This window comes from Saccharopolyspora erythraea, assembly GCF_018141105.1.
Lineage (GTDB): Bacteria > Actinomycetota > Actinomycetes > Mycobacteriales > Pseudonocardiaceae > Saccharopolyspora_D > Saccharopolyspora_D erythraea_A.
The window spans coordinates 8,058,550-8,171,547 of sequence record NZ_CP054839.1 but is presented as its reverse complement, the minus strand read 5'-3'; the positions used below and the strand labels follow the sequence as shown (position 1 = coordinate 8,171,547).

Annotated in this window: 103 protein-coding genes, 1 tRNA gene and 2 pseudogenes (2 of these 106 cut by a window edge); 56 read left to right on the top strand and 50 right to left on the bottom strand. The window is 71.4% G+C overall.

Features of this window, described 5'->3' with window-relative positions; all coding sequences use genetic code 11:
• A protein-coding gene (locus tag HUO13_RS36865) for an ATP-binding protein (protein ID WP_249124345.1) crosses the window boundary here: on the top strand, positions 1-1,734 show its 3' portion. 519 nt of this gene lie to the left of the window's left edge; the window shows 1,734 of its 2,253 coding nt (coding positions 520-2,253); its start codon lies beyond the left edge, outside the window; its stop codon occupies positions 1,732-1,734.
• A gap of 15 nt (positions 1,735-1,749) precedes the next feature.
• Here the strand turns inward: HUO13_RS36865 and HUO13_RS36860 are convergent, their stop codons facing one another.
• The gene (locus HUO13_RS36860; protein WP_211899429.1) at positions 1,750-2,073 is read right to left on the bottom strand and encodes a hypothetical protein; all 324 of its coding nucleotides are present in this window, start codon (positions 2,071-2,073) and stop codon (positions 1,750-1,752) included.
• 571 nt (positions 2,074-2,644) lie between these two features.
• Between HUO13_RS36860 and HUO13_RS36855 the strand changes: the two genes are divergently transcribed.
• The 3 genes from HUO13_RS36855 (at position 2,645) to HUO13_RS36845 (ending at position 9,721) form a co-directional block, all read left to right on the top strand.
• Complete coding sequence (locus HUO13_RS36855; protein WP_211899428.1) at positions 2,645-4,531, top strand: HEAT repeat domain-containing protein; 1,887 nt, start codon at positions 2,645-2,647, stop codon at positions 4,529-4,531.
• A 996-nt stretch (positions 4,532-5,527) separates the two neighbouring features.
• Entirely contained in the window at positions 5,528-6,751 is a 1,224-nt protein-coding gene (locus tag HUO13_RS36850; RefSeq protein ID WP_211899427.1) for an MFS transporter, read from the top strand.
• 963 nt (positions 6,752-7,714) lie between these two features.
• The gene (locus HUO13_RS36845; protein WP_211899426.1) at positions 7,715-9,721 is read left to right on the top strand and encodes a PhoX family protein; all 2,007 of its coding nucleotides are present in this window, start codon (positions 7,715-7,717) and stop codon (positions 9,719-9,721) included.
• 152 nt (positions 9,722-9,873) lie between these two features.
• Here the strand turns inward: HUO13_RS36845 and HUO13_RS36840 are convergent, their stop codons facing one another.
• The 3 genes from HUO13_RS36840 to HUO13_RS36830 are packed head-to-tail and all read right to left on the bottom strand — an operon-like array spanning position 9,874 to position 14,419.
• On the bottom strand, positions 9,874-10,461 hold the full coding sequence (locus HUO13_RS36840; RefSeq protein WP_211899425.1) for a TetR/AcrR family transcriptional regulator: 588 nt from the start codon (positions 10,459-10,461) through the stop codon (positions 9,874-9,876).
• A 10-nt stretch (positions 10,462-10,471) separates the two neighbouring features.
• Positions 10,472-13,027, bottom strand: a complete 2,556-nt coding sequence (locus HUO13_RS36835; protein WP_249124344.1) for a PEP/pyruvate-binding domain-containing protein — start codon at positions 13,025-13,027, stop codon at positions 10,472-10,474.
• A gap of 21 nt (positions 13,028-13,048) precedes the next feature.
• Positions 13,049-14,419, bottom strand: coding sequence for an MFS transporter (locus HUO13_RS36830; RefSeq protein ID WP_249124343.1), 1,371 nt, complete (start codon positions 14,417-14,419; stop codon positions 13,049-13,051).
• A 229-nt stretch (positions 14,420-14,648) separates the two neighbouring features.
• On the opposite strand from HUO13_RS36830, the gene HUO13_RS36825 reads away from it, so the two are divergent.
• Positions 14,649-16,718 carry a PhoX family protein gene (locus tag HUO13_RS36825; RefSeq protein WP_211899423.1) on the top strand — a complete coding sequence of 690 codons (2,070 nt, stop codon included), beginning with the start codon at positions 14,649-14,651 and terminating at the stop codon, positions 16,716-16,718.
• A gap of 230 nt (positions 16,719-16,948) precedes the next feature.
• On the opposite strand, the gene HUO13_RS36820 is transcribed toward HUO13_RS36825, so the two are convergent.
• The 3 genes from HUO13_RS36820 to HUO13_RS36810 all read right to left on the bottom strand — a co-directional run bounded on the left by HUO13_RS36820 (position 16,949) and on the right by HUO13_RS36810 (position 21,401).
• Complete coding sequence (locus HUO13_RS36820; protein WP_211899422.1) at positions 16,949-19,030, bottom strand: VanW family protein; 2,082 nt, start codon at positions 19,028-19,030, stop codon at positions 16,949-16,951.
• Positions 19,031-19,170: 140 nt separating this feature from the next.
• Entirely contained in the window at positions 19,171-19,491 is a 321-nt protein-coding gene (locus HUO13_RS36815) for a GroES family chaperonin (protein WP_211899421.1), read from the bottom strand.
• 50 nt (positions 19,492-19,541) lie between these two features.
• Entirely contained in the window at positions 19,542-21,401 is a 1,860-nt protein-coding gene (locus HUO13_RS36810; RefSeq protein ID WP_211899420.1) for an NHL domain-containing thioredoxin family protein, read from the bottom strand.
• 162 nt (positions 21,402-21,563) lie between these two features.
• Here HUO13_RS36810 and HUO13_RS36805 point away from each other — a divergent pair, with 162 nt between their 5' ends.
• From HUO13_RS36805 to HUO13_RS36795, 3 genes and pseudogenes are all read left to right on the top strand, one after another.
• A complete protein-coding gene (locus HUO13_RS36805) occupies positions 21,564-21,902 on the top strand; it encodes an ArsR/SmtB family transcription factor (protein WP_211899419.1) in 339 nt (112 codons plus the stop codon).
• A complete protein-coding gene (locus HUO13_RS36800; protein WP_211899418.1) occupies positions 21,899-22,393 on the top strand; it encodes an SRPBCC family protein in 495 nt (164 codons plus the stop codon). Before HUO13_RS36805 ends, HUO13_RS36800 begins: the two co-directional genes overlap by 4 nt.
• 183 nt (positions 22,394-22,576) lie before the next feature.
• Positions 22,577-22,929: pseudogene (locus HUO13_RS36795) on the top strand (YciI family protein).
• 52 nt (positions 22,930-22,981) lie between these two features.
• Here HUO13_RS36795 and HUO13_RS36790 read toward each other — a convergent pair.
• The 4 genes from HUO13_RS36790 to HUO13_RS36775 form a co-directional block, all read right to left on the bottom strand.
• Positions 22,982-23,890 carry a hypothetical protein gene (locus HUO13_RS36790; RefSeq protein ID WP_249124342.1) on the bottom strand — a complete coding sequence of 303 codons (909 nt, stop codon included), beginning with the start codon at positions 23,888-23,890 and terminating at the stop codon, positions 22,982-22,984.
• Between the two features lie 571 nt (positions 23,891-24,461).
• The gene (locus HUO13_RS36785) at positions 24,462-25,652 is read right to left on the bottom strand and encodes an ATP-binding protein (RefSeq protein ID WP_211899417.1); all 1,191 of its coding nucleotides are present in this window, start codon (positions 25,650-25,652) and stop codon (positions 24,462-24,464) included.
• Between the two features lie 184 nt (positions 25,653-25,836).
• Positions 25,837-26,304, bottom strand: coding sequence for an SRPBCC family protein (locus HUO13_RS36780; protein WP_211899416.1), 468 nt, complete (start codon positions 26,302-26,304; stop codon positions 25,837-25,839).
• The gene (locus HUO13_RS36775) at positions 26,297-26,638 is read right to left on the bottom strand and encodes an ArsR/SmtB family transcription factor (RefSeq protein ID WP_211899415.1); all 342 of its coding nucleotides are present in this window, start codon (positions 26,636-26,638) and stop codon (positions 26,297-26,299) included. The genes HUO13_RS36780 and HUO13_RS36775 overlap by 8 nt, the downstream gene beginning before the upstream one ends.
• Before the next feature lie 159 nt (positions 26,639-26,797).
• Here HUO13_RS36775 and HUO13_RS36770 point away from each other — a divergent pair, with 159 nt between their 5' ends.
• Complete coding sequence (locus tag HUO13_RS36770; RefSeq protein ID WP_211899414.1) at positions 26,798-27,412, top strand: SIMPL domain-containing protein; 615 nt, start codon at positions 26,798-26,800, stop codon at positions 27,410-27,412.
• An 87-nt stretch (positions 27,413-27,499) separates the two neighbouring features.
• On the opposite strand, the gene HUO13_RS36765 is transcribed toward HUO13_RS36770, so the two are convergent.
• On the bottom strand, positions 27,500-28,777 hold the full coding sequence (locus HUO13_RS36765) for an acetyl-CoA C-acetyltransferase (RefSeq protein WP_211899413.1): 1,278 nt from the start codon (positions 28,775-28,777) through the stop codon (positions 27,500-27,502).
• A gap of 92 nt (positions 28,778-28,869) precedes the next feature.
• Here HUO13_RS36765 and HUO13_RS36760 point away from each other — a divergent pair, with 92 nt between their 5' ends.
• Both HUO13_RS36760 and HUO13_RS36755 read left to right on the top strand, forming a co-directional pair.
• Positions 28,870-30,207, top strand: a complete 1,338-nt coding sequence (locus HUO13_RS36760; protein WP_211899412.1) for a 3-oxoacyl-ACP reductase — start codon at positions 28,870-28,872, stop codon at positions 30,205-30,207.
• A 1-nt stretch (position 30,208) separates the two neighbouring features.
• Positions 30,209-31,039: a MaoC/PaaZ C-terminal domain-containing protein gene (locus HUO13_RS36755; RefSeq protein ID WP_211899411.1), complete on the top strand. Its 831-nt coding sequence runs from the start codon at positions 30,209-30,211 to the stop codon at positions 31,037-31,039.
• Between the two features lie 48 nt (positions 31,040-31,087).
• Here the strand turns inward: HUO13_RS36755 and HUO13_RS36750 are convergent, their stop codons facing one another.
• Positions 31,088-31,747 carry a TetR/AcrR family transcriptional regulator gene (locus HUO13_RS36750; protein ID WP_211899410.1) on the bottom strand — a complete coding sequence of 220 codons (660 nt, stop codon included), beginning with the start codon at positions 31,745-31,747 and terminating at the stop codon, positions 31,088-31,090.
• A 570-nt stretch (positions 31,748-32,317) separates the two neighbouring features.
• Here HUO13_RS36750 and HUO13_RS36745 point away from each other — a divergent pair.
• From HUO13_RS36745 to HUO13_RS36735, 3 genes are all read left to right on the top strand, one after another.
• On the top strand, positions 32,318-32,551 hold the full coding sequence (locus HUO13_RS36745; RefSeq protein ID WP_211899409.1) for a hypothetical protein: 234 nt from the start codon (positions 32,318-32,320) through the stop codon (positions 32,549-32,551).
• A gap of 58 nt (positions 32,552-32,609) precedes the next feature.
• Positions 32,610-33,107, top strand: coding sequence for a pyridoxamine 5'-phosphate oxidase family protein (locus tag HUO13_RS36740; RefSeq protein ID WP_211899408.1), 498 nt, complete (start codon positions 32,610-32,612; stop codon positions 33,105-33,107).
• Between the two features lie 107 nt (positions 33,108-33,214).
• The gene (locus HUO13_RS36735; protein ID WP_211899407.1) at positions 33,215-33,841 is read left to right on the top strand and encodes a C39 family peptidase; all 627 of its coding nucleotides are present in this window, start codon (positions 33,215-33,217) and stop codon (positions 33,839-33,841) included.
• 60 nt (positions 33,842-33,901) lie between these two features.
• Here the strand turns inward: HUO13_RS36735 and HUO13_RS36730 are convergent, their stop codons facing one another.
• The 3 genes from HUO13_RS36730 to pdhA are packed head-to-tail and all read right to left on the bottom strand — an operon-like array spanning position 33,902 to position 37,529.
• Positions 33,902-35,275: a dihydrolipoamide acetyltransferase family protein gene (locus HUO13_RS36730; protein WP_211899406.1), complete on the bottom strand. Its 1,374-nt coding sequence runs from the start codon at positions 35,273-35,275 to the stop codon at positions 33,902-33,904.
• Between the two features lie 11 nt (positions 35,276-35,286).
• Positions 35,287-36,303, bottom strand: a complete 1,017-nt coding sequence (locus HUO13_RS36725) for an alpha-ketoacid dehydrogenase subunit beta (RefSeq protein WP_211899405.1) — start codon at positions 36,301-36,303, stop codon at positions 35,287-35,289.
• Complete coding sequence (gene pdhA / locus HUO13_RS36720) at positions 36,303-37,529, bottom strand: pyruvate dehydrogenase (acetyl-transferring) E1 component subunit alpha (RefSeq protein ID WP_211899404.1); 1,227 nt, start codon at positions 37,527-37,529, stop codon at positions 36,303-36,305. Before pdhA ends, HUO13_RS36725 begins: the two co-directional genes overlap by 1 nt.
• A 368-nt stretch (positions 37,530-37,897) precedes the next feature.
• Here pdhA and HUO13_RS36715 point away from each other — a divergent pair, with 368 nt between their 5' ends.
• The 4 genes from HUO13_RS36715 (at position 37,898) to HUO13_RS36700 (ending at position 41,818) form a co-directional block, all read left to right on the top strand.
• On the top strand, positions 37,898-38,569 hold the full coding sequence (locus tag HUO13_RS36715) for a GOLPH3/VPS74 family protein (protein ID WP_211899403.1): 672 nt from the start codon (positions 37,898-37,900) through the stop codon (positions 38,567-38,569).
• A gap of 280 nt (positions 38,570-38,849) precedes the next feature.
• On the top strand, positions 38,850-40,277 hold the full coding sequence (locus HUO13_RS36710; RefSeq protein WP_432757872.1) for a M20/M25/M40 family metallo-hydrolase: 1,428 nt from the start codon (positions 38,850-38,852) through the stop codon (positions 40,275-40,277).
• Positions 40,278-40,352: 75 nt separating this feature from the next.
• A complete protein-coding gene (locus tag HUO13_RS36705) occupies positions 40,353-41,171 on the top strand; it encodes an ABC transporter ATP-binding protein (protein ID WP_249124341.1) in 819 nt (272 codons plus the stop codon).
• The gene (locus HUO13_RS36700) at positions 41,168-41,818 is read left to right on the top strand and encodes a hypothetical protein (RefSeq protein ID WP_211899400.1); all 651 of its coding nucleotides are present in this window, start codon (positions 41,168-41,170) and stop codon (positions 41,816-41,818) included. Before HUO13_RS36705 ends, HUO13_RS36700 begins: the two co-directional genes overlap by 4 nt.
• Positions 41,819-41,825: 7 nt before the next feature.
• On the opposite strand, the gene HUO13_RS36695 is transcribed toward HUO13_RS36700, so the two are convergent.
• Positions 41,826-42,005 carry a PspC domain-containing protein gene (locus HUO13_RS36695; protein WP_211899399.1) on the bottom strand — a complete coding sequence of 60 codons (180 nt, stop codon included), beginning with the start codon at positions 42,003-42,005 and terminating at the stop codon, positions 41,826-41,828.
• A gap of 247 nt (positions 42,006-42,252) precedes the next feature.
• The gene (locus HUO13_RS36690; protein ID WP_211899398.1) at positions 42,253-43,038 is read right to left on the bottom strand and encodes an endonuclease/exonuclease/phosphatase family protein; all 786 of its coding nucleotides are present in this window, start codon (positions 43,036-43,038) and stop codon (positions 42,253-42,255) included.
• A 508-nt stretch (positions 43,039-43,546) separates the two neighbouring features.
• On the opposite strand from HUO13_RS36690, the gene HUO13_RS36685 reads away from it, so the two are divergent.
• From HUO13_RS36685 to HUO13_RS36660, 6 genes are all read left to right on the top strand, one after another.
• On the top strand, positions 43,547-44,344 hold the full coding sequence (locus HUO13_RS36685; RefSeq protein WP_249124340.1) for an ABC transporter substrate-binding protein: 798 nt from the start codon (positions 43,547-43,549) through the stop codon (positions 44,342-44,344).
• A 106-nt stretch (positions 44,345-44,450) separates the two neighbouring features.
• Positions 44,451-45,245, top strand: coding sequence for an amino acid ABC transporter permease (locus tag HUO13_RS36680; protein WP_211903408.1), 795 nt, complete (start codon positions 44,451-44,453; stop codon positions 45,243-45,245).
• Positions 45,246-45,256: 11 nt separating this feature from the next.
• A complete protein-coding gene (locus HUO13_RS36675; protein WP_282975557.1) occupies positions 45,257-46,021 on the top strand; it encodes an amino acid ABC transporter ATP-binding protein in 765 nt (254 codons plus the stop codon).
• A gap of 380 nt (positions 46,022-46,401) precedes the next feature.
• On the top strand, positions 46,402-48,690 hold the full coding sequence (locus HUO13_RS36670; RefSeq protein ID WP_249124339.1) for an oxidoreductase: 2,289 nt from the start codon (positions 46,402-46,404) through the stop codon (positions 48,688-48,690).
• Positions 48,691-48,845: 155 nt separating this feature from the next.
• Positions 48,846-49,655 carry an SGNH/GDSL hydrolase family protein gene (locus tag HUO13_RS36665; protein WP_211903405.1) on the top strand — a complete coding sequence of 270 codons (810 nt, stop codon included), beginning with the start codon at positions 48,846-48,848 and terminating at the stop codon, positions 49,653-49,655.
• Positions 49,656-49,757: 102 nt separating this feature from the next.
• A complete protein-coding gene (locus HUO13_RS36660; protein WP_249124337.1) occupies positions 49,758-50,084 on the top strand; it encodes a hypothetical protein in 327 nt (108 codons plus the stop codon).
• Between the two features lie 7 nt (positions 50,085-50,091).
• On the opposite strand, the gene HUO13_RS36655 is transcribed toward HUO13_RS36660, so the two are convergent.
• Entirely contained in the window at positions 50,092-51,309 is a 1,218-nt protein-coding gene (locus HUO13_RS36655) for an ROK family transcriptional regulator (protein WP_211899396.1), read from the bottom strand.
• Between the two features lie 188 nt (positions 51,310-51,497).
• Here HUO13_RS36655 and HUO13_RS36650 point away from each other — a divergent pair, with 188 nt between their 5' ends.
• The 4 genes from HUO13_RS36650 to HUO13_RS36635 all read left to right on the top strand — a co-directional run bounded on the left by HUO13_RS36650 (position 51,498) and on the right by HUO13_RS36635 (position 56,431).
• Positions 51,498-52,838, top strand: coding sequence for an extracellular solute-binding protein (locus tag HUO13_RS36650; protein WP_249124336.1), 1,341 nt, complete (start codon positions 51,498-51,500; stop codon positions 52,836-52,838).
• A complete protein-coding gene (locus HUO13_RS36645; protein WP_211899395.1) occupies positions 52,838-53,716 on the top strand; it encodes a carbohydrate ABC transporter permease in 879 nt (292 codons plus the stop codon). Before HUO13_RS36650 ends, HUO13_RS36645 begins: the two co-directional genes overlap by 1 nt.
• Positions 53,717-53,718: 2 nt before the next feature.
• Positions 53,719-54,558: a carbohydrate ABC transporter permease gene (locus HUO13_RS36640; protein ID WP_211899394.1), complete on the top strand. Its 840-nt coding sequence runs from the start codon at positions 53,719-53,721 to the stop codon at positions 54,556-54,558.
• Between the two features lie 115 nt (positions 54,559-54,673).
• Entirely contained in the window at positions 54,674-56,431 is a 1,758-nt protein-coding gene (locus HUO13_RS36635; protein ID WP_249124335.1) for an alpha/beta hydrolase, read from the top strand.
• 70 nt (positions 56,432-56,501) lie between these two features.
• Here HUO13_RS36635 and HUO13_RS36630 read toward each other — a convergent pair whose 3' ends face one another.
• The 6 genes from HUO13_RS36630 to HUO13_RS36605 form a co-directional block, all read right to left on the bottom strand.
• Positions 56,502-56,675 (bottom strand): hypothetical protein, encoded by a 174-nt coding sequence (locus tag HUO13_RS36630; RefSeq protein WP_211899393.1) that lies wholly within the window; start codon positions 56,673-56,675, stop codon positions 56,502-56,504.
• Between the two features lie 293 nt (positions 56,676-56,968).
• Entirely contained in the window at positions 56,969-58,786 is a 1,818-nt protein-coding gene (locus HUO13_RS36625; protein WP_211899392.1) for a phosphoenolpyruvate carboxykinase (GTP), read from the bottom strand.
• 376 nt (positions 58,787-59,162) lie between these two features.
• Positions 59,163-59,903 carry a DUF6802 family protein gene (locus HUO13_RS36620; protein WP_211899391.1) on the bottom strand — a complete coding sequence of 247 codons (741 nt, stop codon included), beginning with the start codon at positions 59,901-59,903 and terminating at the stop codon, positions 59,163-59,165.
• An 82-nt stretch (positions 59,904-59,985) separates the two neighbouring features.
• Positions 59,986-61,371 carry an FAD-binding oxidoreductase gene (locus tag HUO13_RS36615; protein WP_211899390.1) on the bottom strand — a complete coding sequence of 462 codons (1,386 nt, stop codon included), beginning with the start codon at positions 61,369-61,371 and terminating at the stop codon, positions 59,986-59,988.
• A gap of 110 nt (positions 61,372-61,481) precedes the next feature.
• Complete coding sequence (locus tag HUO13_RS36610; protein WP_211899389.1) at positions 61,482-61,697, bottom strand: hypothetical protein; 216 nt, start codon at positions 61,695-61,697, stop codon at positions 61,482-61,484.
• The gene (locus tag HUO13_RS36605) at positions 61,694-62,572 is read right to left on the bottom strand and encodes a hypothetical protein (protein ID WP_211899388.1); all 879 of its coding nucleotides are present in this window, start codon (positions 62,570-62,572) and stop codon (positions 61,694-61,696) included. Before HUO13_RS36605 ends, HUO13_RS36610 begins: the two co-directional genes overlap by 4 nt.
• A gap of 171 nt (positions 62,573-62,743) precedes the next feature.
• Between HUO13_RS36605 and HUO13_RS36600 the strand changes: the two are divergent.
• Positions 62,744-63,396: pseudogene (locus HUO13_RS36600) on the top strand (S1 family peptidase).
• Between the two features lie 18 nt (positions 63,397-63,414).
• On the opposite strand, the gene HUO13_RS36595 reads toward HUO13_RS36600, so the two are convergent.
• The 4 genes from HUO13_RS36595 to HUO13_RS36580 form a co-directional block, all read right to left on the bottom strand.
• Positions 63,415-64,359 carry a tetratricopeptide repeat protein gene (locus tag HUO13_RS36595; protein ID WP_211899387.1) on the bottom strand — a complete coding sequence of 315 codons (945 nt, stop codon included), beginning with the start codon at positions 64,357-64,359 and terminating at the stop codon, positions 63,415-63,417.
• Positions 64,360-64,473: 114 nt separating this feature from the next.
• Positions 64,474-66,333 carry a dynamin family protein gene (locus tag HUO13_RS36590; protein WP_211899386.1) on the bottom strand — a complete coding sequence of 620 codons (1,860 nt, stop codon included), beginning with the start codon at positions 66,331-66,333 and terminating at the stop codon, positions 64,474-64,476.
• Between the two features lie 28 nt (positions 66,334-66,361).
• Positions 66,362-66,841, bottom strand: coding sequence for a nucleotide exchange factor GrpE (gene grpE / locus HUO13_RS36585; protein WP_432757807.1), 480 nt, complete (start codon positions 66,839-66,841; stop codon positions 66,362-66,364).
• Between the two features lie 4 nt (positions 66,842-66,845).
• A complete protein-coding gene (locus HUO13_RS36580) occupies positions 66,846-68,456 on the bottom strand; it encodes a dynamin family protein (protein WP_249124333.1) in 1,611 nt (536 codons plus the stop codon).
• Between the two features lie 291 nt (positions 68,457-68,747).
• Here HUO13_RS36580 and HUO13_RS36575 point away from each other — a divergent pair, with 291 nt between their 5' ends.
• The 5 genes from HUO13_RS36575 to HUO13_RS36555 all read left to right on the top strand — a co-directional run bounded on the left by HUO13_RS36575 (position 68,748) and on the right by HUO13_RS36555 (position 73,283).
• Positions 68,748-69,911, top strand: coding sequence for a sensor histidine kinase (locus HUO13_RS36575; RefSeq protein ID WP_211903400.1), 1,164 nt, complete (start codon positions 68,748-68,750; stop codon positions 69,909-69,911).
• Between the two features lie 10 nt (positions 69,912-69,921).
• The gene (locus HUO13_RS36570) at positions 69,922-70,578 is read left to right on the top strand and encodes a response regulator (protein WP_211899384.1); all 657 of its coding nucleotides are present in this window, start codon (positions 69,922-69,924) and stop codon (positions 70,576-70,578) included.
• Between the two features lie 66 nt (positions 70,579-70,644).
• Positions 70,645-71,442 carry an HAD family hydrolase gene (locus tag HUO13_RS36565; protein WP_211899383.1) on the top strand — a complete coding sequence of 266 codons (798 nt, stop codon included), beginning with the start codon at positions 70,645-70,647 and terminating at the stop codon, positions 71,440-71,442.
• A 178-nt stretch (positions 71,443-71,620) separates the two neighbouring features.
• A complete protein-coding gene (locus HUO13_RS36560; RefSeq protein ID WP_211899382.1) occupies positions 71,621-72,559 on the top strand; it encodes an ABC transporter ATP-binding protein in 939 nt (312 codons plus the stop codon).
• Position 72,560: 1 nt separating this feature from the next.
• Positions 72,561-73,283 (top strand): hypothetical protein, encoded by a 723-nt coding sequence (locus HUO13_RS36555; protein ID WP_211899381.1) that lies wholly within the window; start codon positions 72,561-72,563, stop codon positions 73,281-73,283.
• Between the two features lie 476 nt (positions 73,284-73,759).
• On the opposite strand, the gene HUO13_RS36550 is transcribed toward HUO13_RS36555, so the two are convergent.
• Complete coding sequence (locus HUO13_RS36550; RefSeq protein ID WP_211899380.1) at positions 73,760-74,212, bottom strand: universal stress protein; 453 nt, start codon at positions 74,210-74,212, stop codon at positions 73,760-73,762.
• A gap of 340 nt (positions 74,213-74,552) precedes the next feature.
• Here HUO13_RS36550 and HUO13_RS36545 point away from each other — a divergent pair, with 340 nt between their 5' ends.
• The 3 genes from HUO13_RS36545 to HUO13_RS36535 all read left to right on the top strand — a co-directional run bounded on the left by HUO13_RS36545 (position 74,553) and on the right by HUO13_RS36535 (position 77,284).
• Complete coding sequence (locus tag HUO13_RS36545; RefSeq protein WP_211899379.1) at positions 74,553-75,053, top strand: hypothetical protein; 501 nt, start codon at positions 74,553-74,555, stop codon at positions 75,051-75,053.
• Positions 75,054-75,264: 211 nt separating this feature from the next.
• A complete protein-coding gene (gene trmB / locus HUO13_RS36540; RefSeq protein ID WP_211899378.1) occupies positions 75,265-75,978 on the top strand; it encodes a tRNA (guanosine(46)-N7)-methyltransferase TrmB in 714 nt (237 codons plus the stop codon).
• Between the two features lie 163 nt (positions 75,979-76,141).
• Positions 76,142-77,284, top strand: coding sequence for a nitric oxide synthase oxygenase (locus HUO13_RS36535; RefSeq protein WP_211899377.1), 1,143 nt, complete (start codon positions 76,142-76,144; stop codon positions 77,282-77,284).
• Positions 77,285-77,519: 235 nt separating this feature from the next.
• Here the strand turns inward: HUO13_RS36535 and HUO13_RS37985 are convergent, their stop codons facing one another.
• Positions 77,520-77,771, bottom strand: coding sequence for a DUF418 domain-containing protein (locus HUO13_RS37985; RefSeq protein WP_249124332.1), 252 nt, complete (start codon positions 77,769-77,771; stop codon positions 77,520-77,522).
• A gap of 120 nt (positions 77,772-77,891) precedes the next feature.
• The gene (locus HUO13_RS36525; RefSeq protein ID WP_211899376.1) at positions 77,892-80,120 is read right to left on the bottom strand and encodes an FtsX-like permease family protein; all 2,229 of its coding nucleotides are present in this window, start codon (positions 80,118-80,120) and stop codon (positions 77,892-77,894) included.
• A gap of 131 nt (positions 80,121-80,251) precedes the next feature.
• Here HUO13_RS36525 and HUO13_RS36520 point away from each other — a divergent pair, with 131 nt between their 5' ends.
• Positions 80,252-81,466 carry an RNA-guided endonuclease InsQ/TnpB family protein gene (locus HUO13_RS36520; RefSeq protein ID WP_211899375.1) on the top strand — a complete coding sequence of 405 codons (1,215 nt, stop codon included), beginning with the start codon at positions 80,252-80,254 and terminating at the stop codon, positions 81,464-81,466.
• Here HUO13_RS36520 and HUO13_RS36515 read toward each other — a convergent pair whose 3' ends face one another.
• Entirely contained in the window at positions 81,467-82,180 is a 714-nt protein-coding gene (locus tag HUO13_RS36515; RefSeq protein ID WP_211903399.1) for an ABC transporter ATP-binding protein, read from the bottom strand. It lies immediately after the preceding gene.
• 203 nt (positions 82,181-82,383) lie between these two features.
• Here HUO13_RS36515 and HUO13_RS36510 point away from each other — a divergent pair, with 203 nt between their 5' ends.
• The 3 genes from HUO13_RS36510 to HUO13_RS36500 all read left to right on the top strand — a co-directional run bounded on the left by HUO13_RS36510 (position 82,384) and on the right by HUO13_RS36500 (position 86,435).
• On the top strand, positions 82,384-84,162 hold the full coding sequence (locus tag HUO13_RS36510) for a sensor histidine kinase (RefSeq protein ID WP_211899374.1): 1,779 nt from the start codon (positions 82,384-82,386) through the stop codon (positions 84,160-84,162).
• Positions 84,159-84,821 (top strand): response regulator, encoded by a 663-nt coding sequence (locus HUO13_RS36505; RefSeq protein ID WP_211899373.1) that lies wholly within the window; start codon positions 84,159-84,161, stop codon positions 84,819-84,821. Before HUO13_RS36510 ends, HUO13_RS36505 begins: the two co-directional genes overlap by 4 nt.
• Positions 84,822-85,094: 273 nt before the next feature.
• Positions 85,095-86,435 (top strand): amidohydrolase family protein, encoded by a 1,341-nt coding sequence (locus HUO13_RS36500; RefSeq protein ID WP_211899372.1) that lies wholly within the window; start codon positions 85,095-85,097, stop codon positions 86,433-86,435.
• Between the two features lie 263 nt (positions 86,436-86,698).
• Here HUO13_RS36500 and HUO13_RS36495 read toward each other — a convergent pair whose 3' ends face one another.
• The gene (locus HUO13_RS36495) at positions 86,699-87,382 is read right to left on the bottom strand and encodes an SDR family oxidoreductase (RefSeq protein ID WP_211899371.1); all 684 of its coding nucleotides are present in this window, start codon (positions 87,380-87,382) and stop codon (positions 86,699-86,701) included.
• 102 nt (positions 87,383-87,484) lie between these two features.
• On the opposite strand from HUO13_RS36495, the gene HUO13_RS36490 reads away from it, so the two are divergent.
• Positions 87,485-88,828, top strand: coding sequence for an MFS transporter (locus tag HUO13_RS36490; RefSeq protein WP_211899370.1), 1,344 nt, complete (start codon positions 87,485-87,487; stop codon positions 88,826-88,828).
• Positions 88,829-88,844: 16 nt separating this feature from the next.
• On the opposite strand, the gene HUO13_RS36485 is transcribed toward HUO13_RS36490, so the two are convergent.
• Complete coding sequence (locus HUO13_RS36485) at positions 88,845-89,825, bottom strand: helix-turn-helix transcriptional regulator (protein ID WP_211899369.1); 981 nt, start codon at positions 89,823-89,825, stop codon at positions 88,845-88,847.
• Positions 89,826-89,887: 62 nt separating this feature from the next.
• Between HUO13_RS36485 and HUO13_RS36480 the strand changes: the two genes are divergently transcribed.
• Complete coding sequence (locus HUO13_RS36480) at positions 89,888-91,276, top strand: FAD-binding oxidoreductase (RefSeq protein WP_211899368.1); 1,389 nt, start codon at positions 89,888-89,890, stop codon at positions 91,274-91,276.
• A gap of 176 nt (positions 91,277-91,452) precedes the next feature.
• Here HUO13_RS36480 and HUO13_RS36475 read toward each other — a convergent pair whose 3' ends face one another.
• Positions 91,453-93,297, bottom strand: a complete 1,845-nt coding sequence (locus HUO13_RS36475) for an acyl-CoA dehydrogenase (protein ID WP_211899367.1) — start codon at positions 93,295-93,297, stop codon at positions 91,453-91,455.
• A 349-nt stretch (positions 93,298-93,646) separates the two neighbouring features.
• Between HUO13_RS36475 and HUO13_RS36470 the strand changes: the two genes are divergently transcribed.
• The 6 genes from HUO13_RS36470 to HUO13_RS36445 all read left to right on the top strand — a co-directional run bounded on the left by HUO13_RS36470 (position 93,647) and on the right by HUO13_RS36445 (position 97,083).
• Positions 93,647-94,402, top strand: coding sequence for a MerR family transcriptional regulator (locus HUO13_RS36470; RefSeq protein WP_211899366.1), 756 nt, complete (start codon positions 93,647-93,649; stop codon positions 94,400-94,402).
• Positions 94,403-94,420: 18 nt separating this feature from the next.
• Positions 94,421-95,218, top strand: coding sequence for a phosphotransferase (locus tag HUO13_RS36465; protein WP_211899365.1), 798 nt, complete (start codon positions 94,421-94,423; stop codon positions 95,216-95,218).
• Positions 95,215-95,646, top strand: coding sequence for a fluoride efflux transporter FluC (locus HUO13_RS36460; protein ID WP_211899364.1), 432 nt, complete (start codon positions 95,215-95,217; stop codon positions 95,644-95,646). Before HUO13_RS36465 ends, HUO13_RS36460 begins: the two co-directional genes overlap by 4 nt.
• Before the next feature lie 7 nt (positions 95,647-95,653).
• Positions 95,654-95,995, top strand: coding sequence for a DUF190 domain-containing protein (locus HUO13_RS36455; protein WP_211899363.1), 342 nt, complete (start codon positions 95,654-95,656; stop codon positions 95,993-95,995).
• Positions 95,992-96,375 carry a fluoride efflux transporter CrcB gene (crcB, locus tag HUO13_RS36450; protein ID WP_211899362.1) on the top strand — a complete coding sequence of 128 codons (384 nt, stop codon included), beginning with the start codon at positions 95,992-95,994 and terminating at the stop codon, positions 96,373-96,375. Before HUO13_RS36455 ends, crcB begins: the two co-directional genes overlap by 4 nt.
• A 72-nt stretch (positions 96,376-96,447) precedes the next feature.
• The gene (locus HUO13_RS36445) at positions 96,448-97,083 is read left to right on the top strand and encodes a LysE family translocator (protein ID WP_211899361.1); all 636 of its coding nucleotides are present in this window, start codon (positions 96,448-96,450) and stop codon (positions 97,081-97,083) included.
• Here HUO13_RS36445 and HUO13_RS36440 read toward each other — a convergent pair whose 3' ends face one another.
• Together HUO13_RS36440 and HUO13_RS36435 are read right to left on the bottom strand one after the other, a co-directional pair.
• Positions 97,084-97,725, bottom strand: coding sequence for an HD domain-containing protein (locus tag HUO13_RS36440; protein WP_211899360.1), 642 nt, complete (start codon positions 97,723-97,725; stop codon positions 97,084-97,086).
• Positions 97,726-97,832: 107 nt separating this feature from the next.
• A complete protein-coding gene (locus HUO13_RS36435) occupies positions 97,833-98,453 on the bottom strand; it encodes a hypothetical protein (protein WP_249124331.1) in 621 nt (206 codons plus the stop codon).
• A 196-nt stretch (positions 98,454-98,649) separates the two neighbouring features.
• Here HUO13_RS36435 and HUO13_RS36430 point away from each other — a divergent pair, with 196 nt between their 5' ends.
• Together HUO13_RS36430 and HUO13_RS36425 are read left to right on the top strand one after the other, a co-directional pair.
• Positions 98,650-99,420, top strand: a complete 771-nt coding sequence (locus HUO13_RS36430) for a hypothetical protein (RefSeq protein ID WP_211899359.1) — start codon at positions 98,650-98,652, stop codon at positions 99,418-99,420.
• A gap of 29 nt (positions 99,421-99,449) precedes the next feature.
• Positions 99,450-99,806: a VOC family protein gene (locus HUO13_RS36425; protein WP_211899358.1), complete on the top strand. Its 357-nt coding sequence runs from the start codon at positions 99,450-99,452 to the stop codon at positions 99,804-99,806.
• Between the two features lie 80 nt (positions 99,807-99,886).
• Here HUO13_RS36425 and HUO13_RS36420 read toward each other — a convergent pair whose 3' ends face one another.
• The 6 genes from HUO13_RS36420 to ectA form a co-directional block, all read right to left on the bottom strand.
• Positions 99,887-100,285 carry an ectoine synthase gene (locus HUO13_RS36420; RefSeq protein ID WP_211899357.1) on the bottom strand — a complete coding sequence of 133 codons (399 nt, stop codon included), beginning with the start codon at positions 100,283-100,285 and terminating at the stop codon, positions 99,887-99,889.
• Positions 100,286-100,331: 46 nt separating this feature from the next.
• Entirely contained in the window at positions 100,332-100,601 is a 270-nt protein-coding gene (locus HUO13_RS36415) for a phosphopantetheine-binding protein (protein ID WP_211899356.1), read from the bottom strand.
• 19 nt (positions 100,602-100,620) lie between these two features.
• Complete coding sequence (locus tag HUO13_RS36410; RefSeq protein ID WP_211899355.1) at positions 100,621-102,117, bottom strand: class I adenylate-forming enzyme family protein; 1,497 nt, start codon at positions 102,115-102,117, stop codon at positions 100,621-100,623.
• Complete coding sequence (locus HUO13_RS37980) at positions 102,114-102,983, bottom strand: holo-ACP synthase (RefSeq protein WP_249124330.1); 870 nt, start codon at positions 102,981-102,983, stop codon at positions 102,114-102,116. Before HUO13_RS37980 ends, HUO13_RS36410 begins: the two co-directional genes overlap by 4 nt.
• Positions 102,980-104,254: a diaminopimelate decarboxylase gene (locus HUO13_RS36400; RefSeq protein ID WP_211899354.1), complete on the bottom strand. Its 1,275-nt coding sequence runs from the start codon at positions 104,252-104,254 to the stop codon at positions 102,980-102,982. The genes HUO13_RS37980 and HUO13_RS36400 overlap by 4 nt, the downstream gene beginning before the upstream one ends.
• A gap of 126 nt (positions 104,255-104,380) precedes the next feature.
• On the bottom strand, positions 104,381-104,881 hold the full coding sequence (ectA, locus tag HUO13_RS36395) for a diaminobutyrate acetyltransferase (RefSeq protein WP_211899353.1): 501 nt from the start codon (positions 104,879-104,881) through the stop codon (positions 104,381-104,383).
• 479 nt (positions 104,882-105,360) lie between these two features.
• On the opposite strand from ectA, the gene HUO13_RS36390 reads away from it, so the two are divergent.
• Positions 105,361-106,407, top strand: a complete 1,047-nt coding sequence (locus HUO13_RS36390; protein ID WP_211899352.1) for a GlxA family transcriptional regulator — start codon at positions 105,361-105,363, stop codon at positions 106,405-106,407.
• 195 nt (positions 106,408-106,602) lie between these two features.
• Here HUO13_RS36390 and HUO13_RS36385 read toward each other — a convergent pair whose 3' ends face one another.
• Complete coding sequence (locus HUO13_RS36385) at positions 106,603-107,913, bottom strand: MFS transporter (RefSeq protein ID WP_211899351.1); 1,311 nt, start codon at positions 107,911-107,913, stop codon at positions 106,603-106,605.
• A 172-nt stretch (positions 107,914-108,085) separates the two neighbouring features.
• Here HUO13_RS36385 and HUO13_RS36380 point away from each other — a divergent pair, with 172 nt between their 5' ends.
• The gene (locus HUO13_RS36380; RefSeq protein WP_249124329.1) at positions 108,086-108,490 is read left to right on the top strand and encodes a GtrA family protein; all 405 of its coding nucleotides are present in this window, start codon (positions 108,086-108,088) and stop codon (positions 108,488-108,490) included.
• 208 nt (positions 108,491-108,698) lie between these two features.
• On the top strand, positions 108,699-109,517 hold the full coding sequence (locus HUO13_RS36375) for a bifunctional allantoicase/(S)-ureidoglycine aminohydrolase (protein ID WP_211899350.1): 819 nt from the start codon (positions 108,699-108,701) through the stop codon (positions 109,515-109,517).
• Between the two features lie 44 nt (positions 109,518-109,561).
• On the opposite strand, the gene HUO13_RS36370 is transcribed toward HUO13_RS36375, so the two are convergent.
• The 4 genes from HUO13_RS36370 to HUO13_RS36360 are packed head-to-tail and all read right to left on the bottom strand — an operon-like array spanning position 109,562 to position 111,222.
• Complete coding sequence (locus HUO13_RS36370; protein WP_249124328.1) at positions 109,562-109,822, bottom strand: hypothetical protein; 261 nt, start codon at positions 109,820-109,822, stop codon at positions 109,562-109,564.
• Positions 109,819-110,511 carry a MerR family transcriptional regulator gene (locus tag HUO13_RS36365; protein WP_282976987.1) on the bottom strand — a complete coding sequence of 231 codons (693 nt, stop codon included), beginning with the start codon at positions 110,509-110,511 and terminating at the stop codon, positions 109,819-109,821. The genes HUO13_RS36370 and HUO13_RS36365 overlap by 4 nt, the downstream gene beginning before the upstream one ends.
• A gap of 11 nt (positions 110,512-110,522) precedes the next feature.
• On the bottom strand, positions 110,523-110,624 hold the full coding sequence (locus HUO13_RS38230) for a MerR family DNA-binding transcriptional regulator (protein ID WP_282975534.1): 102 nt from the start codon (positions 110,622-110,624) through the stop codon (positions 110,523-110,525).
• 58 nt (positions 110,625-110,682) lie between these two features.
• On the bottom strand, positions 110,683-111,222 hold the full coding sequence (locus tag HUO13_RS36360) for a DinB family protein (RefSeq protein ID WP_211899349.1): 540 nt from the start codon (positions 111,220-111,222) through the stop codon (positions 110,683-110,685).
• 268 nt (positions 111,223-111,490) lie between these two features.
• On the opposite strand from HUO13_RS36360, the gene HUO13_RS36355 reads away from it, so the two are divergent.
• Positions 111,491-112,201: a DUF4232 domain-containing protein gene (locus HUO13_RS36355; RefSeq protein WP_211899348.1), complete on the top strand. Its 711-nt coding sequence runs from the start codon at positions 111,491-111,493 to the stop codon at positions 112,199-112,201.
• Between the two features lie 406 nt (positions 112,202-112,607).
• Here the strand turns inward: HUO13_RS36355 and HUO13_RS36350 are convergent.
• Positions 112,608-112,678, bottom strand: a tRNA-Gly gene (locus tag HUO13_RS36350).
• A 78-nt stretch (positions 112,679-112,756) separates the two neighbouring features.
• Between HUO13_RS36350 and dcd the strand changes: the two genes are divergently transcribed.
• Positions 112,757-112,998: the 5' portion of a dCTP deaminase gene (dcd, locus tag HUO13_RS36345; RefSeq protein ID WP_211899347.1), read on the top strand. The gene runs 340 nt beyond the window's last position; the window shows 242 of its 582 coding nt (coding positions 1-242); its start codon is at positions 112,757-112,759; its stop codon lies beyond the right edge, outside the window.

Below are 112,998 nucleotides of genomic sequence, written 5' to 3'. Positions count from 1 at the left end.
CTCTTCGAGGACCGCGCGTCGGCGGTGCTGCCCGGTTTCGCCGTCGGGCCGGAGAACCAGGCATCGGTGGCCACCCTCTGCGTCCAGCTCGACGGACTGCCGCTGGCGATCGAGCTGGCCGCGGTGTGGATGCGCTCGCTGTCGGTCGACGAGATCCTCACCCGCGTCACCGACCACTACCAGCTGCTCAACGGCGGCGACCGCAGCGCCGTGCCGCACCACCGCTCGCTGCGGGCGACGATCGCGTGGAGCTTCGACCTGTGCACCCCGGTCGAGCGGACCCTGTGGTCGCGGCTGTCGGTGTTCGCGGGTGGTTTCGAGCTGGAGTCCGCCGAGGAGGTCTGCGCGGGCGACGGTCTGAGCGCCGACGACCTGCTGTGCGGCATCGCCGGGCTGGTGGAGCGTTCGGTGCTGTGCCGCGAGGACACCGGCGACTCACGCGCGCGGTACCGGCTGCTGAAGACGATTCGGGAGTACGGGCGGCAGCGCCTCGGCCACCAGCAGGAGGTCGTGCTGCGCAGGCGGCACCGCGACCACTTCCTGCTGATGGCCGAGTACGCCGACGCCGAGTGGCTCGGGCCCGAGCAGACCGAGTGGCTGGTCAGGCTGCTGCGGGAACGCGAGAACCTGTGGGCCGCGCTGGAGTTCTGCCTGTCCGAGCCCGGTGAGGCATCCGAAGGGCTGCGCATGGCCGCGGCCCTCCGCTTCTTCTGGCTGGCCGGCGGTGCGCTGCGCGACGGCCGCGAATGGCTCGACGAGGCGCTGACCGTCACCACCGAACCGACTCCGGTGCGCGGCAAGGCGCTGGCGATCAACGGGCTGCTCACCGCGATGCTGGGCGGCGTCGACGAAGGGCTGGAACTGCTCGCCGAAGCGCGCGGACTCGGAGATCCGTCCGTCCCGCACCTGGTCGGCGTCGTCGAGCTGCTGCGCAACGACCACACCGCCGCGGACGAGGCGTTCCAGGAAGCGCTGCGGCGCCCGGACCTGCTGCGCCACGACGGTCTGGCCGTGATGACGCTGCCGAACCGGGCGCTGGCGTCGGTCTTCCTCGGCGACGCCGCGCAGGCCATCGCGCACTGCGAGGAATGCCTGGAGATCTGCGACGAACACGGCGAGCAGTGGGCGCGTTCCTGGGCGGAGCTCGTGCTCGGTCTCGCCCACTGGTGCGAGGGCGACGCGCAGGAGGGCGCGGCGCACCTGCGGGCGGCGCTGCGGCTCAAGAGCCGGTTCAACGACGTGGCCGGGGTCGTGGTGTGCCTGGAGATGCTGGCGTGGACCGAGGTCGCGCGCGGTAGGGCGGACCTGGCGGTCAGGCTGTTCGCCGCGGTGGTCGCGCTGTGGCAGCCGCTGGGCACCTACCTGTTCGGCATCCGGCGCTACCTGGACTGGCACGCTGCGGCCCTGGCCAGGGCACGCGGCATGCTGCGGGCGGCCGAGCTGCGGTCGGCCGAGCGCGAGGGCGCCTCGTTCACCCTCGCCGAGGCGGTGGCCGACGCGCTCGGGGAGCGCGAGGTCGTCTCGGCCGCCGACGTGCCCGCGCAGCTGACCAGGCGGGAGCGCGAGGTGGCCGATCTCGTGGCACGCGGGCTGTCCAACCGGCAGATCGCCGAGCAGCTCGTGATCGCCAAGCGGACCTCGGACAGCCACATCGAGCACATCCTGACCAAGCTCGGGTTCAGCTCCCGAGCGCAGATCGCGGCGTGGGTCGCCGAGCAGGCAGGCAAGCCGTGACCGGAGCTCGGCCCACTACACCACGGCGAACTGCGGCGTCTCGATCGCGCGGCGGGTCGCGGAGACGACCGTCTGCCAGGCGGGTGGCTGCGAGAGCCCGCCGACCCAGCGGGCGTCGCCGGCCGGCGGCAGCGGCAGCCGCTGACCGCTTCGGGCCGCCACGACCGGACCGAGGGAGAGGTCTCCGGTCCGGTCGTGGCCGCCGGGCCCGGTGAGCACGGCCCAACGATCCGGGTAGGCGATCGCCGGACCGGCGAGCATGTGGATCGAGAGCACCTGCTGGACCCTGGCGCCGAGTTCGGCGGGCATCAGAAGCGCGCCCACCTGGTCGCCGATCACCAGGCCCTCGGCGTCGACTGGCCATCCGAGGGCCTGGTGATCGGAGGGTTCGGGTTCTCGCTCGGCGGGCTCGTAGCCGGAACCGGTTGGAGGGGGAGCGTGTTGCGCGGCGGGTTGTGCGTTGTGTGCCGGTAGTGGTGCGTGCTGGAGCATGGTGGTCCTGGATCGGGGCGAGGTGGGCGTGCCGGCCGCCGGCACGCCCACCTCGTCTGGGGACGGGCAGCGGGTCGCCGGGGCGCAAGGCCCGCTGTCCAGGTACTACGACCTCCTCCCTCATCGCCCGTTACCCCTGGAAACGACGGATTCGGTCGGGTGCGAAGCCGGATGTGGCGTGTCGGCCGCCGTCATTCCCGGTTCGTCCTGTTCGCGCGTCCCAACGGGGACGTACCAGCAACTGTGGACCTAAGACCCTGGTGCCCGTAGCGGGACAAGTACCGAAACCCATACCTAAAAGCACCCGGAAGGGTTGCCCGACACACGGTGCGAACCCGCCCTTCGCTGGACGGCGGCCGGAGATCGGCTCCCTACCCTCGACGTGTTCCGATCAAGCCCCCACACGGAGGAGACACCCATGCGCACCGCTTTCCTGCACGCCGAAACCACCCGCTACGAGCGGTCGAAGACCGCGCTGATCGACCGGTTCGCGACCTGGTGCGTCGAACACGGTGGTCGGGAGCGCGCCCCGGTCGAGCTCGCCGGTTTCCTGCTCGACGAGAAGCGCGGCGTGGACGGCCTGCTGACCAGGTGGACCGAGGACGACGTGACGCACTTCCTCGGCCACTCATGCCCGCGCAGGCTGGTGCTCGACGAGAACTGGCCGGCCGCGCCGGAGTGCCTGGCGCTGTGGATCGCCTACCTCGACGACGTCGGGCTGCTCGTCTCCGACGTACCGGCGGCGGAGCTGCGCGCGGCCGTGGAGCGGGCCTCCCCCGGCTACCTCGCGGCCATGGCGGACCCGGGCGAGTGGGGCGCGGAGAAGTTCTGGTCGGTGGTGATGCGCGAGCACGGACTCGACGCCGATGACGAGGCCGCGGTCGAGGGCTTCTTCGACGCGGTGGACGCGGGCGAGGTCGACGTGGACCGGTCGCTGGCCGACTCGGTCGAGGACCGCGACGCCGCCGAGCCGGGGCCCGAGCCCGCGTTCTGGCTGCCGCCTGCCGACGTCGAGGACGTCCGCTACGCCGAGGACGCCGTGGTGCCGCACCGGATGCGCGCCCTCCACTCGTGGCTGGGCACCGGGCGCGAGCGCGTCGACACCGGCGAGCTCGCGGCAGCGCTCGACGTCGACGCGGCGGAGGCCGCGCTGCTGCTGGAGTGGGCGAGGCAGACGGGCCTGGTTCGCGAGGTGGGCGACGGGCTGGTCCCCACCCAGGCCAGCCTGCCGGTGCTGACCGAGCCCGCGCTGCTGTGGACCCGGCTGTGGCAGTGCTTCGTGCTGCTCGACGGGGTCTTCGGTACGGACGAGGGAGAGCTCGACGTGCTCGCGGGCGGTACCGACGCCTTCCCCGACCTGGTGCAGGCGGCGCTGTGCTGCCTGTACTCGGCCGGCGACGCCGTGCCGCTCGAACTGGTCGTGAACGCGATCGCCGACGACCTGGCAGCCGACGATGTGGCGGCCGACGACGACCGGGCCGCCGATGACCCGGCCGGCGTACCGGACGACAGGCGGGCGGCCCTGCGCCGGACGCTGGTGAAGGTCCTCGACCAGTGGGAGGCGATGGGTGCCGTCCGCAGGCAGGTCGCCACCGACGCCGAGCAGGTGGCGGTGATCGACTCGCTCGTGCCGGAGGGGACGACCGCCGATCACACCACGGTCGAGCTGACCCCGGCCGGGCTTTGGGCGGCCCGCGGTTCTCTCCAGGCGTTCGGCTTCATCGCGCCGACGGTGGCGGAGATCGCCGACTACCCGGCGGAGGTCCTGGTCCGCGTTCTTCGCGACAGCTCTCCCGAGGTGGTCGAAGCCCTGGCGGCGGGCTGGATCGGCCGCCGCGGTGAGCGTGCCGCCGGCGCGGAGCTGGTGGAGCTGCTGCGCAGGCTCGACGAACCGCCGGTCCGGCTCACCGCGCTGTGGCTGCTGGAACGCACCGGGGATGAGGGTGTCGCGGCGGTGCTCGGCCTGCGGGAGGACGTGATCGCCGGTCCCGCCGCCCGGATGTGGCTGCAGGCCAGGCCCACCCCCGTGGCCGCCGCACCGGGCGAGGAGTTCGTGCGGACGGGCGACGAGCTGCTGTTCGAGCTCGACGCCATGGCGGTGACCGCCGCCGACGACGCGGAGCGCTTCCTCACCGAGTTCCGCAGTCGCCCCACCCCGGACCAGCTGGCGCTGATCGACCAGATCCCCCGCACCAGCCACGTCGCCGCCGACACCGTGCTGGAGACCATCGCCCTCCAGCACCCCGACCAGCAGATCGCCGGCGCCGCCCGCCGCGGTCTGGGAAGGGTGGCCACCACGGCCTGACCTCACGGCCCGTTCCGCACCCTGCCCCAGCCGGCTGTGGCCCGGCCGCACTGGCTGGGGCAGGGCCGGAAGGCCGGTCCGGCCGGGAGCGGCGCGGCCGGGTTCAGCCCGGGCGAGGTGTGATCGGTCGTCCGAGATCGGGCAAGTAGAGCGGCTGCGGCAGCCACGCGGGTAGCGACGCGTCGGTCGGAACAGCGGCTATGGCGACCACGCGGGTAGCGACGCGTCGGTCGGAGCGGCGGCTGCGGCGTCACTCGGAGCCACGGCCGTAGCGGCGGCGTTCCGGTGATGGCGTGGCGGCGGCGATGCATGGGCAGCGGCGCACGCGCTCAGGGCGCGGCGGCAGCGAACCGAAACAACGACGGACACGTACCAGTGGCCACGCACCGGCAGTAATAACAGCAGCGCGCAGTGGGCGGGGCAGCCGGGCACCCGCCGACGGCGGGAGGGCGGACCGGAACAGCGGCACAGTGACGCAGCCTGCCGACGTCCCGTGCCGGTGGGCAGACGGACACGGCGGCACGGCCGCCGGTCTTCAGCGCGTCCACCGGGCGCGTACCGGCTCGACGGCACATCCGCCGGCCAGCTCACCGACACAACGTGCCCGGTGAACAGGCACGACAACAGCGGCACACCGCCGAGCGGCTGCCGACGGGGCTTGCCGGTAGGCGACCGGAACACCAGCGGCACGGTCAACGCGCTTGCCGCACCGCGTGCCGGTTGGCGGCGGTATTCCGGCGGTCCGGCACGGCTGCCGACAGATGCGACGAGCCGGGTGTGACCAGACCGGGTGTAGCCAGACCGGGTGTAGCCGATCCTGGCGCGGCCGGGCAGTGGCTGCTGCCGCCGCGCTTCTCCCGCGCCTCGCTCTGGGTGTTTGCGCAGGTGATCCGCATGTTCCGTGATTGGTGCCATGTTCGGGTTGGTTCGGTCCATCCCAATTGTTAGCATTGCAAACGAACTATTCGTCGAGGGGAAAGCTGGGAGTGGCGGCCGATGAGCGGCGCACACGACGTCCGGTTGCTGGATGTGTTCAAGGGTCAGCCGAAAGCCGTCTGGATCACGGCCTTCGCCGCCGTGATCGCCTTCATGGGCATCGGCCTGGTCGACCCGATCCTGCTGTCCATCGCCGAGGCGCTCAACGCCGGACCGGAGCAGGTCACCCTGCTGTTCTCCTCCTACCTCGGCGTCCAGGTCGTCGCGATGCTGATCACCGGTGCGTTCAGCGCCCGCTTCGGCGCGAAGCGCACCGTCGTGACCGGACTCGTGCTGATCGTGCTGGCCACCCTCGCGTGCGCGCTCGCCGGCTCGATCGGCCAGCTCGTCGCGCTGCGCGCGGTCTGGGGCCTGGGCAACGCGTTCTTCATCGCCACCGCGCTCTCGGTGATCGTCGGTGCGGCCAGCGGCGGACAGCAGGCGGCGATCCTGCTCTACGAGGCCGCACTCGGCATCGGTCTGTCGACCGGGCCGCTGCTCGGCGCGCTGCTCGGCAACATCTCGTGGCGCGGGCCCTTCGCGGGCACCGCGGTCCTGATGGCCATCGCCCTGATCCTCTCCGCGGGTTTCCTGCCCAAGGACGGTGACCGCAGCGAGCGCCAGCCCGTGCGGTTGCTCGACCCGATCCGGGCCCTGCGGCACGGTGGTCTCCTGCGCACCGCGCTCGGATCGGCCCTCTACACGGCGGCGTTCTTCACCGTGCTGGCCTGGTCCCCGTTCGTCCTCGAGTTCGGCGCGATCGCGGTCGGCCTGGTGTTCTTCGGCTGGGGACTGTGCGTCGCGGTCGCCGGCGTCACCCTCGCGCCCAAGCTGGCGGCGCGCTTCGGCGAGGCGGGCGGCACCGTGCTCGCCGTGCTGATCTACGCGGCCCTGCTCGCGGTGATGGCTGTCGGTTCGAAGCCCGTCGTGGTCGTCGCGGTCATCCTCAGCGGCCTGGCGTCCGGGCTGCTCAACACCCTGTTCACCGGCACCGCGATGAGCATCAGCTCGGCACCGCGCCCGGTCGCCAGCGCCGGCTACAACTTCTGCCGCTGGTTCGGCGGTGCGCTCGCGGCGACCCTCGTCGGCCACATCGCCGAATGGACCGGCGCCCCGCAGGCCCCCTTCGTCGTCGGCGCCGCGGCCTGCGTCCTGGCGGCCGGTCTGCTGGTGGTCGACCTCCGGACCAAGGCCGACCCGCACCAGGTCCCGGCCGAAGCAGCCCTGGTCGGCGAGGAGTTCTGACCGGGCGGAGGAAGCGACTCCGACCCGCAACAAGCGGCGAACGAGGAATCGGCAAGAAACATAGGTGGCGGCACCCGAACCAGGGGCCGCCACTTTTCGTATATTTGCCCAGTCGGGCGGGTGGCGACGGTGCAGTGGCCTCGCGGGCACAGGACATTCCGTGCGCAGGCCAAGACATCCCGTACGAGGGCGGAGGCAATGCCACCTCCGGCACCACTCACGCTGAGATGGAGTTGCTGGGCTCCGTGCCGCACGAACGCCGGCCGCGCCGGCAGGCGGCAGCCGCCTTGCCGGGGTGCCGTGCCGACCGTGCCGTGCCGCCACGCCGACCGTGCCGCCATGCCGACAGTGCTCGCGCCCCAACCTTGCTACCAGGGAAAACGTACTGTCGGTCAGCCATGCCGTGTGCCGACGACCGTGTCGCCATGCCGACGGTGCTGGCACGCCAACCGTGCTAGCGGGCCAATCGTTCCAGTGGGTCGTGCCGTCACGCCAACCACGCCGCGCGCTGACCGTGCTGGCAGGCAGACGGTGTCGCCGGGCCACCCATGCCGCGTGCCGCCCGCGCGAGCCGCCGATTCCGGAGCCCGCGCCAACAGCGGCACCGGTGCCGCCGGGACGCCTGGCTGCTACGTGCCCAGCAGCGGCCTTCGGCACCTGGTGGGCACCCGCCGGCCGTCGACCGACGACGGCACCAACCGCCGCCGCTTACCCGCGCCATCCGCCCGCCGTCAGCCGCCACATGACGTCACCCGGCCGACATCACCCATCGCCGCAAGCCGTTTCCGCACCCCGCGCTGTCCGGGCCCCATTCGCCGCGAGCAGTTCTAATAGGACGAAACGCGACTCGCCCACTTCCTCCCAGCGACCAGAATTCGCCGAATTTTCCGCGATCGTTCTCTCTCTCGCGGTTGTGACATACCCTCCATCCGTTCTCGGACTGCACCGTCATTGGAGGTTGGCGTGCCACCACACCCCGATCGCGGCCGACGCCTGCTGCCGCTGCTCACCGGCGGCCGGGCGCGGGTCACCTGTCGATACCGCTGCGGCGATCAGTGCTCGCAGCACCCGCCGAACACCTCCGACAACCCGTACTTCGGCGACCTGGTCCAGCGCATGCTGGACCGTCGCGGCCTGTTCCGAGCCGGCGCCGTCGTCGCCGTCTCCACGGCCGCCGCCTCGTCGGCTCTGGCCTCCGCCGCCGCTGCCGCGCCGCCGTCGGCCGCCGCCCCGCGGCGGGGCCTGGACTTCGTACCCGTCAAGCCGAACCTGGAGGACGCCGTCGTCGTCCCCGAAGGCTTCCAGCAGGGCATCGTCATCCGCTGGGGCGACCCGATCCTGCCCGGTGCGCCGGAGTTCGACTTCGAGGCCCAGACGCCGGAGGCGCAGGAGCGGCAGTTCGGCTTCAACAACGACTTTTGCGCCCTGCTGCCGTTGCGCGGCGACCTGCGGCTCATGGTCAACAACCACGAGTACACCAGCGAGGAGTTCATCTTCCGCGGGTACGACCCCGAGAACCCGACCGAGCAGCAGGTGCGCATCGCGTGGGCAGCGCACGGGCTGTCGGTCGTCGTGCTGGAGACCGGCGACGGCGCGCCGGAGGTCCGGATGCACCGGCTCAACCGCCGCATCACGCTCAACACCGAGTTCGAGGTGCGCGGTCCGGCCGCCGGCAGCGACCTGCTCAAGACCTCCGCCGACCCGACCGGAACCAAGGTCTTCGGCACCATGAACAACTGCTCCGGCGGCGTGACGCCGTGGGGGACGGTCCTGTCCGGCGAGGAGAACATCCACTTCTACTTCGCCAACGCCGACCAGGTGACCGACCCGGCGACCAAGGCGCGTCTCACCCGCTACGGCATGCAGGGCACCGCGACCGAGCGCAAGTGGGAGCGCTACGACTCCCGATGGGACCTCGCGCGCCAGCCCAACGAGGCCAACCGCTTCGGCTGGATCGTCGAGCTCGACCCGTACGACCCGGAGTCCAGACCGGTCAAGCACACCGCGCTCGGCCGCTTCAAGCACGAGGGCGCCAACGTCCACGTGCTCGACGACGGCCGCGTCGCCGCCTACCTGGGCGACGACGAGAAGTTCGAGTACATGTACAAGTTCGTCTCCGACAAGAAGATGAAGCGGGGCGACAGCCGGCACGCGCGGCGGCACAACATGTCGCTGCTGGACTCCGGCACGCTCTACGTGGCCAGGTTCAGCGGCGACAGTCCCGCGGAGGAGATCGACGGCACCGGAAAGCTGCCGTCGGACGGCCGCTTCGACGGCACCGGCGAGTGGATCGCGCTCGCGCACAACGACGAGAGCTTCGTGCCGGGGATGACAGCCGAGGAGGTCTACGTCTTCGCGCGCCTGGCCGCCGACGCGGTGGGCGCGACCAAGATGGACCGCCCCGAGGACGTGCAGCCGCACCCGAAGACCGGGCGCGTCTACGCGGCGCTCACCAACAACAGCGACCGGGGTACCGACGGCAAGGCAGGCGCGGACGAGACGAACCCGCGCAACAGCAACAAGCACGGCCAGGTGCTCGAGCTGGCCGAGACCGGCCGGACCACGTTCACCTGGAACCTGCTGCTGGTGTGCGGGGACCCGAACGACCCCGCCACCTACTACGGCGGTTTCGACAAGTCGCAGGTCAGTCCGATCACCTGCCCGGACAACGTCGCCTTCGACTCCGGCGGCGACCTGTGGATCACCACGGACTCGTCGGAGGCGCTGGCCGCCAACGACGGGCTGTACCGGGTGCCGCTGGAGGGCGAGGAACGCGGCCACGTCATGCAGTTCCTCAGCGTTCCGCGCGGCGCGGAAGCGTGCGGTCCGGTGATCGAGGACGACCTGGTGCTCGTTTCGGCGCAGCATCCGGGAGAGCTCGACGGAGCCAGCGCCGACAACCCCGTGTCGCACTGGCCCGACGGCGGGGACTCGCAGCCCAGGCCGTCGGTCGTGGCCGTCTGGCGCTGAAGGACGTTTCGCGGCAGGGTGGAGCCTTCCGGAATGCGCACGACCTCGGAAGGCTCCGCTGCCATGGACGGCGTGAACGCACCGGAAAGCTGTCCAGCCCGATCAACGGTCAGCCGGTGAAACGGCGGTCCGCAGAGGCGCGCGTGGCCGATTCACGCCCGGAACAGGGGCACCAGCACCTCGTCGACGATCTCGACGATCACCTTGTCGGGGATCGGCACGCCCTGGAACAGGAAGTGCTGGCGCAGCATCGCGTGCGCTACCTCGGTGCGGCGCGGCGTAACCGCCTCGGCGGGGATCTCCCCGCGTTCGACCGCGCGGCGGGCGACCTCGGCCACCGCCCTGCGGCCCGCGCCGTGCGAGTGCTGCCGCAGCTCCGCGGTCCGGGAGGGGTCGGTGAGCACGTCGCTGAGCAGCCCGCGCAGCGCCTCACCCGCCGGTCCGGCCAGCGTCTCGGCGCTGTGGCGCAGCAGCGCGAGCAGATCGCCGCGCAGGGTGCCGGTGTCCGGCGGCGACGACGGGTCCGGCAGCACGTGGTAGACGGCGTCGAGGGCCAGCTCCATCCGGCTCGGCCAGCGCCGGTAAACCGACGCCTTGCCGGTCCGCGCCCGTTCGGCGACGCGTTCCATGGTCAGCCCGGCGTAGCCGACCTCGCTCAGTTCGTCCAGGGTGGCCTGCAGGATCGCGGCGTTGAGGGCTTCGCCGCGACGCCGGGGAAGCTTGCGGTGGTCGGTGACCATGGCGCCGATCCTACGAATCCGCCGCCGTCACCCGGCCCGCGTCGCCGTCGACCGCGACGAGGGCGCCGTCGGTGAGCACATTCGTCGCGAACGCGGTTCCCATGACCGCGGGGATGCCGTACTCGCGGGCGACGATCGCGGCGTGCGAGGCGGGGCCGCCGGAGTCGGCCACGACCGCGGCGGCCCGCTGGAACAGCGGCGTCCACGCCGGGTTGGTGTACGGGCAGACGAGGACGTCACCGGCGGCGAGCGAGCCGAACTCGGCCGGGTCGCGCACGACGCGCACCGGACCGGTGGCGGTGCCGCCGGAGGCTGGCGTGCCGGACACCAGCGCGTCACCGGTGGGCCGGTCCGGGAAGACCGAGCGCGGGTTGAGCATCCGCACGCCCGCGAGCTCGGCCCGCCTGGCCGCTCTCGCCGACGCCGTGGCGCGCAGCCCACCGGCAGCGGACGGGTCACCGACGCCCTCCAGCTCCTCCAGCCGCAGGTGGAAGACCTCCTCGGCCGAGTCCAGCACCCCGGCGTCGCGCAGCCTCCCGCCGATCTCCAGCAGCGAGCGGCGCAGCACCGGCAGCGGCATGGTGAAGTAGAAGTGGCTGTCCTCGCGGAAGGCGATACCGGCACGTGCCGCCGAAACCCAGCGCCGGACGTGGGCGCGCCGCTTCGGCGGGCGCAGCAGCAGGTGGGCGAGGAGTTCGGCCATCGCCCGCTCGCCGACGCCGGTGCCCGCCAGCGGCTCGGCGGCGAGCACCCTGACCAGGCCGAGCACGGTTTCCGGGGCATCCGACCAGGTCGGCGTGGTGACCAGGACCGGGCTGGTGGTCTCGCGATGTCCGTACTCGGCGAGGAATGCCTCGAACCGCTCGCGGAAGTCGTCGAAACCCACCAGCCGCTGCGGGTCGAGGCTTTCGACGGCGGCGCGCAGCCGCGGATCGGACCGCGCCCGCGCGGCGAGCGCCTCCAGCTGCCGGTTGGCTTCGGCGGTTCGCGTCGGCGCACCGTTGATCAGGTCCATCAGCAGCGACGACCGGCCGAGCACCTTCAACATGAGCAGCAGCCGCAACAACGACAGCCAGGTGCGCGGCAGGTAGTCGATGCGCAGGTCCGCCATCGGGCGGGCGGCGTCCAGAGCCTCGCGCGGTACGCGCAACAGCCGTGGCCACGGCATCGCCGTGAGATCCAGCGCCGCCAGCTCGCGCACGCGTTCCAGGTAGCGGACGAACCGGGGGTCCTCGGTCCACCGGGCGGGGTCGTGCCGCCGAGCCAGCGCCGCGATGCGGAACGGCATGCCGAGCAGCCGCCGCGACGGCTTCACCGCGGGCGGGACGATCCGGTCGGCGACCCCGTCCGCCTCCGTCACGAACCCGTCGAGGACACCGGGAAGACCGAAGTAGGCCAGCACCTCACCCATCAGACCGGCGGGGCCGTGCGGTAGCCACGTCGACATGTCGAGCGGGTACGGCCGGACGGGCAGGTACTCGAGCATGATCGAAGCCAACCGGCGCTGGATCGCGTTCAGCTCCAGCGGCGGTGCAGGCAGCGCGGTCATCGGACGCGCCTGGAGCAGGCTGACCCGGCCGTCGGCGCAGCAGGCCCACTCGACGTCCTGCGGACGCCCGAAGAGGCGCTCGGCCTCGCGGCCCAGACGGGCCAACTCCCGCAGCACCTCGTCCGGCAGGCGGCCGGGGTCCCGGGCCTTCGCCACGAGCGTGCCGCGTGGGCCGACCGCCGTGCCGCCCGGTCCGGCACCAGCACCACCCCGGCGGACCAGCGTGGCGCCGCGGCCACCTGGTGTGCCGCCGCGAGTGACTCCTGCGCCACCGCGGCCGGGCACCGTGCCGCCGCGACCAGCTCCGTTGCCGTTCCTGCCGTCCTCCGTGCCGCCCCTGCCGGACGTCGTGCCGCTGTGCCGCCCCGGAGTCCAGGCGCGCAGGCCACCGTGCCGGTCGAGCACGTAGTGGTCCGGTGTGATCAGCCCGGAGACAACGGCTTCTCCGAGGCCCCGGCCCGCGTCGACCACGATCCGCTCGCGGTCCCCGCTCACCGGGTCGGCGGTGAACAGCACGCCCGCCGTCTCGGCCGGGACCATCTCCTGCACGACGACCGCGATGCGGACCTGCCCGGAGTCGACGCCGCGAGCCTGCCGGTACGCCACCGCGCGGTCGTTCCACAGCGATCCCCAGCAGCGCCGCACCGCGTCCACGACCGCGTCCGCACCGACCACGTCCAGGTAGGTGTCCTGCTGCCCGGCGAACGCCGCGCCCGGCAGGTCCTCGGCGGTGGCGCTCGACCGCACCGCGACCGGCCCGCCGCCGAGATCGGCGTACGCGGTGACGATCGCCGCTCGAAGCGGTTGCGGCAGCACCGCCGACTCGAGCGCGGCACGGAACGCGCGGATGTCGGCTCCCGGCTCGCCGGCCACGGCGGCGTAGGCGTCGGTGGTGACGACGAATCCGCCGGGCACCGGGAACCCGGCGCGGACCAGCGCCGCCAGGTTCGCGCCTTTGCCGCCCGCCGAAGCGGGTTCCGCGCCGGAGAGGTCCCGCAGCGGTACTACGAGTGCCATCGTGCCTCCCATGAAAGCCGGTCAGGCCGTCCCCCGCACGTGGGCGGTGGTGCGCAGCGGACGTGCCGGAAGAGCGAGTGCGAGCAGGAACGCCACCCCGAGCAGCGGCGTCATGACGGCGAACGCCGTCCGCAGGGACCCGCCGAACGCGGCAGGGTCGTGGGCGCCGCCCGAGGTGACGAGCGCGCCGGTGACGGCGACCCCCGCCGACGCGCCGATCTGCCGGAAGAAGGTGACCGACGAGGTCGCCGTGCCCAGGTCGCGGTAGTCGACCGCGTTCTGCGTCGCCAGCACCATGACCTGCATGACAAGCCCGACGCCGAGCCCGGTCAGCAGCATGACGGCGCCGATGGCGGTCGGCCCCGCGATCGGCGCCAGCAGAGCGAGCAACGCCAGCCCGCACGCGGCCACCGCCGTGCCGACGACCGGGAACACCTTGTAGCGCCCGGTGCGCGTGATGAGCCGGCCGGAAACCACCGAGCTGGTCAGCACGCCGAGCATCAGCGTGGTCACGACTAGCCCGGCCTGCGTGGCCGTCGCGCCGGAGGCGATCTGCAGGAAGGCCGGCATGTAGGTGAGGGTGCCGAACAGCGCGAAACCGATCAGGACGCTGATTCCCACCGGAACGGCGAACGCCATTTCGCCGAACAGGCGCAACGGCAGGATCGGGTCCGCGGCGTACCTGGTGGTCAGCAGCCACACCGCCGTTCCGGCGAGTGCGCAGACCAGCCAGCCGGGGTTACCGGTTTGCCCGAGTAGCACAACGCCGACGACCGCAGTGGCCAGCGCCAGCGCCCCCGCGCAGTCGACCGGCGGCCGGGCGGCGGGCGCGGGCAGCCGCAGCGACCAGGCCAGCACGGCGAAGGCCAGCAGGCCAAGCGGCGGGTAGATCGCGAAGATCCACCGCCAGCTGAGCTGGTCGACGAAGAAGCCGCCCACCAGCGGGCCGCCGACGATCGCTACCACGTACGCGGCACCGAAGAGACCGAGGTAGCGACCGCGCTCGCGCGGGCTGACCAGTTCACCGATGACGGCCTGCGCCCCGATGATCAGCCCGCCGCCGCCGGCGCCCTGGACCACGCGGAAGGCGATGAGCTGCGGCATCGAGGTGGCCAGCCCGCACAGCGCGGCACCGGTCACGAACACCGCGATCGCCGCGAGCATGGCCGGTTTGCGGCCGAATCGGTCCCCGAGCTTGCCGTGCACGGGCATGACGACCGTCGCCGCGACCAGGTAGGCGGTGATGACGGCGGGCATCTGGTCGAGTCCGCCGAGGTCGCCGGCGACCGACGGTAACGCGGGCGTCATGACCGTCTGGTCGAGGGCGGCGAGCAGCATCGCGAGCAGCAGTCCCGGCAGAACCAGCCCGATCGAACCCGGCCGCAACGCCATCCCCTCCTAGAGCACGGTGCGTTCTCTGAAGGCTACGACCTCCGAGTTGGATACGCAACGTTCACTAAGGGACCGGGCAGTGATCAGTGCGTCCCGTTGGGTGATCTCATGTCAGGTAAGTGGCAACTCTGCGTCATGTGTTTGATGTTCGTTCACCTTCCGGTCCGGGAGTCCTCGCCTGATCTGCATAGCGTGCTGATCGTTCCCGACTGCACCACTGGAGGTCCGCTTGTCTTCCCGACCGGACAGCGGGCGGGTCGTCCCGCTCCCGCTTCTGTCCAACCACTCGGCCAGCCGTTCCTCGGTGACCTGCCGGTTCCGCTGCGGAAACGCCTGCGCCCACGAAGCTCCCAACACCTCTGACAACGCCTACTTCGGTGACATCGTCGCGAGCGTGCTGAGCCGCCGCGGCGCACTGAAGGCCAGCGGCGTGCTCGCGCTGTCGGTCGGCGCGGCGTCCGCGCTCGGCAGCACCGCCGCCGCGCAGCCCGGCGCCCCCGTGCAGCAGGGACGCCCCGGCCGCGGCCCCGTGCCCGGCACCGACTTCGCGCCCGTCGCGCCGAACACCCAGGACGCCGTGGTCATCCCCGAGGGCTACGAGCAGGGGATCGTCATCCGCTGGGGCGACCCGGTGCTGGAGGGCGCGCCGGAGTTCGACTTCAACCGGCAGACGGCCGCCGCGCAGGAGAAGCAGTTCGGCTACAACAACGACTTCGCGGGCCTGATCCCGCTGGACGGCCGCGGCCGCGAGAACCTGATGGTGGTGAACCACGAGTACACCACCGAGACGCACATGTTCCCCGCCTACGACGAGAACAACCCGACCGAGGAGCAGGTGCGCATCGCGTGGGCCGCGCACGGCCTGTCGGTGGTGGCCGTCGAGCGGGAGCGCGGCGGGGGCTTCCGGCCCAAGCCGAGCCGCTACAACCGCCGAATCACGCTGAACACCGAGTTCGAGGTGCGCGGTCCGGCCGCGGGCAGCGACCTGCTCAAGACCTCCGCCGACCCGGCCGGGACGAAGGTCTTCGGCACCCAGAACAACTGCTCCGGCAGCGTGACGCCGTGGGGCACCGTGCTCTCCGGCGAGGAGAACTTCAACCAGTACTTCGCCAACGCCGACAGCGTCACCGACCCGGTGTCCAAGGAGCGGCTCGCGCGCTACGGCCTCAAGGGTGCCGAGAGCGACCGCAAGTGGGAGCGTTTCGACAAGCGCTGGGACATCGCCCGCGAGCCCAACGAGCCGAACCGCTTCGGCTGGATCGTCGAGATCGACCCGCACGACCCGAGGTCCAAGCCGGTCAAGCACACCGCGCTGGGCCGGTTCAAGCACGAGACCGCGTCCATCAAGGTCGCGCGGGACGGCCGGGTCGTCGCCTACTCCGGCGACGACGAGCGCTTCGACTACATCTACAAGTTCGTCTCCAATGGCCGGATCAAGCGGGGCGCCAGCGCCCACGCCCGCCGCCACAACATGTCGCTGCTGGACGACGGCACCCTCTACGTCGCCAAGTTCACCGGCAACAGCCCGGCGGGCGAGATCGACGGCTCCGGCAAGCTGCCCGCCGACGGCCACTTCGACGGCGCGGGCGAGTGGCTGCCGCTGGCCAGCGGCAAGAAGTCGTTCGTGCCCGGCTTCACCGCCGAGGAGGTCTACGTCTTCACCCGCATGGCCGCCGACGCGGTCGGCGCGACCAAGATGGACCGGCCCGAGGACATCGAGCCCAACCCGGTCAACGGCCGCATCTACTGCGCGCTGACCAACAACACCAACCGCGGCTCGGCGGGCAACGCCGGCGCCGACGAGCCCAACCCGCGGGTCGGCAACAAGCACGGCCACGTGCTGGAGCTCGACGACGACACCACCGGTACGAAGTTCCGCTGGAACCTGCTGCTGGTCTGCGGCGACCCCAACGACCCCGGCACCTACTTCGGCGGCTTCGACAAGTCGCAGGTCAGCCCGATCTCGTGCCCGGACAACGTCGCCTTCGACCGGCACGGCAACCTGTGGATCTCCACCGACGGCAACGAGCTGGACTCCAACGACGGGCTGTTCGCGGTGCCGGTCGACGGCCCCGAGCGCGGCAAGGTCAAGCAGTTCCTGACGGTGCCGGTCGGCGCCGAGACCTGCGGGCCGGTCGTGACCGACGAGGTCGTCACGGTCTGCGTCCAGCATCCGGGCGAGGACGCCGAAGACCCGCAGAACCCCACCTCGCACTGGCCGGACGGCGGCAACTCGCGTCCGCGTCCGTCCGTGGTCGCGGTGTGGCGCGCGGGCGGCGGCGAGATCGGCCGCCGCTGATCAGACCACCCTCCCAGCCCGGCGCGGCACGGCCTCACGGTCGTGCCGCGCCGGTGTATCCGGACCCTGTTCGGTCGCTGTCCGCAGGCTGAGGGGGCGACGCTCGGAGCCGGGCATGTGGAGAAGCCGGGCGAGAAGCGCACGTTCAGCCACGGCATCGAGCGCCCGGACACGACCGGCCTGGAAACACCGAGGCCCCCTCGCGAACGAGGGGGCCTCGACGGGTTCCGTCAGCGCGGCGGCGGAGCCGCTGCCGCACCGGGCGGCGGCGGTCCGCAATGGACGATCGGCTGCGGTTCGTAGACCGTCTTCTTCGGCCGCTCGGTCCGCACCTCGCCGGTGTGGACGTCGCGCAGCGTGCGGGTGTCGGTGACGGTGAAGCCCCCGGTGCCCTTGCTCGGGCTGCACGGCTGCCCCGGCGGTACGACGACCTCGTGCGGCGGGGTCGGGCTCGTGCGCTCACCGGTCTGCGAGGTCACGTCCCACTGCTTGGTGCCCCAGAACTTCACCGTGATCGACGACGGCGTCCACTGCGTGGTGATCATGATGCCGCTCTTGCTGGTGTTCTTGAACTTCACGTCGATGACGCTGCTGCCGTCGGGGCTCTGGAACACCGTCGCCTCGCGCCCGGCGGGGTAGCGGCTGATGTAGTAGCTGTGCGCCTTGTGCTCGACGTCCTGCATGCCCGCGAAGTACGAGGCGTTGTAGATCGTCGTGGCGAACTGCGAGATGCCGCCGCCGACGGCCTTGCCGGGACGGCCGTCCTGGATGATGCCCGACTCGACGTAGCCCTGCGCGGCACCGCGCGGACCGGTGTGCCCGTTGAGGCTGAACGTCTCGCCCGGCTTGACCAGCGCGCCGTTGACCTGCTCGGCGGTGCGCCGGATGTTCACACCCGACGCCGGCTCGAAGCCGCTGGTGCTGAACTCGCCGACCACCTCGCGGACGCCGAGCTGGTTGGCCTGGTCGGTGGTGAACCGGGCGGGCTGGTGCACGTAGAGCGCCTGCACGCTGCGGTTGCCGGGCTGCCTGAGGATTTCCGGCAGCCGCTCGAAGCTCTTGTTCCAGTCGATGCCGATGCCGTCGGTCGACGGCTTGACCACCGGTGCCCCGCCTTCCAGGACGATCTGCGCGTCCTTGCCGGGCACGATCGTGCTCGCCAGCTGCGGCTCGACACCGGCGACCGCGGCGCGCATGTCCACCATCGGCTTCAGCCCGCCGTTGCCGTCGGGCTCGAAGCGCAGCGACTTGGCGATCGCCTCCGGCGCGAACGTGGCGTCCTTGCCCTGGCCGCGCACCGTCACCGGCGCCGAAACGGCGGGCTTGGCCACCTCGTTGAGCGCCCGCTGCACGCCCTCGCGGGTGGTGGTCACGGGCTGCTCGGTGAACGGCACCGCGACCGGGTCCGGTTCGGCCCAGCCCGCGAGCACGGCGTCGGTGGCGCCCTGGAGGTCGACCTGGCGGCCGGTCACCGGGTCGCTGGCGACCGGCTTCGCGCCCTCGAAGGTGATGTTTCCCTCGGCGGGTGCGCGGTCGAGCTGCGGCTTGACCTGCTCCAACGCCTGGGTGAGCTGGGTCCGGTCGCCGTGGCTGACCGGGTGCACCTCGCGGGTGGTGAACAGCGACGACACGCGGGTGAAGGGGTTCAGCGGCTGGGTGCCCGCCTGCTCGACGGTCTCGGCCCAGTCCATCTCCAGCCCGGCGGCCGCCGGGTCGATCGTCGCGGTCTGGTCGCCGGCCCGCAGCTCGACCGGCTCGCCCAGGCCCGGCCCGAGCCGCTCGCGCAGCTCGGTCTCGGCCGACGCCTTGTCGAGCCCGCCGATCGCGACATCGGCGACGACCGTGCCGCGCGGAACCTTGCCGCTGCTGAACACGAGGTCGCCGACGTAGAGCAGGGCGAGCGCACCGACGACGGCACCCGCCGCGATTCCGGCGCGCATCAGGCCCCGCCGCTTGTCCGCACCGCCGTCACCGGAGGCCGCCGCGTGCGGCGGCGGCACGGGTGGCGTCGTCGGCGGCTGGTTGTGCGGCGTTTCGGACCAGACCGGGATCGACTGGGTCTGGCTCGCCGAGAAGTCGGGGAAGTCCGACGGGACCGCAGTGAGGTTCTGCGTCCGCTCGTTGTCGGACTCGGGGACGACCTGGGTCCGGGTGCCCGTCGCGGGGCGGGTCCGCTCGGTCGCCTCGTCGGTGACCGCCGAGATCCTCGTGGTCTTCTCGGCGTCGCTCTCCGGTCGGCTCGGCGTGGGCCGGTCGACCGGCATCCGCTCGGTGGCGTCTGCGGCCTTGGGGTGTTCGTGGTTATCCGGCACCGCTTCCCCTTCTCGATCGGTCGTGCGGTGGGGGTCGACAGCGAACTGCGAACGTGGTCGGCGAACGGCGGCCACGGTAGTAGATCCGGTTGCGGCGCTGATCGGGCGATGGGCCGTCTACGCCGCGCGTGCACCGCCGGTCACAGGTACAGGCCGGTGCCCTGCTCGGTCTGCTCGGTTGCGACGGCGTGCAGGTCGCGTTCCCGCATCACCAGGTAGGGCTGGCCCTGGACCTCGACCTCGAACTGCTCCTCGGGGTTGAACAGCACCTGGTCACCGACCTTGACGGCGCGTACGTGGCTGCCCACCCCGAAGACCTCGCCCCAGAGCAGCCGCTTGGCCACCTGGGCGGTCGCCGGAATCACGATGCCGCCACTGCTGCGACGTTCCCCGGATTCCTGAGAGATCCGCACCATGACCCGGTCATGCAGCATCTGGATCTCGAGCTTGGCATCGGTCACCCGAAAAGTTTACTTGCCGCCCTCACAGGGCTGACACCCCGGCGGGGCCATCACGCCTCGTCGTCGAGACCGCCCATCACCAGCGGCAGCCGGTTCGGGCCGCCCGCGGCGACCCGGATCGGGACGCCCCAGTCCTGCCTGGTCAGCCGGCAGGCGGGGTGCTCGACCGACGGGTCGTCGTCGCAGCTGGCCGCCTGCGCCACGACGTGCAGCACGCCGTGCTCGATGCCGTCGGCCAGCACGAGCCCGCGGTTCAGGTCGGTGCCGGCCCCGGCACCCTCCAGCAGCAGTCCCTCGGGCGAGGAGCTGACCTCCAGCCGCGTCGACGGTCCGTAGCGGTCGTCGAGCTTGGTTCCCGGCGGCGGGGTGAACACCACCGCCAGCTCCAGCTCGCCCGGCCCGACCTCCGTGTCCGGCCTCTTGACCTGCTGCGACGTGCCGCGCACGAGCTTGGCGGCGAGGCCGGGCGGCACCGGCCGCTCCAGGCGGTGCGAGGCCGAGGCGACTACCACTAGCTCCCCGTCGACGACCGCGGCGCCGGAGGGCTCGGCGATCTTGTCGGCCAGCGTCGAGACCTCGTCGCTCGCCGGGTCGTAGCGCCGGATCGCGCTGTTGTAGGTGTCGCACACAGCGACCGAGCCGTCCGGCAGCACCGCCACCCCGAGCGGGTGCTGGAACAGCGCCTGGCCGGAGGAGCCGTCGGCGTGGCCGAAGTCGAACAGCCCCGCCCCGACGGCGGTGCGCACGGCGAACCCGTCGCCGCTGGCTTCCACCCAGCGCAGCGCCGACGTCTCGGAGTCGGCCAGCCACAGCCGGTCACCGCCGTCGGCGAGCCCGGAAGTCTGGGCGAAGAACGCCTCGGACGCGTCGCCGTCGCGCAGGCCCTCGACGGTGGTGCCCGCGAACCGCCGCACCTGCCCGGTGCGCGGATCGAACAGTCCCAGCGTGTGGTTGCCCGCCATCGCGATGACGACACCGCCCGCGGGCTCCCACCACGCCACGTCCCACGGGCTGGTCAGCGGCGTCTGCAACGCGGGCCCGCCGTCGGCGCCGTCGCGCCACTGCTCACCTGTGCCCGCGACCGTGACGACCTCGCCGTCGGCGAGCCGGACACCGCGCAGCAGGTGGTTCACCGTGTCGGCGACCACGACGTCGTAGCCGGCCTCGGCCGCGACGTCCTCGGGCAGCAGCGCCAGCCCGGCGGGTTCGGCGAAGCTCGCCTCGCCGGCGGCGCCGTCGGCGCGCCCGCGCTCACCGGAGCCGATGCGGCGCACCGGGGTCTCCCCGTCGGCGGTGAACTCGACGAGGCTGTGGTGCGCGGAGTCGGAAACCAGGAGCGTGCCGCCGTCGAGCGGGAGGACCTTGGCGGGGAAGCGCAGCGTGGTGTTCTCGGTCTCCGGCGGAACGTAGGGGCCGTCGCCGCGGTGCAGCGTGCCCTTGGCGTCGTGTTCGGCGACCAGCTCGGCCACGACACCGCGCAGCGTCTCGACGTGGCCCTCACCCGCGGCGACATGCACCACGTAGCCCTCGGGGTCGACCACCACCAGCGTCGGCCACGCCTTGACGGCGTAGTGCTGCCAGGTCGTGAGCTCGGGGTCGTCGAGCACCGGGTGGTGCACGGCGTAGCGCTGCACGGCGGCGGCGACCGCGTCCGGGTCGGCCTCGTGCTCGAACTTCGGCGAGTGCACGCCGACCACGACCACCTCGTCGGCGAACTCCTCCTCCAGCGGACGCAGCTCGTCGAGCACGTGCAGGCAGTTGATGCAGCAGAACGTCCAGAAGTCCAGGACCAGGACCTTTCCGCGGAAGTCCTGGAGGCTCATCTCGCGGCCACCGGTGTTCAACCACCGGCGTCCCACCAGCTCGGGGGCGCGGACACGGGCACGGCGCTTCTGCTGCTCGGCACTCACGCCCGGAGTCAACAACACCGCATCGGGTGGTGTTCCACGGGGTGAGGGCTCGCGAGTCGATCGTCACGGTCGGCAGCGGGGCCGTTCAGACGTGCGGCATGCGGTTCGTCTTGCGCGGGGCGTCAGCGACCCGTAACGTACAACCACGTGGTTGTAGATCAGATGACTGCGGACGAGGTGGACCGCATCTTCCACGGCCTCGCCGACGCGACCCGGCGCGACATCATCGCGCAGGTGCTGCGGCAGGAGCAGTCGATCTCCGCGCTGGCGAACCGGTACGACATGAGCTTCGCGGCGGTGCAGAAGCACGTCGCGGTGCTCGAGCGGGCCTCGCTCGTCACCAAGCAGCGGCGCGGACGGGAGCAGCTCGTCCGCGGCAACCCCGATGTCCTGCACAGGACCGCGCGTCTGCTCGACGCGTACGAGCAGATCTGGCGCCACCGCGCCCGGGGCATCGAAGAACTCCTGGCCGAAGACCGAGAGACGAGGGCCGAGCAATGACCGTGACCAGCATCCACAAGGACGTGGACGCGCTGACCCTGACGTTCGTCGCGGAGTTCGACGCGCAGGTCGAACGCGTCTGGCAGGTGTGGGAGGACCCGCGCCGGCTCGAGCGCTGGTGGGGCCCGCCCACGTGGCCCGCGACCTTCGAGCGGCACGACTTCACCGTCGGCGGTTCCTCGCTGTACTTCATGACCGGCCCGAACGGCGAGAAGGCGTACGGCTGGTGGCGGATCACCGCGATCGACGCGCCGCACCGCCTGGAGTTCGACGACGGCTTCGCCGACGAGAACGGCGAACCCGACACCACGATGGGGTCCACGCACGCCGTGGTGACGCTCGAACCCGCCGGGACGGGAACCCGCATGGTCACCGTCAGCACCTTCGCCAGCTCCGAACAGCTCGAACAGCTGATCACGATGGGCATGGAGGAAGGCATGCGGCAGTCCATGGGGCAGATCGACGCGCTGCTCGCCGAAGGCGAAGCCTGAGCTGCGACGGCCCCGTCGGGCCACGATGCGTGGTGCCGGAGGTGGTGGGCCCTGCACGGAGGGCCCGGGTCTCGACGAGGACGGGAGTGACCCGCGACTCCCACGATTCCTGCGCGCGCGGTGTCGAACCGCGGCGAGCCCGTTCGTACAGGGGGTGAAGTGGAACCGATCGGAGGGATACCGATGAAGCAGTACCTGCTCAGCATCTACCAGCCCGACGGCGAACCGCCCGCCCGGAAGTGCTCGACCCGATCATGCGCGACGTCGAGGCCGTGAACCAGGAGATGCGCGACGCCGGCGCATGGGTCTTCGCCGCCGGGCTGCACCCGCCGGACACCGCGGTGGTCGCGCGTGGCCGAGGAGCCGAGGCGCTCACCACCGACGGCCCGTACATGGAGGGCAAGGAGCACATCGGCGGATTCACCGTCATCCAGGCCCACGACTTCGACGCGGCGCTCGAATGGGGCCGAAAGCTGGCCGCGGCGACCACGCTCCCCGTCGAGGTGCGGCCGATGCAGGGCGGAAGCTGCGGCTGAACACCTTCGAGTGATCTACCCGGCATCGCGGCCGACCCGGGCGGCGGGACCGTCACCGCGAGAGCGTGTCGGGCCGGGTGGGCAACGCCAAGCAGGCTGTGTGAAGGACGACCAGGGCGGGCGTGGCGGTGGAGGCGCGGGGCGAGCGCGGCCCGCGAGCTTGACGGCTCGCGGGCCGTGTCGCCATGGACCGGATCAGCTGGCGCGCTCGGCTGGGCGGATCCATTGCAGGGCCGCGATCAGGCCGAAGGGCAGCGTCGCGGCCAGGGGCAGCCACTGCGACAGCAGGTCCGACGGGCCCAGGACGTCCAGTGCCATCCCGGTGATCACGGCCGTGACGACCCCCGCCGATGCCGCCGACCGCGGCGCCCCGGCGCCGCGACCCCGAGGCGCCGCCGGTGCCGGGACCCGCGCCGCGGTCCAGCAGGGTCGCGGCGGTGACCGTCGCCAGGACGTACGCGGCGCACAGAACGATGCCCCCGGCGATTCCGCCGAGGATCGAGAACACCGCGGCGCACATCGCGCCAACCGACGTGGCGATGCCCCCGAGCAGGCCCGCGCCGGCGACGTGCACCCACGGTCGGCCAACCGGGAGGTCCGGTGTGTCCGGAGCCTCACGGCGCAGGAGGCGGTGGCACAGCAGCGCGGCACCGGCCAGGGCGAGCAGCACGAGAACGACGGCGACCAGCGTCAGCACCGTGGTCTTCGCGGGCGAGATGTAGTCGTGGACGAGCGGCGCCGAGCCGTCGTCGAAGGTGATGACGCACCGCGCGCTCGGCGGGAACTCCGTCTTCACGACCCGCAGCGAAGCGTTCTCCGGCTCCGGGCACGAGTCGCCGGGGTCGAACCACGACGGCATCGCGGCCTGCACCGCGAACGACCACACCATGCCGCCGACCAGGCCGGTGCCCAGCATTGCCCAGCCCACGCCCGCCCCGGCCGAACCTCCCCCAGAACTCACGATCACATCGTTCCAGGGAAGCGGTGGTGCGAAGCGGAGAACGCAGACTCAGGCCACAAGTCCGGCCAGGGCCCGCGCGGCGACGCGGCTTGCCGCTCCTCCTCGCCTGCGCGGCAAGCCCGGCTTGTCAGTCCTGGTCGCTGGAGCGGTGACCAGTCACGTAGTAGACGCTGGCCGCGAGGGTCGGCACCAGCGCGCTGATGACCATGATGACGGCTTCCACGAGTGCCTCCTTCGAAGCCGAAGCGATTCGCCAATGCGAATCGTGGTGTGCGGGAATATGCCTGGGAGTGGCCGGTTGTAGAGGATGTCGCGAGGTCCCCGGTGGCGCGGGAGCCGACCAGGTGAGACCGGAGGAGACCCGGGAGAAAGCCCCGGAAATTGGAAGGCCCCGCGGTGCTGCCAGGTCGGGGGTCCGACAGCATCGCGGGGTCATCCGGAATATCGGCGCGCGACGGCGTCTCGTTACACCCGTGACGGGATGTGACGGGCGTCACAGGAAAGTCCACCCGATCGAGTCGCTGACCTGCACTGACCGAGTTGCTCGGTCATCCCGTTTCGGCTGAGCCGGCTAGTCCTGCGTGAGCAGGTAGCGGCCGAAATGCGGCACGGTGAACGCGATCCGGCCCCGCTCGGCCGAGTAGACCAGCCCCTTCTTGATGAGGCTGTCCCGCGCCGGCGACAGCGACGACGGCCTGCGCTCCAGGAACTCCGCGACCGACGACGTGCCAGCCGCCTCGTCGCGGCCCTCGACGACCTCGGCCATCGCGCGCAGGTACTCGCGCTCGGCCGGGGTAGCACGCTCGTAGCGCGAGCCGAAGAAGCCGACCGCCAGCTCCCCCTCGGCCTCCGGTGCCGCCAGCCGCACGTCGTCGCTGCCGATCGGTGCCCTCGGCGCCGCGTCCCACGCCGCCTTCCCGTAGGCCTGGACGAAGTACGGGTAGCCGCCGGAGACCGAGAACAGCGCGTCGAGCGCTTCCGAGGTGATCTCGGCTTCCTCCCGCTCGATGGGCGCGACCACCGCGCGGTCGGCATCGGAGCGGACGAGCCGGTCGATCCGCACGTACCGGAAGAGCCGCTCGGAGTACGACTTGCTGGCCGACAGCACGGCCGGCAGGTGCGGCAGCCCTGCGCCGACCACGACCAGCGGGGCACCCGACTGCGACAGTTCGTGGCAGGCCGCGCACAGCGCGGACACGTCCTCCGGTCGCAGGTCTTGCATCTCGTCGATCAGCAGCGCGACGCCGGTGCCGACGTCCGCGGCCAGCTCGGCGACCTCGGTGAACAGCTCGACGAGGTCGATCTCGACGTCACCGGAGTCGGCGCGGCCCTGCGCGGCGGGCACGTCGATGCCGGGCTGCCAGCGGTCGCGCAGCTTGGCGTCGGCCGGGTTCGCCTTGAGCGCGAACGCCTTCAGCACGCCGAGCACCTCGTCGACGCGGTCGGGGGCGCGGTGGCGCACCGCGAGGTCGCGGATGGCGCGGTGCAGCGCGGCCGACAGCGGGCGGCGCAGGCCCGCCTCCGGACGGGCCTCGACCTTTCCCGCGCCCCAGCCGCGCCGGATCGCCATCGACCGCAGCTCGCCCAGCAGCACGGTCTTGCCGACTCCGCGCAGGCCGCTGAGCACCAGGCTCCGCTCGGGACGGCCGCGCGCGACCCGTTCGAGGACGACCTCGAAGGCGTCGGCCTCGCGGTCCCGCCCGGCGAGCTCGGGCGGGCGCTGACCGGCGCCGGGGGCGAAGGGGTTGCGCACCGGGTCCATTCCTCGGACTGTATCCAGCCGTATAGGGCTGAACCGATACTCCGCGAGAAACCGCCATCGGCGTGTCGGCCGCCGGTTCCGCTCGGTCGGCACGGCGAGGACCCGTTCTCTCGGCGAGGGTCCGTTCGCCCGGCGAGGGTCCGTTCGTTCAAGGGGCGAGCCGGCCGGCTCGCCCAGCGAGCCGTCAGCTGGGCGAGCCGGTGACGTGCTCGATGAGGATGTCCAGCGCCTCGGCCCAGCCGTCGTGGACGTTGCCGTCGCCGGGGTGGCCCGCGATGCCGCGCAGGTGGAACGTCATCGCCGTGCGCTCTTCCCGTTCCTGCAAGGTCACGGTGACGACCGGGGCCGACTCGGCGGGGTCCTCCGGGTCTCCCCAGGTGAACACCAGGCGCTCGGGCTCGGCGATCTCCAGGTACGTGCCGCCGGTGGAATACTGCTCGCCGGTCGCCTCGTCGACCATGGTGTACCGGTAGGTCCCGCCCTCGCGCAGGTCGACGCTGATGCTCTCGGGCGGTGTGGTGAATCCCCGCGGGTGGTACCAGTGGGTCATCTCGGCCGGGTCGGTCCACGCCCGCCAGACGGCCTCGCGGGGCGCGTCGAACTCCCGGGTGATCGTGAACTCGGCTGCGGTGGTGCTGGGTGTCTCAGTCATCGCGGTCGTCCTCCTTCGTGCGCCGGAGCCGCTCGTCGAGCAGGTCGAAGCGCTCGTTCCACTCCTGCCGGTGCTTCTCGACCCATTGCGCCACCTCGTCGAGAGGTTCCGTGCGCAGCGACACCGTGCGCCATTGCGCCCGCGCGGTGCGCTCCACGAGGCCCGCGCGTTCGAGCACCTTGAGGTGCTGCGAGACGGCGGGGGCGCTGATCGCGAACGGCGTTGCCAGGTCCCCGACGGTGGTGGCGCCCCGGGAGAGCCGGGTCAGGATCGCCCGGCGCGTCGGGTCGGCCAGGGCCGAGAACACGAGGCTCAACGGATCGGCGGCAGTCAATTAGCCAACTCCTTAATTAAGGAAGTGCTTCAACAGTAAGCCTGGGATGGTGGCCCGTCAACGGTGACCTGCTTGTAGTTCTTTATATCCGTCTATATAAGAGATCCGATATTGATCAATACGGCGCCATGAAGCCGCCGGGGTGCTTGAGTGGCGGGCATGGCCGAAGTCGTGACCAACGGAAACGGGCAGGTGCTGCGCACCGCGGACCGCGCGACGCTGACCGTCGCCTTCAGCGCGTCGGCGCCGGAGCGCGCGCAGGCGGTCGACGTGCTCGCCGACCGCGTCAGCGGCATCGAGGAGCTGCTGTCGACGGTCGAGGTGCGCAGCCGGAACCTCACCGTGCACCCCACCTACGAGGACGGACACCAGGTCGGCTGCCAGGCACGGCAGCACTACACCCTGCGCGTCGGCGGGCGGGAGGAGCTGGAGCGACTGGCGGGAGCGCTGCTGGAGGCGGAGCCGGAACGGCTCGACGGCCCGCGCTGGGAGCTGAGCGACCAGGCCGAGGCGGCGGCCGAGGCGCAGCGGCGGGCCGTGGCCGACGCCCGCCGGCGCGCGGAGGCGTACGCCGACGCGCTGGGGCGGGCGCTCGGACCGCTGGTGCGCCTGGTCGACGGCGGCGCGGAGCGCCGCGGGCCGTCGGCGCCCGCGCTCGGCGGAGCCGCCGCGCCGGGTGCGCGGAGCGCGGCCGAAAGCGTGCGGGCGCTCGACCTCGCGCCGGGGCACGTGAGCGTCACGGCCTCGTGCACCGTGACCTGGGCGCTGGATTGACTTCTCGGGCCGCTGGGTGACCGCTTGGGCGCTGGACTGATGCAGGGCGCGGCTCGCGGGTGGCGGCCACCCGCGAGCCGCGCCCGGTCAGCGTTCGACGATCGCGGTGACGCCCTGGCCGCCCGCGGCGCAGATGGAGATCAGGCCCCGGCCGGAGCCGCGCTCGGCGAGCAGCTTCGCCAGCGTGGCCACGATCCGGCCGCCGGTGGCGGCGAACGGGTGGCCCGCGGCGAGCGAGGAGCCGTTGACGTTCAGCTTCTCCGGGTCGACCGAGCCCAGCGGAGCGTCCAGGCCGAGCCGGTTCTTGCAGAAGTCCGGGTCCTCCCACGCCTTCAGCGTCGCCAGCACCTGGGAGGCGAAGGCCTCGTGGACCTCGTAGAAGTCGAAGTCGCCCAATCCCAGCCCGGCGCGGGCCAGCAGCCTGGGCACCGCGTAGGCGGGTGCCATCAGCAGTCCCTCGTCGCCGCTGACGTGGTCGACCGCGGCCGGGACGAAGTCGTTCAGGTAGGCCAGCACCGGCAGCCTGCGTTCCTGCGCCCACTCCTCGCTCGCCAGCAGCACCGTCGACGCGCCGTCGGACAGCGGCGTGGAGTTGCCCGCCGTCATCGTCGCGTCCTCGCCGCCGCCGAAGACCGGCTTGAGCTTGGCGAGCTTCTCGGCCGTGCTGTCCGGCCGCAGGTTCTGGTCCTGGGCGAGGCCCTGGAACGAGGTGACCAGGTCGTCGAAGAATCCGCGCTCGTAGGCCGCGGCGAGCCGCTGGTGGCTGCGGGCCGCGAGCTCGTCCTGCGCCTCGCGCCCGATCTGCCAGGCCAGCGCGGTCCTGGCCGCGTGCTCGCCCATGGAGAGCCCGGTGCGCGGCTCGGAGTTGCGCGGGAGCTCGGGCACGACGTGCTGGGGCCGGATTCCGGCCAGCGCCTTGAGCCGCGCGGCCGGGGTCTTGGCGTGGTTGGCCGCGAGCAGCACCCGCCGCAGGTCCTCGTTGACGCCGATGGGGGCGTCGCTGGCGGTGTCCACGCCACCGGCGATGCCGCTGTCGAGCTGGCCGAGCGCGATCTTGTTGGCCACCGAGATCACCGACTCGAGCCCGGTCGCGCAGGCCATCTGCACGTCGTGCGCCGGTGTGCGCGGGTCGAGCCTGGAGCCCAGTACCGTCTCGCGCGCCAGGTTGAAGTCCCGGCTGTGCTTGAGCACGGCTCCGGCGACGAACTCGCCGACCCGCTCGCCCTGCAGGCCGAAGCGGGCGATCAGCCCGTCGAGCGCCGCGGTGAGCATGTCCTGGTTGGAGGCGCGGGCGTAGGGACCGCCGGAGCGCGCGAACGGGATCCGGTTGCCGCCAACTACCGCGACCCGGCGAACGGAGGACATACCTGACTCCCTCACTGGTGCTGACTCTCTGGGCAATCTAACCTACCGATGAGTAGCTTATGCGTCGAGCCGTCAGTCCGCAGGAGTGTCGAATGTCCGACCGGTACCAACAGTTCACCTCGTCCCCGCTGGGACGGCAGATCAGCAAGCGCCTCGGTCTCCCGCAGCCGACCCCGTTGCGGCGCCACCACCCGGGCGACCCGGTCGTCTCCGGCCCGGTGCTCACCGGCGCCGCCGTCGGCTCGCGCCTCGGCGCCTCGGTGGCCGCCACACTCAAGGACGTCCACGCCCAGGTCCACGACGTGCGCACCGACGGTGCCCGCTACGCCGCGCTGGTTTTCGACGCCAGCGGCGTGCGCTCCAGCACCGATCTGCGGCAGGTCTACGAGTTCTTCGCCTCGACGATCCGGCAGGTCGACCGCTGCGGCCGGGTGGTCGTGCTCGCCGCGCCGCCCGAGGAGGCCGCCGACCCGCGCGAGCAGGTCGCCCGCCGCGCGCTGGAGGGCTTCACCCGCAGCGTCGGCAAGGAGCTCAAGCGCGGGGCGACCGTGCAACTGGTCTACGTGTCGGAAGGCGCCGAAGGGGCTCTCGACTCGACGCTGCGCTTCCTGCTCTCGGCCAAGTCCGCCTACGTGTCCGGGCAGGTCGTGCGGGTCGGAGCGGCCGAGGTCCCCGAGGTGGACCAGGCGAAGCCGCTGCGCGACAAGGTCGCGCTGGTCACCGGCGCGTCCCGGGGCATCGGCGAGGCGATCGCCGAGACCCTGGCCAGGGACGGCGCGCACGTGGTCTGCCTCGACGTGCCCGCCCAGGGCGGTGACCTGGCCCGGGTCGCCAACCGCATCGGCGGCTCGACGCTCCAGCTCGACATCACCGCCCAGGACGCGCCGCAGCGCGTCCTCGAGCACTTCACCGAGCGCCACGGCGGCATCGACATCGTCGTGCACAACGCCGGAATCACCCGTGACAAGACGCTGGGCCGGATGACCGAGCAGCAGTGGGACGCGGTGATCGCGGTCAACCTCACCTCGCAGGAGCGCATCAACGAGGCGCTGCTCGCGGAGGGCTCGCCGCTGCGGCCGGGCGGGCGGATCATCGGGGTCGCCTCGATCAGCGGCATCGCGGGCAACGTCGGCCAGGCCAACTACGCCACGTCCAAGGCGGGCGTGATCGGCGTGGTCCAGGGCACCGCCCCGATCGCCGCAGGCCGGGGAGCCACCGTCAACGCGGTGGCGCCCGGGTTCATCGAGACCAAGATGACCGCCGCGGTGCCGCTGTTCGTGCGGGAGGCTGGCAGGCGGATGAACAGCATGTCCCAGGGCGGCCGGCCGGTGGACGTCGCCGAGACGATCGCCTGGTTCGCCAGCCCCGCATCCGCCGGGGTCAACGGCAACGTGGTCCGGGTCTGCGGCCAGAGCCTGCTGGGAGCCTGACATGCCGGAGCTGACCAGCGCACCGAACCTGTCCTCCCTGTACATCAGGGCGGTCGCCTCCGGCCCGGCGCGGCGGGGCTCCAGCCTGCCCGGCACCGAGTACGTCCGGCACGGCATCACCGTCGACCGCGAGCACCTCGCCGACTACAACCGGGTGTGCGGTTTCGGGCTGCGCGACGAGCTGCCGCTGACCTACCCGCACGTGCTGTCCTTCGGCATGGCGGTGCGGCTGATGACCGACCCGGGATTCCCGTTTCCACTGGTCGGGCTGGTGCACGTGGCCAACTCGATCCGGCAGGACCGGCCGCTGCTGGTGACCGACGAGCTGAGCCAGCGGGTGCGGGTGGAAAACCTGCGTCCGCACCCGAAGGGCAGGCAGTTCGACGTCATCACCGAGACCAGCACCGGCGGCGAGGTGGTCTGGCGGGAGGTCACCACCTACCTGCGCCGCGGGAAGCCGGAAGAGAGCGCCGAAGCCGCGCGGCCGGAGCGGACGGGCATCGAGGCGGGCGAGGCCACCGCGCGGTGGCGGCTGCCCGGCGACCTCGGCCGCCGCTACGCCGCGGTGTCGGGCGACCGCAACCCGATCCACATGCACCCGCTGACCGCGAAGGCGTTCGGATTCCCGCGCGCCATCGCGCACGGCATGTGGTCGAAGGCGCGCTGCGTGGCCGCTTTCGAGGGCAGGCTGCCCGAGGCGTGCACCGTGGAGGTCGAGTTCCGCAAGCCGGTGCTGCTGCCATCGTCGGTGGAGTTCACCGAGCGCGGCCAGGAGTTCGCCCTGCACTCCAGGTCGGGCAAGCCGCACCTGTTCGCCACGATCACCCGCTGAGGCTCGGCCGGGTGCCGGTTCCACGGGGGCGGCACCCGGTCGGCCGGGTCACTCCGGTTTCCAGTCGCGGCCCTCGACCAGGTCGCCGAAGCCCATCCAGACCATGTTCATCAGGCGCATCGCCATCCCGTCGGCGGTGTGGTCGGGGTTGTCCAGCCACCAGTCGACCAGCGACTCGCCCGCGCCGACCAGCGCCGCGGCGAACGGCTGCATCTGCTCGGGCTGCATCTGCTGCTCGGCCGACTCGGTCGCCCGGGCCAGCAGCATCGCGATGACGTCGCGGGTGCGGCTGCGCCACTGCGCGAGCTCGATGGAGAACGGTTCGCCCTGGGCGTTGGCCTGCCGGTGCAGCACCGCCCAGCTCGACCGGTACTGCTGGGTGTACTCGAAGAACGACCGCAGCCCGCGCCAGAGCTGCTGGTCGGGCCGCAGGCCGGTGTCGACCGCGCCGCGGATGGCGTCGAGCAGCCTGGCCGCCTCCCGCTGGATGCAGGCGACGAACAGCTCCTCCTTCGACCCCAGGTAGGCGTAGATCATCGGCTTGGAGATGCCCGCGACCTCGGAGATCTCGTCCATCGACGCCTGGTGGAAGCCGTGCGCGGCGAAGACGTCCACCGCCGCGTCCAGGATCTGCCGTTCCCGCACCGAGCGGGGCAGCCGCTTGGTGCGCGGGCGGGGGCGATCCGGGTGCTCCACGTCGGCCTTCATCTCACCTCTCACCACCGGCGGCCTGCCGGCCGCGCCTCACCCAGGGTGCTTCCCCTCAGGCTAGAACAGCCGCGATCACGCCGGGGCGTCGTCCAGTGAACCTACTCGTTCGTAGGTTCACGGCGAGTAGTCGCGCTGAAGCCGGTTGGCGCCGTCCGAGCCCGGTGGCTCCTGCGTCCGTTCCGCCGCCGCGCACGACTCCGCGCGGCGGGCTCCTTTCCCTCATTCGGCCGCGTTGCGGAAGGCGGGAGTGGCGCTCGCCACGGTGCGGAATTGCACAAAGCCCGAGCGGGTTTGACCGAGAACAGGCAGGATTTCGTGGGCGCCATGCCCGCGCGGGTGGGCAGAAGCACTATCTGCCTCACCCGAACAGGTGAAAATGGGCGGCTGACGCGACACTGGCTCGGTCAGCGCGCGTCCCAACGGCGCGATCGGCCACGCGTGGAGCCGAACGCGCCCGGTGGGCCCATCGGGGAGGGACCACACCAAGCGCGACCGGGACCGGCGAGGGCTCGCGAGCCCCGGCCGGGACCGGGCACGGCTTCGAGAGCGAAACGGGAGGGCGAAGCGGTGAACACCACCCACGACCCGAAGACTCCGATCTTCGGAGAACTGAACAAGGAACTCGGCGAGCTGCCCGAGATCGACGTGCACGACTTCGACATGCACGCGTTCGACTTCATCCGCGAGGCGGAGGCCGAGAGCGCCAAGCGCCACGAGCAGGCGCAGGTCGCCGACTCCGAGAGCGCGACCGCGTCCGCGACCGCGGGCAAGAAGGGCGGCAGGCGCCGCAAGCAGGACTGATCGCGTCGCGCCCGCCGGGCGCGACGAACGGGCTTCACCGGTTCGCGCCGGTCTGTCGGTGATCGGTGCGAACCTGGTGCCCGTGGTCAGCTGGAAGCAGTTCTCCGCCGAGGAGCCGCGGATCGCCGCGGACGTGCGGCGGCGGTTTGGGGCGAGCAGGCACCACGTGCTCGCCACCCTGCGGCGGGACGGCTCGCCGCGACTCAGCGCCATCGAGGTCCACTGGCGCGACGACGTGCTGGAGCTGTGGTCGATGCCCGGCTCGCACAAGGCGCTCGACCTGCTGCGCGACCCCCGCATGTCGGTGCACGCCCAGCCCGGTGAGGCGAGCCTGGGCGAGCCCGACGTCAAGCTCTCCGGCAGGGCTCTCGAGGTCGCAGACCCCTCCGAGCGCCGTGCCTGGATCGAACGCGCGAAGCCCGCGAGCGAGGATTCCCACCTGTTCCGCGTGGAGATCACCGAGGTCGTCACCACGGGTGTGGACGAGGCCGCGGGTCACTTGCTGATCAAGCTGTGGCGGCCGTCGCGTGGCGTGGTGGTCTTCCGGCGCCACTGATCGGCGTCCGCACCATCCCGATTGCGCCGTCCGGGCGCTCCCGCCGTTGCTTGTCGTCGGAAAGCATGACGTTGTTCGTCAGAAGATCACGAGCAACGGAGACCAGCATGCGCCGACTCCTGGTCGTGGCCGCCACCGCGGTGCTGGCCGGGGCGCCCGCCCTGCCCGCCGCCACAGCCGCCCCCGAGGCACCCGCCCAGGTGCGGGTCGCGGCCGCGAAGTCCCTCGACGTCGACTACCAGGTGCAGGAGACCGGCTACTGGTGCGGCCCCGCCGCCACCCGCATCGCGCTGTCGGCCCGCACCGGCGACCTGCCCAGCCAGGAGACCCTCGCCGCCGAGCTCGGCACCACCGAGAACGGCACCGACCACATCTCGCAGGTGACCGGCGTGCTCAACAACCGGCTCTCCGGAACCGGCAGCGAGTACTCCACGGTCGAGATGCCCGACGATCCGCCGACCCAGGAGCAGAAGGACAAGCTCTGGAGCGACATCGTCGCCGACATCGACTCCGGGCACGCGATCGTGGCCAACATCGTCGCGCCGCCCGGCAACCAGCCGCCCGGCTACCCGCCCGGGCAGACGATCTACCACTACTTCACGGTCATCGGCTACGACAGCGAGAACATGACCGTGCACATCGCCGACCCGGCGTCGTTCTCCGGCAACCAGCTCTACTGGCTCAGCTTCGACCAGCTCTCGACGCTGATCCCGCCGAAGGGCTACAGCGCCTGACGCCTCACGCGCGAAAGGGCCCCTCGTCCAAAGCGGAACGAGGGGCCCTTTTCGCGTGCGTCAGTAGGTGATCGCCATGCTCGGGTCCGACAGCAGCGCCCCGACGTCGGCGAGGAACTGCGAGCCCTGCTGGCCGTCGACCACGCGGTGGTCGAAGCTCAGCGCGAGCTGGCAGACCTTGCGCGGCACGACCTGGCCGTCGACCACCCACGGCATGTCCCGGACCGCCCCGAACGCCAGGATCGCCGACTCCCCGGGGTTGAGGATCGGGGTCCCGGTGTCGACGCCGAACACGCCGACGTTGGTGATCGTGATCGTCCCGCCGACCATGTCGCCCGGAGGCGTCCTTCCCTCGCGGGCGGTCGTGGTCAGCGAGTCCAGCGCCTCGGCCAGCTCCCGCAGCGACATGCCGTCGGCGTCCCGGATCTTCGGGACGACCAGACCGCGCGGTGTCGCCGCCGCGATGCCCAGGTGCACGTAGTCCTTGTAGACGATCTCGCCCGCCGCTTCGTCCCACGCGGCGTTCACATCCGGCGTGCGGCGCGCGGCGAGGCACAGCGCCTTCGCCGCGAACGCCAGCGGCGTGACCTTGACCCCGCGGAACTCGGGGTGGGACTTCAGCCGCTCGCGAAGCTCCATCATCGGCGTGACGTCGACGGTGAGGAACTCGGTGACGTGCGGTGCGGTGAAGGCGCTGCTGACCATCGCCTGCGCGGTGGCCTTGCGGACCCCCTTGATCGGCACGCGCCGCTCGCGGGCGCCCGGTGCCGCCGCCGGGGCGGCGGCCGGAGCCGCGGCGGAACGCACGTCGTCGCGGGTGATCACGCCGCCCTCGCCGGAGCCGGTGACCCCGTGCAGGTCGACCCCGAGGTCCTTGGCGAGCTTGCGCACCGGCGGCTTGGCCAGCGGCACGTACCCGCCGTTGCGCGCGGGCGCCGACGGCTGGGCGGGCACGTGGACCTCGGTGGCGGCGGGCGGCTCGGCGGTAGCCGGCGGCTCGGCCGTGACCGGCGGCTCGACGGGTGCGGCGGAAGCGGCGGGCGCGGACGCACCCTTGCGAGGACGGCGCTTCGCCGAGCTGGTCCGCGGCCCGTAGCCGACCAGCGTGGCGATCCGCCCGTTGGACTCCTCGCCGATCTTGCCCTCACCCTCGGCGGGGGCGGCCTCCTGCGGCGCCGCGGCGCCGGACGGGTCCAGGTCGATCGTGATGATCGGGGTGCCGACCTCCACCGTCTGACCGGTGTCGGCGAGCAGCTCGCTGACCTGGCCCGCGAACGGGCTCGGCAGCTCGACGGACGCCTTGGCCGTCTCGATCTCGACGATGATCTGGTTCACGGTGACCGCGTCGCCCGGCTTGACCTTCCAGTCCAGGATCTCGGCCTCGGTCAGCCCCTCGCCGACGTCGGGCAGCGGGAAGTGCTTGAGCTGTGGCATCGATGACTCCCTCAGAAGGCCAGCGAGCGGTCGACGGCGTCGAGTACCCGGTCGAGGTCGGGCAGGAAGCCCTCCTCCAGCTTGCTCGGCGGGTACGGGGTGTCGAAGCCGGTCGTCCGCAGCACCGGCGCCTCCAGCGAGTAGAAGCACTCCTGCTGCACCCGGGTCGCGATCTCGGAGGTGATCGACGCCTCCGGTGGCGCCTCGCTGACCACCACCAGCCTGCCGGTGCGCCGCACCGACTCGTAGACCGGGCCGAGGTCCAGCGGCGACAGCGTGCGCAGGTCGACGACCTCCAGGTCGTGGCCGTCCTCCTCGGCGGCGTTGGCCGCCTCCAGGCAGGTGCGCACCATCGGACCGTAGGTGGCCAGCGTCAGCGACGACCCCTGCCGCAGCACCCGCGAGGAGAACAGCGGTGCGGGCTCGGCGGCCGGGTCCAGCTCGGCCTTCTCGTAGTAGCGGCGCTTCGGCTCGAAGAACAGCACCGGGTCGTCGCACTCGATGGCCTGCTGGAGCATCCAGTAGGCGTCCACGGCGTTGGAGCAGGAGACCACCTTCAGCCCGCCGATGTGGGCGAACAGCGACTCCGGGGACTCCGAGTGGTGCTCCACGGCGCCGATGCCGCCGCCGAAGGGCACCCGCACGACCACCGGCATCTTCAGCCTGCCCTGGCTGCGGAAGTGCAGCTTGGCCAGCTGGGAGACGATCTGGTCGAAGCCGGGGAAGATGAACCCGTCGAACTGGATCTCGCACACCGGCCGGTAGCCGCGGATGGCCAGCCCGATCGCGGTGCCGATGATGCCGGACTCGGCCAGCGGCGTGTCCAGCACGCGGTGCTCGCCGAAGTCCTTCTGCAGGCCGTCGGTGACCCGGAACACGCCACCGAGCTTGCCCACGTCCTCGCCCATCACCAGGACCTTGGGGTCGCGTTCCATCGCGGCCCGCAGCCCGAGGTTGAGGCCCTTGGCGATGGTGACCGTCTGGGTGCCGGCGGGCGCTGTGGGGCGTTCCAGTGCAGGTGCGGCCATCAGTGCACACCTCCCGCGAGCGATTCGTCGGCGAAGCTGTCGAGGTAGCGCAGGTACTCCCGCTCCTGTTCGGCCAGCTGCGGGGTCTGCTCGGCGTAGACCTGGGAGAACATCCGCTGCGGCGGCGGGTCGGTCAGGTTGAAGCAGTAGTCGCGGAAGCGGGCGGCCAGCTCGTCGGACTCGGCCTCCACCGAGTCGAAGAAGTCCTGGCCCGCGATCTGCTCGCGCACCAGGTGCACCCGCAGCCGCTCGATCGGGTCCTTGAGCTTCCACGCCTCCAGCTCGTCGGCCAGCCGGTAGCGGGTGGCGTCGTCGGAGGTGGTGTGCGCGTCCATCCGGTAGGTGAACGCCTCCACCAGCACCGGGCCGTTGCCGTGGCGGCACTCGTCCAGCGCCCACTTCGAGACGGCCAGGCTGGCCAGCACGTCGTTGCCGTCCACCCGGATGCCGGGGAAGCCGTAGCCGGAGGCCCGCTGGTACAGCGGCACCCGGCTCTGGCGCTCGGTCGGCTCGGAGATCGCCCACTGGTTGTTCTGGCAGAAGAACACCAGCGGCGCGTCGTAGACCGCGGCCCACACCATCGCCTCGTGCACGTCGCCCTGGCTGGTGGCGCCGTCGCCGAAGAAGACCATCGTGGCCTCGCCGTCGTCGTCGCCGACCCGGCCGTCGAAGCGCTGGCCCATCGCGTAGCCGGCCGCGTTGAGGCACTGGTTGCCGATGACGATGGTGTAGAGGTGGAAGCCGGTGGCCATCGGGTCCCAGCTGCCGTGGTCGGTGCCCCGGAAGATGCCCAGCACCTCGGTCGGGTCCAGGCCGCGGCACCAGGCGACGCCGTGCTCGCGGTAGCTGGGGAATGCCATGTCCTGCGGCTTCAGCGCGCGTCCCGCGCCGATCTGGGCGGCTTCCTGGCCCAGCAGCGGGACCCAGATCCCGAGCTGGCCCTGCCGCTGGAGCGCGTTGCCCTCCCGGTCGGTGCGCCGCACCAGCACCATGTCCCGGTAGAGGTCGCGCAGCTGCGCGTCGGTGACGTCGATGTCGAAGTCCGGGTGCGAGACCCGCTCGCCCTCTGGGGTGAGGAGCTGCACCAGGTCAGCTCCGCCTTCGCTTGTCGCCCGCAAACCGGCGATCACCTGCTCCCGTGTGGGTTTGGCTGCGGTTGCGGCAGGTGGACCGGTGTCGGTGGCTTCGCCGGAGTGGCCTTCTCGCGTCCATCGTTCCGGGGACATGTGGATCTCCTCGTCTCGCGCCGGACGGCCGCTCGTGACGACCCGCCCGGCAAGCTCCGGCCGCGCTCCGCGGTGGACGTGGGTGGTCGCCCGCGGAACCCGGCCAAGCGTTGGATCGCTCCCCGCCATCCTGGCACGAAAACCGCCGAACCAGTGAGCCCTGCCACAGCGGCCGGCAGCCGGCGCGCACGCCCGCCACCAACCTGCCTACTGCACCGTAAAGTGCCGCCGATCCAGCTGAATTCCCAGGTCATCAAAGCAATGGAGGTCCGACTAACGCGGTTGGGACCATCGCGGTCCCGATACTGTGGGCCCCGGTTCGCACGATCGCCACTCGAGGGCTCCGCCGAGGCTGCACACTTGGGTGCATGAGCGAGCCGACCCTGAACCTCCCGGAGCAGTTCGTGCTGCTGCTCTACAAGTCCAACGGCAGCTACCGCAGCACCTGCGACCACACCGGCGCAGCCGAGCTGGGTGAGATGGTGCTGCGCGGCCGAGTCGAGTTCGAAGGCAAGAAGGTGCGGGTGGCCGACGACTCACCCACGGGGATCGACTGGGTTGACGAGGCCACGTCGTGGCTGGTGGCGAAGTCGGGGCCGAAGCAGAAGCCGGTCGACGCCGCGCGCTTCATCATGAGCCGCAGGTCCGCGCGCAAGACGCACTGCGCCGCGCTGGTGCAGCGGGGCGTGTTCCGCGAGGAGAAGAAGACCTTCCTCGGCTTTCCCGCCGACCGCCACTACCCCGATCAGGCGATGCAGCAGGCGCTGCTCGCGGAGCTGCACCAGGTCGCCTTACAGCAGCGGGACCCCGACGACCGGCTCGCGCTACTCGCCTCCCTGGTCCACGCGACGGGCCTGGCGCACTCGCTGCGCTTCGACCGCCCCGAGCGCAAGCGGCTGAAGGAGATCAGCAAGGGCGAGAACCTCGGCAAGGCGGTACAGGCCGTGATCGCCTCCACCGTGGCCGTGATCGGCGCGGCCACGACCGCGTCCGCGGGCAACGGCGGCGGCGGAGACGGCGGCGGAGGCGGCGGGGCCTGACCCGTGGCCGGGCTCGGCCCGACCGCCCAATCCGGCTTCGCCCACCCGGGGCGAAGCCGGCCGTCGCGGCCGGGGAGCTGGACGAGCTCCTCGGCCGGCTGCTGGCCTACGGGAGCCCGATGCGCCTGGTCCGGTGCGGCATGATCGACCCGCTGGGGCTGGCCATCGCCTGAATCCTCGCCGTGCGGACCGCCCACCGGGCGGGCGCGCGCCGCTCATGGCTCAGCCCGCGTGTCGGCTTCCCGTCGCGGGCGGCCGGACGGGGCCGGAGCGGCATATCATCGCGCCCGTGGATCACGCAGCAGTGAAGCGAACCGTTGAGGACACCTGGGACGCCTCGGTCGTGCCGAGCCTGTCCGAGCTGGTCCGGGTGCCCGCGCTGTCCCCGGCCTTCGACGCGGGGTGGGCCGCCTCCGGGCATCTCGACGCCGCCGTCGCGCACGTGCGGGAGTGGATCGCCGCACGCGGCATCCCGGGCGCGAAGCTCGACGTGGTGCGGTTGCCGGGCCGGACCCCGCTGCTGCTGGTCGACATCCCCGCCACCGGCGGCGGGAGCGACGACGAGACCGCGCTGCTGTACGGCCACCTCGACAAGCAGCCGCCCGTCGGCGGCTGGTCGGAGGGCCTGGGGCCGTGGACGCCGGTGGTGCGCGACGGCCGCCTCTACGGCCGCGGCTCCGCCGACGACGGCTACGCCGGGTACGCCGCCATCACGGCGATCGAGGCGGTCCGGGCGCACAGCGGTGCGCACGCCCGCTGCGTCGTGCTGCTGGAGACCGGCGAGGAGTCCGGCAGCCCCGACCTGCCCGCCTACCTGGAGCACCTCTCCGACCGGCTGGGCCGGGTGTCGCTGGTGGTGTGCCTGGACTCCGGTGGCGGCGACTACGAGCGGCTGTGGCTGACCACGTCGCTGCGCGGCATGGCGGGCATGGACGTCCGGGTCCAGGTGCTCGACCAGGGGCAGCACTCCGGGATCGTCAGCGGCATCGTGCCCAGCAGCTTCCGCGTTCTGCGCCTGCTGCTCGACCGCCTGGAGGACCCGGCGACCGGCGAGGTCCTGGTGCCCGAGCTCAACGCCGAGATCCCGCCGAACCGGGTCGCCGAGACCAAGGCCGCCGTCGAGGCCGTGCCGGGGATGGTGCGCGGCAGCGTGCTGCTGTCCGAGGGCGTCCAGCCGGTGACCGACGACGAGGTCGAGCTGGCCCTCAACAGCACGTGGCGCCCGACGCTCTCGGTGATCGGTGCCGACGGTCTGCCGTTGCCCGCCGACGCGGGCAACGTGCTTCGCCCGTTCACGACGCTCTCGCTCAGCTTCCGGCTGCCTCCCACCGTCGACGCCGACGCGGCACTGCGCGCGGTCGAGCAGCGGCTCACGACCGACGTGCCCTACGGCGCCCGCGTCACCATCGAGCACAGCGAGGCCGGGCCGGGCTGGAACGCCCCGGACACCGCGCCGTGGCTGCGCGCGGCCCTCGACGACGCGAGCGCGGACGTCTTCGGCAGCGGATGGCGCACGATGGGGCTGGGCGGTTCGATCCCGTTCATGGGCCTGCTGCACAGCGTGTACCCGGACGCGCAGTTCGTCGTCACCGGCGCGCTCGGGCCGGACAGCAACGCGCACGTGCCCGACGAGTCGCTGAACCTCGGCTTCGCCGCGAAGGTGACCACCGCGGTCTCCTACGTCCTGGACGCCCACGCCCGGCGCTGAGCAGCCGAACCCGCCCCTCCCTCAAACTTGCCCGGATACGGCCGCGGCGGCGGTTCGCGGACTATGTTTGGCGGCGTGGAGTCCACTTCGCTGCTTCGGCTGCACGGGGTCACGAAGCGCTACGGCTCCGGCGTCCAGGTCCTCCGCGGCGTCGACCTCGTGCTCGAACCCGGGCAGGTGACGGGAATCCTCGGCGCCAACGGCTCCGGCAAGTCGACGCTGCTGCGCATCCTGGCCGGGCTGTCGCGGCCGTCGTCGGGCCGGATCACCGGGCACCCCACCACCTCCTACGTGCCCGACCGGTTCCCCGCGCGCCAGCGCATGAGCGCCCGTGCGTACCTGTGCCACATGGGACGCGTGCGCGGGCTGCGCACCGCAGAGGTCAGGGCGCGCGCCGAGCACTGGCTGGTGCGCTTCGACCTCGCAGGCGGCCCGGCGACGCCGCTGCGCGAGCTGTCCAAGGGCAACGCCCAGAAGGTCGGGCTCGCCCAGGCGCTGCTGGAGCGGCCCGACCTGCTCGTGCTCGACGAGCCCTGGTCGGGACTGGACCTCGCGGCCCGCGAGGTGCTGGCGGAGGTGATCGGCGAGGTGCGGGCCGAGGGGACCGCGGTGGTGTTCACCGACCACCGGCCGGCGTTCGCGCGCACGCCCGCCACCAGCACGCACCGGCTCGTCGGTGGCAGGCTGGTCGCCGTGGCGGGTGCCGAACCGACGGCCCGGGTGCTGCTCTCGGGAGGGCGCCCGGTCGACTGGAAGGCGCAGACCGGTGTGGTCGAGCACCACGGCGACGACCAGGAGGTGACGCTGACCGTGCGGGTCTCCGAGCGCGAGGCGGTGCTGACGACCGCGATCCGCGCGGGTTCGTCGGTGCTCTCGGTGGAGCAGGCTCGTTGATCGCACTGGTCAGGTACCAGCTCGCCGCGCTGGGCCACTCCCAGCGCTACGTCGCGCCCGTGCTGCTCTACATCGGCGTGGTCGGCATGCTCCACCAGGACAACCGGGGCGCGGTGCTGCCGGTGTTCGCGGTGACGGCGGGCGCGCTGCTGGTCGTCGCGGGCTGGCTGACGATCGCGCTCGTCGACGTCGAGGATCCGGTGCAACGCATGGTCACCCAGGCCCACGCCGGGTCGCCGTACCGGCCGACGGTCTCGGCGTCGGCGGCGGTGCTGACGTGCTCGGCGGCTCTCGGCGCGGTGCCGGTGGTGTGGTCGGCGCTGGCGCACGATCCGCGGCCGACCGGTCCGGAGCTGCTGACCGGGGCGCTCGCGCATCTCGCGTGCGCGGCGGTGGGGATCGCGCTGGCGCTGCCGTGCTCGCGGCTGCTGGTGAGCGGGCTCGGCCGCACGCTGGTGCTCTCGGCGGTCCTGTTCTCGACCGTGCTGCTGGCCAGGTGGGTGCCGCTCGTCTTCCCGCTGCTGCACGCGATGAACTCCGGGCTCCCCAGCCCGGCCTTGCTCGGGTGGACGGGGCTCGCCGCGAGCGCGGTGCTCGCGGCGAGCGTCCTGCTGACCGCGAACGTCGCGGCCAGGCGCGTCGGCTAGCGGGCCGTCAGTGGCTCTTGGGGATCAGGATCCAGAGGACGATGTAGACCAGCACCTGCGGGCCGGGCAGCAGGCACGACAGGATGAACAGGAATCGGACCAGGCCCCGCGACATGCCGAAGCGGTCCGCGATGCCGGCGCACACGCCGGCGATCCGCTTGCCGTGCTGGGGGCGGGTGAGCTTCATTTCCGGATGCCTTTCGCCGTTGGTGCTTCAATCGTCGGCCCGGGGAGCCGACCGCACCTCATGGTGGTACCCGGATTTCAGCCTCCGGCAACCCCTAGGTGCGGCCGGCGGCGAGGGGGCGCGGCTCAGGCGAACCCGGAGGGCACGAAGCCGCGCAGCAGGTCGGCGGCGCATGGGACGCCGGTGCGAGCCCAAGGGCGGCTCCCGCGACGTCCGGCGCCCCCGCCGTGGCGGAGGCGCCGAACCGTCAGCGCGCGAGCTCGACGAGGAAACCGGGGTGGTCGGAGCCCTCGATGGGCAGGTTCTCGGTGCGCTCGAAGGCGAACGCGCCGGTGGCGAACACGTGCTGCATGGTGCCGTCGCCCTTGCTGTACCAGCCTTGCGGGACGCAGGAGCGCACGTCGGGGTTGCCGCCCTCGGCGAGGTTCAGGTCCCCGCCCAGCAGCGTCACGGCACCGAGACCGGCAGCGGCCTGGGCGAGCTCCACGCACTGCTGGGCGGCGACGTTGCCGTCCGCGGAGAGCTGTCCCGTGCACGTGGCGAACCTAGAGAACGGCGCGCACAGCAGCACCCGCGCCTCCTCGCCGCCGTCCTGCGCGGCGAACTGCTTCTCGGCCAGACCGTCCACCAGCGCCCCGTGGTCGGGATGGGCCAGCACCGCCACGCCGTAGTCGCCGCGGCCCTCCGAACAGGGCTGGGGCGCCCCGGTGACCTTGTTGCCGACCGGGGTGAACTCCGCGGTGTAGCCGGTCTCGTGCGTGAGGCGCGTGATGTCGGGTGCGCAGACCTCGTTGAGCGTCACCACGTCCGGACGCCGCTGCTTGATCGCGGCGATCGCGGAGTCGACGGACCTGCCCGCCGAGTAGCAGTGTGCGAACCCACCGTTGCAGAGGTTGAGCTGGAGCACGTCGAACGAAGCCGCCTTCGGCGCCTCGGCCTGGGCCGGGGTCGCGAAGGCGGTCGCGATCGCGGCCAGCACGGCCACCAGGACCGCAGCCGACCGCCGCCGTCCCGCTGTGACGGCACGCATCATCCTTACCTCCTCCGTGGTTGTGCGCTTTCGGGCACCGCCCGGTCCGCGGACGGTCCACGAGGAGTGTTGTCAACTCGTGATGTGCGCCTCGACCGCCATCTGGCCTAGCTCGGTGCGCACACCTGTCGGGAAGCACTCGAACGACCGTGATGATCACCTACCGTGACGGTCGATTCTGGCTGCCACGAACGCCCCACCAGCCCCTCGCACCGCTTGAGTAACGCGTTCGACACTGCTGTTGACCGGTGGCATGCGTCACACGAAACTGAAGTCCTCCACCACCGACAACACAACAACCGGCCGGAACGGAAGCGGAAACGCGCAAGAACTGTGTCGTCGGGGTGGTTGGCCCACAGAGTTTCCACTTCGGGCAGCCCGCACGGACCGGGCGGCTGCGAAAACTTGACGGGTTCGCAATACGCAGGACTGGGATTGCGCCCATTCGAGTGGCAATATTCCGGAACTCGCGTTCTCACCTACTAGGAGTGACACCGTGGCGCGTCGGACGATGAAACGAGCGGCAGCCGTGCTGCCCGCCCTGGCACTGGTGTTCGGGCTGGCGGGCTGCGCCCAGCCGACCACCGGCGGCGGCGGTACCGCGGCGGGCGGGGTGCAGCTGATCGAGAGCGGTCACCTGACCACCTGCACGCACATGGACTACAAGCCGTTCCAGTTCCACGACCAGGGCAAGATCGTCGGCTTCGACGTGGACCTGGTCGACCTGATCGCCCGGGACCTCGGAGTGCAGCAGAAGATCGTGGACACCCCGTTCGAGGGCATCCAGTCCGGTGAGGACCTCAACACCCGCCGCTGCGACGTCGCCGCGGCCGCCATGAGCATCACCGACGTCCGGGAGCAGAACTTCGACTTCTCCGACCCGTACTTCGATGCCACGCAGGCGCTGCTGACCAAGAAGGGCTCCGGCCTCAACAGCCTCCAGGCCCTGCGCGGCAAGAAGCTCGGCGTGCAGCTCTCGACGACCGGTGAGACCTACGCCAACGAGAACAAGGCCGCCAACGGCTACGAGGTCGTCCAGTTCGAGGACCTGCCGCTGTCGGTGACCGCCGTGCAGACCGGTCAGATCGACGCGGCCATCAACGACAACAGCGTGCTGGGCGACTTCATCAAGAACAACCCCGAGGTGGAGATCACCACCGAGTTCACCACCGGCGACCAGTACGGGATCGGGGTCGCCACCGGCAACGAGGCGCTACGCAACGCGGTGAACCAGTCGCTGAAGAAGATGAAGGAGAACGGCGAGTACGACGCGATCTACCAGAAGTGGTTCGGCAAGTTGCCGGAGTGACCTCCAGCGCTGCTGGGACCGCGGGGCCGGCGGGTGGAGCCGCCGGCCCCGACCACTGACAGGAGATTCGATGACAACCCAACTCGAGCGGCCGGCCAGGGCGGGCATGGGCCGCAGGCAGCGGGCGCGGCTCAACCGCGGGATCCAGTACGCGGTGCTGGTCGTGGCGGTCGTGCTCGCTGCCGTGCTGGCCGACTGGGGCTCGATCGTCCGCGCGTTCTTCAACGTCGAGGTCGCGATCGCGCAGTTCCCCGCCGTGATCACCACCGCGCTGGTCAACACCGTCGTCTACACCGTGCTCGGCTTCGCTTTCGGTCTCGCGCTGGGCGTCGTGCTGGCGCTGATGAAGCTTTCGCCGGTGGGGCCGTACCGCTGGCTCGCCACCGCCTACATCGAGCTGTTCCGAGGGCTGCCCGCGCTGCTGGTGTTCATCGCGCTGGGCTTCGGTGTGCCGATCGCGTTCCAGATGCGCTTCGACATCTACTCGACCGTGATGCTGGCGCTGGGCCTGGTCGGTGCCGCCTACATGGCCGAGACGATCCGCGCTGGCGTGCAGGCGGTGCCGCGCGGCCAGGTCGAGGCGGCGCGCTCGCTGGGGATGTCGCCGACCCGGACCATGCTGACCGTCGTCATGCCGCAGGCGTTCCGGATCATCCTGCCGCCGCTGACCAACGAGCTGATCCTGCTGACCAAGGACTCGTCGCTGGTCTACCTGCTCGGTCTGGCCAGCAACGAGTACGAGCTGGCCAAGTTCGGCCGCAACGCGCTCAACGAGTACGCCTCGCTGACCCCGCTGCTGGTCGCCGGGCTGTGCTACCTGATCATCACCATTCCGCTGTCCCGGGTGTCCAACGTGCTCGAGCGCAAGTACGGCGGCGGCGTTTCCGCCACCACCCAGTGAGGAGACCGAGCATGAGCGACGTGATGATCGAGATCTCCGGGCTGCGCAAGGCGTTCGGCTCGCTGGAGGTGCTGCAAGGGGTCGACCTGCGGGTCGGCCGCGGCGAGGTGGTCTGCGTGATCGGGCCTTCCGGTTCCGGCAAGTCCACGCTGCTGCGCTGCGTGAACCTGCTGGAGGAGCCGACCGACGGCAAGGTCGTGGTGGACGGTGCCGAGCTCACCGACCCCGACGCCGACCTCGACGCCGCGCGCAGGCACATCGGCATGGTCTTCCAGCAGTTCAACCTCTTCTCGCACCTGACGGTCGGGGAGAACCTGACCGTCGCCCAGCGCAAGGTGCTCCGCCGCGGCAGGACCGAGGCCGAGCGGATCGCCCGCGAGAACCTGGCCCGCGTCGGGCTGTCGGAGAAGGAGCGGTCGATGCCGTCCCAGCTCTCCGGCGGTCAGCAGCAGCGCGTGGCCATCGCGCGGGCACTGGCGATGAACCCGCACGTGATGCTCTTCGACGAGCCGACCTCTGCGCTGGACCCCGAGCTCGTCGGCGATGTGCTCGGGGTGATGCGCCAGCTCGCCAACGACGGGATGACCATGCTGGTCGTCACGCACGAGATGCAGTTCGCGCGCGAGGTCGCCGACCGGGTGCTGTTCATGGACGGGGGCGTGATCGTCGAGCAGGGGCCGCCCGCGGAGGTCATCGGCGCCCCGAAGCAGGAGCGGACGCGCACCTTCCTCGCCCGCGTCCTCGATCCCACCCACACGAGGGCAAGAGCCGAGTGAGCGCACGGCCGTGCCGGGATCTCCACCCGGCACGGCCGTTTCGTTTCACGTGGAACCACACCGCCGCACGGCCCGCCGCGGAAGCGACGATCGGCGGTCGTGGCGAGTTCGATCAAGTTCAACTCGATGTTCCGTTTTCCGGGGCCGGCGAAAGCGCTTTCCGCGATCACGACCCGGGTGTCCAGAGTGGGCGTGACGGCCCGCGCGGCGGCGAATCGACTGGTCGGTGGCCCTTCCTCCGAACGGTTCCACGCCATACCAGGATCTTCGGCCATCTCGGTGCAGTAATCGCCAACCGCAACTGATCGGCCGCGCCACGCGTCATATTGGTAGTGGTGGTTGATCGACTACCGTTCGTGTGAGTCGTCGGTTCGACAGCGATGGAGCATCGAGTGCCGGGCAGGCCGTGGGACAACAACGGGCCGCTGACCGCGGCCGAGCAGCGCTTCGACGAGCTGCTCAGGCAGGGCAGGTCGGAGGTCCGGCGCAGCGACGAGTCCGTCCGCACGCTCGACGTGCACGCGACGAACTTCGCCAGGGAGCGGGAGATCCGCGGCGACTACCTGAGCCGCAGGCTGATCGACTCGCTGGAGGAGGGCGGCTGGCGCCCCTTCAGCAAGCGCAGCGCCCAGCAGCTGGTCATCCCGATCGAGAACGCGGTCATCACCGGCCAGGTCGACCTGCGCGCCGCGGAACTGCCGTACCTGCTGGAGTTCGTGCACTGCCGTTTCGAGCACGCCCCCGACCTGCGGCAGACGCGGCTGGCCGGGCTCGTGCTGTGGCACTGCCGGTTCCCCGGCATCAACGCGCGGAACCTGAGCGTCACCAACGACACGGTTCTGCGCAACTGCAACAGCATCGGCGGGATCGTCGACATCGCCGACGCCGACCTCGGCGGTTCACTGGTGCTCAACGACAGCGAGCTGCGCAACCCCGGCGCGCGTGCGGTCTACGGCGACCGCCTCTCGGTCGGCGGTGCCCTGCTGGGAATCCGCTTGCAGGTCGCGGGCGAGATCCGCATCCCCGGCGCCAAGGTCGGCGGCAACCTGACGCTTTCCGGTGGCGCGCTGCGGAACCGCGGCCGCTACGCGCTCAACGGCACCGGCATCCAGATCGGCGGCTCGCTGCGGCTCGACGTCGACCCGCTGACGCGCAGGCCGTTCACCGTCGCGGGCAAGATCTTCCTGCCCAGCGCGCACATCTCCGGCGACCTGCGGATGCGCGACGCCGTCCTCGAACCCGGCGTCAGCCCGCCGCGCCGCGGCGAGTCCAAGTACGACGACCCGACCAGCACCCTGATCGCCGACCGCAGCGAGGTGCGCGGCGACGTGCAGCTCGACCAGGGCTTCCGCAGCGGCGGCACGATCCGCATGGTCAGCGCGACGGTCGGCGGCGACCTGCGGATGTCGGGCGCGCAGATCGACCTCGGCTGGCTGCGCTCGCCGAGGGCGTCGGTGGAGGAGCCGCTGCGCGCGGTGCACATCGACGGCACCCAGGTACTGGGCAACCTGGAGGCCACCAAGGTCGAGTTCCGCGGCCAGTTCCGGATGACCGACGTCCGGGTCGGCGGCAGCTTCCAGGTCAACAAGGCCAAGCTCGACGGGCCTCGCACCGACGTGCTGCTGGCCAGCAGGGTCGTCGTGGGCAGCAACCTGGACGCCCGCGACGCCGACATCACCGGCTCGATGCAGCTGCAGGGCGCCCAGGTCGGCGCGAACCTCGACCTGCGCTCCGCCTACCTGACCAAGCCCGCCTGGCACCGGCACCGGATGGCCTACAAGGCGTCGCTGGACCTGCGCGCGGCGCGCATCGAGCGCGACCTGGTCTGCGCGGAGGGCAGCAGGAAGTTCCGCGCCGAGGGCACGGTGCAGCTGCGGCGCGCGACGATCGGCAGGCAGCTCAACTTCTGGGGTTGCGTGCTGGGTGACGGCACGTCGACGACCGCCATCAACGCCTTCGGCGTGGTGACCCAGGAACTCACGCTGTTCCCTTCTGAACCGCCGCGCGGCCGGGTCACCCTGCGCCAGGCGCAATGCGAGCTGCTGGCCGACAACGCCGAGCTGTGGGACGCCACCGGCGGCGTCGACGTGGAGGACTTCAGCTACGAGAACTTCACGACGCCGTTCGAGATCGCCGACCACGACCGCGTGGAGGAGCGCCTGGCGTGGCTGCGGGCCACCACCGGCGGCAAGTACCAGCCGGGGCCCTACGACCAGCTTGCGAACGTGTTCCGGGGCAACGGAAACGAGGAGCACGCGGTCACGGTGCTGATCGAGAAGCAGTTGCGCCGCTACCAGGCGATCGCGAAGGCGACCCGGCCGGCGTTCCGCTGGACGGTGCGGTTGTGGAGCCTGCTCCAGCGCATCACGGTCAGCTACGGCTACCGCCCGCTGCGCGCGCTGGCCTGGCTGCTGCTGTTCGGCGTGGTGGGCACGGTGTGGTTCAGCTTCCACGAGCTGGTGCCCATCAACCAGGACGACCACCCGGTGTGGAACCCGCTTCTGTACACAGTGGACCAGCTGGTGCCGATCATCAACCTCGGCCACGACGGCATGTGGCAGGCGCGCGGGCACTCGCAGTGGATCACGGTGCTGCTCATCGCCGCGGGCTGGATCCTGGCGACCACGGTCGCCGCCGGTATAAGCCGGGGACTGCGCCGAGAGCGTTGATGCCACTCGGCGGAAGAGTGAACTTCGCCGAGGTCACCGGGTTTCTGTGCTACTTCCTAATGAGGTTCCGCCCAGCGCAGGAGGTCCTCGTGGGAGACCAGCTCGGCCGTCGCCTCGCCCGCACGGGTGTCGCGGCGGCTTTTTCGTTGACGTGCGTGTTCACCCCCGCGAGTGCGCAGGCGGCCGACGCGCTGGACTACGTCGCGCTGGGCGACTCGGCGGCGGCCGGTCCGCTCATCCCGGGCCGCGACCCGAACCTGGCCTGCCTGCGGTCGGGGTCGAACTACCCCGGTGTCGCCGCCCGCCTGCTCGGTGCGCGGCTGACCGACGTCACCTGTTCCGGTGCCGAGCTCAACGACCTCACCGGCAGGCAGCACGGCTTCGTGCCACCGCAGTTCGACGCGCTCGGGCCGCAGACGGACCTGGTGTCGGTGACCATCGGCGGCAACGACGCCGACCTGGTGCAGGCGGCCATCTCCTGCATCAACCTGCTGCCCGAACCGATCGGCCGGTCCTGCGCGGACGGCTTCACCTCCGGCGGCCGCGACGAGCTGGGCGCCCGCATCGACGCCGTCGCGCCGCGGTTCGGACAGGCCCTCGACGCGATCCGCGACCGCGCGCCGAACGCCGAGGTGGTCGTCGTCGGCTACGGCACCTACATCCGGCCGGGCGGCTGCTACCCGGTCCAGCCGATCTGGGCGCGTGACGCCGACTACGTCCAGGGCAGCGTGGACCGGCTCAGCGCGATGCTGCGAGCGGAGGCGGCCGGGCACGGCGCGAAGTTCGTCGACATCGGCCCGCTGAGCAGGGGCCACGACACCTGCGCCGCCCCGTCGGAGAAGTACTTCGAGGGTGTGATCCCGACCTCGATAGCCGCGCCGCTGCACCCGAACGCCAACGGCATGCGCGCCTTCGGCCAGGCACTGTCCGAGGCGGTGCGCTCGGAGGCACAGCCGGTGAGCTGACCGCGCTCGACGCCCCTGAACGGGCCTGTGACGTCCTCCCCGCACCGGGTCGCGATGCCGGAAGTGTTCGTGCCGGTCGGGGTTCTGGGGCACGCTGGAGGCATGTCCACACCTGCCGCCTCGACGTCATCCGATCCGCTGTCGGCGGTGCTCGGCGCCGTCGCACGCCACGCCGCGACGCAGTTCCGCGACCGCAACCTCGTCGTGCGCAAGCGCGGCACGGTGCACGCGGTCGCCTGGACCCGGTGGATGGGCGGCCACGAGCTGCCCGCACCCGCCTGCCACGTCGGCGTCGCGGGCTGGGCCGTGGAGGACGTCCACCCCACCCGCGACCCGGTGACGTGCAAGCTCTGCCTGCGCCGCACCACCGGCGCACCGCCCGCCACCGACGCGGACACGGCGGGACAGCTCGCGTTGGAGCTGAGCTGACGCCGAGCTACGAGCCGAGCAGCGTGGCCAGGCGCGGTGAGTACGCGTGGTCGAGCACCAGCGACGCCGCCCCGACCGCGCCCGCGTCCTCGCCGATGAGTGCCGTGCGCACGCGCACCGGCCGCACCGCCGGCGCCCACACGTGCGCGGCGAGGGTCTTCTCCACCCGCGACCGGATCAGGTCCTCGACGTGGCGCAACGCAGGCCCGCCGAGCACGACGTGGTCGACGTCGAGCACGCTCACCACCGTCGCCAGCGCCTGCCCCAGCCTGGTCGCGGCCTGCCGCAGCAGGCGGACCGCCGTCGCGTCACCACCGGCCGCCGCACGGCAGATCTCCTCGTAGTCGGCCGAAACCGAAGCGCCCCCGGGGCTCCCGGTGGCCGACACCCACTCCTCGACGATCGCCCGCATCGAGCAGTAGGCCTCCAGGCAGCCGCGTTTTCCGCAGGAGCACGCCCGTCCGGCGCCGCCTCCGTTGACGTGCCCGATCTCGCCCGCGTTGTTGCTGGCGCCGCGGTGCACCTGGTCGCCGAGCACGACCCCGACGCCAACGCCGGCGCCGAGGTACACGTAGACGAACGAGCCCCGGCGCGCCTTGCCCGCCGCCCAGCGCTCGCCGATCGCCGCGGCCGTGGCGTCGTTGTCCATCACGACCGGCATACCCGCCCGCTGCTCCACGAGGTCGGCCAGCGCGACGTCGTCCCAGCCCGGGAGGTTCGGCGGCCCCAGCACCCTGCGGTGGTCGGCGTCGAGCGGTCCCGGCACGGCCAGCCCGGCCCCGAGCACGCGCGACTCGTCGATGCCCGAACGCCGCACCAGCTGCTTCAACGTCCGGGTCAGGGCCGCGGCGACGGTCGCCGGTGAGGCGTCCCGCGGCACGCGGCGGCGGCTGCGCAACCGCACACCGCCCGCCAGGTCGAGCAGGACTCCGGTGATGGACTCGGGATCCAGGTGCAGCCCCACCGACGAGTACGCGTCGGGCACCACGCGCAGCAGCACCCGCCGCTTTCCGCCGGTGGAAGGCGCGTGGCCGTTCTCCGCGACGAGGCCGTCGGCCATCAGCGCCCGCACGATGTTGGACATCGTCTGCGCGGTCAGCCCGGTGCGTTCGGCGAGTTCGACGCGGCTCACCTCGCCGTGGGCCCGGATCGTGTCGAGCACGACCGCGCGGTTGAAACCGCCGACCCGCGGCAGGTTGGTGCCCTGCCAGAACTCATGAGGCATCGGTGCTCTCCCGAGTGGCTGCGCTGGAACGGACGACGAGGTGGACACCCTGGCAGACCGGGCCCGTTCCCGGAACAGCCCGCGGACCTCGGAGGACAAGATCGTTGACTTGCTTCATCGAATGGAATTAAGTTGCACACGTGTGATCCCGGTCTCAGCATAGGCGCAAGATTCCTCGGAGGACCACGATGCGGCGCAGGAAAGCGATGGCCGTGCTGACCGCCGGTGTGCTGGGGGTCTCCCTCGCCGCCTGTGGCGGCTCCGCCGCCAGCGACCCCAACACCATCACCGTCGCCTACCACCGCTACGGCAACACGCAGAACGTCGACGGGTGGATGCAGCGCGTCAAGCAGCAGTACGAGCAGGCGCATCCGGGCAAGACCGTCAAGCTCGACCCGGTCGTGGCCCCGGAGAGCGAGTACCTGTCGAAGCTGCAACTGCGGATGCGCTCGGCCTCGACGGCGCCCGACGTGATCTACGAGGACTCCTTCAACCTCAACTCCGACGTGGAGGCCGGCTACCTCGCCCCGCTCGACGAGCGACTGGCGCAGTGGCCGGAGTGGAACCAGTACATCGACACCACCAAGCAGGCAGGCCGGGCCGCCGACGGCCGCACCTACGGCGTTCCGCTCGACACCGACACCCGCGGCCTCTGGTACAACCGCGACCTCTTCGCCCGCGCCGGTCTGCCCGCCGACTGGAAGCCGCGTACCTGGGAGGACGTGCTCGCCGCGGCGCGGCAGGTCAAGCAGCGCTTCCCCGATGTCATCGGGCTCGACATGTCGCTGGGCAAGGCCGAGGGCGAGTCGGTGAGCATGCAGACGGTCGAGATGCTGCTCTACGGCACCGAGACCGGCACCCTCTACGACGAGCAGCAGAAGAAGTGGATCGCGCCCAGCCGCGGTTTCGCCGACGCGATGAGCTTCCTGTCCACGGCCATCGGCGAAAACCTGACGCAGAGCAAGGCCCAGATCGCCGACGCCCAGTACGACAAGACCGCCCGCGACGAACTGGCGCAGCAGGGCAAGGTGGCGATCCGGCTGGACGGCAGCTTCGCGGCGGGCAACTGGGACGCCGCGGGCTGGAAGAACTGGAGCGAGACGATGTCGGCGACCGCGATGCCGACCCAGTTCGGCCAGGCGCCGGGGTCGGTGTCGATGTCGGGCGGCTGGACGCTCGCGCTGAGCGCGTCGGGCAAGAAGCAGGACGACGCCTTCGAGTTCGTGAAGCTGGCCATGTCCAAGGACAACGTCGTCGAGTACTCGATCGCCAGCGGGAACCTGCCCGCCAGGCAGGACGCCGCGGCCGACCCGAGGGTCGCCGACGCTACCCCGGTGACCCGGTTCTGGATCGGCCTGCTGGGCAACACCCACTACCGGCCCGCGCTGCCGGAGTATCCGAAGGTCTCCGAGGAGATCCAGCAGTCCGTGCTCGAAGTGGTGGACGGCAGGCCACCGGTCGAGGTCGCCGACAAGTGGGCGCAGAGCGTGAGCCGAGTCGTCGAGGCCGCCAACACCCGGGCGGGCTGATGGCGGTCCTGCGGCCCCACCGGGTGGGGAGCTGGCTGGCGCCGATGGCACCGGCGCTGGTCCTGCTCGGCCTGTTCGTGGTCGGGCCGATCCTGTGGAGCTGCTACGTCGCTTTCACCGACGCCGCGCTCACCGGCAGCGGCGCGACCGACCCGCAGTTCGTCGGCCTGGACAACTTCCGGCGGCTGTTCGCCGATCCCGCGCTGTGGCACTCGGCCTGGCTGACCGTGCTGTTCACGCTGGGCTCGGCGGTGATCGGGCAGAACTGCCTCGGCATGCTCATCGCGCTGCTCACCCGGCACCGCAGCCGGTGGCTGCGCAACAGCGTGGGCATCGTCGTGGTGTCGGCGTGGGTGCTGCCGGAGCTGGTGGCCGCGTTCGCGATCTACGCGTTCCTCAACCCGGAAGGCACGCTGAACAACCTGTTCGCGGCGGTCGGTGCCGGTGAGCAGGACTGGCTGTTCAGCGCGCCGATGGCCGCGATCGTGCTGGGCAACGTCTGGCGCGGCACCGCGTTCTCGATGCTGGTCTACCAGGCCACGCTGTCGCAGGTGCCCGGCGACCTGTCCGAGGCCGCCGAGGTCGACGGCGCGGGGCCGCTGCGCCGGTTCCGGCACGTCACGCTGCCGATCATCCGCGGCGCGGTGCTCACCAACCTGATGCTGGTCACGTTGCAGACCATCGGCATGTTCACGCTGATCTACGTGCTGACCGCGGGCGGTCCCGGCGACGCCACGCAGACGCTGCCGCTGCTGATGTACGACACGGCGTTCGAGTTCGACGAGATCGGCTACGGCGCGACGATGTCGCTGGTGCTGCTGGGCATCGGCGGCCTGTTCGCCGTCGTGTACGCCAAGAGCCTCCGGGACGAGGTGTGAGCATGGTGGCCATCACCTCGGCGCGCAGGAGCTCGGCGTCGGCTGTGGTGCACCTGGTGCTCGGCCTGATCGCGCTGGCCTTCCTCGCGCCGCTGCTGTGGCTGGTCACGGCGGCCTTCGACGCCGACGCGCCGCTGTCGGCCGGTGTGCCGAGCAGCTTCACGCTCGACAACTTCACCCAGGTGCTCAACTGGGAGACCAGCCTTCGTCCACTGTGGAACGGTCTGCTGATGTGCGGCGGTGCCGCGCTGCTGGCGGTCGTCGCGGCGGTGCTCTGCGCGTACCCGCTCTCGCGCTACCAGCTCCGCTTCAAGCGGCCGTTCCTCTACACCGTGCTGTTCGCGACCGGGCTGCCCATGACGGCGGTCATGGTGCCGGTCTACAGCATGTTCGTGCAGTTCTCGCTGATCGACTCGATGTTCGGCACGACACTGTTCCTGGCGTCGAGCTCGCTGCCGATCGCGATCTGGATGACCAAGAACTTCATGGACGGCGTGCCGATCAGCCTGGAGGAGGCGGCCTGGGTGGACGGCGCATCCGGCATGCAGGCGCTGCGATCGGTGGTGCTGCCGCTGGTCGTGCCGGGCATGAGCGTGGTCGCGATCTTCACGTTCATCACGTCGTGGGGCAACTTCTTCGTGCCGTTCGTGCTGCTGCTCGACCCGGCCAAGCAACCCGCCGCGGTCGGCGTCTACACCTTCTTCGGCCAGGGCGGCCTGATCGCCTACGGACAGCTCGCGGCGTACTCGATCCTCTACACGGCACCGGTGATCCTGCTCTACCTGGTGGTTTCGCGTTCCCTCGGCGGCGCCTTCGCCCTCGCGGGTGCGATCAAGCACTAGCCTCCGGACCCCGCGAGGAGCCCCAGTGCCTCCCTTCTGGGTGAGGGATTCGCTGACATCTGTCACATGAAGTGCTGACTACTGGTTCTACTTCGATTTCTGTTCGCTCGATGGAATGAACGTCGTGATCACGGGTGGTCACGACGCCGCCAACTCGAAGGCGGCGCCCATCGAACGAGGGGAATCGATGCGCAGACTGATGATCGGCCTGGGGGTGACCGCGGCGGTGGCCGGCCTGCTGGCCACCGGCCAGCCGGTGCTGGCCGAGCCGCCAGCGCCACCGCAGGCGCCGTCGCGGGCGTTTCCGGAGGCACCGGCGGAGTACGCGGGTCAGCGGATCCAGTGGCAGCCCTGCTTCCCGCCCGGGCAGCCGCTGCCGCCCGGCCTTCCGCCGGGCTCGGAACGGATCGAGTGCGGCGAGCTGACCGCGCCGCGGGACTGGCACGACCCGGCGGGCGGTGAGGACGTCACCATCGCCGTGACGCGGCTTTCGCCCGCGAGCGGCCCGGCGGGGCGCGCGCTGTTCACCAACCCCGGCGGGCCGGGCGGTGCCGGGGTGGAGATGCCGCTGGCGATGCTGGTCCAGAACCACACCCGGGTGCTGGAGAACTTCGACATCTACGGCATCGACGTCCGCGGCACCGGGCTGAGCAGCACCGTCTCGTGCGGGCCGCAGGACGCCACCGATCCGCTCGACGCCCGCGACCGCAGCCCGCAGAGCATCCGCGCGCAGCTCGCGCTCACCGAGGAGTTCGCCGCGGACTGCCAGCGGCACAGCGGTGAGCTGGGCCGGTACGTCACGACCGAGCAGACCGTCGCCGACCTGGACCTGCTGCGGCAGGTCGAGCAGCGCGAGAAGGTCAACTGGTACGGGGTCTCGGGCGGCACCTGGCTGGGCGCGTACTACGCCACCTACTTCCCGGAGGCCGTCGACAAGTTCGTGCTCGACTCCAACGCGCAGTTCACCGGGAGCTGGCAGGAGGTCTTCGGCTGGCAGCCGCTGGCCTTCGAGCGCCGGTGGCGCGAGGACCTGCGCCCGTGGCTGGCCGCCCACGACGACGTCTACGGTCTCGGCGCGACGCCCGACGCGGTGCAGAAGACCGTCGACGAGCTGCGCGCCGAGCTGAAGCGCAACCCGGTGCCGAATCCCGAGGGCGCACCGCTGGACCACAACGCGTTCGACTCGATGTTGCTGTGGACCATGTACAGCAAGCAGGCGTTCCCGTCGCTCGGCGAGGCGCTGGCCGGGCTGCGCGGCGGCACCGCGCCCCAGCGCGAGGACGCCGCCCGCACGATGGCCCGCGCCGACGCCATGGCGCTGCCGATGCGGCCAACGCCGGTCGCCGACGGCCAGGACCCGGTGCTGGACAGCCAGACCGCGACGATGTTCTCGATCCGCTGCAACGACACGCGGTTCCGTGGTGGGCCCGGCGATCTGGTGTGGAACTCGGAGCTGCAGGGACGGCTGTTCCCGACCTACGGCTACAACACGATCTTCCAGCCCTGCGCGTACTGGGACCGGCCTGACGTGGAGCTTCGCGAGCCCACCGGCGAAGGCGTGCCGCCGGTGCTGATGCTGCAGTCGGAGAACGACCCGGCGACCGCGGTCGAGGGCGCGCGGATCGCGCACCGCGACTTCGCGGGCTCGCGCATGGTCACCGTCGCGGACGAGGGAGACCACGGGGTCTACGCGGCGGGCAACGCCTGCGTCGACGATGTTGTGGAGTCCTACCTCGTCGACGGCGTCGTGCCGGCGCGGGACGTGACGTGCCAGGGCGTCGGTCTTCCCGAGCCGCAGCAGGCGCGCACGGCCGCGGCGAAGCCGGCCGGACTGCTCGACGTGCTCGCCGAGCTGGCGGACACCCTGGGCTGACCCAGGAAAGCAGGCGGGCGGTGAGCGGGATTTCTCCCCTCACCGCCCGCGTCGCTCGTTTTCGCGCGTTTCATCGCAGCATTTGCCTCCCCTCTCGGTCGATCTCGGACTCACCGCGGGGTAATGGGATGCCGTCGATCTCGCCTTCGGTCTTCTCGCCGGTCTCGTCGTCGTCGACGCGCATCGCCACGAACACCGCGACGACCGCGATCAGCGACAACGCCAGCATCGCCAGATCAGCCATGACACCTCCCTCCACCCCCTCGGAACGCTGATTGTGACAGCGGATACAGATAGGACGCCGTGTGCCGGGAAGCGGTTGCTGATCGAATCCGGTTTTTCGCGACTACCCGTTCGGCGTAGTCAAACCGCACCTTCGAATGCAAAAAGCGGCGCTTTCCCGAAAGAGATTCATCTCTCCCTGGGAAAGCGCCGCACGATTGCGCACGCTGGACCCCGGACCGGCACGTCCGGGTGGTCTACCCGCCGAAGCGCCGTTGCTCCGGCCGAAGACCACCCGGACGAGCGATCCGCGGATCAGGCTCCGAGGCGCTGCTTGAGGGCCTCGAACTCGTCCCGCATGGAGCTCGGCAGCGAGTCGCCGATGTTGGCGAACCACTCCTCGATCAGCGGCAGCTCGGCCTTCCACTCCTCGACGTCGACGTGCAGCGCGGTCTCCACGTCCTCGCGCGGGGTGTCCAGGCCGGACAGGTCGATCTGGTCCGCGGACGGCACGCGGCCGATCGGGGTGTCCTCGGCGGCGGCGTTGCCGTCCAGGCGCTCGACGATCCACTTGAGCACCCGGGAGTTCTCGCCGAAGCCCGGCCACACGATCTTCTTGCCGGACTCGTCGCGGCGGAACCAGTTGACGTAGAAGATCCGCGGCAGCTTGGAGGAGTCGGCCTCCTTGCCCACGTTCACCCAGTGCTGGAAGTAGTCGCCGACGTTGTAGCCGATGAACGGCAGCATGGCCATCGGGTCGCGGCGGACCTCGCCGACCTTGCCAGCCGCGGCGGCGGTCTTCTCCGAGGACAGCGTGGCGCCCATGAACACGCCGTGCTGCCAGTCGAAAGCCTCGTTGACCAGCGGGACCGTGGTCTTGCGGCGACCGCCGAACAGGATCGCCGAGATCGGCACGCCCTTGGGGTCGTCCCACTCCGGCGCCAGGATCGGGCACTGCGACATCGGCGTGCAGTAGCGCGAGTTCGGGTGGGCGGCCTTCTCGTCCGACTCGGGGGTCCAGTCGCGGCCCTTCCAGTCGGTGAGGTGCTGCGGGTCGCCCTCCATCTCCTCCCACCACACGTCGCCCTCGTCGGTCAGCGCGACGTTGGTGAACAGCGAGTTGCCCTTCTCGATGGTGCGCATCGCGTTCGGGTTGGTCTTCCAGTTGGTGCCCGGCGCGACGCCGAAGAAGCCGGCCTCCGGGTTCACCGCGTAGAGCCTGCCGTCCTCGCCGAAGCGCATCCAGGCGATGTCGTCACCGAGGGTCTCGACCCGCCAGCCCGGGATGGTCGGCTGCAGCATCGCCAGGTTGGTCTTGCCGCAGGCCGACGGGAACGCCGCGGCCACGTAGTGGACCTCGTTCTCCGGCGAGATCAGCTTGAGGATCAGCATGTGCTCGGCCAGCCAGCCCTCGTCGCGGGCCATCGCCGAGGCGATCCGCAGCGAGAAGCACTTCTTGCCCAGCAGCGCGTTGCCGCCGTAGCCGGAGCCGAAGCTCCAGATCTTGCGCTCCTCGGGGAAGTGGGTGATGTACTTCGTGTCGTTGCACGGCCACGGCACGTCCTGCTGGCCCGGCTCCAGCGGGGCGCCCACGGAGTGCAGCGCCTCCACGAAGTTCTCGTCGGTGCCCAGGCGTTCGAGGACCTTCGCCCCCATGCGGGTCATGATGTGCATCGAGACCACGACGTACTCGGAGTCGGTGATCTCCACCCCGAGCTTCGGCTCGTCGGCGCCGAGCGGGCCCATGCAGAACGGGATGACGTACATCGTGCGACCACGCATGCAGCCCCGGTAGAGCTCCGTCATGATCGCCTTCATCTCGTCCGGCTGCATCCAGTAGTTGGTTACGCCGGCGTCCTTCTCCTCGTGGGAGCAGATGAAGGTGCGCTCCTCGACGCGGGCGACGTCGCTGGGGTCGGAAGCGGCGTAGAAGGAGTTCGGCTTCTTCGCGAGCCGTTTGAAGGTGCCGGCCTCGACCAGCCGTTCGGTGAGCCGCTGCCACTCTTCCTGCGAGCCATCGCACCAGACCACCCGGTCAGGGGTCGTCAGCTCGGCGACCTCGCGCACCCACGACAGCAGGCGCGCGTGTGTGGTCGGTGCCTGGTCGAGACCGGGGATGGTCAATGAGGTCATCGCGTCTTGTCTCCTGACTGGGCGCCGCAGCCCGGAATCGGGTCTTTAGGGAAAGCTCCGCCCAACCCGCAGATCGGGCAGATTCAAAGGGATGCAATGAGGCTAACCGCGCCGAGGGCCCGCAATGCAGATCAGGATTGTCGGTTCTCTCACAAGAACGATAAGGGAATCGATTCAGAATCCAACGGCGCAATGGATCGTCCGTGACCGAGGTCCCAGTTGCTCAAGAATTTCCGGCGAAGTGGACACGTGTGCGAACGGAGGGTGGCCGGAACGAGACGGCCGGACGGCGGTTGATCGACGCCGGAGAAAGCGAACCGCCCGGTGCCCTCGCGTGGAGGGCACCGGGCGGCGGGTTTGGGGACGGGGCGGGGCGTCAGCTCCAGAGGGTGTCCGAGTCGGCGGCGGGCGCCCCGGAACCGCCGTGGGAGCTGCCCGCGCCGCGGCCGGCGCCGCCCTCCGGCTTCGGCTCCGGCTGCGCCTGCGGCTCGGGGTCGCCGAAGCTCCAGGCAGCGTCGTCGGTCGGGCCGACGGCCGGGCTCGGCGTGTACTGCCCGTGCTCGTCGATGCGCCCCTGCTCGACCACGGTCCACTGCCCGTCGCCGGTGTGGTGCGCCGTGGTCACGTCGCCGGTGCTGCTGATGTCGATGATCTGGTCCGCCGACCCGTCGCCGTCGACGTCGGTGACCAGCCGCGTGCCGTCGGCGGTGCTGACCACCGCGGTGTCGGCGACGCCGTCCTGGTTGGTGTCCTCGGTGGCCGGGCCGATCTGGACGTCGCCCTCCGGGGTGTCGACGACCATCGACTCACCGCCCTGCTGCCTGGGGTCGGCCTCGCCCGGGTGCTGCTGCGGCTGCTCGGCGACCCAGTCGCCGGTCGCGGCGTCGAAGCGGGCCTGGCTGACGACCTGGCCGTTGGCGTCGACGGTCTGCATGACGTCGGCGGCGCCGTCGGCGTTCTCGTCGATGTAGCCCACGTAGCCGTCGTCGGTCATCACCGCGACGGTCTCGTCGACCCCGTCGCCGTCGAGGTCGAAGTTCGCCTCGGCGGTGTACTCCTCGCCCTCGACGGAGATCTTGATGTCGCCGTCGTTCGCGCCCGTCTCCTCGATGTACACGTGCGCACCCCTCAACTCCGCGTCCGCTTTCCACAGCTATGACGCAGAGTAGAGGCAGCGGGTTCCCGCGCGACAGCCGCGCTCAGGCCGCGCGGGCCATCCCGGGGCGGATGTTCTGGTTCAGGTGGAACAGGTTGTCCGGGTCGTAGCTGCGCTTGATCGCGGCCAGCCGCTCGTAGTTCTGCCGGTAGTTGGCCTTGATGCGCTCCTGGTCGTCGCCCGCCATGAAGTTGATGTAGCCGCCGGGCTCGGCGTGCGGCGCGGTCGCGGCGTAGAAGTCGCGCACCCAGGCGATGTTGGCCTCGTTGTCGGCCGGATCGGGCCACATGCCGGCGATGACGCTCGCGAAGTTGGCGTCGCGGTAGGCGAAGGCGGTCTCGTCCTGGCCGACCCGGTGGCACGCGCCGTTGATCGGGTAGATGTGCACCGCGGTGTTGACGGAGGGCACCCGCGCCCCGTAGGTGATGTGCGCCTCGATCGCCTCGTCGGTGAGCTCCCGGACGAAGCTGGCCTTCCAGTAGTGCTGGAGCCCCGGCGGCACCAGGGCGTCGAACGCGCTGTTGAGCAGCGGATACGGCATGACGCCGACGTGCTCGGCGACCACGGGTGCCACCTCGCGCAGCCGGCCGATGACCCGTTCGCCTTCCCGGACGTCGCCGGTCCAGCACGTCACCAACAACTGGTGCGGCAGGCCGTGCCGGTTCTGCGGGATGAACGGCAGCGGCGGGGCGAGGTGGAACCCAGGGAAGCCGCCGAACTCCTCGGGGGCCTCGGCGATGAACTCCCGGAAGAAGCGGAGCACGTCGCCCGCGCGGTCCAGGTCGAAGAACATCGGCCCGCCGTAGATGTCGGCGACCGGGCTCAGGCGGAACTCGAAGGAGGTCACCACGCCGAAGTTGCCGCCGCCCCCGCGGATCGCCCAGAACAGGTCCTCCTCGGAGTCCTCGCCGACCAGGCGCATCGTGCCGTCGGCGGTGACGACGTCGGCGGAGACGAGGTTGTCCGCCGAGAGCCCCAGCCTGCGGCTCAGGTATCCGATGCCGCCACCGAGGGTGAGGCCGCCGACACCGGTGGTGGAGATGATGCCGCCGGTGGTGGCCAGCCCGAAGGCGTGCGTCGCGGCGTCGAGGTCGCCCCACGTCGCCCCGCCCTCGACGCGAGCAGTCCGCCGCACCGGGTCGACCCGAACGCCGCGCATCGCCGACAGGTCGATCACCACCCCGTCGTCGCACGTGCCGAACCCGGGCACGCTGTGCCCGCCGCCGCGCACGGCGACGTCGAGCCGGTTCGCCCTGGCGAAGTCGACCGCCGCCATGACGTCCCCGGCGTTGGCGCACTGCACGACGACCCACGGCCTGCGGTCGATCATGGCGTTGTTGACCTTGCGCACGTCGTCGTAGCGCTGGTCGGTCTCGGTGATGACGGGGCCGCGGACGCGGTCCCGGAGGTTCTCGATCGTGACGGTCATGGCCGCCTCCCGTCCAGGGAGCTGTGCCGGCGCGGCCGGGATGTCCGCGCGGTGGCACCAGCGTCACGGCATGTCGCGGCAACCCGCCAGGGTCGAGAGACCTGTGGGCGTCATGACGGGTCCCGCGTCGCGGCGAGGAGCCGGTAGTCGATCCGCACGTCGCGGTAGGTGATCTCGGCTCGCACCGGTTCGGGCAACCCGGTGCGGGCCGACTCCGACGTGCCTTCCACCTCACCGGTGAACTCGACCCGGGCGTCGGGGTCCACGTGGAACCGCAGGGTTCGCGCCCGTACGGTCGCGGTGAAGCTGATGTCCGGCCCGCTCACGACGGCCGGTCCCCGCGACGGCCCCGGCGAGGTGGGGGAGGTTCGCGCCGGGGGCGCCGGCGCTCGCGTTCGGCGCGTGTGTCTGGGCGCCGGCGCGGTCGTGCGGTCTCAGCGCGCTCGGCGCCGGCTTCCTCCTCGCGCCGGGGCCGGGTTCGGTCCGCGCGGGCTCGGTCCGCAGCGCGCCCGGCCGCTTCGCCAGGCTCGCCGCTCAGCTCCTCGGCCGCCGCGCCGACGTCCTCAGCGGCGCGTACGGCGCGCCGTCCGACGTCCTCGACCCCCGGCCCGGTCCGGCGCCCCACGTCCTCGACCGTCTCCCCAGCGCCCCGTCCGACGTCCTCGACTGCCCGCCGCGCACCGCGGCCGGCTTCGCCAACCGCCTCCCCGGCGCCTCGCCCGACTTCGCCGGCGACCTCTTCGACCGCTCCACCCGCGCCGCGGCCCACCTCGCCGACCGCTTCCCCGACGCCGCGCAACGTGGGCTCGACGCCGCGCACGAGCTGCTCGAGCAGCTGCGGGTTCCGGTCGACGGTCGCGAGCACCCGCTCGATGATCCGGGCCACCCGGTCGAGCCGGACCTTCAGCAGCGCCTGCGCCTCGACCCCGGTGATGGTCAGCGACACCTGCCCGAGCGTCACGTCGGCGCCCACGTTGAGCTTCAGCAGGTCGAGCACCTCGGCCTGCAACGAGACCCGCGCCCTGAGGTCCTGGACCTCGAGGTCGATCTCGTCGACCGACAGGCTGGGGACGTCCAGGAGTACGTCGGGTTCAGCGCTGTCCGGACCGTCGGGAGTGCCGCTCTCCTGAACCGCCGGTTCGGTGTGGGCCCGGTCGTGCCGGTCCACAGCCGGGTTTTCCTCGTCGTCCGCTCCTGCCATGCGACCACCTCCCCGAGATGCACACCGTCCTGGCGGCCACCGGTCGGTGCCAGGGGCGAACGTCCTCGCTGGTCGAGGGCTCTACCGGACCGGTGGGTACTGCCGAGGTCGCGGTGGGGATCAGTTCGCGGGCCGACGCGTGCGCACACGCCGATCACCGAGGGTGTCGGCATGACGACGAAGAAATGGGCCCTGGTCGCGGCCGCGCTCGGCATCCTCCTCACCGCGGCACCTGCCGCTGCCGGCGTGCAGCCGAAGATCGTCGGCGGCACGCCGGCAAGCACCGACGACAACCCCTGGATGATGTGGATCACCGACACCCCGGACGCTCCGGAAGGCGACGCGCTGCACTGCGGGGGCACGCTGGTCACCCCGACCAAGGTCGTGACCGCCGCGCACTGCGTCGACGAGCACCCCACCGACCGGATGCACGTCGTCGGTGGGCGCACCGACCTGCGCACCGGCGACGGCGAGGTGCGCGGAGTCATGTCGGTGTGGACGCACCCAGACTGGCAGCACACCCCGCCGCCGCCCGGTGAGCTGCAGCGGATGTATCCCGACGTCGCGGTCATCACGCTCGACCGCCCGATGCCGTTGCCAACCCTGCCGCTGGCCACTGTCGAGGACGCGGCCCTGTACCGCGCCGGAACGCCGGCCCGGATCCTCGGATCACCACGCACGGCGGCGACAGCGGCGGGCCGCTGGTCGCGGGCGGCAAGCTGATCGGCGTCACGGCCGGTGGCACCTACAGCCTGCACGCCAACTACAGCACCTTCACCGAGCTGATCACTTTCACCGAGCAGATCCAGGAGCAGCTGGACTAGCGCCGGACCTCCGGGATGTCAGTCGAGATGGGGACGGCCGCAGCACTTCTTGTACTTCGCCGCCGCCCCGCACCAGCAAGGGGCGTTGCGGGCCGGCGGCCAGGTGATCAGCCTGCCCGCTTCGACGATCTCGTCCATGCAGGCCCGGCGAGTGGTCTCATCGGTCGGGTCGCCACCGGTGCGCGCTGCGAACTCGATGAGCACCGTCGTGGTCAGCGGCACCATGGTGATCCGGCCGACCCCCGCCTCGGACAGCTCGCGGTTGGCCCGCTCGCGATCGCGGACGGTTGCCTCGGGGTCGCCGTGTTCGACCAGCCGCGGCCAGATCTCGTGTGCCCGTGCGACCTCGCCACGCGGCCAGAAGAGCACCCGGACCTCGGCGGGCGGTCGCACATCGTCGGCCGGGCCGTCGATCAGGGCGTCGATGTCGTCGAAGGGATCGGGGCCGACCGGCGGCGCCGATTCGTCGAGCTCGTCCGGTGGGATTCCCAGGGCTTCGCGAACGCGCCGACGGCCGACGAGGACGCTGCCGGCGTGGGAGAAGGCGGCGAACTCGTGGTCCAGGTCGGCCATCTCCTGCTCGCTCAGCCTGGAGACCGCCATGTTGAACCAGGTCAACGAGTTCTGGTGGTCGGCGCGTTCCTCCAGGAGCTCGGCCGCCAGGTGGTAGGGCACCGGAGATGGCGGACGCTGGTGTCGCAGCGCGTCGAGCTGGGCACGGGCTTCGTCGTCACGACCCAGGTCGAACAGGACCTCGGCCATCCCCACGCGGGCGTTGGCCCCGTCCTCCCCGCCGTGCGCGATGGCTTCTTCGAGCAGCTGGACGGCACGGTCGTGGTCGCCGGCCCGATGCCACTGGTCGGCGGCATCGGTCAGGATCTCCGCACGTTCGTCGGGGTACTCGTCGAGTTCGGCTTCGAGCTCCCTCGCGAACCTCGCGGCTTCCGCGGATCTCGGCTTCACCCGCGGCAACCTACATCCCGTCCGCAGCGCGTGGGCGTCCGCACCGCTCTGCCGATGGCAGGCATGTCCGTCCGTGGCCGCTCCGCGCCACCGGGAGCAGGCGCCCGGCCCCCGTCAGGCCGCGCGGTCGCGGAGGTTGCGGATGCTTTCGAGCAGCTGCTCGGCCTTCTCCCGGCCGGCGGTGGCCTCGGTGAGCCGGCGGCTGACGGTCTGCAACCGGCGGCTGCGTTCGGCGGCGTCCATCTTCAGCGCCTTGTCGACCTCCCGCAGCTCGCCCTCGATGGCCTCGATCCGCCTGGTCAGGGCGTCGTCGAGGGCCAGCGACAACTGCTGCTCGGCCTCGATGAGCTGCTCGGACACCAGCTGGTCCAGCGTGGAGCGCGCGTCGGCGATCGCCTCGGTGAGCCACTGCTTCATGTGCTGCTTGTCGGCCGCGTGCTTGCGCGTGCGTGCCATCCACCAGCCCGCACCCAGCCCGAGCACGATCGTCACCGGCAGCACGATCGGGTTCAGCACGCCGATGCCGACCCCGGCCAGCGGCATCGCCGCGGCCCGCCCGACGCCGAGACCACCCGAGATCCCCATGAACACCAGCAGCTTGTCCTCGGCGGTCGGCGGGCGCTTGTCCGGCGGGCGCAGCGCGATCGGCGCCTGCGCGCCACGCGCGAACTGCGAGCGGATCACGTCGAGCTCCTCGGCGGAGAACAGCTCCGCCAGCGAGGACTCGGCGACCCTGGCCAGCCGCGCCGACAGCATCGCCGCCACCCGCGTCGAGACCATCTGCAACGCGATGTCGACCTGCTGCGGCAGTTCGGGCAGCTGCTGGCGGTCGGCGCCGTCGATCGAGCGGCGGAACCAGTTCTGCACCTCGCGGACCTGCCGGGTCACCTCGTGCCCGGTCTCCACGCGGGTGCGCTGGATCTCGCCGCGCAGCCGGACCTGCCAGCCGCGCGTCGACGACCGGCGCGCCGTGGTCAGCTCGTCGCGGCGTCCGCGCAGCGACTCCGCCTCGTCCTCGCCGACGGTCAGCGCCCGCTTCTCGGCCTCCAGCTTCGCGGTCAGCTCACCGAGCACGGTCGACAGCGCGCGCATCGTGTTGGCCTCGCCGAGCATGGCCGAGCGGCCGGCGACGAGCTGCTCCAGCGCCGAGCGCAGCTCGGTGATGCCGGACTTCTCGCGCAGCATCGCGCCCGCCTGCTCGCTCGGCGCCTTGGCCGCCATCTCCTGCATGCGGGCCGACACCGGGTAGATCGGGACGTCGGCGAACCGCGGCGCGTGCTCGGCCAGCAGCCTGCGGTCCTCCTCCAGCACCTGCCGCCACCCGCGGTGCTGGTCGGTCTTGGCCAGCGCGAACACCACCGTCTCGACCCGGTCGCCGACGGTGCGAAGGAAGTCCAGCTCACCGCGCGTGAACGGGGCGGAGGCGTCGACGACGAACAGCAGCGCGGTCGCCGAGGCCGCCGCCTCCAGGGCCAGCTCGCCGTGCACGGAGTCGAGCCCGCCGACGCCGGGGGTGTCGACGACGGTCAGCTTCGACAGAGCCTCCAGCGGTGCCTCGACCCGCACGTAGCGCGGCGGGAGCTGACCGTCGGGCAGCTCGTGTCCGACCGCGGACCAGGCTGGCAGCTCGGCGAGCGGGAAGGCGACCGGTTCCTGCTGACCCGGATAGCAGGCCAGGCCCGCCCACTGCTCGCCGTACTGGAACTGCAGGTAGGTCGCGGTCGCCACCCCGGCGTCCACAGGGGACATCCCCGGGCTCTCCAGGAGCGCGTTGACCAGCGAGCTCTTGCCCCGGTTGGTCTCGCCGACGACGACCACGCTGGGCGTGGCCGGGCGGGACCGGCGCACCTGGTCCACCCACTCGGCGGCCCCGGGGTCGGCCTCGCGCAACAGCGCGAACAGCTTGTCCCGGGTCTGCTTGACCAACTGCGGCAGTGCCGTCGCGACCGCCTGCCCCGGGCTCGGCGCACTCATCGCCGTCGTCTCCCCTCGCGCACTCCGATCACCGCGGCGCGGTGTCGTGCAGGCGGTACACGGTGACGATCGGGGCGCGCAGCACGCGGTCGCGGTCGGCGAAGCCGAGCACCTCGGTCTCGGCGATCATGCCGTCCAGCGCCGGGTCGTCGGTGGGCATGGTGCCGCCCGCCTCGTGGTGGGCGGGGTCGAAGCGCATGCCGTCCGGGCGCAGCGCGACTACGCCGATCCCGCCCAGCCCGTCGGACAGCCGCTCCACCACACCGCTGCTGCGGGCACGGTCCATGGCGTACATGCAGAGCTGGATCAGCGTCGCCCGCTCGGCCAGCGCCTGGTTGAGCGGGCTGGCGAGGGCGTCGGTGTCCACCGCGGTCATGTCTGCCCCCAACTCGGAGTCGGAATCCGGGGCCGTGGCCGGCCCTCCCTCCGGATCCGACGCGGTGGACGCCGCTCCGGTTCCACTGACGGGTGAAGTGCCGGACCGGCGAAACCAACCCCGCATGGCCATCCCCTCACGCCCCCTGCGCCCGCAACTGCTGCCAGATCAGGAAGTAGGCGCGGTGCACGACGTGGGCGATCCGGCTCTGCGCCGGCGTCGCCCCGAACGACGAGAACGAGCGCCACCAGCCCGCGCGCTCCAACGCGTAGTCGGTCAGCTCCTGCCTGCCGCGGCCGGGCAGCCCCAGCTGCTCGCCGACGTCGGAGGCGCTGCCGACCCGCATGACCTCCTCGGCGAGGTCCTCGGGCATCTCCACCGCGCCGGAGGCGACCAGCGTCAGCGCCTCCAGCAGGCGGAGCTGGTGGGCTTCGGGCTTGGCGAGCAGCACCTCGATCCCGTCGTGGACGCGCTGGCGTTCACCCTGGTCGCCGGAGGCGTGCGCGAGGGCGGTGACCGACGCCAGCGCGGCGGCGGCCTTGATCCCGTCGGCACGGGCGCGGAACACCGAGTCGAGCCTGCTCATCACCCCGGCCAGACCGGAGGAGTCCAGCAGCCTGCGGCGCAGGTCGCCCGCGGTGATCTCGGGCTCGGCGCCGATCGCGGCCAGCGCGTGCCGGATGCCGTAGAGGTCCATCCGCTCCAGCAGCCGGCTCCGCACCCCGGCGGGCACGTCGCAGTCCCAGCTGGTGAACAGGTCCGCCGACATCAGCAGCGTCTCGCGGGTGACCTCGTCCAGCGCCGCGAGCTGGCGCAGCGCGTCGGCGTCGGCGGAGGTGAACCCGCCGGTCTCGGTGGTCTCGGCGAGCAGGCCGATCACCGGGAGCACGTCGGCGACGCGCGGCTTGAGCAGGTGGGCCTGCTTGTCGGCGATCAGCTTCGCCGCGGTCCACACGTCGCCGCCGGACTCCGACACCGAGTCGGGCTCGATGGTGTCGGCCTTGTTCAGCACCGCGATGGCGTTGACCGGCCCGGCCTCCCGGCTGGCGGTGGCGGCGGTGAAGGACGCCAGGGCCTGCTGGTCGTCGGCGCGCACCGCCTGGGTCACGACGTAGAGGACGGCCTCGGCGCCCGCGACGGCGTTGCGCGAGACCGGGTCGAGGTCGTCGTCGCCCGCGTCGTCGTCGCCGCGCCTGGTGCCCAGCAGCTCCTCGGTGCGGGCGACCGACGCGGCGTCCAGTGACCCGAGGCCGGGGGTGTCGATCACGGTGAGGTCGCGCAGCACCGCGTTGGTGAGGTAGGCCTCGAGGTGGGAGATCTTCTCGAGGTCGATGCCCAGGTCGGCGGGGATGCCGCCGTCGGCGTCGAACGGGATGGCCTGCTTGCCGCCGTCGTGGAACACCACCTCGACCCGGTCGACGGTGCCGTACTGGAAGCGGGTCACCAGCCGGGTGCACTCACCCACGTCCGTCGGCGCGACCCGGCGCCCGATCAGGGCGTTGACCAGCGTGGACTTGCCGGACTTGATCCGGCCGGCGACCGCGACCTGCAGCGGCGCGGAGAGCCGGCGCAGCACCTCCCGGAAGCCCTCGGCGGTGCGCTCGGAAACCTGCGGCTGCAGCCCGGTGCAAAGCGCGGCCACGGCGGACGACAGCGGACCGGGCCAGTGTTGATGCTCGGTTCCCGTACCCACCACGGCCCTTTCGATCAGCGGCGACACCCGCGCCGGCCGGCGCGTGCGCAACATCCTGCCACGGCCCGCGCGCCAGTCGCGCCGATCTGGACGAACCCGGTTGCGGGCTCCGGGACGGTGGCGGAGGGGGACGCCAGCACCTGTCTGGTCGGTGGAGAGGTCTCGATCGACAAGCGTGGCGCGTGCACCCGCCGGCGGTTGAACGCTTGTCAGGCGTCGGCCACCACCCGAGTTGATCTACTTCCGTCGTACGACCAGAGGTGTACGGCGCCGTCGCCGCCAGGATGACGTCCGGAGGGGCGGGTCCTGCCTAACCTCGACGGAGTGCGAAGGCTGAGTCTGTGGATGCGGGAGCATCCGGTGGTCGGCGACTCCACCATCGCCGCGCTCATCCTGCTCCTGGACCTCAGCGAGCTGCTGGCGGCCGTCGGGGACCGGGGTGTCCCGCCGTGGCTCTACGCCGCCGTCGGTGTGGTGGCGGTGGTGCCGCTGTGCATGCGCAGGCGGTGGCCGCTGTCCTCCGCCTACGTGGTCCTCGCAGGCCTGGCGCTCATGGTCCTCACCCAGGACGGCGCGATGGTGCGGGCCGCGGGCCTGGCCGTGTGCGTCGCCGTCTACACGCTGGTGGCCTATGCCGGCCGGCGACCGGCCGCGTTGTACACGTTCCTCGCCGCCGTGGTCGTGGCCTCCCAAGTCCTGTTCAAGACGCCATCGTCCGACGACCGGGGCAACGCGATCACCGTGATGGTGATCGTCTACGTCCTGGTCGCCGCCGTCTGCTGGGTGCTCGGCGAGTTCGTCGGCGCCCGCAGCGCCTACAACGCCGAGGTGGAGCGGCGGCTGCGCCGCCTCGAGTTCGAGCAGGACCAGCAGTCGCGGATCGCCGTCGCCGAGGAGCGCAACCGGATCGCCCGCGAGCTGCACGACGTCCTCGCGCACTCGGTCAGCGTGATGATCACGCAGGCCGACGGCGCCTCGTTCGCCCTGTGCAGCAAGCCGGAGATGGCGGAGAAGGCGCTGCGGACCATCGGCGAGACCGGCCGCGACGCGCTGTCGGAGCTGCGCGGCCTGCTGGAGGTCCTGCGCAACCCGGACGAGGGTGGCGGCCGCACCCCGCAGCCCACCGCGGCCGGCCTGCGCGAGCTCGCCGACCGGGTGCGCGGGCTCGGGCTCCCGGTCGAGCTGCGGCTCGACGGCGACTTCGAGGTGCTGCCGACCGGCATCGGGCTCGCCGTCTACCGCATAGCGCAGGAGTCGCTCACCAACGTGCTCAAGCACGGCGGACGCGCGGTGCGGGCCGCGGTGCACGCCGCCAACGACGGGGAACGGATCGAGATCGAGGTGCTCGACGACGGCGCGCGGCGGGAGGCGACCACGCCGGTGTCCAACGGCAACGGACTCATCGGCATGCGCGAGCGGGCCACCGTCTACGGCGGTGAGCTGCACGCGGGACCTCGTACCGAGGGCGGCTGGCGCGTGCGTGCGGTGCTGCCGCTCCCCCGTGGTTAGGCTGGCGAACATGGCTCGTGTCCTGCTTGTGGACGATCAGGAACTCATGCGAATGGGCTTCCGCATGGTGCTCGAGTCGCAGGACGACCTGGAGGTCGTCGGCGAGGCGGGCAACGGCGAGGAAGCCGTGGAGCTGGCCAGGAGCCTGCGGCCGGACGTGGTGCTGATGGACGTCCGGATGCCGGTCGTCGACGGTGTGGAGGCCACCCGGCGCATCGCCGCGGAGGGCAGCTCGAAGGTCCTGGTCATGACCACCTTCGACCTCGACGAGTACGCGCTGGCGGCGCTGCGCGGCGGGGCCAGCGGCTTCCTGCTCAAGGACACCCCGCCGGACGGGCTGGTCACCGCGGTGCGCTCGGTCGCCAGCGGCGACGCGGTCGTCTCGCCCAGCGTGACCAGGCGGCTGCTCGACCGCTTCCTCGGCGGCGACGGCGGCGAGCTGCGCGACCCAGGTGTCCTGGACGTGCTCACCGAGCGGGAGCGCGAGGTGCTGGTGCTGGTCGCCAAGGGACTCTCCAACGCAGAGCTGGCGTCGCGGCTGTTCCTGTCGGAGGCCACCATCAAGACCCACGTCGGCCGCATCCTGTCCAAACTGGACATCCGCGACCGGGTGCAGGCCGTGGTGATCGCCTACGAGACCGGACTGGTGCGTCCCGGTGAACGGTGACGCGCCGACTATGAGATCTGCCGCGTCGCGGGGCGCGCACGCGCCGGACGCGCATAGCCTGCACTGGTGTCCTCCGCCTGGAAGCCCAAGCTGATCGCCCTCGACGTCGACGGGACCCTGCTCGACCCCGAGACCCAGTCCGTCTCCGAAGTGGTCCGGGCCGCCGTGCGGCGGGCGGTCGACAGCGGAGCCCAGGTCGTGGTCGCCACCGGCAGGACCACGCTGGGCACGCGGCCGATCCTGGCCGGGCTCGGCCTTTCCGGCGGTGTCGCGCTGTGCTCCAACGGCGCGGTCCGGATGGACGCGGCCGGCGGCTCGGTCCTGGCGGTGGAGACCTTCGACCCCGGGCCCGTGCACGCCGCGCTCTCCGAGCGCCTGCCGGGCGCGATCTACGCGACCGAGCGCGTCGGCGTGGGCAGCCTGGTGAGCAGCCTGTTCGACGAGGAGGAGTTGCACGGACCGCAGCAGCTCGCCGGGCTCGGCGAGCTGGTCGCGCGGCCCGTCCCGCGGCTGATCGCGAACTGGGTCGGCCACGCCCCGGAGGAAGTGCACCACGTCATGGGCGGTGTCGAGCTCCCGGCGTGCACGATCACGCTCGACCACTACGAGCCGTGGGTCACGGTCGTGCCCGCCGGTGTGACGAAGGGCTCGGCGCTGGAGAAGCTGCGCACCGAGCTGGGCATCGCCGCCGAGGACACCTTCGCCGCGGGTGACGGCGACAACGACATCGAGATGCTGGAGTGGGCCGCGCACGGCGTGGCGATGGGCCAGGGACCGGCCGTCGTGCACGCCGCCGCGAACGAGGTCACCGGCCCGGTCTCCGAGGACGGCCTGGCGACCGTGCTGAACCGCATCTTCGGCTGATCGCGCCTGTTCTCAGGGGTACTGCGGGCAAACCCTGAGACGACCGTCACCGCGCGGGCGCGCGAGTACGACCTGAGGACGACTGTGCTCTGGCCCATCGACCGATGACGGCCACCGGCGGCGCCCGGCAGAGTGGGCCCCGCAAATCGCGAGAACGCCGCCGCTCACGGGAGTGATCATGATCGAGGCTGCCGGCCTCACCAAGCGATACGGCTCGACGGTCGCGGTCAACGACCTGTCGTTCACCGTGAAACCGGGCAAGGTCACCGGGTTCCTCGGGCCGAACGGCGCGGGCAAGTCGACCACGATGCGGATGATCCTCGGGCTCGACGCGCCGACGTCGGGACGGGTGCTCATCGACGGCATGCCCTACCGGGAGCTCAAGCACCCGCTGCGCAAGGTCGGGGCGCTGATCGACGCGAAGTGGGTGCACCCGAACCGCTCGGCGCACGCCCACCTCAAGTGGCTCGCGCGGTCCAACGACCTCCCGCTGAGCCGGGTGGACGAGGTGCTGGCCATGGTCGGGCTGGAGCAGGTGGCCAAGCGGCGCGCCGGCGGCTTCTCGCTCGGCATGTCGCAGCGGCTGGGGATCGCGGCCGCGCTGCTGGGCGACCCGGAGATCCTGATGTTCGACGAGCCGGTCAACGGCCTGGACCCGGAGGGCATCCACTGGATCCGCCGGTTCATGCAGGGCCTAGCCGCCGAGGGGCGCACCGTCTTCGTGTCCAGCCACCTGCTCTCGGAGATGTCGCTGACGGCCGAGGAGCTGGTCGTCGTCGGCCGCGGCGAGCTGATCGCGCAGTGCAGCACCGAGGAGTTCGTCGACGGGGCGAGCATCGCGTCGGTGCGGGTGCGAACCCCGCAGGCCGGGGAGCTGCGGGCGCTGCTGGACGAGCAGGGGCTGACCGTCCAGCAGCCGCTGGACGGCACGCTGCTGGTCGGCGACGCCACCAGCGAGCAGCTCGGCGAGCTCGCCGCCCGCAACGGCATCGTGCTGCACGAGCTGACCACCCAGCGCGGCTCGCTGGAGGAGGCCTTCATGCAGCTCACCAGCCAGGCGGTGGAGTACCAGACGGACCTCGGCGGCGCCGCCGCGCTGACCACGGCAGGGAAGTGAAATGACACTGCTCGCAGTTGAACGCATCAAGCTGTTCTCCACCCGCTCGCCGTGGTGGTGCACGATCGTCGCGCTCGGCCTGACCATCGGCTTCGGCTGGCTGTTCGTGGCCAACATCGAAAACCCGACGCTGTCGATGAGCCAGCAGGGCTCCCAGTTCGGGCAGATGGTCGTGATGGTGATGGCCGCGCTCGCGGTCACCACCGAGTACCGGTTCGGGACCATCCGCTCGACGTTCCAGGCGGTGCCCAACCGCACCGCGGCGCTGCTGGCGAAGACGACGGTGGTCGCGCTGCTGGCGCTCGTCGTCGGCGAGGTGGCCGCGTTCGGTTCGTGGCTGGTGGCCAAGGTGGTCGCCCCCGCGGGCATGGAGCTGGCCACGGCGGAGGACTGGCGGCTGGTGGCCGGGGTCGGCCTGGTCTTCGCGCTGTGCGCGGTCTTCGCGGTCGCCGTGGGCGTGCTGGTCCGCCAGAGCGCGGGCGCGATCACCATCATGCTGATCTGGTCCATGCTGGTCGAGAACCTGGTGGCGGCGATCCCGAACATCGGTGCCGACATCCAGCGCTGGATGCCCTTCACCAACGCCAACCACTTCCTATCGGAGAGCTCCCCGTTCGGCTCCCCCATGCCGTTCGGGCCGTGGGGATCGCTGGCCTACTTCGCCGCGATCGTGTTCGCGGTGCTGGCCGCCGCGCTCGCGGTGGCCAACCGGCGGGACGCCTGACCAGGCCGGATGTGATCGGGGTGAAGCGCGAGATCAACTTCGCCGAAATCCCTGATGGGGCCGGAGATAACGAAACGTTACCCCTCCCGGCCGAGAGGCTGGTCACGTCAACCGATAGGATCTCCGCAAAGCATCGTCCGCGGCAGCGCCGCGCGACACGCCGGTACCGATCCGGTGGAAGACGTCCGATGTGGACGTCCTGACCGGTCGGTGGTGGAGCCGGGCACGCGCCCGGCACGCACAACAGGATCGACCGACTGCACAAGCGCTCGGGGGCGCCGCGGTCGGGACGGGGGAGGGCCCGGGCTGTCATTCGGGGGATGGCCCGGGCCCTGTGCTGTCCAGGGCCTCTTCGAGGCGGGGCTGTCCAGGGCCTCTTCGAAGCGGTGGCTGTCAGGGCGTCCCAGGCGGGGTTCTCCAGGGCTCCTCCAGGGCGAGCCGACCGCCTCCGGCGCCCGCTCCGTTCCGGCCGCGCCCTAGATGTTCGGGCGGACCACCAGCACCGGGCACGCCGCGTGCCGCACGACCTGCTCGGCGACCGAGCCGAGCATCAGCCCGGCGAACCCGCCCCGGCCGCGGTGGCCGACCACGAGCAGGTCGGCGCCGCGAGAGGCCGAGAGCAGCGCCTGCGGTGACGGCGAGTGCACTATGTGGAGCTCGACCGGCACCTGGGGCTCGGAACCCAGCTTGCTGTCGACGATCCGCTGGGTGTCGGCGATGACCGCCTGCTGGTACTGCTCGGTGCTGGGCACCGTCCCGGGCGGACACTCCTCCGGTCGCGGCGCCGTCCGCATGCTCCACGCTCGCACCACGTGCAGCACGGTCTCCCGCCGCTTGGCCTCCTCGGCGGCCAACAGCAGCGCGCGCACCGACGAGGCCGAGCTGTCCACCCCGACGGCGACCCCGCCGTCGATCTCGACTCGTTGCATCGTGTGGTCCACATCCCCACTTCAACGTCCAGCGCCCGGCTTGTCGAGCCGAGTTGCCGGTTGCATCCCCAACGAGTTGTGAAGTTGTGACGTTGGACACAATTGTGCACGAAGTGTCACGTTCTGGCGCCCCAGTGGTAATGGATGGGTAGAACGTTTTGTCCCGAACCAGCGTCGCTTGGGGGCATGCGCCGTTCGGGAGCCACCCACGCGGTGTGCTCGCGACCTTCTCAACAGCAGATGGGGTGGGCAAATGGTGCGTTCCGCTGAACGTCCGACTGCGCAGGCACAACCGGTCCAGGCACCACGGAGCCGGCAGCACCCGCGACCCGGGACCGACGTGCACCTGGAGCCGGTGCCGCGCCTGGAGTGGTCGCTGGCGACCGAGATCCATCCGCTCGCCGACGAGCCGGCCCGGCCGGCGGCGCTGCGCAACAGCTGGGTCCACACCGCCCCCGAGGAGCAGGTGCTGGAACTGTTCCGCAGGCTCCAGGGGGCGCAGCGGCGGCTGCCCGCGCCGTGGTGGCTGCGGGCGCTGGACCGCGGCGAGCTGCCGTCCCGGGCCAAGGCGTTCGAGTTCGAGGACGAGGTCCACACCCTGCTGACGGGTCGTCCCGGCTGGGTGTTCGTGCCGTGGCGCGCGCTCGGCGAGATCGGCTACTGGGAGTACGGCCCGTCCGACCGCGGCCCGATGAAGGCGCCCACGACGGTGCTGTTCACCGACCAGCACCCCGGCTGGGTCCACGTCTTCGCCGCGCACCGCGACACCTCCCCGCTGCCGGTGCCGGTGGACCGGGCTCCCGGTCTGCTCTCGGCGTTGCCGCAGATCGAGTCGTGGTGACAGCAGCGGCGTCCGTCCCGAGCCGGCCGGCCACACGGGCCGGTGCATTGCCGGGCGACAGCGTGCGGGCAGGCCGTCCAGACGGGCGGTGAGGTCGGCTGCCGGAGCCGGCCGGACGGCCACCGTCCAGGCCGACGCCGTCCGGCGTGCGTCCTCGCGGCCCGGCGGGCAATGGCCGCCCACCATCGGCGGTTTGCGATACTGGCTCCTCGTGAATGCCTCTGACCAGCAGGTTCCGTTTCGTCGTACGGTCGTCAGCTACGTCCAGCGCGGCGAGCGCATGACGAGCGGCCAGCAGCGGGCCTGGGACCAGTACTGGCCGGATCTCGGCGCCGAGGTCACCGCGCTGCCGGAAGGCCCGCTCGACACCACGTCGTGGTTCGGCCGCCGGGCGCCGGTGGTGCTGGAGATCGGTTCGGGCATGGGCGAGACCACCGCTCAGCTCGCGGCCGTCGCGCCCGAGGCCAACTACCTGGCCATCGAGGTCTACAAGCCCGGTCTGGCCCAGCTCATGCTGCGCGCCGAGAAGCTGGAGCTGACCAACCTGCGGCTGCTGCGCGGCGACGCGATCGTCCTGCTGCGCGACCACGTCGAGCCAGGGTCGCTGTCGGAGGTGCGGATCTACTTCCCGGACCCGTGGCCGAAGAAGCGCCACCACAAGCGCAGGCTGGTCCAGGACGCCTCGGTCGAGCTGATCACCTCCCGGCTGGCACCGGGCGGTGTGCTGCACATGGCGACGGACTGGGAGAACTACGCCGAGCAGATGCTCGAGGTCTGCCAGGACCAGCCGCTGCTGCACAACCGCTACGCCGACGAGCCGGGTGGGTGGGCCCCGCGTCCGGACTGGCGGCCGGTGACGAAGTTCGAGAACCGCGCCCACGACGAGGGCCGCGTGGTCCACGACCTGATCTTCGAGCGCATCTAGGCGGATTTCCTCACCCGATCGGACGATCAAGGGGTGGGGTAGCCGCGCCGATGCACATCACAGCCGGTTGGGAGATCGCCGGATCAGGTTGCGAAAGTTCACAACAAAGACTGGCTGTGCGAGAGTGCCGCGTGACCGTTGATCGAGACTATTTTACGGGTCCGTGACGGCTATTCGCGGCGATGCAACCCCGGCCCAGCAGAGCGCTCCCGCAGGTTCCGGTTCGGCGACGACCGACGTCGCGGCGGCCGAGGAGTTCCTGCGCGCGTTCCACGACGCCCACCCGGAGGCCGGGGAGCCGGACCCGCGGCTGGCCGAGGTCCGCGCCGAGATCGCCAGGACCGGTACCTACCGGCACACCCCGGAGGAGCTCGCCTACGGCGCCCGCGTCGCGCTGCGCGACAGCGGATGGTGCACCAGCGGCGTCCCGTGGCGGCGGCTGCTCGTGCGCGACCTGCGCGGGCTGCGCAACGCCTCCACGGTGGCCAAGGAGTGCTTCGAGCACCTGCGGCTGGCCACCAACGCCGGTCGCATCCAGCCGCTGATCAGCGTCTTCGCCCCGGACTCCCCGCACGAGCCGGGGCCGCGCATCTGGAACGAGCAGGTGGTGCGCTACGCCGGCTACGCGGGTCCGGGCGGGGAGGTGCTCGGCGACGCCCGCTACGTCGGCTTCACCGCCGCCGCGGAGCGGCTGGGCTGGCGGCCGCCGAAGACCCGGGGGCGCTTCGACCACCTGCCGCTGATCGTGGAGACCGCCCACGAGGGGCCGAGGACGTTCACCGTCCCCAGGGACCTGGTGCAGGAGGTGCCCCTGGAGCACCCGGACCTGCCGTGGTTCTACAAGCTGGGGCTGCGCTGGCACAGCGTTCCGCTGGTCAGCAACATGCGGCTGCTCATCGGTGGGATCACCTACCCGGCGGCGCCGTTCAACACCTGGTTCGTCGGGACCGAGATCGGCACCCGCGGTCTGGCCGACGAGAGGGCCTACGGGTTCACCCGCGAAGTCGCTGACCAGATCGGCCTGGACACGACCTCGGAGCGGACACTGTGGCGGGACCGGGCCATCGTCGAGATCAACCGGGCGGTGCTGTACTCGTTCGACTCCGCCCGGGTCACCATCACCGACCACCACAGCGAGACGCTGCACCGGCTGGCATGGCTGCGCACGGCACCCGAGGAAGGCACCGAGCGGCCCGCGTTCGTCGCGGGCGGGGAAGCCGGCCGGCGGGCCAGGAAGGGAGCACCGGCGTGCTTCCCGCTGGTGGCCCGGACGGCGCCCGCCCGGGCCACCGGCGAACCGGGCTGACGACCGGGACTCCGGCCGGACGCCCGTGTGGAACGCGGTGCTGGACATGGTTCGGATCAACTCTTCCTCGTCCGGCCCCTTCAGTGCCGGGCTCGGGGCGAGTCCGAGAAGTCGGGTAGTACCGAGCTGGCCGCCATCAGCAGCAGCACACCCACGGCGAGCACCGTGCCCGCGACCGTCAGCAGAGTGGTGAACATTTCGGTGAACCTCCTGGTTGTCGTGCGTTTTCCGGTACTCAGAATCGCTGTCGGAAGGCGCTGGACGTATCGGCCAAGTGGCTGGTGGCACCGGCCCTCCGGCCGGTCTCGGAGTGACCGGACCGGCCGGAAGGGTGACGCGCGGGCGGTTCAGCGAACCGATCGGCGCAACGGGACCAGCCGCCACCGCGTGGCGCGGCGCCAGACCGGCTCCAGGGGCCCCAGCCGAAGTTGCGCAGCCACCAGTGCGAGAAGGCCCATTGGGCGGCCAGGATGCCGATCGCGAACATTAGCCCCCGGCCGTAGCGGTAGGAGTCCTGACCCGGGCGATCCCGAGGACGGGTCACCCGGGCGCCCGCCCGGTCGAGGAACAGCGCGAATGGTCAGGCGTTGTGCCGGCTGGTCATGGCTCACTCGTCCGCGAACGGCTCGGAAGCGCCCCGGCGCAGCATCGGGCCGCTCGCCGACGCCGCCAGGACCGCGACCAGCACGCCGAGCGCGACCGGTGCGAACATCCAGGGGCTGAGCGCCCCGTCGATCTCGAACAGGCTCAGCAGGCCGTAACCGACCCCGACACCACCGGCACCCGCACCGAGCGTCGCCACCAGGGCGGGCAGCGCGGCCTCGGTGCGCAGCGCCCGCGCCAGCACCCGCCGTGGCGTGCCTGCCGCGATCAGCGCGCCGAAGGTCCTTCGCCGGTCGACCACAGACGAGGCGGCCGTGATCGCGGCGCTGCAACCGGCCAGCACGGACGCGATGACCAGGCCGATCGCCGTGATCCGGCGCAGGTCGCCGAGGACCGTCTGCTCCTCGGCCAGCACCAGTTCGCGGCTCTGGACGAGGGAGCCGGGCGCGGCCAGCGCCATCGCGGTGCGCACCTCCTCGCGGTCCGCGTCGCCGCGCGGAGCGACCGCGACCGTGGTCTCACCGGTGGTCAGCACGCCGGGCACCAGGCTCGGGTCGACCAGCACCGAGTCGATGAGGTCGGGGTCCTGACCCCCGAGCGGGCGCACCGGCGTGCCCGGCGGCACCGGCACTCCGCCTTCCTGGCCGTTCGACACCCCGTAGCCGCCGGTGGGCACCACCCGGAGCTCGGACGCCTGCAGGTTCAGCGCCGGATCGGCGCGGACGCTCGGCGGACCGGTGCACGCCCCGACTGCCATGCGGCTGACCTCGGCCGCTTCGGCGCAGCCGATGACCAGGCCGGAGTAGGAATCCTCGGGCGTCTTCACGACGACCCTGCCTGCAGTGGCCACCGTCGCGTCGGTGCCGGCGCGCGCGAGCTGTTCGGTGATGAGTCGCTGCTGCTCAGCGGCCTGGGCGTCGGGCACGTTCATGTACAGCACGGAGTCTTTGAAGGACCGGCCGCCGCCTGCCTGCGACTCGAAGCCGGGCAGCAGCGTCAGGGCCATCGAGCCGACGAACACTGCGAGCACGACGCCCGACGCCGAGCGGTAGGCGGCCTTCGGGTCGTTGCGCAGCCGGCGTCCGGCCAGCAGGGTCGACGGCCGCCGCCACAGCTTCGAGAACAGCGTCCCCAGCACGGCGGTCAGCCACGGTCCGGCGACCGACGCCGACAGGACGATCACCACGAGCGAGGCGAGCAGCACGGCGATGTTGCCGGTCTTCTGCGCGAACGCGAGGCCGACGACGAAGAACGCGGCCGCCGCGGCGATCGCCAGCAGGCGCCACACCTTCGGCGCCTTCTTCGAGTGCTCCATCGCCGCCCCGACCGGCGCACGCACCACCCGCCGGAGCCCGAGCACCGCGGCGAGCACGACCAGCGCGGGAATTCCCGCGGCCACGCCGAGGACGGTGGCCGACGAGGGCGTGAAGTCGGAGGCGAGCCAGGTGCCGCCGCCCCACGGCACGTGCATCACGAGCATCCGCAGCGGCCAGCCGAGCAGCAGCCCGGCCGCGGTGCCCGCCACGGCGGCGAACGCGGTCTCGGCGGCGACGGTGGCCACGACCTGGCCCGGGGTCGCGCCAGCCAGCCGCAGCGCGGCGAGGCGCCGTTCGCGGCGGGCGGCCGTCAGCCGCGACGCGGAGGCGACCAGCACCAGGCTCGGCGCCGCGAGCAGCGCGATCCCGACCCACGCCAGGAACTTCAGCAGGAAGTCCTGTGTGCCGGCCTGCGCGGCGGCCCAGCCGCCCTCGTGGTCGGCGGCGGTGGCCTCCAGCGCGCCCGGTGGGTGCGCGACCACCGCGACGAGCTGTTCCGGGTAGCGCAGGTACTCGGGGCCGATCGTGCCGACGACCTCGCCGGGGAAGCGGTCGGCGAGGTCGCCCGGCGGCAGGGTCCTGGTCAGCTCGGCCAGCCGTGGCGAGAGCAGGACCTGCCCCGGCGCGGGGAGGCGCGGTGCGTCCGCCGGGACGCGCGGGTCGCCGGAGACGTCGAGCCGGGTGATCTGCTCGCCCCGCACGAAGTCCGCGCTCGACAGCGAGGTGCCGGTGGGCGCGGCGTGCTCGGCGTACTGCCACTGGGAGCGCTCCCCGCGCGCGTCGACGGCGTTGGGCAGGCTCGAGAGCAGTACGACCAGCGCGGTGCCGACCGCGACGCCCAGCGCCGTGAGCACCGCCGACAACCGGGAGCGGGAGTCGCCCCGCAGCACGCGCAGCGCCAACTGCACGGGATTCATCTGAAATCCAATCAGCGGATACCCCGGCCTTCAGGCCGGGGAGGAGCCGATCCCGAGTGCTGTTCGGTGACCACCCGAGATCGAGACTCACTAGTTGACATGTTGTTTGCTAAGTCATGGCGAGGGTGCCGGTGAAGCGGGCGTACAAGTACCGCGTCTATCCGACCGTTGCGCAGCGGCAGGAGTTGCTGCGCACGTTCGGTTGCGTCCGCAAGGTCTACAACCTCGCCCTGGATGCCAGGACCCGCGCGTGGTTCACCGAGCGACGTCGGGTGAACTACACCGAGACCTCCGCGATGCTCACCGCGTGGAAGAAGACCGACGCGCTGTCGTTTCTGGGTGAGGTGTCGTCGGTGCCGTTGCAGCGAACGTTGCGGCATCTGCAGGGTGCGTTCACGGCGTTTTTCGACAAGCGCGCGCAGTACCCGCGTTTCAAGTCCCGCAAGAAGTCCCGCCAGTCGGCGGAGTACACCCGCTCGGCGTTCACGTACCGCGATGGGCAACTCACGCTGGCGAAGATGCCCGAACCTCTCGGCATCGTGTGGTCGCGCCCCCTGCCGGAGGGTGCGGAGCCGTCCACGGTGACCGTGTCGCGAGACGCGGCTGACCGGTGGTTCGTGTCCCTGCTGGTGGAAACGGCGGTGGAACAGCACATCCCGGCCGATGCCGCCGTGGGTGTGGACGCGGGCATCAGCTCGCTGGTCACGTTGTCGACCGGCGAGAAGATCACCAACCCCCAGCACGAGAAGCGGGACCGCGCCCATCTGGCAAAGGCTCAGCGGGAACTTGCCCGCAAGCAGAAGGGCAGCAACAACCGGGCCAAGGCCCGCCGGAAGGTCGCCCGTGTGCACGCGCGGATCACCGACCGGCGCCGGGACCACCTGCACAAGGTCACCACTCGACTCGTCCGCGACAACCAAACGGTCGTGATCGAAGACCTCAACGTGCGAGGCATGCTGGGCAACGGCAAGCTCGCACGCGCGATCTCCGATGCCGCGTGGTCGCAGTTCCGCACGATGCTGGAGTACAAGGCTGGCTGGTACGGCCGCGAGGTGATCGCGGTCGACCGGTGGTTTCCCTCCAGCAAGACGTGTTCCGCGTGCGGCAGGCTCACCGAGAGGATGCCGCTCAACGTCCGCACCTGGACGTGCTCCGGCTGCAACACGGCCCACGACCGGGACGTCAATGCCGCGAAGAGCATTCTGGCCGCCGGGCTGGCGGTGTCGGCCTGTGGAGCCGGTGTAAGACCTCAACGGGAGACCTCCCGGACGGGGCAGTCGGCTGGGAAGCAGGAACCTTCCGGCGCGAGCCGGAAGGGAATCCCCGCCCTTCACGGCGGGGAGTAGTCAAGCCGCTACCACCCCGTCGGCGATGCGGCCGTCGCGGATCTCGACGATGCGGCCCGCGCGGGCGGCGAGGTCCCGGTCGTGCGTCACGATCACCACGGCCGCACCGGTCGAGGCCGCCGCGCCCAGCAGCGCGCGCATGGTCTCCGCGCCGGTGCGGGTGTCCAGCGCCCCGGTCGGCTCGTCGGCGAAGATCACCTTCGGCTGGTGGGCGAGTGCCCGCGCGATGGCCACGCGCTGCGCCTGACCACCCGAGAGCTCGCCGGGCCGCCGGGTCTCCATGCCCGCCAGTCCCAGCCTGCCGAGCCACTCGCGGGCCCCGGCCATCGCCTGCTGCCGGTTCGCGCCAGCCAGCAGCAACGGCAGCGCGGTGTTCTCCTCGGCGGTGAGCTCGGCGACGAGCATGCCGTTCTGGAAGACGAACCCGAACTCCCGCCTGCGCAGCTCGCTGCGCTTGGACTCGCCGAGGCGGTCGACCCGGTGCCCGTCGAGCGCCACCTCACCGTTGTCGGGGCGCATGACACCGGTGAGTACGTGCAGCAGGGTCGTCTTGCCCGACCCGGACGGCCCGACGATGGCCAGCACCTCGCCTGCCGAGATCCCGATGTCCACCCCCGCCAGCGCGTGGTGGTCGCCGTAGCGCTTGACCAAACCCCGCCCGACCAGCACCGGACGCCCGGTCGACGGACCGGTCGCGAGCAGGCCGGACGCCATTGGACCTGACACTGTGCTCCTCCTGGTTCCCCTGCGCCGCGGCCCGACGCCGAGCGCGATCGGTGACCAGGTTCGTCGCGGCGGGGTGCTTCGCGGCTCCTCCCGCGGGCCGGAGCACGCGCGCGGGCGGTCGGCCGATCGGTCGGCCGTTTCGGACCTATCGGCCAAGGGTGCGGCGATCACGCGCCCGATACCGTCATGCCGTGAGCGAGTACCCGACGACCCCCACCGCTTCGACCTGGGCGGCCCGGCTGCGCGGGCTCGTGCGCGCGCAGTGGATCTTCGCGCTGGTCATCGGCCTGGCGTGGTGCGGGGAGATGGTGCTCTCGATCGATCGCCCCGATCGCGACGCCGTCGTGCTCCCAGGACTCACCGCGATGGCGGCGCTCGCGGTGCTGGCCCGCCGCTGGCCGGTGTTCTGCGGGCTGGCCGGTGCCGTCGCGCTCGGCGCGAGCACCATCGCGATCGGCTACTTCGACGCCGACTCCTACTCGTTCGGCCTGCTGGCCGTCCGGCCCACGGAGAACATCGCCGGCCTGGCCATGGTCGTCTACGTCTTCTGGCTGCGGCCCAAGCGCTACGCGATCCCGGTGACCACCGCGCTGGTCGTGTCGTGCCTGGTGGCGCTCTTCGCGCGTACCTCCGAGTCCTACGTCTACGCCAGCCAGGACGCCTCGCGCTCGGTCGGTGTCGGCTTCGTGGAGCTCGTCCTCGCCGTCGGCACCGGTGTGTACCTGCGAGGGCGCAAACCCCGCTCCGACGACACCCCGTTGCAGGCCCTGCTGCGCAGGCAGTGGCCCGTGATGGGCGTGCTGTTCGCGTTCCTGTGCCTGGAGCTGCTCAGCGGTGACGGCGTGGTGTCGACGGTGATCGTCGCGCTCGGCGGCGCGGTGCTGGCCGTGCTCGCGGTGCTCGCTCCGCTGCGCCCGTCGGAGACCACGATGCTGGGCGCGGTCGCGCTGGCGACCACGGCGCTGACGATGTGGATCACCGGCGCCGGGGCCAACACCTGGCTGCTCGGTCCGATCTCGCCATCGGCGATCGCATCGGGGATGATCCTGCTGGCCTTCAGCACCCGCTACGCGCCGCCCCGCAACGCCGTCTGGAACGGCTGCGCGCTGGTGGGCGCGGCCCTGTTCGCGCTGTTCGTGACGCCTTCCGGCGACTCGGTCCGGGTCGGCGACTACCTCAGCTTCCTGTTCATGGGCGGGTTGCTGCTCGTGCTGTCGGTGGGCACCGGCGTCTACTTCCGGGCCCGCGACGACGAGCGGGCCAGGACCGTGCACAGCGCGGTAAGCAGCGCCCAGCAGGCCGAGCGGATGGCGCTGGCCCGCGAGCTGCACGACGTCGTGGCCCACCACGTCACCGGCATCGTGGTGCAGGCGCAGGCCGCGCAGCTGGTGTCGGAGAAGAACCCGCAGGCCGCGACCGAGGCGCTGGCGCGGATCGCCGACAGCGGCACCGAGGCGCTGACGGCGATGCGCCGCCTGGTGGCCAGCATGCGCGGCGCCGAGCCGGCCGGTGCCTCGCAGGTCACCGAGCAGGCCACCACGGACCTCGAGGCCGACCTGCGGGCGTTGGTGCAGGGCGCGCAGCGGCACAGCTCCGAGAGCGTGAGTCGCGCCCACATCGACCTGTCGGTCGACATCCGCCACGAGATCCCGCTGGAGGTGGCGCGGTCCGCGCTGCGCGTCGTGCAGGAGTCGCTGACCAATAGCGGCAAGCACGCGCTCGACGTCTCGCGCGTCGAGGTCGCGGTCACCTCCAACGAGACCCACCTGCACACCCGCGTCGCCGACGACGGCAACGGCACGCACGCCCGTCCGGTCGGCGGGTCGGGCGGATACGGTTTGGTCGGAATGCGCGAGCGCGTGGAACTGCTCGGCGGCCGGTTCCACGCCGGCCCCGGTGACCACGTCGGCTGGCGCGTGGAGGCGTGGCTCCCGCTGGGCGAGCAGAACAAGGAAGAGGGCGCTGCATGATCCGGGTGCTGATCGCGGACGATCAGGAGATGGTGCGGGCGGGGTTCCGGATGATCCTGGAGTCCCAGGGGACCATCGAGGTCGTCGGCGATGTCGCCAACGGTGTCGACGCGGTGCGCGTGGCCCGCGAGAAGCGGCCCGACGTGTGCCTGATGGACATCCGGATGCCCGGCATCGACGGGCTGGAGGCGACCAAGCAGCTCGCCGGCCCCGGGGTGACCGACCCGGTGAAGGTAGTCGTGGTCACCACCTTCGACCTCGACGAGTACGTGGACGCCGCGCTGGCCAACGGCGCCAGCGGCTTCCTGCTCAAGGACGCCGGGCCCGCGTTGCTCCTCGAGGCGATCCAGGCCGCGGTGCGCGGTGACGCGCTGGTGTCGCCGCAGATCACGGTCCGGCTGCTGAAGCACTTCTCGCAGTCGCGGGAGAGGGTGCGCTCGGCGGTCGCGCCGCCGAAGGAGGAGCTGACCGAGCGCGAGCTGCAGGTCGTGCGCGCGACGGCGAAGGGGCTGACCAACACCGAGATCGGCCGGGAGCTGTTCATGTCCCTGTCCACGGTGAAGACCCATCTCGCGGCGGCGCAGGCGAAGATCGGCGCCCGCAACCGCGTCGAGACCGCGGCCTGGGCGTGGCGCAGCGGCCTCATGGAGAACCTCTGAGCCGTTCGGGCCGCAACGGCGCCCCGGGAGGCTCGGGGCCGCGCCCGCGGTCGGCCGGACGGCCGGGCCGCGCGGCCGATCGACCGAGGTGACCGGGCCTTTCAGCCGAGGTCCGCGGCCCGTCCGGCGCGGATGCTGGAGGCATGGAACAGCGACTTCCCGGCAAGGTCACCGACATCGTCGTCCTCATCACCGTCGTCGTGTTCGTGCTCGCGGCGGGCGCTGCGATGTGGCTCTCGATGAGCACCATCGGCGGGCGGTAGGTCCGGCAGAATGCGGGCCATGCCGATCGCACTACGCCTCCACGCGCCGATGGCGCTGCCCTGCGACCCGAACTGCTCGATCATCCGGGACGCCGTGGTGGACGTCGACGCGGAAGGTCGAATCCTCTACTGCGGTCCGCGCGTCGACGCACCGGCTCGGCCCGCGGACGCCCGGGTCCGGGAGTGCAGCGGAATCCTGCTGCCCGGACTGGTCAACTCCCACGCCCACAGCCCGATGACCCTGCTGCGCGGCATGGGCGCGGACCTTCCGCTGCTGCCGTGGCTGCAGGACGTGATCTGGCCTGCCGAGTCGCGGCTGCGGCCCGCCGACATCCGGGCGGGCATGGAGCTGGGCTGCGTGGAGATGCTGCGCGCGGGCGTGACCACCAGCGCGGAGATGTACTTCGGCGGCGAGTCGGTCGTCGAGGGCGTGCTCGCCGTCGGCTCGCGGGTGGTGCTGGCCTCCGCCGTGATCGACACGCCCGCGCTGAGCGCCTTCGGCACCTGGCAGGACATGGTCGACGGGCTCAGCGGCTGGATCGACGCCGACGGGCTGCGCTTCGGTCCCGGTGAGCGTGTCGAGCTCGCCTACGGCCCGCACTCGGCGTACACGCTGCCGCCGGAGGCGCTGGAGACCATCGGCGGGGCGGCGCGGCAGCGCGGTGCGCTGGTGCACACCCACGTCGCGGAGACCCTGCAGGAGGACGTCGCGCAGCGCGAGGAGTTCGGTTCGGTGCCCGCGCTGCTGGAGAAGGTCGGGCTGCTGGGCGGGCGGGTGCTCGCCGCGCACGGCGTGCACCTGAGCGACGACGACATCGCCCTGTTCGCGCGGCGCGGCGTCGGGGTCGCGCACTGCCCCGGCTCCAACGCCAAGCTCGCCTCCGGCACGGCGCGGCTGGTCGACCTGCTGGCCGCCGGGGTGGCGGTCGGCCTGGGCACCGACGGCCCGTCGGCCAACGACGACCTCGACCTCTGGGAGGAGATCCAGCTCGCGGGCCTGTTCGCGCGCACCGTCACCGGCGAGGCCACCGCGCTGAGCGCGGACGCGGCGCTGCTGGCCGCCACCCGCGGCGGCGCCGACGCGATCCACCGCGACGACATCGGCGCGCTGGAGCCCGGCCGCTGGGCCGACGTCGTGCACCTGGACGTCGACAACCCGGCGTTCGCCACCGGCCTGGACGCCCCGGACGAGCAGGTGCTGGCCAACGTGGTGTGGGCGGCGGGCTCGCGCTGCGTGCGCGACGTCTGGGTCGCGGGCGAGGAGGTCCTGCACGACCGGGAACCCACCCGCGTCGACCGCAGGCGGGTTCAGGCCGCGGCCCGCACCGCCGCCGCCCACGTCAGGGACTGACCGGCCGCTTACTCCTCCGGGCGGCCGCACCGGCCGCCCGGAGCGACGTCGGCGTGTTCAGAGGCGGTCTCCGAACTCACCTCGCGCAGCGGCTCCGGTGGCGGAACCTCAGGCGCCCTCCGGCTCCGGGATCTTTTTCTGACGTATCAGCCATACGCTGCGAAAAAGCTGTCCTCGCCAGAGAACGCCTGAGAACCCGCGGCGGTGCCGGCTTCGCGGATGGGCCAAGCGGCTGCGCCGCTTCGAAGACCGAAGACAGGCTCTCAGGCCGGGCGGATGACCAGCTCGGTCATGTGCGCGTCCCGGGAAGACCGCACGGCGGAGACGATCGGCTCGGCCACCGACTCCGGGCGCAGGTAGTTCTCCGGCTCGAACTCGCCGCCTTCGGCGGCGCGCACCCCGCGCTGCATGTCGGTGGCGGTCCGGCCGGGGAACACCGAGGTCACGCGGATTCCGCTGGCCGCTTCCTCCGCGCGCAACACGTCGGCGAACGCGCGCAGCGCGAACTTGCTGGCAGCGTAGGAGCCCCAGTTCGGCTTGGCCGACAGGCCCGCGCCGGAGTTGACCAGCACCACGTGCCCCTTCGCCGCGCGCAGCGCGGGCAGCAGCAGCCGGGTCAGCTCGGTGACGGCGAAGAGGTTGATCTCGAAGGTGCGGCGCCACGAGTCCGGCGGCGCGTCGGCGAGCGGCGCCAGCTCGACCAGCCCGGCGCTGTGCACGAGCACGTCCAGGTGGTCGATCTCGGCGACCGCGGCGGCCACCGACTCGTGGTCGGTGAGCTCGACGGGCCAGGGGCGGGCGCCGGGGATGTCGGCGGTGACCTTTTCCAGGGAAGTGGTGTCGCGGCCGCCCAACAGCAGGTCGTGCGTGTCGGCCAGCGAGCGGGCCACGGCGGCACCGATGCCACGTGAGGCACCGGTGACCAGGGCAATCGGTCGTTCGGGCATACCCGCAACGGTAGTCGGGAGGCTTCGCCGTCCCTCGACCGGCCGTCCCACCAGGCGGTCGCGGTCTTGACTGCGGCGGGTGCGGCGGCTTAGGACTGGCCGGTGAACAGCGCCGACGCCACCGCAACCGGGCTGGGGAACCGCGTGGTCCGCAAGGTCGCGGTCCGGCTCATGCCCTTCCTCTGCCTGCTCTACTTCGTCAACTACCTGGACCGGGTCAACATCGGCTTCGCGGGCCCGAACGGGATGAACGAGGAGCTCGAGCTCTCGGCCACCGTGTTCGGGTTCGCCTCGGGGATCTTCTTCCTCGGCTACCTCGTGCTGGAGGTGCCCAGCAACCTCGCGCTGCACCGCTTCGGCGCCCGCAAGTGGCTGGCCAGGATCATGATCTCGTGGGGCGTGGTGGCCACCGCGATGGCGTTCGTGCCGAACGCGACGACGCTGGTGGTGCTGCGCTTCCTGCTCGGCGTGGCCGAGGCGGGCTTCTTCCCCGGCATCATCCTGTACCTGACCTACTGGTTCCCGGCCGCGCAGCGCGCGAAGGCGGTGGCGCTGTTCATGGCGGCGGTGCCGGTCTCCAGCGCCATCGGCGCGACCGTCTCCAGCGTCCTGATCAGCGGCGGTGAAGGGGTCTTCGGGCTGTCGGGCTGGCGGTTCATGTTCGTGGTCGAGGGCGTCCCGGCGATGCTGCTGGCCGTGGCCACCTGGTTCTACCTGACCGACCGCCCCGAGCAGGCGAAGTGGCTGGCGCCGGAGGAACGGCGGTGGCTGACCGAGCGGCTGGAGGCCGAGCGCCGCGAGACCGAGGCGAGCCACCACTGGCCGCTGCGCAAGGCGCTGACGCACCCGCGGATCATCGCCCTGGCGTTCGTCTACTTCGGAATCGCCTACGGCCTCTACGCGCTGGGCTTCTTCCTGCCGACGATCATCGCCGGGTTCGAGCAGCAGTACGGCACCGAGATGACGACGGTCGAGTCCGGGCTGGTGACCGCGGTGCCGTACGTGATCGGCGCGGTCGCGATGGTGATCTGGGCCGCCCACGGCGACCGCACCCGCGAGCGGGTGTGGCACGTGGCGCTGCCGATGCTGCTGGGCGGGGTCAGCATTCCCATCGCCCTGTACCTGGGCAACCCCTACTCCGCGATGGTCGCGGTGACGATCTGCGCCGTCGGCGTCTGCGCCGCGCTGCCGACGTTCTGGGCGCTGCCGAGCAACTTCCTGTCCGGCGCGGCGGCGGCAGGCGGCATCGCGCTGATCAACTCGCTGGGCAACATCAGCGGGTTCGCCGCGCCCTACATCACCGGTGCGCTGCGCGACGTCACCGGCTCGCAGCGGGCGGGGCTGTGGGTGGTCGGCGCGGTGATGGTCGTGGCGGCGCTGGTCGTGCTCGTGCTGCGCGCGGCGCCCCGCGAGCGGGTTCAGACCGAGCCCGGCGAGGTCGTGTGAGGCACCACGTCTCGCACTAGCCGGAGAGCCGGCGGCCGAGTTCGCGCACCCGGCGGACGATCTCGTCGGGTGCGTCCAGGCTGTACTCCGCCCCGAGCGCGGCGACGGCCGCGACGTACTGTGTCACCAGCTCCGGGGATTCCGCGCTCACACGCACGGTGCACCGCCGGGTGCCGCGGTCCTCGATGTCGCCGGGTAGCGGGGCGAACAGGCCGACCCGCACCTCCTCCGCGGACAGCGCGACGCTGATCCGCGCCGTGTACGTGTACCGGGCGCTGGCGAAGGACCTGGTCAGGTAGGTCGCGGGGTCCGGCGCGGGCAGCTCGCGGGGTTCGTGGTGCCTGCGGGTGGGGCTGGGCCGTTCGATCCGGTCGACGCGGAAGGTGCGCCAGTCCTCGCGGTCCGGGTCGTGGGCGAGCAGGTACCAGAAGCCCTGGACCGTGACCAGGTGGTGCGGTTCGACGCGACGCGCGCTCGGCTCGCCGCCGCGGCCCCGGTAGTCGAAGGACAGGATCTCCCGGTCGCGGCAGCATGCGGCCAGCACGGCCAGGACGGCCGGGTCCACGCGCGGTGTGGGGTGGCGGTGCGGCGCAGCCGCGGTCGCTCCGGTGACGGCCGCCAGCCTCGGCCGCAGGCGCGCGGGCAGCACCTGTTCCAGCTTCGCCAGCGCCCGCATCGAGCTCTCCTCGATCCCGGCCACGCTCCGGTTGTCGGCGGTGGCCAGGCCGATGGCCACCGCGACGGCTTCGTCGTCGTCGAGCAGCAGCGGCGGGAGGTCGCGGCCGGACACCAGCCGGTAGCCGCCCGCCGTGCCGGTGGTGCTCCGCACCGGGTAGTCGAGCTCCCGCAGCCGCTCGACGTCGCGGCGCACGGTCCGGTCGGTGACGCCCAGGCGGTCGGCGAGCTCGGCACCCGACCACTCCCGCCTGCTCTGGAGCAGCGACAGCAGCCGCAGCAGCCGCCCCGGCATGCCCTTGCGCGTCGAGGCTGCGTCCATGCGATCGAGACTGCCACGCCATGCGGACAAGATGAGTCCGGAACGCGCCCTAGCTTGGCGGCATGTCTGGAGCAACAAGGGAACTGAGCACCGCCATCGCCTCGCTTTCCGACCGCGTGCGCGGCCCGGTCTTCACCCCGGACGCCGCCGAGTACGACGCGGAACGGACCGGGTTCCAACTGCTGGGGCCGCACCGCCCGGCCGCGATCGTGGGCGCGACCGACGCGCGGGACGTCCGCGCCGCGGTCGAGTTCGCCGCGGCGCACGGTGCGCGGGTGGCTGTGCAGGCTGGAGGTCACGGTCTGAACGCGGCGCTGGAGGGCGGCGTGCTGATCGGCACCCGCCGCATGTCGGACGTCCGGGTGGACCCGCGGGCCCGCACGGCGTGGGTGGAGGCGGGCGCGAACTGGCAGGAGGTGATCGACGCGGCCGCCCCGCACGGCCTCGCCCCGCTGTCGGGCAGCTCGCCGGGCGTGGGCGCGGTCTCCTACACGCTCGGCGGCGGTGTCGGGCTGATGGCCCGGCGCCACGGGTTCGCCTCCGACCACGTGCGCCGCTTCGACCTGGTCACCGCCGACGGGCACCTGCGACGCGTGACTCCCGAGGAGGAACCCGACCTGTTCTGGGCGCTGCGCGGCGGAGGCGGCAACTTCGGCGTGGTCACAGGCATGGAGATCGGCCTGGTACCGGTCACCGCGCTGTACGGCGGCGGTCTGTACTTCGACGTCGAGCAGGTGCCCGGGGTGCTGGAGTCCTGGCGGCGCTGGACGGCCGGCGTGCCGGACGAGCTGACCTCGGCGGTGGCGATGCTGCCGTTCCCGGACCTGCCCGTGGTGCCGGAAGAGCTGCGAGGCCGGCACGTGGCCCAGATCCAGATCGCCTACCTCGGTTCGGAGGAGGAAGGCAGCAGACTGGTCGAGCCGCTGCGCGCTCTTGGCCCGAGCCTGCGCGACACGCTGCGGATGCTGCCTTTCATCGAGTCGAGCAAGGTCTTCGACGAGCCCGACCGGGCCCACGCGTACCGCTCGTCCAACCTGCTGCTGCCGGACCTCGACCCCGAGGCGCTCGCGGCCCTGCCCAAGCTCGCCGGACCGTCGGCGCCGGTCATGTGCGTGGTGGGCATCCGCCACCTCGGCGGCGCGCTGGCCCGTCCGCCGAAGACCGCGAGCGCCGTCGGACACCGCGACGCCGGGTACTCGCTCGGGGTCCTGTCTCCCGTCGCACCCGGCGAGGAGGACCTCGTGCGCGCGACGCACCTCGACGCCCTCGAACCGTGGTGGGGCAAGGAGATCGGCCGCTCGCTCAACTTCAGCTTCGGCCCGCTCGACGAGGAGCAGGTTCGCTCGGCGTTCGCGCCGCGCGACTACCGGCGCCTCACCGAGCTGAAGGCCCGCCACGACCCGCACGCGCTGTTCCACAGCAACCACCCCGTCCCGCCGGCGGGCGGCTGAGTGCCTGTCTTCGAACTCGCCTTGCGTGGCGGTTCCGCTTCAAGGACCCGAAGACAGGCGCCGACAGCGACGAGGCCCCTCGACCGAACGGCCGAGGGGCCTCGTGCTGTGACCGGTCCCGTGAACCGGTACCGGCCGGGTCCGCGCGGAGCACCCCTGCGCGCGCGGACCCGCTGTCAGAACGCCGCCAGATCGACGTCCATCAGGGAGTTGTCCGCGGCCTCGACGATCTTGCGGCGGGACTTCAGCTCCGGCAGCACGTTCTTGGCGAAGAAGCGCGCCGCGGCGAGCTTGCCCTGGTAGAACGGCTTGTCCTTGGCCGACGGGCCCGCGTCGAGAGCGGCCAGCGCGACCTCGGCCTGCTGCAGCAGCATCCAGCCGACGAGCAGGTCGCCCATGCTCAGCAGCAGCGTCACCGCGTGCTGGCCGACCTTGTAGAGGTTGTCGACGTCCTCCTGCGACGAGGTCAGGAACCCGAAGATCGCGCCGAGCATGCCCTGCGCGTCCTCCAGGGCGGCGGCGACCAGCGCGCGCTCCTCCTTCAGCCGCTCGTCGGCGCCCTCGGCCTGCAGCGTCTTCTGGATCTCACCCGCGAGGTGGCCCAGCGCCTGGCCGTTGTTGCGCACGATCTTGCGGAAGAAGAAGTCCTGCGCCTGGATCGCGGTGGTGCCCTCGTAGAGGCTGTCGATCTTGGCGTCGCGGATGTACTGCTCGATCGGGTAGTCCTGCAGGTAGCCCGAGCCGCCCAGGGTCTGCAGCGACAGCGTCAGCATCTCGTAGGCCCGCTCCGAGCCGACGCCCTTGACGATCGGCAGCAGCAGGTCGTTGACCGCCTCGGCCAGCGCGACGTCCGAGCCGTCGGCCTTGCCCTGCGCGACCTGGTCCTGGTACGTGCCGGTGTAGAGGTACACCGCGCGCAGGCCCTCGGCGTAGGCCTTCTGCAGCATCAGGATGCGGCGCACGTCGGGGTGGTTGGTGATCGGCACCCGCGGCGCGGTCTTGTCGGTGGCCTTGGTCAGGTCCGCGCCCTGCACGCGCTCCTTGGCATAGCCCAGGGCGTTGAGGTAGCCGGTGGACAGCGTGCCGATGGCCTTGGTGCCGACCATCATCCGGGCGTACTCGATGACCTGGAACATCTGCGCGATGCCGTCGTGCACCTCGCCGAGCAGCCAGCCCCTGGCCGGCGTTCCGTGCTGGCCGAAGGTCAGCTCGCAGGTGGCCGAGGCGTTCAGGCCCATCTTGTGCTCGACGTTGGTCACGAAGGCGCCGTTGCGCTCGCCCGGCTCGCCGGTCTCGGAGTCGAAGTGGAACTTCGGAACCAGGAACAGGCTCAGGCCCTTGGTGCCCGGCTTGGTCTCCACGCCTTCGCCCTCGGGGCGGGCCAGCACCAGGTGCATGATGTTCTCGGTCATGTCCTGGTCGGCCGAGGTGATGAACCGCTTCACGCCGTCGAGGTGCCACGAGCCGTCGGCCTGCTTGACCGCCTTGGTGCGGCCCGCGCCGACGTCGGAGCCCGCGTCCGGCTCGGTGAGCACCATGGTGGCGCCCCAGCCGCGCTCGATCATGAGCTCGGCCCAGCCGCGCTGCTCCTCGGTGCCGTTGTTCCAGAGGATCGTCGCGAAGTTCGGGCCCGCCATGTACATGTAGATGGCCGGGTTGGAGCCGAGGATCAGCTCCGCGGCCGCCCACACCACGGTCGGCGGGATGCCGTAGCCGCCGAGCTCGTCCGGCAGCCCCAGCCGCCACCACTCGCCCTCGATGACCTGCTGGTAGGACTTCTTGAACGCCTCGGGCAGCGTCACCGAGTGCGTCTTGGGGTCGAACTCGGCAGGCGTGCGGTCGCCCTCCTCGAAGGACTCCGCCAGCGGCCCCGTCGCGAGCGCGTTCAGCTCACTGAGCACACCGCGCACGGTGTCCTCGTCGGACTGCGCGAACACGCCGGTTCCCAGCCGCTCCTGCACCTTGAGCACCTCGAAGAGGTTGAACTCCAGGTCTCGGACGTTGCTCTTGTAGTGGCCCATTGCGAAGGCTCCCTCTTGCGCGCTTTAGGCGGGCGGGGCCGGCTCACCCGGATTCCGTGCCCTTACTCGTCGGTAACAAGAGGGTATTACCTGGCGGTAACTTCTGCCAAGGTGCTGTGGCGAAGCAGGCATGACTTCGCCATCCGGAACTCCACGTGCTCCGAATCGTTCTGACCGGCCGCCTTGTCACTCTGGGTGTCTGGATGATGACACTGCGGCCACAGCGCCGCAGGGCCGGCTCCCACTACAAGTGACCAAGGCAACACTGGATCTCGTGGCAACTGCTGGAATTCCGGTTGACCCTCACGTCGCGTGGGGCCGCAGGCTCGGTGCCGTGGAGGTGAGCGAAGTGAGCTACTCGGTGGGTGAGGTTGCCCGGCTGTCGGGAGTGACGGTGCGGACGCTGCACCACTACGACGAGGTCGGGCTGCTGGTGCCGAGCCGCCGGACGCGCGCGGGCTACCGCAGCTACTCCGACGGCGACCTGGACCGGCTGCGCCGGATCCTGTTCTACCGGGAGCTCGGCTTCGGCCTCGAGGAAATCGCGGGCATCCTCGCCAACGGTGACGCGAAGGACCACCTGAGGCGGCAGCAGCACGTGCTGCACGGTCAGATCGAGCGGCTGCGCCGGATGCTCGCGGCGGTCGAACGCGAGCTGGAGGCGAGTGACATGGGGATCAACCTGACGCAGGAGGAGAAGTTCGAGCTGTTCGGGGACTTCGACCCGGACGACTACGCGGAGGAGGCCGAACAGCGCTGGGGCGGCACGGACGCGTACAAGCAGTCGCAGGAGCGGATGAAGTCCTTCACCAAGCAGGACTGGGCGCGGTTCATGGAGTCGCAGCAGGCCATCGGCACGGCGCTGGCCGAGGCGTTCGCCGACGGCGCCGCGCCGGACAGCGAGCGGGCGATGGACCTGGCCGAGCAGCACCGCGCCCACATCACGAAGTGGTGCTACGACTGCACGTACGAGATCCACCGCGGTCTGGGCGAGATGTACGTGTCGGACGAGCGCTTCACCGCCACCTACGACGAGATCGCGCCCGGTCTGGCGGTGTTCGTCCGCGACGCGATCATCGCCAACGCCAACCGCGCGGGGGCGTAGCCCTGCGAGGATGCGCGGATGGCGGACCACGGCGAGCGGAGAGCGGTCCGGGCGGCGGTCGCGGCCGCGGCGGCGCACGGGGTGCGGGTGTCCGAGCCGGTCGTGCTGGCCGCCGGCTACAACGTGGTCGTCCGGCTGGACCCGGCGCCGGTGGTCGCCAGGGTGGTCCTGGTCCCGGCCGTGCTCCGCTCCGATGTGGACGGTCTGGTCGCGCGCGAGATCTCGGTCGCGTCTTTCCTGGCCGGGCGCGGGGTTCCCGCGGTGCGGCCCAGTGCGGTCCTGCCGCCTGGGCCGCACCACCACGACGGCCTGCGGGTGAGCTTCTGGGAGCCGCTGCCGGCGATCTCGGAGGGCCTGCCCGGCGCGGCCGAGTTCGGCACCCGCCTGCGCGAGCTGCACGAGGTCCTGCGGGAGCACCCCGCCCCGGCACCGGTGCTGGACGTGCCGATCGGTGACGTCGAGGCGTTCCTGCGCAGCCCCTTCGCCACCCGCGACGACCTGGCGATGGCGCGGACGCTGGAGCGGATCGTGCCCGAGGTGACCGCGGTGCGCCCGGTGCAGCGCGTGCACGGCGACGCGCACCCGCGCAACCTGGTGCGAGCGGGAGGCACGTGGACGTGGACCGACTTCGAGGAGTGCTGCACCGCCCCGGTCGAATGGGACCTGGCGGTCATGCGCGGCACCGACAGGCTCGACGGGGCCGAGGCGCTGCGCGCCTACGGGGGTGATGATGGGGTGCTGGAGCCGTTCCGGCTCCTGCGGGAGTTGCAGGCGAGCGCCTGGGTGCGCACCCGGGCGGCGGTTGGAGGCGCATGACCGAGCAACCGGCGGCTTTCCCGGAGCAGGCGCGGGGGCGTCGGGCCGGGGTGAGCTGGGACGTGCTGGGCGCGGTCGCGCTCGGCGGCTCCCTCGGCTCGCTGCTGCGCCACGGCGCGGGTCTGGTGTGGCCGGGACCGTGGTCGACGCTGATCGTCAACGTGGTGGGCTGCTTCGCCATCGGCGTGCTCATGTTCGTCATCACCGAGGTGGCCAGTGCGCACCGGCTGGTGCGCCCCTTCGTCGGCGTCGGTGTGCTCGGCGGGTTCACGACGTTCTCGACCTACGTCGCCGATGCCGTGCACCTGGTCGTCGAACACCGGCCCGGTCTCGCGTTGGTCTACCTGGGCGGGACGCTGGTCACCGCGCTCGCGGCCGTCGTCGCCGGTGTCCTGCTCGCCCGCGTCTGCACCGGCTGGAGGAGGTGAGGAGCGGATGGGTTTCGACGGCAACGCGTTGCGGCTGACCGCGATCGTGGGCGAGGCCGACACATACGAGCACCGGCCGCTGTTCGACGAGATCGTCCGGCGCGCCCATCGCGCCGGACTCGCCGGCGCCTCGGTCTTCCGGGGCGTGGAGGGCTTCGGCGTGTCCTCGGTGATCCACACCACGCGGGTGCTGTCGCTGAGCGAGGACCTGCCGGTCGCGGTGGTGATCGTCGACGCCGAGCAGCGGATCAGGGACTTCCTGCCGCAGCTCCGCGAACTGGTCGCCGGGGGAATGGTGCTGCTGGACCACGTCGAGGTGGTCGTCGGCGGCCGCGAGGAGCAAGCGTGACGTTCGTGCTGGTCGCGGTGGGTGGAGCGGTGGGCGCGTGCGTGCGGTTCCTGGTCGACCGCTGGATCCAGGGCAGGCGCGACGCGGTCTTCCCGTTCGGGACGCTGACGGTGAACGTCTTCGGATCGTTCGTGCTCGGCGTGCTGACCGGCGCCGCGCTCGCGGGCGTGCAGGCACCGGCGGTGCAGATCCTGGTCGGGACGGGGTTCTGCGGGGCCCTGACCACCTACAGCACCTTCGGCTACGAGACCGTGCGGCTGTTCACCGAGGGCGCGCGGCTCCTGTCGGCGCTCAACGTGATCACGACAGTGCTCGCAGGCATCGGCGCGGGAGTGCTCGGCGTGGTGGTCGCCGCGGTGGTGTCCGGCTGGCCCGGCTGACGCCACGGATTCCGTTGACATGGTGGGAAAACGGGTGGAGCCCGCCATCCGCGACTGCCTACGCTGCTTCCCATGTCGTTGACGCTGCTCACGGGCTTCCTGGCGGTCATGCTGCTGACCTACGTCGTACCCGGGCCGGACTTCGCGATCGTGCTCCGGTACGCGACCAGGAGCAGGCGCGCGGGCCGGCTCGCGGCGGCGGGCGTGCTGACCGGGGTGTGCCTGCACGGCACCGCGGCGGCGCTGGGGCTATCGGCCCTGCTCGCGAAGTCGGCGACGGCGTTCATGGTGGTCAAGGTGGTGGGTGCGGCCTACCTGCTGTTCCTCGGGGTGCAGGCCCTGTGGTCGTCGCGCCGCGGCGCCCCGACGTCGGCCCCGGCACCGGTCGAGGACGGCACCCGCGACCGCCGCGCGTTCGTCCAGGGCTTCCTGACCAACGCGTCCAACCCGAAGGCGATGCTGTTCTTCGTCAGCCTGTTGCCGCAGTTCATCTCCGACGGCATGCCGGTCCTGCCGCAGACCCTGCTGCTGGGCCTGATCACCGTGGCGTTCGGCGTCGTCTGGTGGGGCCTGTTCGTCGTCCTGGCCGACCGCATCCGCGGCTTCCTCGGCAGGCCCGCGGTGCGCCGAGTCCTCGACCGCGTCACCGGCGTTGCCTTCATCGGCCTCGGCATCCGCCTCCTGCGCACTCCCGCCGCCGCGGCGTGATCAGGATGAGGGCCGCATCCAGCCGCGACGCACGCCCTCGTCGATCATCTCCCGCGCCGCTTCCCAAAGCGGCGACGACGCGTCGCCGATAACCGACTTCCGCCTGCGGACGTCGTCGACGGTCACACCGGGTGCCTGCCAGGTGCCGCCGCGCGCCATCCAGTTGAGCAGGAACGGCTGCAGGCGGTCCATCGCCTTGGCGAAGCGCGCTTCCGGCGTCCTGCGCTGCTCGAACTCGTCCCACAACGCGCGGAAGTGCTCGGCCTGGTCGGCAGGGAGCAGCGGGAACAGCCGGTCCGCCGCGGCCCGTTCCTGCGCCTCCTGGTCGAGGCCCGCCTCGGCGTCGTACAGCGGGGTGTCGCCGGCGTAGATCTCGATCAGGTCGTGCACCACGACGAGCTGGATCGTGCGCCCGACGTCGATCGGCTCGTCGGAGTACTCGGCCAGCACCGGCACCATCATCGCCAGGTGCCAGGAGTGCTCGGCGTCGTTCTCCCTGCGCTCCACCGCGGCCAGCGGCGACTGCCGCAGCACGGTCTTGAGCTGGTCCACCTCGATGAGGAAGTTCAGCTGTGCCCGGAGCCGTTCGGGAACGGCGGCGGGGAGGGGATTGCGCTCGCTCAGCAGGCGTTCATCGCTCACGTGCCGCGACTCTCGCAGCACTACCCGGCGCCGTGCAATCGGATTCTCCGCGCCGCCGGCGGGCCGCGCGGCGTGCGCGGCCCGCCGCGCGAGCGGGTACGTGCCGGTCAGTCGAGCGGAGCGCAGGTCGCCGGGTCCGCCTGGAGCTGCGGGTCGTCGCGGCCCGCGCCCTGGACCGGGGCGCTCGTGACGAGCGTGGCGATGCCGTCGCGCACCGAGTAGGTCACCCGCTCGCCCTCGAACGCCGAGTCGTCCGGTGTCGCGAAGGCGTTGACGGCGACCAGCAGGCGCGCGTCGGGCGCCGGGGTGCAGCCGTAGGTGGACAGCGCCCTGGCACCGCCGCCTTCGGCGAGGCCCAGCGGCTTGCCGTCTGCGGTGCGCACCGGGTGCAGCCCGGCCTCCGGGGTGTAGCGCCACGTCGTGTAGATGACCGTGTTGGCCCCGACCGACTCCGGGACCATCACCTCGTCGGTCCCGTCGCCGTCGACGTCGACGGGGATCAGCGGCAGCCCCCTGGCGTTGCCCTGCACCACCGCGTCGGTGAACTCCTCGCTCAGTCCGGCGCGCAGCAGCATCTGGTCGTCGGAAACCTGCCGCAACGACACCGGATCGGCACGGCCGTCACCGTCGATGTCCGCCTTGACGCCGGGTTCCTGCGCGTGAGCGGGCGCCTGCGAGAGCACCGCCATCGACGCCGCGGCCACGCCGGTCACGAGCTTGCGTCTCATGTTCGACCTCCAGGTTCGGGTCCGGATCTGGAGACCGATGTGCACATCGTCTTCACCCCGGAAGACGTAGCGGACGCTTCGGAGGTTGCCTGGCGCGGCGATCTTCGGCGGAACCGCTGGAACTCCGGCGCGGTGGCTTGCGATGATGGCGTGGCGCCCCGGGCGGGCCGGTGCGGCGCGAACTGCGGAGACGGACGTGGACCTCGACACAGCGGACAAGCTCGCGTCAGTGCTGTCTGCCGGGCTCGCCGGCATCAGCCTGCTGCTGACGCTCGCCGCGCTGTGGATCACCCTCGCCGACCGCCGCGAACGCCGCCGCAGCGACGAACTGCTGCGGATGCTGATGTCGCAGACGCGGGCGCCCGCACCGGAACTGGCGGCGAATCCGCCGGTCGACGGTCCCGTGCGACCGTGGAACGCAGTGGCGACGGCTTCGGCGCAGGATCAGCCGCCGGACATGCCCGCGAGCGCACCGGCCAACCCCCCGCAGGCGCCGTCCCCGTTCGTTCCGCCGCGCCACGAGTGGGTGCCGTCCGCGGACCTGCGGCCTTCCCCGGGTTACGGCCATTCACCCGGCGCGGACCCCTACCCCGCGGCCGAAGAAGACGTCGAGCAGGAAGACGTCGAGTACGCGGAACGCGACGACGTCTCCGGCTACGACCAGGGGTACGCACCACCGGCCATCGACGAAGAGACCCCACCCGCCGGACAGCCACTACCACCCCCTCCATGGAGCGAGACGACGCAGAGCGTCCCGCTCCCGCCGAGTCAGCCGCAGCCGGCGGGCCCCGCGCCCGCCTCGCCCCAGGTCCCCTGGGGCCAGCCCGCCTACGGCGAGGCACCGCGGATGCCGGCCCCGCCGGCTTTGAGACCCGCGCCGCGGTCCCGGCGGGGGGCCGTAGTCGCCCTGCTGGCGGCCGCCGCCACCAGCGCCACGCTTTCCGCGGTCCTGTTCGTCGTCCTGTGAAACGCCGCTGACGGCATTACGCTCCCGGCATGTTCAGGGACGCGTTCCCCATCATCTCCACGCCGGACCTCGGCCGCGCGCTCCGCTTCTACCGCGACGCACTGGGATTCCGGCAGGACTACCGCTTCCCCGCCGACGGTGAGCCGGATTTCGTGACCCTCGTCCTGCACGCCTTCACCCTGGGGCTCGGCCGGGCTCCGGAGGCCACCGGAGGGCACAACTTCGCGCTGTGGCTCTACACCGACGACGTCGACGCCGCGGTGGCCCGGCTCCGCGACGCCGGTGCGCCCGTGCTCGCCGAGCCGCTGGACATGCCGTGGGGCGAGCGCGTCGCTTCGGTCGCGGACCCCGACGGCAACACCGTCCACATCGGAGCGGAGGGCTAGCGCGCGACGTCCCGTGCCTCCCCGGTGGGAGTGGGAGGCACGGGACGTCTTCTGCGGTGCGGCGTACGCCGCACGATGGGTCAGCTCGCCTCGGTCAGCAGCGGGTAGACGCCGTTCTCGTCGTGGTCCTCGCGGCCGGTGACCGGCGGGTTGAACACGCACACCGCGCGGAAGTCGGTCTTGGGCCGCAGTGTGTGCTTCTCGTGGCCGTCCAGCAGGTACATGGTGCCGGGAGTGATCCAGTGCTTCTCACCGGTCTCGTCGTTGGTGAGCTCGCACTCGCCCTCCACGCACAGCACCGCCTCGATGTGGTTGGCGTACCACATGGACGTCTCGGTGCCCGCCTTCACGACGGTCTCGTGCAGGGAGAAGCCGACCTTCTCCCGCGCCAGCACGATGCGCTTGCTCTCCCAGGTTCCCTTGGCGCCCTTGATGTGGCGTTCGGTGTCCTCGATCTCCTCGAACGAACGCACGATCATCGCTTCGATACCACCTTTCGGCTCGTTTTCCGGGGTTTCCGCGTGCTCAGCCGGCGGCGCCGGCCTTCACCGGCCGCGTGGACAGCACGAAGTCCAGGAACGTGTCGACGGTCTGGAAGTCGTCGACGTCGAGGTCCTCGGCGTCGACCTCGAGGCCGATGGAGTCCTCCAGCTCCATCAGCATCTCCAGCATCGTGGTGGAGTCCAGGTGCAGGTCGTCGAACAGGCGCACGTCGCCGTCCAGGCCGTTCACCGGCCGGTCCAGCACGTCGGTCAGCGCGTTCTCCAGGGCGGTGCGGACGTCGTTTCGCTCCATGCCTCTTCCCTCCTACTGGTCATGCCTCGGCCAGGACCGCGATGCGCTTGCGGTCGAACTTGCCGTTCGCGTTGGTCGGCAGCTCGTCGAGCCGCACGCAGCGGCGCGGGATCTTGAACGCCTCGATGTGCTCGCGCATCCGCTCCAGCACCTGCTCGCCGTCGAGGCCGGACTCGACCGCGAGCAGCGCGGGACGCCTGTCCTCGGGCGGGAGCACCGCCGCCGACCGGACGCCGTCGACCCGGCGTGCGGCGGCCTCGACCTCGGTGGCGCTGACGCGGAATCCGCGCTCCTTGTAGATGTCGTCGCGGCGGCCGGAGAAGTAGACGTAGCCGTCGTCGTCCTGCCAGCCGTAGTCGCCGGTGCGCAGCTCCGGGAACAGCCCTTCGCCGCGGTGGAAGCGCTCGGCGTCGAGCTCCGGTCGCCGCCAGTACCCCGCCATGACGTGGGGCCCGCGCACCACGAACTGCCCGAGCTCACCCGGCGGCAGCCGCTCGCCGTCGTCGCCGATGACCGTGATCTCGGTGCCCGGCAGCGCTTTGCCGGACGAGCCGGGGCGTTCCAGGTCACCGTCGGGCGGCATGATCGCGGCGCGCTTGCATTCGGTGAGCCCGTACATGAGCTGGATGCGCAGGCCGGGCAGGCTCTCCCGCAGCCGGCGCGTGGTGGTGTCGCTGAGCGCCGCGCCGGTGTTGGTCAGCAGCCGCAGCCGCTCCGGCTTGCTGCTGCTCCGGCGCAGCAGCCACGCCAGCCGGTCCGACACCGAGGGCACGCCCGGCAGCACCGTCGCACCGCTGGCCTCCAGGTGCTTGAGCAGCGGCGGCCCGGACTCGGCCACGGTGCCCAGCCACAGGTGCGCGCCGGCGGCGGTGGCCAGGAACAGCTGGTAGAGCCCGTAGTCGAAGGAAAGCGGCAACGGGCAGTAGACGACGTCGTCGTCCCGGTACCGCAGGCACTGCTGGATCGCCGCCGCCGAGAACACGACCTGCTGGTGGGTGCTGACCACGGCCTTGGGCAGCGACGTGGTGCCCGAGGTGTAGATCAGGCAGATCGGGTCGACGGCCAGCACCAGGTCCTCGGGCAAGTCGGGCAAGGGCTCGCCGGTGCGCAACGCGTCCTCGACCAGCCCACCGCTGTCGAGGCCGCGGACGCCGTGCTCGGCGGCCGTGGTCCGAGCCTCGGGGTCGTCGCTGATCACCAGCGTCGGCTCGGCGTCCTCGAGCACGTGCACCAGCGGTTCGCCGCGTACCTGCTCGTGCAGCACGCTGAAGACCGCGCCGAGCCGGGAGGCCGCGTAGACCAGCGCCGCGGTGGCGAGCCCGTCCTCGGACTTCACCACGACGCGTTCGCCGCGGGAGACGCCCTCCTCGTGCAGCCTGCGCGCCATGCGGATGCTCGCCGAGCCCAGCTCGCCGTAGGTGAGGGTGTGCCCGCGGCAGGTCAGCGCCTTCGCGCCCGGGGCGCGCCGGACGGCGTCGTCGAGCAGGTCGTGCAGCAGTCGCGGTCCGGTGTTCATCGTCCCTCCCCGGTCTTCTCGGCCTTGCCCGCGGGAATGACGGTCGTCGCGGTCGCGCTGCACACCAGCAGCGGCTCCTCGAGCGGTTCGGCCGCGCTGGCACCGTCCTCGGGCCGCGCCGCGATGACCTTGCGGGCCTGGAGCTCCACGATCCGGCGCAGCCTCGTCCTGCGCACCATGCGCGCGGTGGCCTCCAGGTAGTCGCCGGGCTGGACGGGTTCGGTGAACCGCACGTCCGAGTAGCCCGCTAGCAGCCCTTCGTCTCCGTCGGTGCGGACGGTGATCTCGGTGACGAGGTCGCCGAAGAGCTTCAGCACGCGGGCGCCGTCCACGAGTCCGCCGCCGTAGTGGGCGTCCTCCTGTCCGACGCGGACGCGGAGGAACGCGGTGGTCGCCGCTTCCTCGTCACCCGTGGTCGCCCGAGCGGTGTCGCGTTCGAGCTGGGAGGTCGTCATCTCGCCGTTCTCCTCCTTCCGGTTCCGGGCGCCGGCCGGGTCGTCGCGGCCGGGCATGCTGATGGCCACTGCCGTGACCACGTTCTGCTTGTGCGAAATGGACAGTGCGACCGGTGGCGTGCGACGGCCGGGCAACCGCACCTCGGGTGCGCCGTCGGGCGCCTTCCCGACGCAGATCTCGCGCGGTGCGATGCCCTGCAGCATCCCCTTGCCCAGTGCCTTGAGCACGGCCTCCTTGGCGGCGAAGCGCCCGGCCAGGAACTCCTGGCGGCGTTCGGCGCCGAGCTCGTCGGCGCTGGCCAGCTCCTCGGGCGCGTAGGCGAAGCGCAGGAACCAGTCGCGCTCGGTCAGCCGCCGGAGCTCGGTGCGGTCGAGCACGTCCACGCCGATGCCGGGTGTCGCCCCGCTCATGAGAAGTCCACCAGCCGCTGCTTTGCGAGCAGGTCCTCGGTGGTGTCGCGCTCGCGCACCAGCCGCGCGCGGCCGCGGTGCACGACGACCTCCGCCGGGTAGCCGTGGCTGAGGAACAGGCCCGGTGACGCCGTCGGGCCGTAGGCGCCGGAGCGCTCGACACCGAGCAGGTCGCCCGGCCTGACCTCGGGAAGCTCGACCTTCTTGGCCACGACGTCGTTGGGCGTGCACAGCGGGCCGGTCAGCGAGTACCGGCGGTGCGGGGCACCGGCCGGGGCGCCGAGGTGGCGGACCGGGAAGTTGCGCTTGACGAAGCTGCCGATGCCGACCGCCGCCATGTGGTGGTTCGTGCCGCCGTCGGCGACGACGAACTGCTCGCCCATGGACTCCTTGACGTACTCGGCCCGCACCACGTACGTACCGGCCATCGCGGTCAGGTACCGCCCGAGCTCCATGATCAGCCGGCAGCGGGGGTTGCGGCGGGCGAACGGTTCCACGACCTCCCGCATGCCCGCGCCGAGCGCGTCGAGGTCGAGGTCCCGTTCGTTGTCGAAGTAGGCGACCCCCAGACCGCCGCCGAAGTCCACGGTCTCCAGCGGAACTCCGAGCCTGCCCGCGAGCGCTTCGGCGGTGGACAGGATCTGGCCGGTGTTGTGCACGACGTCGGCCTGGTCCAGGAACCGCGTTCCCATGTAGGCGTGCACGCCCGCGACCCGCACGTGCGCCAGCGCCACGATGTGGCTCTTGGCCTCGGCGATCACGTCCTCGTCGATGCCGAACTGCCGCGGCTTGCCGCCCATCGCCAGGCCGGAGCCCTTGGTGCCGAACGACGGGTTCACCCGCAGCACGGCGATGCACTCGCCACCGCCACGAGCGGCCGTGATCCGGTCGAGCCTGGTCAGCTCCTCCAGCGACTCGCAGACGACGGCGTGAACGCCCGCGTCGAGGCAGGCGCGCAGCTCGTGGTCCTTCTTGCCCGGACCGAGGAAGATCACGTCGGCGGGGTCGACCCCGGCTCGCAGCGCGGTGACCAGCTCGGCGTGCGAGGAGACCTCCGCGCCCGCGCCGAGCCTGCCGAGGAAAGCGCAGACGCTGATGTTGGGATTGGCTTTGAGGGAGAAGAACACGTCGACCTGCTTCGGGAGCCGGTCGCGCAGGTCGCGGTAGGTGCGTTGCAGCACCTCGGTGTCGTAGACGAACAGCGGAGTGCCGAATTCCTCGGCGATGTCGGATAACGCGGCACCCTGGATGCTGGATTCTGGCGTGCTCATGCGGGTCCTTTCCGGCGGTTTGATAACGAGTCGATCGTCAGAGCATTCAGCCGGCAGACGAGGTCCGCCTGCGCGCGGTGAACCGGTGTTCTGACCGGAATTTTTCGGACGCGGTTTTCGCGCCCCTCAGGACGCGATCGGACCGATCCGGTAGAGCACCTCGTCGTGGTGTTCGCCGGGGAAGTAGTCGCTCGGGAACAGCACGCCGGTTTCGACCTCGGCGGCGTGGGCCTTCGCGAACTTCTTCAGGACCCAGATGATCGGCTTGTTGTTGGCCGAAACCGTGGCCTCCACGTATTTCGCGCCATCGGCGATCTGCTGCGCGGCGGCGTGCTCGAAGATGTCGACGCCGAGGTTGGGAATGCCGTGCCGCGGCCGGACGGCCTCCTGCCAGACCACGTAGGTCTCGGGCTCGTCCGGGCGCCGGTAGCCGGTCAGGAAGCCCACGATCTCGTCCCGCACGGTCGCGACCAGCGACTCGTGGGCGAAGTCGCGGAACCACATCGTGTAGTAGTAGGGGCTGTTGGTGTCGAGTTGGCGGTCGTTGCTGACCATTTCCCAGACCGCCTGGCCATCCTTCGGCTCGGGGGTGCGGAAAACAACCTCTTCGCGAAGGTCGGCGCTCATCGGATCAACCTCCTGTCTCGGGCGTTCCGGATCGATAGCCGGAAACCGTACCGTGCCCCGCACGCATTCGCTGGTTTCGTTCTGGTTCGTCCGGGTGACGATTGATTTACGTTGTCCGGGTGGGCGATTTCCGGGTGGTTCGGACGGTCGCGTCCGATTCGGGCGAATCGGCGATTGTCCCGTCCGCGCCGGGCGGGAGTTCCGCCTCCGCCTGAATTCCCGGTCGCCTTCCCATGCCCGAAATCATGCCCCCGGAAGATCGGCCTGACGAGATATCTCGCGGTCAGGAACGAAAAACTTCGAGCCAACTTCGCGCCCCGGGCTCGCGCGTCGGGTTCGGCGACCGCGGCGCCACCCGGACTTTCGTGGTGCCAAAGGCCGCGCCGGCTGACCCGTTCAGAGTGCGCGGCGGCGGACCGAACGGAGCGAGCTCCGCTCATGGCCCGCCGAGAACGGCGCAGGACTGCAAGAATCGGGCCATGGTGACGAAGAATCGAGCCAGGGTGTCGGAGGGGGCGTCCCGGCACCGGGTCGCGGTGCTCGTCCGGGACGGGCTGCTGCCGATGGAGCTGGGCCTGGTCCACCAGCTCTTCGGGCAGGCCGCCGACGCCGACGGCGAAGCCCTGTACGAACTCGTGACCTGCGCGCTGGTGCCGGGGCCGGTGCGCACCGACGCCGACTTCCCGATCATGGTCGAGCACGGCCCGGAAGCACTGGCCGACGCCGACACCGTGCTCATCCCCGCCTCGCACGAGTTCGACGCCACCGAGACCGAGGGCAGGCTGCCCGAGCCGCTGGCCGACGCGCTGGCCAGGATCCGGCCGGGGACCCGGATCGCCTCGATCTGCACCGGCGCGTTCGTGCTCGCCGCCGCGGGCATGCTCGACGGCCGCCGCGCGACGACGCACTGGAAGTCCGCCGACGACTTCCGCAAGCTCTACCCCGCGGTTCGGCTGGACCCCAACGTCCTCTACACCGACGAGGGCGACGTGCTGACCTCGGCGGGCGAAGCCGCCGGAATCGACCTGTGCCTGCACATGATCCGCTCCGACCACGGCGCGGCCATCGCCAACGACGTGGCGCGCTCGACGGTCGTCCCGCCGCACCGCGACGGCGGCCAGGCCCAGTTCATCAAGACGCCCGTGCCCGAGCCGGAGACCTCGTCGACGGGCAGCGCCCGCGCCTGGGCGCTCAAGAACATCCACCTCCAGCTCAACCTCAGCGACCTGGCCAGCAAGGAGTCGATGAGCACCCGCACCTTCACCCGCCGGTTCCGGGAGGAGGTCGGCATCTCGCCCGGCCAGTGGCTGATCCAGCAGCGCATCGAGCGCGCCCGGCAGCTGCTGGAGGACACCGACATTCCGGTCGAGCAGGTCGCCGAGAACGCGGGCTTCGGCACCACGGCCTCTCTGCGCCAGCACTTCCAGTCGGCGCTGGGGGTGTCGCCGAGCGCCTACCGCAACACCTTCCGCGGAACCCCGGTCGTCGAGGGCGGCGAACCGGAGCTGCAGGGCGCCGGCGCATGAGAACGCGGTGATGGCCGAAGCCACCACCGCGTTCGCCGGATGCCGGGACTAGTGCGTCGCCGGGCGGTCCAGGTTGCCCCGCCACCACGTGACGAGCAGGGTGCCGTCCAGCGCGAGGGCCAGTCCGGCCACGGTCGCCAGCAGCAAGATGGCCAGTGCGTCCACGAGGAATCCCTCCTTGGTACCGAATCCGGTTCAGTCGACGCCGACCGCCGACCTGCGCTCGGTCTCGAGCGCGTTCCCGTCTCCGCTGCGACCGCGGATCAACGGGGAGAGCAGTGCCGCCAGCACGCAGAGCCCGCCCGCGGCGACCCAGACCAGGTCGTAGGAGCCGAACAGGTCGCGGGTCACGCCGCCGAGGAACGCCATGAGCCCGGCGCCGAGCTGGTGCGAGGCGTTGACCCAGCCGAAGACGATGGCGCCGTCCTCGCCGTAGAAGCGGTGCGCCAGCGCGATCGTCGGGGGCACGGTGGCCACGTCGAGCACGCCGAAGACGACGACGAAAACCACCAGCGACGGCCGTACCGTCGCGGCGAACAGCAGCGGCAGGCACATCAGCGCCACGGCGCGCAGTGCGAAGTAGCCGGCCAGCAGCCACCGCGCGTCGAGGCGGTCGGTGAGCCAGCCCGAGCCGACCGTGCCCACCACGTTGAAGATGCCGACCATCGCCAGCAGCGACGACGCGATCGTGACCGGCATGCCGTGGTGGTGCGCGGCGGGCACGAAGTGGCTCCACATGATGCCGTTGGTCGACGCGCCGCAGATCGCGAACGTGCCCGCCAGCAGCCAGAACGGCCCGGTCCGCGCCGAGGTCAGCAGCACCCGCACGGTCCGCCGCGCCGCACCGGGCACCGGCGCGGGCTTGCTCTCGAACTCGGTCGCGCCGTAGGCCTTCACGCCGACGTCGGCCGGGTGGTCGCGCAGCAGCAGCCACACCACCGGCACGACGCAGACGGCGGTCAGCGCGACCGTCACCAGCGAGGCCCGCCACTGGTAGGTGTCGGCGATCCAGGACAGCACGGGCAGGAACACGAACTGCCCGAACACGCTCGCGGCCGTCAGGATCCCGGTGACCAGGCCGCGGCGCGCCACGAACCAGCGGCCCGCGACGGTCGCGGCGAAGGCCATCGCCATCGACCCGGTGCCGAGCCCGACGAGCAGGCCCCAGTACAGCGTGAGCTGCCACGCCGCGGTCATGACGGTGGTCAGCACCGCGCCGAGCGCGACCAGCGAGAGCGCCCCGGCGACCACCGAGCGGATGCCGAAGCGGTCCATCAGCGCCGCCGCGAACGGCGCGGTCAGGCCGTAGAGCACCATGTTGACCGACACGGCGACGCTGATGGAGCCGTGCGACCAGCCGTACTCGTGGTGCAGAGGAGTGACCAGCAGCCCCGACATCGTGGTGAAGGCGCCCGCGGCGATGATCGCCAGCCCGGCGGCGGTGATCACCCACCACGCGCGGTGAACGCGGGGTTTCTCGATGGGAGACCGGATGCTCTGTGTCATGTCCCCGAGCGTGCGCGCCCGGCCCGCCGCCCACGAGTGTCCCGGCGGACAACATGCGAAAGAATCGGGACAAGGCTGCGCTGCCGGCCACCCGGAGGCGTGAGTTGGTAGCGTCCGATGCCGGGTCGGGGGACCTGCGAAGGGCTGGGGACTTGTCTTGGTGTCGAACTCGGTGTCGAACGCTGCCGCCGCTCCCCGGGGATTCCTGACCCAGGCGTTCCGCTTCGGCCTGGTCGGCGTCGTCGGGGCCGTGGTCGACTACGGCAGCCTGCTGGTCATGGTCGGCCTCGGCCTGTGGGACTCTCCGGCGCGGGCGCTCAGCTTCGCCGCGGGCAGCACCACCGCCTACCTGCTCAACCGGCGCTGGACCTTCACGTCGAAGCGCAACGCCCGCGAGGCCGCCGCGGTCGCGGTCGTCTACGCCATGACCTTCGCCCTGATCGTCGGCGCGTACGCCGCGGCCGACCGCCTCCTGCCGGCCTCGCCGTGGCACCTCACCCTCGCCTGGGCCGTCTCCCAGGGCATCGGCACGACGTTCAACTTCCTGGCCCAGCGCACGCTCGTCTTCCGCCGCTGACCCGGGTGCCCCGGTGCTCCGGAGGCTCCCCCAAATCGATTCAGCGCCGATCAGGCGCTCGCGGTGTGACGTATACGTAGGGGTCTGAGAGCTATCCGAGGCCGCGCTCGGGCCTTACTCTGAGGACGTCCGAGAACGCTCCAGCGCGGCGCAAACCCGGCAGCACTGCACGGCAGCGTGTGAACGTCGATCAAGACAGGAGTTCAACTTGAGCGAGCCGACGTACTACGCCCCCGAGGGCGGCCTTCCGTCGCAGACCACGCTGCTGACCGACCGGGCCATCGTCAAGGAGGCGTACACCGTCATCCCGCGCGGAGTGCTCCGCGACATCGTCACGAGCAACCTGCCGGGGTGGAACGGCACGCGCGCATGGATCCTCGCCAGGCCCATCGCCGGGTTCGCCACCACGTTCGCGCAGTACATCGTCGAGGTGTCGCCGGGCGGCGGCAGCACCGAGCCGGAACCGGAGAGCGGCGTCGAGTCCGTCCTGTTCCTGCTCACCGGCAACCTCGACGTGGTGATCGAAGGCGACAAGCACGCCCTCACCCCGGGCGGCTACGCCTACCTGCCCGCCGGCGCGAACTGGTCGGTGGCCAACGAGTCGGGTGAGAACGCCACGTTCCAGTGGGTCCGCAAGGCCTACGAGCCGCTGGAGGGCTACACGCCGAAGGCGTTCGCGGTGCAGGAGCAGGACGTCGAGCCGACCCCCATGCCCGACACCAACGGCGCGTGGGCGACCACGAGGTTCGTCGACCCGGGCGACCTGGCCCACGACATGCACGTCAACATCGTCACCTTCGAGCCGGGCGCGGTGATCCCCTTCGCCGAGACCCACGTGATGGAGCACGGCATCTACGTCCTGGAGGGCAAGGCCGTCTACCGGCTCAACGACGACTGGGTCGAGGTCGAGGCCGGTGACTTCATGTGGCTGCGCGCCTTCTGCCCCCAGGCCTGCTACGCGGGCGGTCCCGGCAAGTTCCGCTACCTGCTCTACAAGGACGTCAACCGCCAGATCAAGCTGACCTGACGCACCGCGCCGCTCGGCGGTCCCCAGCCGCCGAGCGGCGCACCTCACGCCCTCGCCGCTTCAGCGCGGATCTTGGTCACGGCGTTTCTGCCGTCGTCGCAACGGAATCGCATCCTCTTCGCCATGCCGCTCGTGCCGTCCGGTTTCGTCACGGACACGGCTCTCTCCAACTCGACGACGACATCGGTCCAGCCGCCCACCGCGATTTGCGGCTCCGGAACGTCTTCGTCCGCGAACTGGATCGCCGCCCCGCTGTGCCGTTCGCGCTCGGCGCGCACGGCCAGCCGCCGCGCGACCCCGTTCACGACTTCGCCACCCGCTCGGCGAGCAGCCGGATGACCTGCTTCAACACCTCGGCCTGCGCCGGGGCGACCGACCCCAGCAAGGCGGCGCTGAACGAGTCGCCCATGTCGAGGTCCCGAAGCCCCTCCGCCTCGAGCGCCGACACGACCTCCGCCGGAACGCTCTCGACGATGGCCTCGGCCAACGCTTCCACGCGCGGATCGTCCACCGCCGCATTCGCCAATTCGTCCAGTCGAAGGTGCAGCTCATGCCCGCGGACCGCATCTTCCGGCGTCACCGGGAGCATCGCCGCCAGCAGCCGATCGCCACCGCCGGTCGAGTCCATCAATGCCAGCAGCTCACGCTCGCGCTCGGCCATATCCGATGCCGGCAGGCCCCCGACGGCCGAGTCGCGTTCGCCCAGAAACCGCCGCATGTCTTCGGAAACCGCATCGTCGGCTTCGAGTTCTCCCCGTCCGGCGCTCTCGATGAGCACGGCGAGACGCCTGCGGCGCTCCCGAATCCGCTGCTCCTGCACCGCAAGGTCTTCATCCAAGGCGAGCAGGATCTCGTGCAGCTCACGCCCCTGATCGTCGGCCAGCACGTCCCCGACCTCGTCGAGGCTCAACCCCAGCTCCGTGAGCCGCCTGATCCGCGCCAGCACGATCGCATCCCGCAGCCCGTACACCCGGTATCCGTTGGCCCGACGCACGGGCTCCGGCATCAGCCGCCGCCGGTGGTAGTGCCGAACCGTCCGCGTCGGTGGTAGTGCCGAACCGTCCGCGTCGACACCCCGACCAGCTCGGCGAGCTCACCAATCCGCATGCACCGAGTAAAAACCTCGACGTTGCGACAAGGCCAACGTTTCGTCGGCATCGACGCGTCAGCTCCGACCGGACTCTCCGCCCGCCGCCCGCACGAGACGCAACTGCCCGATCTCGGCGACGTTCTTCATCAGCTCCGCGTTCACCCAGGCGACCATGTGCCCCACGGACTTCTCCGGATCGTCCTGCCACGGGAAAGGCGCCGGCGCGTCGAGATCCGCGTCCGTCAACCGTCCCAGCACGTCCAGCCACTCGTCACGCAGGCCCCGCAACCACTCGACGGTCGCTTTCCCGTTCCCCGGCCAGGCGATCTCCGTCCTGTCCCGCGGCACGCGTCCCCGCGCGTGGTCGATGGTCACCGACCACCACCAGCCGATGTGCCAGGTGACCCACCCGATCGTCGGCACCGGCATCGGATCCGGCTCCGACTCGGCCCAGTCCGGCACCCACACGCCGTCGGCCCCCGGGCGCACCGTCCAGACGACCGGAGCCGGCTCCCACAGGAAGTCCTCTTCCTCCAAGGCATCCAGGTGCAGCTCGAACAACGACCAGTTCATCTCGAACTGCCACCGCAACAATCCACCACGCGAAACGGACATACGGCGATCGTGCCACCGCCTCGTCCACCGCCGCACCTGATTTGGCACGCCCGCGATGACAACGAAAACCCAAGCGCCATCGGTATTTCAGGACCCCGCCACCATGCCTGCCCGCAAAATCCCGGCTCCATATCGCCAGCTGTTTCCGCGCGTTTGGGGACGCACGGGAACCTCCCGGGTTGCTTCTGTATCGCGGACCCCACACCGGCGCATCCCCGCGTGCCGATGCGCGTCTTCAGGGATGACGAACCGATGAGGAGGAACTGAGATGATGAAGCACTTCCGCCGTACCGCCCTGGCTCTCGCCGTCACCGGTGCTGCCGCTGGAGCCGCCGTGCTCGGCACTGGTGCCGCGCTGGCGAACCCGAGCGACAAGCCGTGCTCCAGCGAGGACGTCCGGGTGCAGGTGACGAAGGACCCCTCGCACGCGGCAGGCCACGAGGCTTTCCTGATCACCTACACCGCCGCGAGCCCGACCACGAACTGCTCGCTGGAGGGCACGCCCACCGCGATGTCCTTCAACACCGGTGACGCTCCGATCAGCGGTGTCACGGTCGTGCCAGACGCGTCGCAGGCACCGCCGGTGAACCTCACCGCCGCGCACCCGGCAGAGTCGCGCATCATCCAGGAGATCGCCGCCGCACCGAACCCCTCGCAGCCCACCTCGGTGTCGTTCGCCCTCCCGACCCTGGCAGCGGGACAGCCCACCGAGGTCGCCGCCTTCTTGCCGGCCGGCGAACCGCTCAAGGGCACCGAGGTCACGGTCACGCCCGTCAGCCCGGGCCACCTGCCGACCCAGGTGCCCGTGGGCAGCCCGGGCGACGACAACAACAACGGGCAGTTGGACTCCAGTGAGACTCCGGACAACCCGGACCAGCTGCCGACGCAGGTGCCTCCGTTCAGCCCGGGCGACGCCAACGGCAATGGCCAGCTCGACTCCAGCGAAACCCCCGACAACCCGGACCAGCCGGCGGCCTGATTCGAGTCAACGAGGGCCCAGGCGGAGCAGATCAACGCTCCGGCCTGGGCCTTCCGCACCTGCGGAACGGCGGCCAGGCAATCACCGGCGTTTCCGTACACCGCAAGGGGCACGAAGGCTAACGCGGTGCTGTAGCGGAGAACCGTCACGACGCGCAGAGAAATCTGCGCAACGCCGACACTGCCGGAACTCGTCCTGCCGACCACCCGGGATCAATGGTGCGGAGGGAAACCCTCAGGAACACCGGGAAAGACACCCTCAGGAACCCGATGTGAGCGCTGGAACTGCAACGGCACTTGTGGTGGACAGCAGCGTCGTCGGCACGTTGTTGAGCGCCCGGAATGATCTAGAAACGCCGAGGCCCAGGCGAGCGGTGTAGCGCTCTGACCTGGGTCTTTGTGTGTTGAGCGGATGACGGGAATCGAACCCGCGTTCTCAGCTTGGGAAGCTGATGTTCTACCATTGAACTACATCCGCAGTGCCGTTACCGGCGCGTCACAGCCTAGCATGATGGCCGTCGAAGATCCGCAACTGGCTGCCCGATACGCTTGCCGCGTGTTGCTGAGTGACCGGGACCTGCGCAAAGAGCTCGAAGACGGCCGCCTCGAACTCGATCCGTTCGACGCCGCGATGATCCAGCCGTCGAGCATCGACGTGCGGCTGGACCGCTACTTCCGGGTGTTCGACAACACCAAGTACACCCACATCGACCCCTCGCAGCAGCAGGACGAGCTGACGTCCCTGCGCGAGGTGCCCGACGACGAGCCGTTCGTGCTGCACCCAGGTGAGTTCGTCCT

Coding starts and splice junctions, on each gene's coding strand:
- HUO13_RS36580 (WP_249124333.1), bottom strand. CDS start 68,456: ATGTTGCGCACGCGCCGGCCGGCGCGGGTGTCGCCGCTGATCGAAAGG.
- HUO13_RS36485 (WP_211899369.1), bottom strand. CDS start 89,825: ATGGACGCAGCCTCGACGCGCAAGGGCATGCCGGGGCGGCTGCTGCGG.
- HUO13_RS36800 (WP_211899418.1), top strand. CDS start 21,899: ATGACCGTGACCAGCATCCACAAGGACGTGGACGCGCTGACCCTGACG.
- HUO13_RS36615 (WP_211899390.1), bottom strand. CDS start 61,371: ATGACCGTCACGATCGAGAACCTCCGGGACCGCGTCCGCGGCCCCGTC.
- HUO13_RS36725 (WP_211899405.1), bottom strand. CDS start 36,303: ATGGCCGCACCTGCACTGGAACGCCCCACAGCGCCCGCCGGCACCCAG.
- HUO13_RS36685 (WP_249124340.1), top strand. CDS start 43,547: ATGAAACGAGCGGCAGCCGTGCTGCCCGCCCTGGCACTGGTGTTCGGG.
- HUO13_RS36780 (WP_211899416.1), bottom strand. CDS start 26,304: ATGACTGAGACACCCAGCACCACCGCAGCCGAGTTCACGATCACCCGG.
- HUO13_RS36630 (WP_211899393.1), bottom strand. CDS start 56,675: ATGGCTGATCTGGCGATGCTGGCGTTGTCGCTGATCGCGGTCGTCGCG.
- HUO13_RS38230 (WP_282975534.1), bottom strand. CDS start 110,624: ATGCGGATTGGTGAGCTCGCCGAGCTGGTCGGGGTGTCGACGCGGACG.
- HUO13_RS36840 (WP_211899425.1), bottom strand. CDS start 10,461: ATGGTCACCGACCACCGCAAGCTTCCCCGGCGTCGCGGCGAAGCCCTC.
- grpE (WP_432757807.1), bottom strand. CDS start 66,841: ATGGCCATGCGGGGTTGGTTTCGCCGGTCCGGCACTTCACCCGTCAGT.
- HUO13_RS36475 (WP_211899367.1), bottom strand. CDS start 93,297: ATGGGCCACTACAAGAGCAACGTCCGAGACCTGGAGTTCAACCTCTTC.
- HUO13_RS36480 (WP_211899368.1), top strand. CDS start 89,888: ATGTCTGGAGCAACAAGGGAACTGAGCACCGCCATCGCCTCGCTTTCC.
- HUO13_RS36675 (WP_282975557.1), top strand. CDS start 45,257: ATGAGCGACGTGATGATCGAGATCTCCGGGCTGCGCAAGGCGTTCGGC.
- HUO13_RS36525 (WP_211899376.1), bottom strand. CDS start 80,120: ATGAATCCCGTGCAGTTGGCGCTGCGCGTGCTGCGGGGCGACTCCCGC.
- HUO13_RS36635 (WP_249124335.1), top strand. CDS start 54,674: ATGAACGTCGTGATCACGGGTGGTCACGACGCCGCCAACTCGAAGGCG.
- HUO13_RS36415 (WP_211899356.1), bottom strand. CDS start 100,601: ATGGAGCGAAACGACGTCCGCACCGCCCTGGAGAACGCGCTGACCGAC.
- HUO13_RS36555 (WP_211899381.1), top strand. CDS start 72,561: ATGACACTGCTCGCAGTTGAACGCATCAAGCTGTTCTCCACCCGCTCG.
- HUO13_RS36670 (WP_249124339.1), top strand. CDS start 46,402: ATGGAGCATCGAGTGCCGGGCAGGCCGTGGGACAACAACGGGCCGCTG.
- pdhA (WP_211899404.1), bottom strand. CDS start 37,529: ATGTCCCCGGAACGATGGACGCGAGAAGGCCACTCCGGCGAAGCCACC.
- HUO13_RS36355 (WP_211899348.1), top strand. CDS start 111,491: ATGATGAAGCACTTCCGCCGTACCGCCCTGGCTCTCGCCGTCACCGGT.
- HUO13_RS37980 (WP_249124330.1), bottom strand. CDS start 102,983: ATGAGCGGGGCGACACCCGGCATCGGCGTGGACGTGCTCGACCGCACC.
- HUO13_RS36625 (WP_211899392.1), bottom strand. CDS start 58,786: ATGACCTCATTGACCATCCCCGGTCTCGACCAGGCACCGACCACACAC.
- HUO13_RS37985 (WP_249124332.1), bottom strand. CDS start 77,771: ATGTTCGCGATCGGCATCCTGGCCGCCCAATGGGCCTTCTCGCACTGG.
- HUO13_RS36455 (WP_211899363.1), top strand. CDS start 95,654: ATGGGTTTCGACGGCAACGCGTTGCGGCTGACCGCGATCGTGGGCGAG.
- HUO13_RS36855 (WP_211899428.1), top strand. CDS start 2,645: ATGCGCACCGCTTTCCTGCACGCCGAAACCACCCGCTACGAGCGGTCG.
- HUO13_RS36560 (WP_211899382.1), top strand. CDS start 71,621: ATGATCGAGGCTGCCGGCCTCACCAAGCGATACGGCTCGACGGTCGCG.
- HUO13_RS36830 (WP_249124343.1), bottom strand. CDS start 14,419: ATGGCGTTGCGGCCGGGTTCGATCGGGCTGGTTCTGCCGGGACTGCTG.
- HUO13_RS36760 (WP_211899412.1), top strand. CDS start 28,870: ATGTCCGACCGGTACCAACAGTTCACCTCGTCCCCGCTGGGACGGCAG.
- HUO13_RS36445 (WP_211899361.1), top strand. CDS start 96,448: ATGTCGTTGACGCTGCTCACGGGCTTCCTGGCGGTCATGCTGCTGACC.
- HUO13_RS36755 (WP_211899411.1), top strand. CDS start 30,209: ATGCCGGAGCTGACCAGCGCACCGAACCTGTCCTCCCTGTACATCAGG.
- HUO13_RS36505 (WP_211899373.1), top strand. CDS start 84,159: ATGATCCGGGTGCTGATCGCGGACGATCAGGAGATGGTGCGGGCGGGG.
- HUO13_RS36735 (WP_211899407.1), top strand. CDS start 33,215: ATGCGCCGACTCCTGGTCGTGGCCGCCACCGCGGTGCTGGCCGGGGCG.
- HUO13_RS36715 (WP_211899403.1), top strand. CDS start 37,898: ATGAGCGAGCCGACCCTGAACCTCCCGGAGCAGTTCGTGCTGCTGCTC.
- HUO13_RS36605 (WP_211899388.1), bottom strand. CDS start 62,572: ATGGCAGGAGCGGACGACGAGGAAAACCCGGCTGTGGACCGGCACGAC.
- HUO13_RS36465 (WP_211899365.1), top strand. CDS start 94,421: ATGGCGGACCACGGCGAGCGGAGAGCGGTCCGGGCGGCGGTCGCGGCC.
- HUO13_RS36730 (WP_211899406.1), bottom strand. CDS start 35,275: ATGCCACAGCTCAAGCACTTCCCGCTGCCCGACGTCGGCGAGGGGCTG.
- HUO13_RS36805 (WP_211899419.1), top strand. CDS start 21,564: ATGACTGCGGACGAGGTGGACCGCATCTTCCACGGCCTCGCCGACGCG.
- HUO13_RS36515 (WP_211903399.1), bottom strand. CDS start 82,180: ATGGCGTCCGGCCTGCTCGCGACCGGTCCGTCGACCGGGCGTCCGGTG.
- HUO13_RS36590 (WP_211899386.1), bottom strand. CDS start 66,333: ATGAGTGCGCCGAGCCCGGGGCAGGCGGTCGCGACGGCACTGCCGCAG.
- HUO13_RS36785 (WP_211899417.1), bottom strand. CDS start 25,652: ATGGACCCGGTGCGCAACCCCTTCGCCCCCGGCGCCGGTCAGCGCCCG.
- HUO13_RS36650 (WP_249124336.1), top strand. CDS start 51,498: ATGCGGCGCAGGAAAGCGATGGCCGTGCTGACCGCCGGTGTGCTGGGG.
- HUO13_RS36400 (WP_211899354.1), bottom strand. CDS start 104,254: ATGAGCACGCCAGAATCCAGCATCCAGGGTGCCGCGTTATCCGACATC.
- HUO13_RS36390 (WP_211899352.1), top strand. CDS start 105,361: ATGGTGACGAAGAATCGAGCCAGGGTGTCGGAGGGGGCGTCCCGGCAC.
- HUO13_RS36420 (WP_211899357.1), bottom strand. CDS start 100,285: ATGATCGTGCGTTCGTTCGAGGAGATCGAGGACACCGAACGCCACATC.
- HUO13_RS36640 (WP_211899394.1), top strand. CDS start 53,719: ATGGTGGCCATCACCTCGGCGCGCAGGAGCTCGGCGTCGGCTGTGGTG.
- HUO13_RS36765 (WP_211899413.1), bottom strand. CDS start 28,777: ATGTCCTCCGTTCGCCGGGTCGCGGTAGTTGGCGGCAACCGGATCCCG.
- HUO13_RS36460 (WP_211899364.1), top strand. CDS start 95,215: ATGACCGAGCAACCGGCGGCTTTCCCGGAGCAGGCGCGGGGGCGTCGG.
- HUO13_RS36770 (WP_211899414.1), top strand. CDS start 26,798: ATGGCCGAAGTCGTGACCAACGGAAACGGGCAGGTGCTGCGCACCGCG.
- ectA (WP_211899353.1), bottom strand. CDS start 104,881: ATGAGCGCCGACCTTCGCGAAGAGGTTGTTTTCCGCACCCCCGAGCCG.
- HUO13_RS36550 (WP_211899380.1), bottom strand. CDS start 74,212: ATGCAACGAGTCGAGATCGACGGCGGGGTCGCCGTCGGGGTGGACAGC.
- HUO13_RS36690 (WP_211899398.1), bottom strand. CDS start 43,038: ATGATGCGTGCCGTCACAGCGGGACGGCGGCGGTCGGCTGCGGTCCTG.
- HUO13_RS36495 (WP_211899371.1), bottom strand. CDS start 87,382: ATGCCCGAACGACCGATTGCCCTGGTCACCGGTGCCTCACGTGGCATC.
- HUO13_RS36645 (WP_211899395.1), top strand. CDS start 52,838: ATGGCGGTCCTGCGGCCCCACCGGGTGGGGAGCTGGCTGGCGCCGATG.
- HUO13_RS36500 (WP_211899372.1), top strand. CDS start 85,095: ATGCGGGCCATGCCGATCGCACTACGCCTCCACGCGCCGATGGCGCTG.
- HUO13_RS36425 (WP_211899358.1), top strand. CDS start 99,450: ATGTTCAGGGACGCGTTCCCCATCATCTCCACGCCGGACCTCGGCCGC.
- HUO13_RS36655 (WP_211899396.1), bottom strand. CDS start 51,309: ATGCCTCATGAGTTCTGGCAGGGCACCAACCTGCCGCGGGTCGGCGGT.
- HUO13_RS36360 (WP_211899349.1), bottom strand. CDS start 111,222: ATGTCCGTTTCGCGTGGTGGATTGTTGCGGTGGCAGTTCGAGATGAAC.
- HUO13_RS36385 (WP_211899351.1), bottom strand. CDS start 107,913: ATGACACAGAGCATCCGGTCTCCCATCGAGAAACCCCGCGTTCACCGC.
- HUO13_RS36750 (WP_211899410.1), bottom strand. CDS start 31,747: ATGAAGGCCGACGTGGAGCACCCGGATCGCCCCCGCCCGCGCACCAAG.
- HUO13_RS36835 (WP_249124344.1), bottom strand. CDS start 13,027: ATGGCACTCGTAGTACCGCTGCGGGACCTCTCCGGCGCGGAACCCGCT.
- HUO13_RS36680 (WP_211903408.1), top strand. CDS start 44,451: ATGGGCCGCAGGCAGCGGGCGCGGCTCAACCGCGGGATCCAGTACGCG.
- HUO13_RS36575 (WP_211903400.1), top strand. CDS start 68,748: ATGCGGGAGCATCCGGTGGTCGGCGACTCCACCATCGCCGCGCTCATC.
- HUO13_RS36695 (WP_211899399.1), bottom strand. CDS start 42,005: ATGAAGCTCACCCGCCCCCAGCACGGCAAGCGGATCGCCGGCGTGTGC.
- HUO13_RS36435 (WP_249124331.1), bottom strand. CDS start 98,453: ATGAGACGCAAGCTCGTGACCGGCGTGGCCGCGGCGTCGATGGCGGTG.
- HUO13_RS36410 (WP_211899355.1), bottom strand. CDS start 102,117: ATGAACACCGGACCGCGACTGCTGCACGACCTGCTCGACGACGCCGTC.
- HUO13_RS36850 (WP_211899427.1), top strand. CDS start 5,528: ATGAGCGGCGCACACGACGTCCGGTTGCTGGATGTGTTCAAGGGTCAG.
- HUO13_RS36660 (WP_249124337.1), top strand. CDS start 49,758: ATGTCCACACCTGCCGCCTCGACGTCATCCGATCCGCTGTCGGCGGTG.
- HUO13_RS36570 (WP_211899384.1), top strand. CDS start 69,922: ATGGCTCGTGTCCTGCTTGTGGACGATCAGGAACTCATGCGAATGGGC.